The sequence below is a fragment of the Bradyrhizobium macuxiense genome (assembly GCF_001542415.1).
Lineage (GTDB): Bacteria > Pseudomonadota > Alphaproteobacteria > Rhizobiales > Xanthobacteraceae > Bradyrhizobium > Bradyrhizobium macuxiense.
Window position 1 is genome coordinate 1 of record NZ_LNCU01000084.1, and the last position, 101,073, is coordinate 101,073.

Sequence of the window (101,073 nt, forward strand, 5' to 3'; positions counted from 1 at the left end):
GCGGTGATCCTGATCGTGCCGATGTGCCTGTTCGCGGCGACCATCGGCGTGCGCATCATGGGGCAGGACGTCAACATCCTGACCCAGATCGGCTTCGTGGTGCTGGTGGGGCTCGCCGCCAAGAATGCGATCCTGATCGTCGAGTTCGCCCGCGACATCGAGCTTGAGGGCCGGTCGCGGCTGGAGGCGGTGATCGAGGCCTGTCGCCTGCGCTTGCGGCCGATCCTGATGACGTCGTTCGCCTTCATCCTCGGCGTGCTGCCGCTGGTGGTGTCGACCGGCTCGGGCTCGGAGATGCGCCAGGCGGTCGGGGTTGCCGTGTTCTTCGGCATGCTCGGCGTCACGCTGTTCGGCCTGATCTTCACCCCGATCTTCTACATGGTGGTGCGCAACCTCGCGGAAGGAAAGAACGAGGGCAAGCCAACCCAGACGACCGCGGCAGCGGCGGGATGAGCACTGTAACGCCGATGCGCGCTGACGCCGGAACACTATCTGCGTCCCGGCCTGTGAGCCGCGTCAACCGACGTTCGCGGTGGATCAACCGGTCACCGAGCTCCTGGTCGAGCTTCTGCACCCCTTGGTCAGGGCGGGCTACGCAACATTGTGCTGCACGGTTGCCCGGGTGAAGTTGAGTGTCGACGCTAAGGCGAAAAGTAGCGAACTCAAAAGCTCTATTCGTCGTCCATCCTTCTTTCCAGGTGCTGTTGCCCCCGCAAGCTCCCTTGGGATCGGCGCTCGTTGACCTGCGTGTGCCGCCCTAGCTAGTAAAGCCGGGCAAATCGCTCCAAATTGCTAAATTGCTGCTGAAGGTTCCGCGCCAGCCGTAGCCGGCCAGAACAAGGGACGACTGACATTCCTCGGTCGAAGGAGTACGTTCTCTCGGGGCTGGAGACAGCCCGCGTGTGTGGCCCCCGAAGAGCTTGATCAGCCAACTTCAAGCCCGACGCCGGAGTCTGACAGGTGGTGCAGCAGCCGCTCAACGTCGCGTACTCGGACGATAGCTCTCAGGTATTGTGGGAGGACGGCGAGAGCGTGTTCAGCCGTGGCTGGCGACTTGACGACAATGGCAACCGGCTCGCCGTGCTGCTTGTTGCCTCTGCCGCCGACCACCCGTCCCGGACAAGAATCGATCGCCTCACGCACGAATACGAGCTCAAAGATGAGCTCGACGGGGCATGGGCGGCGCGGCCACTGGCCCTCATGCGCGACGCCGGTCGGACCGTGCTGGTGCTCGATGATCCGGGCGGCGAGCCGCTCGACCGTTTGCTCGGTAGGCCGATGGAGGTCGGACGCTTCTTGCGTCTGGCTGTCGCTGTTACCTCGGCTCTGGGCAAGCTTCATCAGCGCGGGCTCATCCACAAAGACATCAAGCCAGCTAATATCGTGGTGGACTGCGCGGATGGACACGTGCGGCTCACCGGATTTGGCATCGCATCGCGCCTGTCCCGCGAGCGGCAGGCGCCACAGCCGCCCGAGACCATCGCCGGTACGCTTGCTTATATGGCACCCGAGCAAACCGGGCGGATGAACCGCTCGATCGACGCCCGCAGCGATCTCTACGCCCTCGGCGTTACGCTGTACCAGATGCTCACGGGCGCTCTGCCCTTCACGGCCGCCGATCCGATGGAATGGGTGCACTGCCATATTGCAAGACCACCGGAGCCGCCCAGCGAGCGGTTAAAGGATCTCCCAGGCTCCGTCTCTGCGATCATTATGAAGCTGCTCGCCAAGACTGCTGAGGAGCGTTACCAGACGGCCGCGGGCGCCGAGAGCGATCTACGGCGTTGCCTTGCTGAATGGGAAACTCGCGGCGATATCGACGAATTCCCGCCCGGGGAACACGACACTCCGGACCGGCTGCTGATCCCCGAGAAATTGTATGGTAGGACAGCCGAGATCGATACCCTGCTTGCCTCCTTTGACCGTATCGTCGCCGGCGGCAGGCCGGAGTTGGTGCTGGTTTCCGGATATTCCGGCATCGGCAAGTCCGCGGTCGTCAACGAGCTTCATAAGCCACTTGTTCTGCCCCGCGGTCTTTTTGCATCGGGCAAGTTTGATCAGTACAAGCGCGACATCCCCTACGCCACCCTTGCGCAGGCCTTTCAGAGCCTGATCCGCCCGCTTTTGAGCAAGGCCGAAGCGGAGCTGCGGCAATGGCGGGAGGCGCTGCTCGAGGCGCTCGAACCGAACGGTCGGCTCATTGTCGATCTCGTCCCGGAATTGAAGCACATCATCGGCGAGCAGCCACCGGTCCTCGAGCTGCCGCCACAGGAAGCGCAGGGCCGCTTTCAGCTGGTGTTCCGGCGATTTATCAGCGTATTCGCGCGGCCGGAACATCCGCTCGCGCTGTTTCTCGACGATCTCCAATGGCTCGATGCAGCAACGCTGGATCTGCTCGAAGATCTGTTGACCCGGCCGGATGTACAGAACCTGTTGTTGATTGGCGCTTACCGCGACAACGAAGTCGATCCCATCCACCCGCTGATGCGCAAGCTCGAAGCGATGCGCCAGGCTGGAGCGATACTGCAAGACATCGTATTGGCACCCCTAACCTGTGAAGACTTGGGACAACTAATCGCGGATTCTGTTCACAGCGAAGCAGAGAGAATCGCGCCGCTGGCACAGCTGATCCACGAGAAGACAACCGGTAATCCGCTTTTCGCCATCCAGTTCATTTCTGCCCTCGCCGACGAAGCATTGCTCACTTTCGATTATGGCGAGGCGCGATGGTGCTGGGACCTGAATCGCATTCACGCCCAAGGTTACACCGACAATGTCGTGGACCTTATGGTGGGGAGGCTGAACCGCCTGTCCGCCGAAACCCGGAACGCATTGCAGAAGCTCGCCTGCCTGGGCAACGATGCAGGGTTCACCACGTTGCGGATCGTTTACCAGGACTCCGCGGAGGAGATGAATGGCCAGCTTTGGGAAGCGGTGCGAGCAGGGCTGATCTTTCGTTCGGAAGATTCCTACAAGTTTCTCCATGACCGTGTCCAGGAAGCCGCCTACTCCTTGATCCCGGAGGAATCGCGTGCCGAAGCCCATCTCCGAATAGGGATGCTGCTCGCAGCGAAGACCCCTCCAGAGAAGCTTGAGGAGATGATCTTCGAAATTGTCAATCAGCTCAACCGCGGCTCGCATCTCATCACGTCAATTGAGGAGCTTGAGCAGGGCGCAGAGTTGTACTTGATTGCAGGTAGACGCGCCAAGACCTCGACAGCGTATGCCTCGGCGCTGAACTATCTGGTCTCCGGCGTAGCACTGCTGCCAGAGGACTCTTGGGAGCGCCAGCACGACCTGATTTTTGAACTGGAACTGCACCGCGCCGAATGTGAGTTCCTCACTGGTGCACTGGCCGAAGCCGAGCAGCGTTTGCGGGTACTGTCGGCCCGTGCCGCAACGACGATCGAAAGAGCCCGCGTTACGTGCCTGCAGGTGGATCTTTACTTGACCCTGGATCAGGCCAGCCGCGCGATCGCAGTCGGTCTTGACTATCTCCGACAACTCGCCATTGACTGGTCGCCGCACCCGACGGAAGGCGAGGCTCGGCGCGAGTATGAGAGGATCTGGTCCCAACTCGGCTCCCGCACGATAGAAAGCCTCATTGATCTGCCCTTGATGAGCAATGCCGAATCGCTCGCGACGCTCGATGTTCTGACGAAGCTCGGGCCGCCAGCCTGGCATACGGATGCGAACCTAGCTTCCCTGGTCATCTGTCGAGCAGTCAATCTCAGCCTGGAGGGGGGCAATTCTGACGGCTCATGCTACGCCTATGCGGTGCTTGGCAGGCTTGCTGGACCGAAATTCGGCGACTACCAGGCGGGACTTCTATTCTGCCGTCTTGGCTATGAACTGGTCGAACAGCGCGGGCTAAAGCGCTTCCAGGCCAGGATCTATCTGAACTTTGGAAGTTTAGTCACACCCTGGACGAGACATGTCCGGGAAGGTCGTGATCTGCTGCGGCGTGCGTTTGAGACGGCAAACCAGATAGGTGACCTCACTTTTGCGGCGTACTGCTGCAGCCACCTGAACACGAACCTCCTTGCGGCGGGCGATCCACTCGATGAGGTGCAAGGCGAAGCCGAGCGTGGTCTCGCGTTTGCGCAGAAGATGCGGTTCGGTCTTGCGATTGACTGCATCGCCGGCCAGCTTAGGCTGATTTGGACACTCCGCGGTTTGACGCCGATATTCGGTCGCTTTGACGATGGGCAGTTTGACGAACTCCTACTGGAGTCCCGTTTCTGCACGAACCCGGATCTGGCGCTCGCCGAGGGCTGGTACTGGGTCCGCAAGCTGCAGGCGCGCTTCTTTGCCGGCGACTATGCGTCAGCCATTGAGGCCTCGTTGCGGGCGCAACGGCTGCTGTGGACATCGCCGTCAATGTTCGAAACGGCAGAGTATCACTTCTACAGCGCACTCTCCCACGCGGCATCCTGCGAGTTCGCAGTGGCCGGCCAGCAGCATGTCGACGCAGCCGCCGCGCACCACCGACAGCTCGAGGTCTGGGCGAGGGCTTGCCCGGACAACTTCGAGAACCGCGCCGCACTTGTCGGGGCGGAGATCGCCCGGATCGAAGGCCGTGCGCTCGATGCCGAACATCTTTACGAGCGCGCTATCCACTCGGCGCACACGCATGGCTTGGTCCACAACGAGGCGCTCGCCAACGAAGTCGCCGCACGCTTTTATGCCGCACGCGGGTTCGAGAGAATCGCGCATGCCTATCTGCAGGATGCGCGGCACGGATACACCCATTGGGGAGCCTTCGGCAAGGTACGTCAACTCGACGGGTTGTATCCGCACCTCAGGGAAGAAAAGCCGGTTGCCGGCCCCACAAGCACGATCGGGGCGCCGGTCGAGCAACTGGATCTAGCTACTGTTATCAAAGTCTCGCAGGCGGTGTCGGGCGAGATCGTTCCAGAAAAGCTGATCGACACGCTGATGCGCACGGCGATTGAGCACGCTGGCGCCGGGCGGGGTCTGTTGATCCTTGCGGTAGGTGACGGGTATCGGATTGAGGCGGAAGTCACGGCCAGCAATAATACGGTGACCGTCGGTCAGCGAGAAGCAAGTGTAACGGCTGCAGATTTGCCGGAGTCCATCCTGCGCTACGTGATCCGGACGAAAGAGAGCGTTCTTCTCCACGATGCCGCAGTCGCGAACCCGTTTTCTGCCGATAAGTACATTCATCAGCATCACGCCCGTTCGATTCTCTGCCTGCCGTTGCTCAAACAGGGCAGACTTGCCGGTGTGATCTACCTCGAAAACAACCTGACGGCCAACGTTTTCACACCTGATCGCGTCACAGTGCTGAAGGTGCTTGCGTCGCAGGCGGCGATCTCGCTGGAAAATTCGCGGCTTTATCGCGACGTCGAAGATCGCGAAGGGAAGATTCGGCGTTTGGTCGACGCCAACATCATCGGGATCATCATTGCCGACCGCGAAGGTCGAATTCTTGAAGCCAATGACGCGTTTCTACGTATCTTGGGATATGACCGGGAGGACTTGGTTTCGGGCCGCGTGCGCTGGGCCGACCTGTCCCCGCCCGAATGGCGCGAGCGCGACATGTTGACTCGAGCAGAACTGAACTCTACCGGCATAGTTCAGCCCTTCGAGAAGGAGTATGTTCGGAAAGACGGCAGCCGCGTTCCTGTGCTTATTGGCGCTGCTCTCTTCAAAGAAGGTGGCGACGAGGGTCTTGCATTCGTGCTCGATTTGACCGAGCGCAAGCGCGTCGAGGAAGCGCTTGGCCAAGCACAGAGACTCAGCCGTACCGGCAATTGGATCTACAACGCGACAACGATGCGTTACCTCTATTGGTCGGACGAGAGTTACAGGATCTGGGGGTTTGATCCCCTGCAGGGCCTTCCGAGTCGGCAAGGTGTGTGGGAACGCATTCACCCGGAGGACCGCGGGAGAGTGTGGGGCGCGGTTCAGGAGGCCGTGGATCAGAGAAGAGATTTCATAGCCGAATTCAGACTCCTCCTACCTGATGGAACAATTAAATGTGTCGAAGGAACCAGCCATCATGTGTTTTCCCCCCGGGGCACGCTGGCTGAGGTTATCTCCACAACCGTCGACGTGACGGAACGAAGGCGGGCACAGGACGAACATGAAAGGCTGCACCAGCTTGAGTCGGATTTCGCCCACATGAATCGCGTGAGCACAATGGGAGAACTGGCCGCTTCCCTATCTCACGAAATTCTGCATCCGATCGCAACCGCCAGCAACAACGCTTGGGCGGGGATGCGTTTTTTGGAAATGAGCCCGCCAAAACTGGATAAGGCGAGGGTAGCGCTCGGTTGTGTTGTCAGGGATGCCGGACGAGCTAAGGACATCGTCGGACGGATGCGTGATCAAATCAGGAAAGCGCCTCCGCGAAAGGAGCGGTTTGACCTCAATGAAGCGATCGACGAGGTGATCGTGATGGTGCGAAGCACAATCGCCAAGAACAGAATCGTTGTCCGGACCCACCTGATGAATGGACTGGTTCCTATTTGGGGCGATCGCGTTCAACTGCAACAAGTGCTCGTCAACTTGATCCTCAATGCGGTCGAAGCGATGAGCTCAGTTGAGGAAGTGGGACGAGAGTTGGCGATCAGGACCGAGCAAAGCCAAACCGACGGGATCCTCGTCGCAGTGAGCGATTCAGGGTCGGGCATCGACCCAGAAAATCGTGAGCGAGTCTTCGAGCCCTTCTACACCACCAAGACCAGCGGGGTAGGGATGGGGTTATCGATCTGCCATACCATCATCAACGGTCATGGCGGCCGGTTGTGGGTAGGTGCCAATGAGCCTCGGGGGGCCGTATTCAAGTTCACGCTACCTGTGGTCCAAGAGGCCTCATGAACTGTCTTTCGACGGCGTGGCAGACCGCAGAGCCGAGCGCAGGCATCGATCAAGATGGTCCACGTCCACCGGCTTGCTGAGGAAGCAGACAACCCCGTCCCTTAGGGCCTGATCCCTGACGGCTTCATCGGAGTATGCAGTGACGAGGATCGTTGGAATCGCATATCCAGCGTCGACCAAATGTCCGTGCAACTCAACGCCAGTCATGCCAGCCATTTGAACGTCGGCGACCAAGCAGGCGGTTTCAGGCAGGAGAGGCGATGCGAGGAAATCGGACGCTGACGGAAACGTTTCGACGGTGTAGCCCAACAATATCACGAGTTGTCGCATTGATTCGCGAAAGGATTGATCATCATCGACGATGGAAATCAATGCACGGTTCGACATCGCGGCTTCCATGCAACTTCCTCGCTACGCGATACCAGCGGCAGCAGTACTTCGCCTGCATGCAGTCGCACTGTCAGCGACATCTTCCAGCAATGCAATACCGCGGCCCCTAAGCGATGTGCTTAGGCCTGGGATCGTGCGCTCAGGCAGCTGATACTTTTCATCTTCGTGAATTTGTGCGTAGAATGCCGTCGTTTTGCGGGACAAATGTGCTCGCCTTGAATTCGGGATACCGGGAATGGGTAACGCAGATCCCAGCGTCTCGATCATTGATGACGATGCTGAGTTTCGGGATTCGGTCGTGCGGCTGTTGGAGACGGTCGGCTTACACTGCCGTCAATTTTCCTCCGTTCCCGATTTTCTCAGGGCCGATCCACCAGAGGGGCCGTCTTGCCTGGTCCTCGACGTGCGCATGCCGGGGCGAAGCGGTCTTGAGCTCCAGCGCGACCTTGCCGTTGCGAACAAGCAAGTGCCAATCATCTTCATTACAGCCCATGCGGACGTGCCGATGACCGTGCAAGCGATGAAGGGAGGTGCAATCGAGTTCCTTACAAAACCGTTCCGTCCTCAGGATCTTCTCGACGCCGTCGAGACGGGCCTCGCTCGCGATCGCACGATCCGGGAGAGTGAACGCGCATTTGCCACGCTCAGGGCGCGTTTCGATACGCTCAGCTCTCGCGAGCGTGAGGTCATGCTGCTTGTCGTGGCGGGTCGCCTAAACAAACAGATTGCCAACGATATCGGCATCGCGGAGGCTACAGTGAAGGTGCATCGCACCCACGCGATGCGAAAGATGAAGGCGCGTTCGTTTCCCGAACTCTGCCGGATGGCGGACATCCTCAAGATAAAGCCGCAGCAGCCATAGAGTTTCTAAGCCGGCGAACGGCACCCCCTTCAGGCGCATTCGTCTCGAGTGCACTGATCATTCGCGCAACCTGCCGTCTGCCGTGTCAGCTACACCGCTGATCATCCTCCCTTGGCTACTCATCCGGTCGACGGATGCGGCAGCAAGGATTGGATGCCTCGCACCGTTGTTCCTAAGCGATTTGCTTATGAAGGTGCAACCGCAAGCGAACCTCATACCGCCCTGCGGGCAATAGAGCGCTGCACGCCAAACCGTCAGATTACGTTTCAAGCACTGAGGTCGCCTCCTTCCTGTTGGTGAACGACCACGAGCGCCCGGGTCCGGACGGGGTGACACTAGGCTCGTCAGTATCGTCCGCAGCAGCCCGACGGAGAACAATCCATGGAGCTTCATCAAGTTCGGTACTTCCTGGCCGTCGCGTCCACACTCAACTTCACCCGCGCAGCCGAGCGGTGCAACGTCGCGCAGCCCGCCCTGACCAAGGGGGTGCAGAAGCTCGAGCAGGAGCTCGGCGGCCAGTTGATCTACCGCGAGCGCCGACTGACGCAGCTCACCGACCTTGGAAAGGAAGTCCTTCCGATGCTGGCGCGCACACTGGTCTCGGCAGAGACGGTGCGTCGCAGGGCCCAGGAGTTCCAACGCAAGGAGGTCGCGCCACTGAAGATCGGCCTCGCCCCATCGATCTCGGCGTCGCTCGTCCTCGATCCGATCGCGGAGATCGCAAAGTTCGTCCCTGGACTTCACGTCGAGTTGCGCGAGGACGCGGCGGAGAAGCTCGTCGACCTCTTGCTTGAGGGGGAGATCAACGCCGCAATGGTCGGGGACGTGCAGGACATGCCCGCCCGCATCGACGATTGGTCGCTGTTCGAGGAGCGCTATGTCGCGGTTCTCGCGCCGACACACCAGCTCGCAAACCGTCCCTCGATCGGGATCGACGACCTCCGCGAGACCGTCTTGCTGGAACGCGCCGGATGCGACGTCGCCACGAAGATCCAACGGTCGTATTTCCCCGAGGAACCGCTCCACCTCGGCCACTGCAGCGGTCACGACTTGCACCTGCAACACATGGCCGCGGCCGGCTTCGGCGTGATACTCGCGCCTGAACATATGCCGCGCCTTCCGACGCTCAAGACCATTCCGCTCGAAGGCGACTTGGTTTCGCGGGAGGTGCGACTGCTGGCTGTGCAGGGGCGCCGCTACTCGCCGGCGCTGGACGCCTTCGTCAAGGTCGTGCGGCTTCGCGACTGGTCGGTCGTCGTTCGCGCGGAGAGAAAATCGTTGAATGTGTGCGGCATCCGAGCAGAGCACGCGGCGCATGCGTTCTCCGCGGCTACTTCAGAAACCACCTAGATGCTCCGCGCATGAAGCAAACAGTGCTGGCGCTCGTGGCGTACAACCTCGGGGAAATACCTGGAATATGTCGGGCGCGCCCGGCTCGATAGAAGCGAGCCGATCGAAGACAGCGAGCACGCGCCGCTGCTTCCAAGCCGCCGGGCGGAATGGAAACGATAACGACCGGGCATTTCTAATGGCTGGCGTGCCGGCGTACCTTCGTCTGACGGGGCTGACCCGTGACGGAGTGCTTGCCAGCATAGGACCGCGTAATCGTCCTCTCGCAAGGATCCGCTCGAGCAGCCAAGCACAGTGGAGTCACAGATGTCGTTCCGCTTCATCACCAAGTCTATCCACGCCTACCTGATCGATTATCCTGTCGCGGTCGTCTTGATCGCAGCGCCTTTCGTGCTGAAGCTCGGCCAGAGTGGACCGGTCGCAATGTGGCTTTCGGTTGTCGTCGGTGTGGCCGCGCTGCTCCTGGCCGCCCTGACCGACCATCCTACCGGGCTCGTCCGCATCATTCCCTACTGGCTGCACCTTTGGGTCGATCGCGCCGTCGGGGTGGTGTTTGTCATCGCACCGTTTGCCTACAAATTCGTTGGGCTCGACGCCTGGTACTACTGGGCCCTTGCTGCTGCTGTCCTGCTCACGACGTCAGTCTTGAACGCGCCTGAGGAGCCGGTTGCGACGCGTTCGGAATTGGGCAGGCGCGCAGCGGGCTGAAAGCGGCGACGGCCACCGAAGCGCTTCTTACCGAGGGCGATATACTTGGGGCTTGGGCTGGGATAATCCTTGATAGCGCCGATGGTAGAGGGGCTGTGCACGCCTTCGGACGGTGCGGCCGGATCGCGCGGCGGATATTTAAGGGGCTTGAAAATGGAGGCGTTTGCTCTGCTGCGGGACCGAAGCGCCGCGATCGGGCCGCGCTTCGATCATTTGGCGCTCGCTCCCGCGGCGGCGGCGATTTGCTACCCTTTTCTACTCCGCGCTTTTCATGCCGTCGTCGGCGCGCAGGCCGCAACGCCTTCGCCTCTCGCAATTGTCGCCGCGACCTTGATCCTGGCCGTGGCATTCGTCGTGCCGTTTCTCGCGCTCGCGCTCGCTTGCCGGCCCGACGCCAATCCAGCGGCGCGGCGGCTCGCCTATGCCGGCGTGGCGACCCCAACGCTCTATGTTTTTCTTGGCGTCGTTCAGGCCCTGCTTCACAGCCCTCTCCCTGACGAACTTGTGTGGTGCGTGCTTTGGCTCGCGATCGCCATTTGGTCACGGACTACCGGCAATCCGGTCGCCGCAACGCGGCCGACAGTGGGGCGTTGGCGCATTGTGCACGGAATAACGGCGGCGGTCTTGTGCGTATACGTGGCGTTCCATCTAGCCAATCACCTGTTCGGGCTGATCGGCCCTGACGCACATGCGGCCGTCATGAAGATCGGCCGCATGGTCTACCGCTCTGGCGTGGGTGAACCGCTGTTGGTCGCAGCCATGCTTTTCCAGATTGGCACCGGCCTGTTTCTGGCGTGGCGCTGGAGTGCCGCCCCGCAGGGCTTCCATCGGACGTTCCAGGTCGCCTCGGGAGCCTACCTCTCGCTGTTCATCCTCGGGCATATGAACTCGGTTTTCATCTACGCTCGAAGCTTTCTCGGCATACCGACCGATTGGAATTTCGCGATCGGAGCCCCGACCGGGCTCATTCATGATGCATGGAATATCCGCCTGTTGCCTCATTACGCACTCGGCGTGTTTTTTGTCCTGAGCCACCTTGCGTCGGGATTGCGGGTGATGCTGGTCGCGCATGGCGTCAATCGACGTGCCGCAAATCGGCTTTGGGGGGCGGGCGTCGCAATAAGCGGCGCCATTTCTGCTGCGATCATCGCGGGTATGTGCGGGGTTCGGATCAGCTAGACGACGGCGGCGCCGGCGTTTCTCGCTACAGCATCGTGCGACACGGCGAACGACAATAACGATCGTCTATCGACTCTATGGCGAGAGGTGATTTCCCTCGCCGGCGTTGCAAGGTCACTCTCCCAAAGCAAGGTCAAATCAACCTCCGGATCAGGCGCCCCGATAGCGAGGCACCGGTCACGGGCGTTGATTGAACGATAAAAATGGCACGAAAGAGAAAGACGCTGATGTCCCGGGAGAGGTACGACATTGTCATTGTTGGCGCGGGCGCGGCCGGCTGCGTCGTTGCGAGTTATCTCGCCGAACACACCGATGCGTCGATCGCGCTGATCGAAGCGGGCGACATGGATCGCGATCCGTTCATCCACATTCCCGCTGGCTTCGCCAATATACTGGCCTATGATCGGCATGTTTGGAAGTACGAGACAGTGCCCCAGCACGGCACCAAGCGAGCATATCGCTCAGGCAAGGTGCTCGGCGGCGGCTCCTCAATCAACGCGATGGCCTATGTCCGGGGCCAGAAGCGCGACTTCGCTGCGTGGCAGGCCGCGGTCGGAGACACCGGAAAATGGTCGTATGAAGACCTGCTTCCGGTCTTCATGGCGCAGGAACACAACGACACCTTCCACGACGAATATCACGGCATCGGTGGTGGTCTGGCGGTCCAGTTGCCCAAGGGCATCAACGAACTGAACCAATACTGCCTCAAGGCCTTCCAGGAATATGGGCTTCCCTATAATCCCGACTATAACGGGGAAAGCCAGATCGGCGTCTCGCCAGTCCAGTCTACGGTCGGACATCAGCGGCGGTGCAGCGCGGTCGACGCTTATCTGCGTCCGCACCTCGCCTCGGGCCGCGTCACTCTTCTCACTGGCAGGACCGTCGTTCGGATTCTTGTCGAAGACAAGCGGGCTGTCGGCATCGAGCTGAAGGACAACGGTCTCGAGAGGATCATGGCCGGCGAGGTCGTGCTGTCGGCCGGGGCTGTCCATAGCCCGAAGATTCTCATGCACTCGGGCGTTGGACCGGCCGAGCAGCTACAGCGACACGGCATCGCGGTGATCGTCGATTCTCCCGGAGTGGGCGAGAATCTCCACGACCACCCGATGGTGCCGGTTCGTGCTTATGTGAAGGGCGATCTCGGCTATCAGGCAGCCGCGCAGGGACTCGGCACCATTAAGGCGGGCCTGCGGTATCTCGTCACCAAGGATGGCCCGGCGTCGGGCAACGGCATCGAGACGGTTACTCACTGGAATCCGTCGGACTTCGCCGCCGAACCCACGATCCAATGCTATCACGCTCCTATCATCTTGAACGAGCAACTCGGCCCGACGGGCGACCGCTCGGGCGTCACTTTCGAACTCGTGGTGCTTCAGCCCAAGAGCCGTGGCTGGGTGCGGCTGGCCGACAGCGACCCGACGTCGATGCCCCTCATCAACCCAAACTTCATCGGTGAGGAGGAAGACTTGAGGGCCGCGGTGGAATCGGTGCGCGCGATCCGTGAGGTTATGGCCCAGGAGTCGTTGGCGTCGGTGATCGAGGAAGAGATGGATCCCGGCCAGCATATCCAGTCGGACGCGGAGATCGGCGAATGGGTGAAGCGTGCCGTGACGACGATGTGGCACCCGGTCGGAACGTGCCGAATGGGCCAGGATGCGCGAGCGGTGGTTGACGCAAGGCTCAGGGTCCGCGGGGTCGACGGCCTCCGGGTAATCGACGCCTCGATCATGCCGAACATCACCAGCGGCAATACCAACGCCCCAACCCAGGCGCTTGCGCGCCACGCCACGGCGATGCTGGTCGAGGATCTGAAGCGGATCTAGGGAGCTCTGGCGCAAGCCGGCGGCAGCAATCGCCGCATTCACCCGCCCACGCCCGCCAAGGGCACCGGCGGTGTCCAAGATGGCCCTTGCGGCTTGGGCTGCGAAGTCCTGCACGCCATCCTGGTGCAGGTGGGTCCGCATCTGCACGGCGCGATCGAGCAACTGACTATCTTCGCGGAAGTTGGCGGCGACGTCCACTATGCGCCGCATCCAGGGAACATTGACGAAGTTCGTGCTATTGTCCGCGCAGTCGTGCCTAAGCTTGCTGATCGCGTTGTCGGCACCTTGTTCTCAGATGCCCTTCGGGGCTTTGCCCTCCTTGGCTATCTGTCGATAGTCGCTCGGATCGCGTTCGTACGCCTTTCGAAAGGCTCGCACAAAACTTGAACGGCTCTCGTACCCCGCATTTTGAGCAACGGCGTCGATCGACATCGTCGTTGTCGTCAAATCGATTGCTGCCTGGCGCATTCTCAAGTCTCGCAAGATGACCATCGGGGATCGTCCAAAGATGTTTGAGAATCGCGCCATGAACGCCGAACGACTCAATCCCGCACCGTGTGCCAAGCTTTGAACTGAATGGGCGGCTCCTGGCCGTGCCACCATATCCGCAAAAGCACGGGTGACCTGCCTGTCGGCAAGTATTGAGAATCGCTCAGTCCACCGCCGGGATGATCTGAGGGACCGTCGCACCAACGAGACAATGATTTGCTTGAGCAGTGACGCTGTCATGGCTCCAACGCCGACCTCTTGCTGTAGCAGCTCGTCCATAGCCTCGCGAAGCTTCAGATCGATCTTGTCCGCCGGCTCGAACTGTTCGATCACCGGTTCGCGGAGTTCTCCGAACAGTCTCACAGACTGACCGAAGGATGCGTTAAAAAAGCCGCATATCTGAACGATTTCGGGTTGCTCGTTCGGCACTGCGACGCGAAGGATACCGTCTTGACGAGTCCAGCAATCTCTCGAAATAAGCTTCAGTGGCCCACTTCCACCGTCAACCTCGATCGCGAACGGAGTGTTTGGCGGCACGATGATGAGCAAATGAGGGCTCAACGGCATCGCTGGTCCGCCGTTGATCGATATGCGTCCGACGCCGCTCAAGTTGTAGTGGATCCCGGGCACGTCAATCATTCCCATTGCGACTCGATGGCCCTGCGGCACCAGAAGCTCGGTCAGCGCGACGACATCGATGTCAAGCGCCTGCATCAAGTTGTTGAGGTCTGTTGTAGACAATTTGACAGTGGAGCCCGCGGGCAGCGAAGCGTTCTGCCCGACGAGAGCCTGCGTTGGAACCGCTTTTGTGTGCATGACTGTGGTGGCCCTTTAGTGCCTGGCTACCGGCGCGCCGATGGTGCTCCGAAACCCTTTCTCCAAGGATCAGCGAGGGCGTCGCCATGCTCGCTCGTACCACTGACTGACCGTCTTCCCGAACCCAAGGGGGCAATCATGATCGGAACGTCGTAGTATGGAAGTGAAACTCTCGCAGATCAATCCTGAACCGCCTTCAGATCGCAGCAGCTGACGACAAATGAGGTCTTTGACGCCGTCATGGAGGAACAAAGCGTGCCGCGGGCAAGCCAAAAAAGCTGCACTGAGCCACTTCGTCTCCTGCCATCCCGTGAGCGCTGCGACGTGCGCGGGATGTCGGGCAAGGACTTAGGACGACGACTTCAGCGAATTTGTATCGATCGGCAGGCTGCGCAGGCGCTTGCCGGTCGCGGCGAAGATCGCATTGGTCACTGCAGCACTGACAATGGCTGTCGGGGTTTCACCAACGCCACCCGGAGCCTCTGCGTTCTTAATCAAGTGCGTTTCCACCACCGGCACCTCGTCGATACGCATCGGCAGATAGCTGTCGAAATTGCTCTGCTCAACGCGCCCATCCTTGAAGGTGATCGCGCCATGAAGCGCGGCGGTCAGGCCGAACAGTGTTCCACCCTGAACCTGTGCTTCGATCGTATCTGGATTGACGTACATGCCGCAGTCAATCGCACAGACGACCCGCTTGACTTTGACAGAGCCATCGGCCGCCACTTCGACCTCGGCGACCTGCGACGCGTAACTTCCGTATGCGAATTGCACCGAAATTCCGCGGCCATGCCGCGCGGGAAGGGGTGATCCCCACCCTGCTTTTTCTGCCGCTAGCGACAGAACAGCGAGCGCTCGCGGATTGTGCCTGAGCAATCCCTTGCGATAAGCGACGGGATCCTGCTTCGCCGCATGCGCGAGCTCATCCATGAAGCTTTCGACCACAAAAACATTGTGAGTCGGTCCGACGCCGCGCCACCATGACGTCCGGACACCAGGGGGCTCGACCCGGACAAAGTCGACGTGGATATTCGGCAGCGCATAGGGCGGCTCGGCCGCGGCTTCTACAGCATCGGGGTCCAATCCGTCCTTGAAGTAAGGGGGATAATAGCGAGCCATCACTGAGGAGCCCGCGATCCGATGCGTCCATGCAACCGGCTTGCCGGCCGCATCAAGTCCGGCCGACAGCCGATCGAGATAGTACGGCCGATACATGTCGTGCTGGATGTCTTCCTCGCGGCTCCAGATCACCTTCACCGGACCATCGACGTGCTCGGCTATCTTGACGGCCAGTACCGTGCCATCGGCCTCCAGCCTTCGGCCGAAGCCGCCGCCAATCAGATGGTTGTGAATTTTGATCGCATCCTTTGGCAGGCCGGTGAGTTCGGCTACCAGGGACTGCGTGATCGTAGGCGCTTGGGTCCCGATCCAGACGTCGCAACGGTCCTTCTGCAGATGAACGGTGCAGTTCATCGGCTCCATCGCCGCATGGGCCAGGAAAGGCACCTGATAGATGGCGTCAACCCGTTGCGCCGCCTCCGCAAGAGCCCTCCCCGCATCGCCTCCGTTACGGGCAACAACGCCCGCCTTTTTGGATTCCTCCTCCAATTGCTTGACGATATCGGCGCTGCTGACCTTGCCGTTTGCGCCATCGTTCCACGTGATGGCGGCAGCCTCGAGCCCCTTCTTCGCCGCGCCCGCGTGATCCGCCACCACGGCAACGGCTTCGTCGATATTGACCACCTGCCGGACGCCCTTCACCGTCAGCGCGGCTTTCTCGTCCACCGTCTTTGCCTTGCCACCGAGCACGGGCGAAATAGCAACCGCTGCAACCTTCATACCCGGCAGCCGCGTATCGATGCCGTAGAGCGCGCGCCCATCGACCTTGATCGGCGAATCCACGCGCTTGGCACGCGTGCCGATCAGGGTGAAATCCTTCGGATCCTTCAATTTGACGTTTGCCGCGGGCGGCACAGGCAATTTCGCCGCGGCTTCCGCAAGTTCGCCGTAGCTCAGATGCTTCGAGTCCAACGCATCGAACACAACGCCGTTCTTGGCGCGACAAGTCGCCGGATCGACGTTCCACCGCTTGGCGGCTGCCGCGATCAGCAGATTACGACCCACTGCCCCTGCCTGACGCAGCGGTGTCCAGAAGGCGCGGACAGACGCGGAACCACCTGTATTTTGAATGCCTATGATCGAATTGACGTAAAGCGCATGATTTGGCGGCGCATGCTGAACCTGAATCTGGTCAAGCTTAACTTCCAGTTCTTCAGCGAGAAGCATCGAGAGCGACGTGTAAACCCCCTGTCCCATCTCGATCATCGGAATGACCAGGGTCACGGCGCCGGTTGGATTGATCCGTATAAATCCGTTCGGTGCGAAAGTACCCGTGACCTCGTTTTCGACCACCTGCGAAGCGGTCGTCGCGAACACGGACTCCGTGCTTGCACCGGTCAGCGCAAAACCAAGCAGCAAACCTGCGCCCTGAAGAAAGGCGCGCCGTGACATCGCTGTCTCTTCGGCGATCTGCTCTCTCAGAAACAGCCCATCCATAATCTCAAACTCCTGCAGCGTGCTTGATCGCAGCGCGGATGCGCTGATAGGTGCCGCATCGACAGACATTGCCCGACATGGCGGCGTCGATGTCGTCATCCGTCGGCTTCGGCGTGTCCTTCAGCAGCGCCGCCGCCGACATGATCTGGCCGGACTGGCAGTAGCCGCATTGCACCACCTCCAGCTCCAGCCACGCCTTCTGCAAAGCCGCGCCCTGCGGTGCCTGGCCGATCGCCTCGATCGTGGTGACCGCGCTGTCGCCGACGCTATCGACCGACGTCTGGCAGGAGCGGACCGGTTTGCCGTCGACATGCACGGTGCATGCACCGCACAGCGCTTGGCCGCAACCGAACTTGGTCCCGGTCATGCCGAGCACGTCGCGCAACACCCACAGCAACGGGATGTCGCCGTCAACGTCGACCTCATGGGCTGAGCCGTTGATCTTTAATGTGAAAGCCATGAATGCCTCTTGAGCGCGTTGGAGTGAGCGGTGAACAATCAACGTCACTCATGAAGTCCGCGAAAGTGGTGCGGATTGATCGCAGCACGGAGCGAAGCTTTCCAATAGCCGGCATGCATAGTTTCCATAGCAACGAGGAATACGGCCACGACGCTCCGCTCGGCGCGAGCGGTGCTGCATTCCCCGTTGCCCTGCGAGCTATATAATCTGGCTACTGGATAGCTTCGGCTTGCGCTTCCGAAAGTCCAGCGTCGCCGACTTGGTCGCGAAACTTAGATTTCCGCGACGTTCAACCGCGCGACGGTGGAGGGCGCTTCATAGTCAAAAGCTCCGTCACATCATGCCGATCATCTGCGGATGAGATCGCAATTGTTAGGAATTTCCCGTCCGGGTATGTTTTGGCTTCATCGTAAAGCTTGACCAACTGCGAGCGCCATACATAACGCCGCTCCTCAAATCTTTCTCGTTCCGCTCGCCCCAAGACCACCACGGCCGAAAGCCGCTTGTATTCCGGCACGAAGGTGCAGAACGCCTTTGTCTTCTTGTAGCGCAGGGACCAGCCGCGCTTCTTGCCGCCATAGAGCCATTCGGGCGCGAAAACACCGGGGTAGAATTCCTCGATCCAGTTCTGCAGGCGGGCCCAATGCTTGAACGCACCAGGTCCGATCCAGTCGCGGACAGTGCTGTCATCGGGCGAGGCTGACTTGTCGGTGATCCTGTCGCCGACCTGGGGGGACTGTTCCATGCCGCTTTCCTTCCACCACGACTTGGCGGCCCGACCTTGAGCTTGGGCGAAAGGTGCGTCGCCATGTTCCTGAGGGTTGAATCTGTGTTGGTCTGATATGTCTTCCGTTGCAGAACCGGAAGTTCTGTCACGGGGATCTCTCCGCCATTGGGGCATAGGCGAGTTGCCAGTCAAAGCGGAAATCCGGCGCGTGGATTTGCGGACACGTATTCGGGACGTCTGGTCCATTCATGGAGGACGCGACAGCGCTCATTGACACGCATTTGAGCCTGGTCTGTTCAGCGAGACGCGTGCGACATACGTCGCTCAGCTTGCGGAGGCGCGCCGGCGCTTGTACCGCCCGGCGCGCCGCAACGCCCTCGCGCACCCGCCGAGATCGCCCGGATTCGGCGCGAACCTCCCTTCAAAACAACACGATCAGCTCAATGCCCCTGGATCAGGTGCGGAACAGCGAGCGTGAACCACGGTTCGAAGGCGACGATCAGGACGCCCAGGAGCAGGACGGCAAGGTACGGCAGCATGGCACGTCCGGTTGCCTCCAGCCGGCTCTCCGATACCGAGCAGGAGACGTAGAAGCCGATGCCGATCGGCGGGATGAAGATGCCGACGCCCATCGCGAGGATGATGATCATGCTGTAGTGAATGATGTCGATGCCGTAACCGCTCGCAATCGGCATCAGCAGCGGCCCGAGAATGATCAGCGCCGGCAGACCTTCGAGCAGCGAGCCGACGACGATCAGGAGCACGATGGTTCCGAGCAGGAATATCGTCCGATTATCCCCCGCGGAATGCAGTATCGCGGCGAGGTTGGCCGGCAGGTTTGCCGCCGTCAGCGTCCAGCCGAACGAAAACGCCGCCGCGATGATGAACAGCACCATCCCCGCGAGCAGGCTCGCCTCCACCGCGATCTCGTACAGGGCCGCGATGCCTACGGCGCGGTAGATCACGAACGCCAGCACCAGGCCGTAGAGCACGGCGACGCTCGAGACCTCGGTCGGCGTGGCGACACCGAAGCGGATGCCGATCACCATGATCACAGGCATCACCAGCGGCAACATCGCGCCGACGGTCGCGCTGATCAATTCGGACGCTGTCGCGCGCGGGGCTGAAGGCATCTGGGCCCGCCGCGACAGCACGTAGTTCAGGAGCATCAGCAACAGCGCGATGACAGCGGCGGGCATCAATCCGGCGATGAACAGCGTTCCGATCGAGATCGGCGCGACCGATCCCAGGACCAGCATCGCAAGACTCGGCGGGATCGTCTCCGACATGGCCGCGGAGGCCGCCAGCACTGCCGCCCCCTGTTCGGGCTTGTATCCCTGTCGTTGCAGCTCCCGGCGAAGGACCGATCCGACCGCGACGACATCCGCGATCTTCGAGCCGGAAATGCCCGATACCATGTAGATGGTGAGAACGACGACCTGAAGCAGGCCGCCCCGCATGTGTCCCACCAGCGTCATGGCAAAGCGGACCAGGCGAAGGCTGATGCCGCCTTTCTCCATGATCAAGCCTGCCCAGATGAAGAACGGCAGCGTGAGCAGGATATAGTTGCCAGTGCCGTCGAAAGTGTTCTGCGCCACCGCGATCAGCGGCGCGACGCCGCTGACCATGAGAAAGGTCACCGAGCCCAACAGCATCGCGTAGCTGACCGGCAGCCCGAGAAGAATGGCGAGCAGGAAGGCGATCAGCATGATTCCGAGCGCCGTCCCGTTCGGCAGATGCAGCCACGGCACGGTGCTGGCTGCATAGAGAAGCCCGGTGAGCAGTGCGACAACAGCGGCCGCGGGAGCCAACTCGCGAGGCTGATATTGATAGGCCAGGCGTTCGACCGCGAAGAGCGCGGTCAGTCCGAGGCCGATCGCGAGCGGGAGCACCAGCCAGGCCTGGTTGATCTGCAGGATCGGCGTATCTGATGTGGATGCAATCGAGATCAGGTCGAGCGAGACATCGCACACGACCACGGCGACGATCAGGATCAGCAGGTCCATGCCGATCGCGAACGAGGCGCGCCAGCGCGGCGAGAACTTCGCCGTCAGAAATTCGACGGTCGTGTGGTGACGAGCGCGGAAGGCCAGCGCACCGCCGACGAACGCCGTCAGCGACAGGAACAGCTTGGCCGCCTCGTCGGCCCACAACAAGGACTGGTCGAACCAGAATCGCGAAACGACACCGACGAGCACGATCCCGAGCTGGATCACCAGCGCGATCACCAGCATCACCCTGCATGCCAGATCGACGCCATCAAGCGCGGCGCGCACGCCATCCGCGATCGGGCCGCGCCTGAGTGCGGGCTTTGCTGCATGGGCCGTCGCAAGCTCGCCGTCGGCCAGCAGCGAGCTCGAGTCATGCATGCCCGACGTCCTTCAGGACCGCATCGTAGAGATCGGCGCCGATGATATCCTTGAATTGCGGATACACGCTTGCGGTGGCCTTGCGGTAATCGTCGCGGTTCGGCTCCACGAGCGTCATGCCCTTGGCCTTGTAGCGGGCGGCGATATCCTCGCTCTTGGCTGCAATTGTCGTGCGCCAATCCCTGGTCAGGTTCACGCTGGCGGCGCGAATTGCCTCCTGCGCGTCCTTTGGCAGCGCGTCGAACTTCGACTTGCTCGCCATCATGACGCCGACATTGTACACCTGATTGGTCAGGTTGATCGTGTTGACGATCTCGTCGTGCTTGGTGGCGGCGAGCGAGATCATCGGCGTCTCGACGGCATCGATGACGCGCTGAGACAGAGCGAGATAGACTTCGGTCAGGTCGATTGCGACCGGGCTCGCGCCAAGCGCCTTGAACGTCGCCGCGAAGATCGCGCCGGGTTGGACGCGAATCTTCAATCCCTTCATGTCGGCGGGCTCCGGCGCCTTGCGGTCGATGGTCGAGACCACGCGCCATCCCCAATGGCCCCAGCCGAGACCGTAGATTCCTTTCGTGGGCAGCATGTCCATGAACTTGGTGCCGACCGGACCGTCGAGCAGTTTTTCCGCCGACGCAGAGTCCGAGAACAGGAAGGGCAGGTCGAGGACCTGAAATTTCGGGAAAATGGTGTCGATGAATCCGGATGTATGGGCACAAAAATCGATGATACCGGTCTGCAAGCCGGTGAGGATGTTGGTTCCGCTGCCAAGCTGACCGATGCTGAACACCTGAAGCTCGACGGCGCCCGCAGTCCGTTTCGAGACGTCATCCGCGAAGCGCTTGAGCACATCGTAGAGCGGATGGCTTTGGGTGTCGGCGAAGGTCAGCTTCAGCGTATGGGTGGGGGATGCGGCCCATCCCGTGCGCCCGACAAACGGCGCGGCCAGCGACGCAGCAATCCCGAACGCTCCAGCCTTCAGCAGCCTTCGTCGTGCGATGATCATAATGTTTCTCCCTGAAATATTGTTGGTTTGTTGTAAGGGGTGCTTCTTGCGGCGATCCGCAGTAGACCATGTCGCAAGGGCGATGGCCAGTCGCTTGCCGTATAGCGCCGGTGTTCGCTTGCCGAACGATGTGCTTGTCGGCGGCGATGCGCAAGTTCGCAACGAAGTCCACGAGGGACCGCGCGTGGCGCGTGTCTCGGAGGAAAGTCCGGCGGATATCCACGAAAGCGGGTATCTACGAAAATCTTGCTGACGTCTCGCGACCTTCCCAGCGACCGCTACCTCGTGGCAAGGTCCCTCGATCCAGCCGGCCTCCGATCACTATGAGATCGCGACGACTTCGATCTCCTGACCTGACACCTCGATCGCGTCTCCGACGGACTTACCCATCAACTGTCGGGCGATTGGTGAAACGAAGGAGATCATGCCTTGCTTCGGGTCGGCCTCGTCCTCGCCGACGATTCGATATGTCTGCATGCGTCCGTCGTCGCGGCTGAAGGTGACTGTGCTGCCAAAGCCGACTGTGTCAGACGTCGTCGGCTCCGGCACCACCTGAGCCGTCCGGATGCGCGCCGCGAAATATCGCGCATCCCGCAGCGGCAGCGCGCCTTGTCGCCGCCGTTCGTTCACATCGTCGATCCCTTGCGAGATCTCGTAGGCGTCTTGCGCCTCCTTCAACTGGGCTTCCAGGGCCTTCAGGCCTGTCGCGGTGACGAGGTTCGGGTGAGGTGAGATCGGGCGGTCCGGCAGCAGCGTCTCGGACGCCGTCTCGGCACTGTCTTCCTTGGTGAATGCGACGCTCACGCGTGGAACTCCTGCACAAGGCACGCGTTTGCGCGCCAACCGCTCACTTTCCAGATAGACGTGCGGCGGCCGTGGTCAACGACCTGGTCAATCCGTCCAGCCAATTCGTGAGCAAACTCGATGTCGTTTTTTAGTATCGTGTCTCCGATAGTAGTCCAGCGGAAGGGATGACAGGTGACGAAATTGCTTAGACGACCAGGACCTGCGAGCTAGGCAAGGCATTGAATATTATCATGATTTCCGTTCTCTGTCGATGTGCTGGCGCATGGTTGCGTCGCCGCCAACGTGTCTTGGCGGGCACCGCCTTGCGAGCCTTGGCGTGTTGTGCGAGGCGGCAGCCGCATCCGTTTGTTCCCGGCGAGATCATCCGATGTCCACGTTTGGTCTAGAGAGGGTCTTCTCGCCTCGAACCATCGCTGTCGTTGGCGGAAGTTCACGCCCGAACTCGCTCGGCATGGCGGTGCTCAGGAATATCAAGGCAGCCGGCTTTGCCGGCAGCGTCGCCGTGGTCAACCCGCGGCATGCCGTCATCGACGGCGAGCGCACCTTTCCTGACCTGAAGTCGATCCCGTTCGTTCCCGATCTCATCGTCGTCACTGCGCCGGCGGCGGCGATCCCGGGAATCATCGCGGATGCTGCCGCGATCGGCGTCGCCGGCGCTGCGATCCTGTCGGCCGGCCTCGGCCATGGCGCAGGTTCGCCGGCCGAGACCGTCGCGCGGACGGCGCGTATGCATGGGATGCGCCTGATCGGACCCAATTGCCTCGGTGTCATGGTGCCGCGCGCGAAGCTCAATGCGAGCTTCGCGGCGCATCGTCCGTCCGAGGGGCACGTGGCCCTGATCTCGCAGTCCGGCGCCGTTGCCGCGGCGATGGTCGGGTGGGCGGCCGAGCGGCGGCTCGGCTACTCCGGCATCGTGTCGATCGGTGATCAGCTCGATGTCGACGTCGCCGACCTGCTCGATTACTTCGCGCTGGATGACCACACCAGCGCGATCCTGATCTACCTCGAAGCCGTCAAGGACGCCCGCAAGTTCATGTCCGCGGCGCGCGCGGCAGCCCGGCTGAAGCCGGTCGTCGTCGTCAAGTCCGGGCGCTTGGCCCACGGCGCGAAGGCGGCCGCGACCCACACCGGAGCGCTGGCCGGGTCGGATGCAGTCTACGATGCGGCCTTCCGTCGCGCCGGCATGCTGCGCGTGTTCGACCTGCGCCAGCTGTTCGATTGTGCAGAGCTACTTGGTCGCGGCTTCGTTCCGCGGGGCAACCGGCTGGCGCTCCTGACCAATGGCGGCGGGCTTGGCATCCTCGCGATCGATCGGCTTGCCGAGCTCGGCGGCGCCCCCGCGACGCTGACATCGGACACGATTGCGCGGCTCGAGGAGGTCTTGCCGCAGGGATGGTCGCGCGCAAATCCCGTCGATATCTCCGGTGACGCCGATTCCGCCCGCTACGTGGCCGCGCTCGATGCGCTGCTCGAGGATGCGAACAGCGATGCGATCCTGGTCATGAATGTGGAAACGGCCGTGGCGCCGACCGAGGGGATCGCCGAAGCGGTGGCGCAATGTGTTCGTGACCGCAGGGCAAAGCGGAGCGCGGTCGCCTCGCTTGTGCTTGCAGCCTGGGCCGGCGCCGATGACCGCACCGGGGCAACCTTTGAAGCCGCCCGCATCCCGCATTTTCCGACGGAGGACGATGCGGTGCGCGCCTTCATGTATCTGGTGCGCTACCGCGAGGCCTCCACGGCGCTGGCTGCGACCCCGCCGAGCATCGCTTCGGTGTTCACGCCCGACACTGCGGCGGCGCGGCGCGTGGTCGCGAACGCGCTGGCGGAAGGACGGGCCTGGCTCGATCCGGTTGAGATCGTCACCCTGTTCGGCGCTTACGACATTCCGGTCGTTCCGACCGTCGCCGCCAATGATGCAGAGGATGCCGCGGAGAAGGCGGCTCCATTCCTGGCCGAAGGACTCGCGGTCGCGGTCAAGCTGTTTTCGCGCGACATCAGGCACAAGTCCGATGTCGGTGGGGTCATCCTCGGCTTGCGCACGAAGGAAGCGGTCGCCGAGGCCGCGACCACTGTGCTGGCGCGGGCGCGAAGCGCACGGCCGGATGCGAGGCTGCAAGGTCTCACGATCCAGCCGATGATCGTGCGGCGGGCGGCGCGCGAGCTGATTCTCGGTATTGCCGACGATCCGACCTTCGGTCCGGTGATCGTGTTCGGCCGCGGTGGCACTGCGGTCGAAGTCATCAACGACAAGGCATTGGCGCTGCCGCCGCTCGACATGAATCTGGCGCGTGATCTGGTCATGCGAACCAGGGTTGCGCGACTGCTTGTCGCCTATCGCGACGTACCGGCCGTTGCGGCCGATGTCGTGCCGCTGACCCTGGTCAAGCTGGCGCAGATGGCTGCCGACATTCCTGAAGTTGCCGAGCTCGAGATCAATCCGCTGCTTGCGGACGAAATCGGTGTGCTCGCGCTCGATGCGCGAGTGGGAATTCGCAAGCCCGCGCGACTGTTTGCAGGTCAGACCCGGCTCGCGGTCAGGCCCTATCCGTCGCAGTGGGAGGGCGAGCTTGGCTTGAAGGATGGATCGCGCGTCATCGTACGGCCGATGCGGCCGGAAGATGAGCCGATGGTCGAGGCGTTCTTCAAGCGCGTGACGGCCGAAGACCTCAGGCTACGTTTCTTCCACGCGATGAAGGAGTTCTCGCATGCGTTCATCGCCCGCCTGACCCAGCTCGACTATGCGCGCGCGATGGCTTTCGTGGCGCTGGATCCCAAGACCGGCGAGATGATGGGCGCGGTGCGGCTGCATTCGGACTCGCTGTATGAGAACGCCGAATACGCCATCCTGCTGCAATCCAATCTCAAGGGCAAAGGGCTCGGATGGCAGCTGATGCAGCTCCTGATCCACTATGCGAGGTCGGAGGGCCTGAAGCGATTGTCCGGCCAGGTGCTGACCGAGAACACCACGATGCTGAGCATGTGTCGCGAGCTCGGATTCACCGCCACCATGGACCCGAGCGATCACAGCATCGTCGACGTGGTGCTCGATCTCCGCCTGCCGGGAGTCGATGCCATCGGGGCGGATATACTGATTCGCCCTGGCCTTGATCGAGGCGGTGCGACGGCAGTTTGATAGGACATGTATCGCCTGCCTATGGCTGCGGAGGCGCAAGCATCTGTCCCGCGAGCGCCATGCCAACGAATGCGATCGTCGCCATCGCAAGCGTCCAGGTGACAAAGAGCTGGTGACCGATCAGCGCACCACTCAGAAGCGGGGCAGTGATATTGGCGCCCGACATCAGCGACTGATTGAGGCCCATGATCATCCCCTGCCGGTTGATCGCGGTGCTGCGCGACAGTTCGGCCGTCAGCGTGCTGCGGGCGAACATGGTGCCGAGAATGATCAGCGTGAGGAATACGGCAAGCAGGCTGATCCGGTTCCCGATTGCAAGTCCGGCACATCCGACGGCCATGGACGCAAACGCCGCCACGACGATGATCCGGTCTGACGCGAAGCGGTTCGCGCGGGTGATCAGCAAACCCTGGACGACCATGTTGATGAAGCCGGCATAGGCGAACACCATGCCCAATTCGCGGGCGCCGAACGGATGCCCGTCCCAACTGAATCGTGCCGACAGGAACAGGCCGATCTGCGACAGGAACATCGAATTAATGAAGAAGAACACGATGAGCAGGACGAGCAGGCGCCACGCATAGCGCATCCCGAGGATCGTGCGCGCCGGCGTCGGTTCGGGTACCCGCTGCTGGTAGAGCGGCTCGGACGCGGGGTGATCCGGCGGCAGGAGGGTGATCGTGGCAAGGATACTGATCAGCGACAAGGCGGCCGCGGCCCACACCGGCGCGGTGTCGCTGTAATGCACGAGAAGGCCGGAGAGCGCGGGACCAACCAGCAATCCGGTTCCAATCGCCCCGCTGGTCATGCCGAGCGCCTGCTTGCGGGTGGACGGTGCGCTGTGCTCGGCTGCATAGGCGTGCGCTACCGAGATATTTCCGGATGTCAGTCCGTCGATGATGCGGGCCAGAAACACCAGCGTCAGGTTGCTGGCCATCGCGAGCAGCACGAATCCGACGAAGGTGCCGATCTGGCTGACGACCAGCACGTTGCGGCGGCCGTAGCGATCGGAGAGCATGCCGACCACCGGGCCTGCGATCAACTGGCAGACGGCGTAGACCGAGATCAGCGCGCCGATCAGGAACGGCGTTGCGCCAAGCCGCTGTGAATAGAACGGCAGCAACGGCAGGATGATCCCCAATCCGGTGGCATCGACGGCCACGACAATGAAGGTCGGGACGAGCGCCAGGCTACCTTCGCCCGGAAACTCCTCGCGTGCCTCTGCCGTGGAGCCCGCCGCCATCCTGCCTTGTCCTCGTTCGCTTTTTCGTGAACGGCTGAAATATGCCAACCTATATAGTTGCAAGCTAATAGTTTGTGTCCTATCTAATTTGCATGCCTCCATCGCAAACCCAGATTCACGCCGAAATCGGCCGCCTGATCACGAGGCTCGGCCGGATCTGGCGTCGCGAGTCCGACCAGGCGCTGTCCGATCACGGCCTGTCCTATGCGACCGCCATCCCGCTGCTGGTGCTGTCGCGGCAGGGCGAAAACGTCCGTCAGGGCGTCCTGGCTGACGAGTTGGGCATCGAGGGGCCTTCGCTGGTGCGGCTGATCGATCTGCTCGAGACCGAAGGCCTGGTGGAGCGCCGCGAGGATCCGACCGACCGGCGCGCCAAGACGCTGCATCTCACCTCGGCCGGGGAGGCCAAGGTCGAGGAGATCAATCGGGTCTTGCGACGCGTGCGGGCCAATCTGATGAAGGATATCGGCAGCGAGGAACTTGCGGTAACCTTCGAGACGCTCCAGCGCATCGAGCAGCGCGGCAGCCGCTTGCAGGGCGCGAAGACTGCCCCAGAGGCGAAATAGTCATGCGCGCGGAAGAGCCGTTCATGGTCCGCCACGCGGACCTCGTTTTCGCTTTGAAGACGTTCGCCGCGTCGATCCTGGCGCTGGTCATCGCATTGGCGCTCGATCTGCCGCGCCCTTATTGGGCGATGGCGACCGTCTACATCACGTCGCAGCCGCTGGCGGGCGCGACGAGCTCCAAGGCCTTCTTCCGCGTCATGGGGACACTGATCGGTGCGACCGTGACGGTCGCGATGGTGCCGAACCTGGTCAATGCGCCGGAACTGCTTTGCCTTGCGATTGCTCTCTGGGTCGGGCTCTGCCTCTATCTGTCGCTGCTCGACGGGACGCCGCGCAGCTACGTCTTCATGCTGGCCGGATATACGGTTGCGCTGATCGGCTTTCCGGCCGTCAGCGAACCGGGAAATATCTTCGATATCGCGCTGGCACGGGTCGAGGAAATCTCGCTCGGCATCATCTGCGCAAGCCTGGTGTCGACCGTGGTGTTCCCGCGCAGCGTCGCGCCGGCGGTCGGGCGTCGCGTCGATATCTGGCTGTCGGATGCGCGTCGTCTGAGCCGCGACACGCTGCTTCATCGCGGCACCAACGAGACACGCCGCGCCCAGCGCCTTCGTCTTGCGACCGATATCGTCGAGATCGATGCACTGGGGACCCATCTTTTCTACGACCGGCTGGCCGACGCCGGAGCCGCGCGCGGCCTCGCCGAAATCCGGCTGCGCATGCTGATGCTGCTGCCCATGATTGCGTCGATCGAGGACCGGCTGACTGCGCTCGGCGAGGCGGCCTTGCGACGGCAGCCTGAACTGAGGCGGCTGCTGGACGATCTCGCTGAATGGATCGTGGATGAGGTCAGGCTGCGACAGTCGGGCGACCGGATCCGCGCCGCGATCGCCGAGAGACAGTCCGCGCTCGACGGTGCCGCGTCCTGGGAGCGCATCGTCACGACCAATCTGCTGTCGCGGCTGCGCGAGCTCGTCGATATCTCGGATGACTGCCGCGCGCTGAGCGACGCCATCGCAGCGAGCGAGGACATCTCGACCATCCCGCTGGCGTTCCGCCCCGAGGCGGGCGCCGCGCCGGTTCGCCATCGCGATCATGGCATGGCGCTGTGGTCGGCTGCCGGAGCGGCTGCGGCCATTCTGATCTGCTGCGGGCTCTGGATCGCGACCGGATGGGCGGACGGCGCCTCCGCGCCGATGATGGCGGCGGTGGCCTGTTCCTTCTTCGCCGCAAATGACGATCCCGGGCGCGGCATCAGAAGCTTCGGCCTGTGGTCGCTGGTCGCGATCGTCGTTGTCGCGATCTATCTGTTCGCGGTGATACCTCCGATTGCGCATATCGAGGTGCTGGTCATCGCACTGGCGCCGACCTTCATCCTGTATGGCTTTCTGATTGCAAGGCCGGCGACCGCGCTGACCGGCATGGCGCTCGCCGCGAACACTGCGACGCTGCTCGCGCTGCAATCGACCTACAATGCGGACTTCGCCTCTTACGCCAATTCCGCCGTCGCCTTCTTCGTCGGCGTCGTCGTAGCCGAGGTCGTGACGCGGATCGCGCGCGGCGTGGGCGCGGAGTGGATCGCCAAGCGGCTGATGTTGTCGAGCTGGAAGACGCTCGCGATCGCCGCCGAACGTCGCGGCCGCGGCGATCGCGCGCACTTTGCCGGCCTGATGCTGCATCGGCTCGGATTGCTGGTGCAACGCATCGCCTTCGTCTCCGAGAGCGATCGCCGCGACACCGACAGCCTGGTGCAGCTGCGCATCGGCCTCAACATTATCGACCTGCGGCGCGCGCGTTACGGCCTCGCCGCATCCACCATTCGCGCGATCGACGACATGCTTGACGACCTCGCCGCGGCGTTTCGCAGTCATGTGGAGGGGGCCATGCCGTTCGAGCTTCTTCGGCGCATCGATGCGGCGCTGAGCCAGGCCGTCAAGGATCCCAGCAGCGCGCGGGAAGATGCATTGATGGGCCTCGTCGGCATCCGCCGTGGCCTGTTTCCGGACGCGCCGGCATATCAGCCGCAGTCAGGGGAAAGTTTTGCCGCATGAGATATGAGATCGACATCTACGGGGTGCTCATCCCGTCACTGCTGCTCTGGCTCGTTGTCGCCTACGCCGCGAGCGCGGTGCTGAGCCGGATCATGCAGCGTTTCGGCCTCTACCGGCTGGTCTGGCATCGCGCATTGTTCAATTTCGCCCTCTTCGTCTGCGTTCTGGGCGTCGTCGTCTATCTTTCGGAGTTTTTGCCATGAAGGGGAATCTTGCCTGGCTTGGCCGCCTTGCGCTGACCGTCATCGCCGTTGTCGCGGCACTCGCCGTCGCTCGTGCGCTGTGGTCCTACTACATGGAGTCGCCGTGGACGCGTGACGGCAGGGTTCGTGCCGACGTGGTTCAGGTTGCGCCCGATGTCTCCGGCTTCGTCACCGACGTGCTGGTCAAGGACAATCAGAGCGTTCATCGCGGCGATGTCCTGTTCCGGATCGACCGCGCGCGCTTCGCGCTGGCTCTGCAGCAGGCGGACGCCGCGGTCGCCGGCCACCGCGCCACGCTGGATCAGGCCAATTCCGACCTGAAGCGCTACAGCTCCTTGACCACCGACGCGGTGTCGCAGCAAAAGCAGGAGCAGGTTCTGGCCGCCCAGCTCCAGGCCAAGGCGGCTTATGACCAGGCCATCGCCGACCGCGCGGTGGCCCAGTTGAACCTCGATCGCAGCGAGGTCCGCGCGTCGGTGAACGGTACGATCACCAACATGGACCTCAGGCCCGGCGCCTACGTCACCGCCGGCAAGGGCGTGATGGCCCTGGTCGACACCGACACGCTGCATGTGGAGGGATATTTCGAGGAGACCAAGCTCGCGCGCATCCATGTCGGCGACAGGGCGCAGATACGGCTGATGGGCCAGCCGATCCGGCTGACCGGGCACGTCGAAAGCATCGCCGCAGGTATCGAGGATCGCGACCGGGCTGAGGGCGCGAATCTGCTCGCCAACGTCAATCCGACCTTCAGTTGGGTTCGCCTCGCGCAGCGCGTCCCTGTGCGCATCGCTCTGGACCACATTCCCGACAACATAGCGCTGGTGTCGGGCCGTTCGGCGACGGTGGAGATCGGGAAATAGTGCGCGGGCTTTCACAGGCGCGCTATTGGAGGCGCCTTGCGATCGGCTTCGCGCCTGCCGCGCTATGCCATTCCGACAAGGACGATCGGGCGGTGGATAGAAGCCCGCTCCGGAAAACCGTGGTCTTCGGCTGAACGCGCGATCCGTCGATCACCTCGAGCTGGCCGCACCGGTTGAGCGTGTGCAGCTTGCGTCCGGTCCATGCCGGTCCGGGCTTGAGCGAATGCCGCACGGCCTGCCGGTATGTCGTCGGCGACAATTCGAGAACCTCGGCAAGGCCGAGCGCCGCGCCATATCCGTTGGAGCAATCCTGCACCGGCCGCCAGAGCCGTCCATTGATGTTCACGAAGTTTCCGGCCGGCCGGACACTCGCGCGATCCATCAGGACCGGATTGTTCGCGTGGGGCGTCCAGGGGCCGAACAGCTGTTCGGCGTAATAGATCGCCAATGTATCGGAGTATCCGCCGGTGCCATCGCGCCAGGCTCCGAACAGATAATAGAGGCCATTGTGCCGCGTGATCGTCACATCGGCAAGCTCCAGTCCGGAGAGCAGCGTGCTGTGACGCTCCCACTTGTCCGGAAACCGAATGCATTTGTAGAGCGGGACGTCCCGATGCTCCGAGCTTTCCGGGATCATCCACAGCTCGCCATTGTCTTCGATCAGGAACGGGTAGGACAGATGCCACGGCTCCTCCAGCACCGGCAGGACGTTGGCAACCGGCCCGTGGCCGTCGAACTCGATGGCGGAGATGATACCCTTGCCGACGCGGTGATCGAGGTCCTCGAAGAAGACGAAGGTTCTTCCCTGCCACTTGACCGGGAAGGGGTCGGCGAAGAAACGATGTCCGGGATCCCCGAGCACGTTCCAGGCAGGTCCGGACAGATCACCGGTGTGCCAGACATCCGCGTTTTCGCTATAGCGCCATCCGACGTGCCAATGCGGCGCGTAGCAGCAGAGGCGATAGATCTCCTTGGCAACCGAAGCCGCCAGGCCACGCGCGACATAGGCGGCGGGATTCTGCGGCGTGCTACTGCCGGCCGAAGGGGCAAGCTGCGGCACCAGCCGTGGAGTCCCGGACAGAACCGCCGCCAGCATCGACAGCGTTCGCGCCATGACCGTATCGAGCGAGCCGCTCAGGCCGGTTGCGATTTCTCCGGACGGATGGCCGCGATCCATGACCGTACCGTCAAGCTCATTGACGATCTCGATCACCGGCAGGTCGCCCGCGAGGATGGCCGCAAGCGCGGCGTTTTCTCCCGCCGCGCCGTTGAATCTTGGGCGAAGGTAGAGCCGGGCGGAGCAGCTTGGGTCCCGTGTCGCCGTCGTAAAATCGACGACTACGTCGGCCTTGCCCAATGGAGCGCGCGATCGTTCGGGGATCGCCTTCAATGCGTCGGCGCCGCCGGCCTTGCCCTTGCGCAATACCATGCGCTCGAGGTCGAACAGCACCTCCAGGCCCGCAGGCCGCGGCTGTATCGTCGCGGTCCACGCGATCTGAACCGGGACGTCCTGACCGTCGACGGACAGCGTCTCGCGACACATCCAGAGCCGGGCATGCTCCCGTTCGCAGCGAAACTCGATGATCATGTTCGGCCCATTCCAATGACCTCGTCGAGAATGTGGACGTATTCGTCGACCATACTATCTAGCGAATAGCGCGATTTCAGGCCCTTGGCGCTTTGTCGCAGCTCTGTGCTGAGCGCGCTGTCCGTCAGGACCCTTGAAACGGCGGCCGACAACTCGGCCTGATCTGCAGCATCAACGAAAATGGCCGCGGGCTTGCCGGCGAACGACAGCACCTCGCGCAAGACGGGGAGGTCATTCACGACGCAGGGAATGCCGGCGCTGGAGGCCTCGACGGCGGCGAGACCGAAGGTTTCGGCCTGTGAGGGGAACACGAACACGTCCAGGCAGGCCAGGAAGTCCGCCATCTGCCGCGGCGGAATCTCGCCGATAAAGTGCAATCGATCGGTGACCTTCAGCTCGTCGGCCAAGGTCCTGAGCCGTTCCTCATCCGCGCCCTGGCCGGCGAGCGCTAGGTGCCACGACGGTTCGCCGGCCAACAGACGGATCACCGCATCAAGCCGCTTGTGCGGGTGCAGCCTCGCGGCGCAACCGAGCAGCACATGATCCGGTGGCAGCTTGAACTGCTGCCGCGCAATCTCCTTTGGCAGACTCTGTGATTTGTCGTCGAAACCGTGCGGGACGTGCTTCATGCGCGATCGATACGGCGCCGGGTACCGTGCGTACTCGCGCTCCATATCCCGCGAGTTCAGCGTGATGCACGTAAAGAAGCCGAGACTGCCCATCACGATATCGGCGGTGCGTACCGGCCGGCTCATCGACAGCGCTGAAGACACCTGGTTGGCGATGACAGGCGCGCGGCTGACGAGGCGCGACACGCCCGCGCCGATGACGTTGCCGAAATGCTGGAATGTCAGGACGGCATCGGGCTTGATGGTCCTGATGTGACCGGCGAGCGTCCACAGCATCTTGAGCAGTGCGAGCGGATTTCCCGGGCGGCTCATCGAGCAATAGAGCGTATTGGGCGGCTCGTCGAAGGAATCCGACTTGCGGAAGAAGAACAGATTGAAGACTTCATAGCCGCGCGCGGTCAGGCCGCTACCAAGCAGCCTCGAGATCTCCTGCGCCCCGGCATTCTCCGCCTGCGTCTGCATCAAAATGACGCGCCGCTTCGGCTGGATCTTGTTTTGCCGATCGCATGATGCGGATGACGATTGGCGCGTCGCCTCGCGCAAGTCTGTGCCTGGCTTGTAATGGAGCACGGAGTCCTCAGCCGTTGGGGGAGTGGATGCATCTCCCTCATTTTTGTGCTGATACTTATCACGCGAGACACGCTCGTACGTCGAGTAACGCGTGTTGAGGTTACTGCCCATTTTACTGGCTTGCTGGCAAAACGAGATTCCACAGTGTGGGCGGCAGGGTACAGGCAGCTCGTTAACTAATTGGTTACGGCCATGCATCGCTTGCGGCCATGCAACCAGAGGTAACGGTCGATTAACCATAGATATCTACTTAGGGCGGGCCGCTGAACAGTGAAATGCCAGTTGAACTTGAGTCCAAACCCATGATGTTCGGTCGTCGCTTAGGCCTGAGACGGTCCGATCCAACGGATCCTGCAGCGTCGTGGGAAACCACTGCCTCAGCTCGGAAGGCCGCAGCCGAAGCCGCCACGGGCGTGCTGACTCTCTCCGGTACTATTTCCTTTCTGCGCGAAAATGGCCGACGCATTTTGGGACTGGCGTCGGTGATCTTTGCCGTCGGTATCATCATCTTGCTGCTTGTTCCGCTTCGCTACGCGGCAACCGCGCTGGTCGTCGTGGATCCGCGTGAGCAGCGCGTGACCACGGATCAGGACGTGCTGCCGGGAATCGGCCAGGACGCCGCCGCGCTTCAGAGCCTTGTTGAGATCGCCAAATCCGATGGATTTCTGCGGCCGCTGATCGATCAGCTCAAGATCGCGGACGATGAAGACATCGCCGGCGGCAAGACCGAGACCACGCGCCTGCTCGATAAGTTCCGCAGCCGGCTCGATATCTCCCGCCGCGGGCTCACCTACGTTATTGCCATCAAGTTCACGTCGAACAATCCGCAGCGCGCCGCGTACTATGCCAACGCTGTGGCCGAGGCGTTCGTGGCCAATCAACGCGGGACCCGCGTGGTGGCCACTGACGAGGCCGCCGACTGGCTGAAGAGCCGGCTCAAGACGCTGAACGACCGGTTGAGGGCGTCGGAGGATGCCGTCGCCGCCTTCAAGCTCGAGCACCGGATCGTGAATGCCGGCAGGGAATCGACAACGCAGCAATTGCGTGTCACCGAGCTGACGCAACAGGTTGCCGGCGCGCGCGCCCGCACCGAGGATGCCAAGGCGCGCTACGAGCAGGCGCAGCGCGACCTCAAGGCGAATGTCGACGGTCCGGTCAAGCAGGATCTCCTGAGCGCGTTGCGGACGCAGCGCGCGGCGCTCAACGATCAGATCGCGCAAAAGCGCGCGGTCCTTGGCGACCGTCATCCCGATCTCATCATATCGTACAGCCAGTTGAACGATCTGAACCGGCAGATCGACGTCGAGCGCAAGAAGAACATCGAGACCGCGAAATCGGAATACGAGGCGCAGCACGACCAGCAGAAGAGTCTCGAAGATCAGTTGAAGGCGGCGGAATCGCAAATCTTGGTTGATGGCCAGGCACAGGTCAAGCTGCAGGAGCTGCAGCGGGATGCGGACGCCAACAAGAATATCTATGAGCAGTTCCTGTCGCGGTACAAGACGACCGATGAGCAGCGCCTGCTGCAGAACTCGCAGACCAAGGTCGCTTCGCCCGCCACGCCGCCGGTGCGCTCCACCCTTCCACCGCTTCCCTTGCTCCTCGCCGCGCTCGCGATTGTCTCGCTGCTGATGTCGACGGCCATTGTCGCCGCTCCGGGCCTGAAGCTGCTTCCGTCGAAAGGTGGTCCGGAGTTTCGTCGCGCGGATTCACCCGCGTTGCAGCCGGAATTGCCGCCGGGGCTTCCGGTCCTGGCCCGGATTCCCAATCTGGCGTCACCGGATTCCGTCAGAACCGTCTGGCAGACCCCGATCGTCAGCACGGCCGAGCCCGACCTTAGTCGGCATCTGCAGCGCGTGATCGAGACGATCGAGGAGCTTCCGGGCCCGCACGGCAAGGTCGCGCTTGTGTTGTCGGCCGAGGCCGGCGCAGGCGGCAGCACGGTTGCGCGATCGCTCAATCGGTCTGCCGTGAAGAGCGGCATGCTCAGCGTCCTGATCGAGATGGAGCAGAATTCGTCCGATGCGACGTCCGCGACGCAGGCGTCCGGCATCGTCAAGTCAGACCTCCGTTCCATCGATGAGCTCCTGGGCGCCAGCAGGAAGAACCAGCCGCTGCCGCCGGACGATATCCGTTCCGATTTCGGCCTCATCATTGTTGACGCGTCGGCTTTTGCCGCCCGGCCGGACGCCGCTGCGCTGGCCGCCTACGCCGATCTGGTCATCCTGGTGGTTCGTGACGGCCCGACCAATGCGGACGCCTTACGCAAGGCGAGAGCGGACCTGTCGAAATCAGGCACGGTGCCGACAGCCCTTGTGTTCAATCGCGTAGCGGCAAACTCGGCCGCGCGCGCCGCTCAAACCGACGCGTTGGCGAGCTGAGCGCAGATCGCCGCGCGCCGACTGAACCGTCTAGTCGTTTGAGTCAGCAGTACGGACCGCGTAGGTATCCGCCTTGCCCGACGAGAAGTGAGCAAGCGCCAGAATGGACGGGTCGAGGCCGGTTCGCCTGCGGCACAGCACGTTGAGTGCGATCGTGGCGAGCGCGAGCGACGCAGTAGCCGAAATGGCGGCGCCAAGCACGCCGAGCCAGGGGATCAGGACGATAAACCCGATAAGCCGTAACGCCACGTTGGCGGCAACGACAGGGACGTATTCGCGCTCGTGGCCGGTCAACTGCAAGATCGCGGCGGCCGGGCCGCCTGCCGCCTGGAACGCCGTGCCTATAGCAAGCACGATCAACACCCATTGCTGAGTGACGAAATGCGGTCCGAACAGGCCGAGAAGATGGGGCGCTCCGACCCAGACGAGGAATAGCCCGGTGAAGACGCACAGCGCGGTCACCTCCGCCATGAGCTTCAAGGTATGCTCGAGCTCACGGTGGCTCTTGCTGAAATACAGCGATGGGAGCCGGCGCGCGCCGAACGTATAGAGCGCGGCCGACAGCATGGCGAAGAGGTTCGCCAGTCGTGAGGCGGCGAAATAGACGCCGGCCGTTGCGGGATCCAGCATCCAGTAAACGATGATGACGTCGAAATACTGGTTTGCCGCCTCGAGGATCGAGGAGAGCCAGAAGCGAAATGCGCTCGTTCGCCAGCGGGCCTTCTCGAAGCGCGCGGTCACGTCGCGCAGGTTTGGGAGAACGCGGACGATCGAGACGATCTGCACGAGCAGCCCTGCGGACATTGCGACTGCCATCGCGGTGATCAATTCGGCGGGGGTGAGCTGCCGATGACCGAACAGGATCGCGATCAGAAACAGGACGACGGCAACGCGCCAGAAGAACTCCCGGTTGCCTTCCCCCATCAGGATGCTGACCAGGGATCGCGCGATCTGGCTGCCGAGCATCAGGCCGGCATTGACGGCTGTAAACGCCGAGATCGACAGGATCATCAGCCACCACTCGCCGCGAATATATGCCACCGCCGCGACGGCGGAGATCGAGATCAGCACGGCGATCGCCGAACCCTTCAGGCTCGATAGCAGCACGCCCTTGGTGAGATCGGTCCGGCCTCCGACGTCGTACTCGTTGAGGAATCGAACCAGCAGCAATTCCTGGCCGATCAGGCCCACCACCGATGCGATCTGGGCGATCGACAGCCAGGTCGCAAAATCTCCAAATGCGTCGGCCGACATTGTTCTCGCCGCCAGCGAGAACAATGCGAACGCAAGCCCGCCGCTGCCAACCTTGAGAAGGATGGTCCCGGCAACGCCGCGCGTCACGTCGCGCCGCATCAGCTGGAGAAGAGAGCCAAACATGAAGGCGAGGGACCTTTCTCCTTCCGAGACACTGCCAAGCTGTTCAGGCCTAGCACTCGGTGGAGCGGGGAGTGTTAACGTTCGGTTGCTAAGATTCAGTTCCTTCTTGCCGGTCGGATCTGTGTTCAAGTGTGAACCGGTCGCCTTGCTCCATTCCGAAACGCATCCGCCCGTGCTGTCTCCAAATGAAGCAGGCGCAGCTGCGCCCTCGCGGCCGGCATGGTCGCGTGAATGAAGCGGGGCAGGGCCCTGTCTGCGCATCACCGGCACGATATCGTGGCTCTCCAGGGCTCGATTGGAGCCATCGATCCGGCAGCAAACGATCGCTCATTCCGCTGCCTGGTCACGAGAAAACGGGTTTTCATGATACCCATCGTGCAAGGCCTGTGCCGCGCTGCCATCCGCCAGGTTTCATGGGCTGCCGTTAACCTCAATGGCGGAACGCGCCAGACTGGTTCGGGAGGAGGGATGCGGTCGGCAAGAGAATTGCAGTCCCGCCGGCATCAGCCGTTGGAGTGGACCGCATGACCGCCGACCCGAGCACGACAAAGCCGATCAAGGCAGACGACGCCGAAACTATCGAAACCGATGTTGCCATTATCGGCGCCGGGTTGACCGGCTCACTCGCCGGCGCCGTGCTCGCCCGGGCCGGCTACCGCGTTGTCCTGATCGACAAGCGTACGGTCCCTCCACATGAATTTCGCGTCGAGAAGATCGCCGGCACGCAGGTCGAGATCTTTCGCCGGCTCGGCTTCCTCGGCGATATCGAAGCCGCCTCGTCCACCTTCGACCGGGTGCTCAATATCAGGGAAGGCAAGGTGGTCGATGTCAGCGTCCGCCGCGCCTACGGGATTCGCTATTCCGACCTGGTTGCCACAGCCCGGCGTCTCCTGCCGGATTCGTCCAGCTTCATCCGCGATGAGGTCACCGGCATCAATTGCAGCGCAGACCTTCAACATTTGCAGCTGGCGTCCGGAAAACGCGTCACGTCACGTCTGGTCGTTCTGGCGACCGGCATGGCGGGAGCACTCGGATACAATCTCGGAATGACGCGGCGGGTGCTTGCCGCGCGCCATTCGGTTTCATTCGGTTTCTCGATTGCGGCGCCGGAGGACGCGCCGTTCGACTTCGAGTCGCTCACCTGCTACGGAGGGCGGACGACCGACGGCGTCGACTATCTCAACCTGTTTCCAGTCCCGGACGGCATGCGGGCAAACCTGTTCCTGTTCCGCGACCCGAACGATCCGATCATGCGCGAGCTGCGGCGGGATACCAAGGCGACGCTATTTCGCCTGATGCCGGGATTGCAGCATTATGTCGGTGAATTCCGCGTTATCGATCAGGTGCAGAACTGGGTCATGGACCTGTCCGTGATCGAAGGTCACGTGCAGCCGGGTATCGTGGTGGTCGGCGATGCGTTTCAGACCAACTGTCCTGCCGCCGGGACCGGCGTAAGCCGTCTGCTGATGGACGTCGAGCGCCTCTGCACGGAGTACGTCCCGCATTGGCTTGAGACCGACGGCATGGGCATCGAGAAGATCTCGCAATTCTATTCCGATCCGGACAAGATCGCGGCCGACCAGCGCTCGCTGCAAGTGGCGCACTTTCGCCAGGCGCTGGCCTCGAGCACGGACATTCGATGGAACGTGCAGCGGAGGCTGCATTTCCTGCGACGGAGCATCACTCACCGGGTGGACCGGATCAGGCCCGGTTGGATCGCGCGTGTCCGCAGCGCGCTCAGGTAGTCGGGACAGGGCCCTGATGCGGCCCTGCTAACGCGCGTCGGTCGAGGTCCGGACCGGCGCGCCCCTGAAATCAGCCATTCGCTTGACCGCCTGCTTGATCCAGGGCGCCTGTTTCAGCGCGAACATCGCGACGGACCCGACGGCGCTGCCGGCCTGCGTCACGGACGACATCGGCGACGGCTGGCCACCGAACAGCTTCTTGTACGGCTCGTCTCCGATGGTGAAATCGAGGACATGATCGCCGCGCTCGATACACGCCTTTGCGACCTGTTCGAACGTCAGCGCGCCGATCGACTGGCTCTTGTATCCCTCGATGTCGAAGGCCGTCATCAGGATGAGGTAGCTGTCACGATGCGACAGGCCGAGCACGGTCGCAATCACATTGCCGTCCATCTTCATGACGTATAGCCGGACAAGCGAGCCGAGTCCGCGTACCGCCACGTCGGCGTAGAAGTCGAAATATTCGGGACGTTGCAGCAGATCGCCGTCGCCCTGGGCCTGAAAGCGCGGGCCGCGAAACTTCTTCATCGCCTCCATCGCCTCCAGGATGGAAGCGCTGTCCGCGCAACTCGCGAAGGTCAGCGTGCCCTTCTTCTGAACCTGGCGCCACTTCTTTGCGAGTTCTTTTCGGTAGGACGGATTGAGCGCGTTGGCCTGCCATCGTTCGAACGGTGCGGTGAGAACCGTTGCATACGAATTCGAATCCGTGGTGACCCGGCGAGGTGCGCCAAGAAGATTTTCGATCGGCATGCGCGCATCAGGCAGTTTCGGCAAGCGCAAAAGGTCGAACGGCCTGACGAGTTGACGAAGCTTCGTGTGGACATTCTGGTCCTGAAGCAAGGCTGCGAATGTGTCGACGGTACAGACGGGCGCAAGGTAGTCCGACACGCGGAGGTCTGCGAATTCGATCATCCGCAGGGGCCCGCGCCGTACCCGGAGCAGCGGCAGCACCGCGGCAAGGGCGCCCGTTGCGCGATGGCGAACGACGACAATCAGCGGCCTCGCCGCCATGACGGGGGCGAGCTTGCGATAGAGGCTGTCCAGCCACAGGGGATGTTGAAAGGCTGTGGCGTCCGAGTCCCTGAACAATTCCAAGTATTCTTGAGACAAAAAATTGAATGCGCCGTCGATGCAGACATCGAACGCATCACTGTTCTTATTCATGTGAGACCAGACAACCGGTAATTTCAAAAGCACCGCCCGAGCCGGCGCCGCGCCCTTATAGCAAAGGCAGATCGGTTCGGGCAGCGGCGGAATGCGATTTGTATTAATATAATGCATGCGTCGTTGCGCCGATCGCGAAGCTGCATGATCGGACGGCCGAGCCGCGGAGCGGGATTGCGGCTGTGTCGGTTGCTCTGCCTCTAGGCGGCCGCCGCCGGTCGCATGGCCTTCCATTCAGGTCGCCATCGTTAACGAACCGTTGACCATCGGTCAGCGGCCTCTGCAAGAACCAATGCGTGCGAGCTGGACCGGATATTGCACTTCGGGGCTCGTACGTATTGGAGCCTTTGGTGAACATGTTGAGTGACAGTCAGAACGCTCGTGTTTTCTACGAAAATTCATCCGCGCAACCCGACCGCGACTGCACCCGGCGTATCAATTCCGGCCGGGCTGCCCCGCCTGTCCGAATTTGCAACACGTCACGCTACGCGCAGCTGAAGCCGTCGGCGGATATCCCCGCACTGGTGCCGGTGCCGAGCGAGCGGCCCAATACGCATGAACGTCGCGCCAACCCCCTCGGCAGGGCCGCGACCGCAAGCGTCGCGCGGGAGACCGTGGGCGGGCTGCGGCTTGCCGTGCTCGACCTCGAGCAGACGGCCGACTTCATGATCGACATGGTGTTTCCGCGCCGGCGCGTCATCAGCCGGCCGTTGTACCTGACTTCTGCCAACGGTGAGGTGCTGTCACGGTGCTCGACCGAGCCGATGACCGACAAGCTGTTTCGCTCCGCCGATCTGATCAATGCCGACGGGCAGCCGCTGGTCATGATGTCGAAGCTCCGGTCGCAAAAGCCGCTGCCCGAGCGCGTAGCGACGACCGACCTGTTTCATATCGTCGCGCGCAAGGCGCAGGACCTCGGGTTGACCTTCTATCTATTCGGCGCCGATGAAGCGGAGAACGAAGCCGCGGTGACCAACGTCCGCAGGATCTATCCGAAGCTCAAAATCGTCGGTCATTCGCATGGCTACCTGCGCGGCGATGCGCTGCGAGCCAAGGTCGACGAGATCAACGCGCTGGCCCCGGACTTTCTCTGGGTTGCGCTTGGCGTGCCGTACGAGCAGGCGTTCGTCGAGGAATTCATGCCGCGGCTTGCCAATGTCGGCGTCATCAAGACGTCAGGCGGGCTGTTCAACTTCCTGTCGGGCAGCCGGCCGCGCGCGCCGAACTGGATGCAAAGCCTGGGACTGGAATGGGCCTGGCGTCTTTGGCTCGAGCCGCGCCGGCTGTTCTGGCGCTACCTGACCACGAACCCGCATGCCCTCTATCTGTTGTTCAACCGCACCCGAGCCTCGCAATCCAAGCGGGACTGAAGGGCACGCGGGCTCGCGTATGACCCGTATGTTCCGGCCGGGCCGGCCGGGGCAGCAATTCGTTAACCGTGCCTGATGAAGCTCGACCGATGACCAGAGCGCGAACCGAGATGGGGTGGGAGACGGCCGACAGCGCGGTCTGGCAACCTTGCAGCCTCGAAGCGGAGAACGTCGCAAAGACGGTCATCAGTTGGTCGATCACCATCAACGTGGTCATGTCGATGGGGACGCTCAACGCGGGCCTGCTGGCGCCGGAGCAGACCTATCTGCAGCAATCCGTCGCGCTTCTGATGTGGGGCGTGCTGATCTACGCCAGCGCGTTCGTGCGTCCGTGCCTGCGGCTGGCGTTCAACCTGGACACGCTCGCGATCGTCGCATTCTACAGCTTTGCCACGATCTCCGTGCTTTGGACCAATCTCAGTCTTGCCGCCTTCATGAAGGCCGCGGCGCTGGCGATCACGACCTTCGGCGCATTCTGCCTCATCACCCGCGTTGAAATCGACGACCTCGTCAAGGCGACGGCTCGGGGCCTGTTCGTCCTGATTGCGGCCTCGGTGCTTTGTGCCGTGTTCGTTCCGGATATCGGGATCGATCATACCTGGATGCATAATGGCCAATGGCAGGGCGTGTTCGATTCGAAGCAGACCCTGGGCTTCGCGGGAACCTATCTCATGTTCTTCGCGTGTTATCGAAAGATAACCGGACAGGCGTGGCTTCCTTTCCTCGTCACCTTCCTGCTCGCCGCAACCTGCGTATTGCTGTCGGAGTCGCGCGGCGCCGGCGCGCTTGCGCTGGTTGCCTGCGCACTCGTGTTGACATCCTTGTGGTCGGTCAGGTGCATGAAGGTCTATGCGGTGCTGCCCTGCGTCATGTGCGTCGCGGCCCTCGTCCTGATCCTGTATTTCTATGTCACCGGGTATGATTCGATCCATGTCTTCGATTCGACGATCGATTTCACGGAGCGAACGTTCATCTGGCAATACGCCATCGGTCACTTCGATGATGCGCCGTTGCTCGGCTTCGGCATCAACGGGTTCTGGACCAACCCGACGATCTACGATTACTTCGAGCAGAGTCACGGCTGGGTGCTGGACAATTACCACAACGGCTACATCGCCGTTCTCATCGAAACGGGATTTGTGGGTTACGTGCTGTTCATGGCGAGCATCTTCCTGTTTTCGAAGAAGGTGCTCTATCTTATCTCTGAGCGGGCGATCGACCGTTTTCATTGCGCCCTGATCATCGGTTTCGTGTTCCTCAACTTTCAGACGAACTTCACGGAGACGACATTTCTCCGTTCCACGATGTTTACGGCGGTGCTGCTGGTTACGTTTTTTCTCGCGGTTTGCAGGCCCGTACCGTCGCCAAGTTCACAGCCATCCTGAGTGGAAGCCGCAATGACCGTTATCCGCGCCCGCTGGCCAGGCGCCTTCAATCTGGTGCTGTTGGCATTTCTCTCTATCGTGCTGGCTTCGCGGGTCGGTGCAGCGGAGCGCGGTCCGTCTCAGGGAGTGGCGGCGCTGGGACGCGGTATCAACATTCTCGGATATGACGGCATCTGGGAGGGTTACCAGAATGCACCATTCCGCCTCGACAATCTCACGGCCATTCGCAAGGCTGGCTTCTCCCACGTCAGGATCAACTTCTTCGGATTCAAGTACATGGATTCCAGGAACGTCCTGGATGAAGCCGTCTTGCGCCGGCTCGACTTCGTGATCGAACAGGCGCTGGCCAGGAACCTGATCCCCATTCTTGACGAGCACGATACCGAGCTGTGCCAGCGCGACGTTCCGACATGCGCCGAGAAGCTCAAGGCATTCTGGCGGCAGGTCGCACCGCGCTATGCCGGGAAGTATCCTGCGCTGGTCTTTGAAATTCTGAATGAGCCCGGAGGAAACATGACCTCGGCCGAGTGGAATTCGCTGCTCGGCGAATCCCTTGTCATCATCCGCGCCGCGAATCCCGAGCGAAAGGTCGTTGTCGCGGTGCTGAACACCGAGGAGGCTCCGATCGACGAGCTGGCGCTGCCGGCGGATGACCGAGATCTGATCGTGACGTTCCATTATTATGCGCCGCTCCGGTTCACGCACCAGGGCGCGCCGTGGTCGCCGATATTCTCGAAGATCGGTCCGTTGAACTGGGGCACGGCAGAGGACGAGGCCAAAGTCACTGCCGATTTCGAGAAGGTCCGTCTGTGGTCGGAGCGGGAGCGGCGTCCGATCTATCTCGGCGAATTCGGCGTTTACGAGCGCGCGCCCTCGGACAGCCGGACCAGATATCTGTCATTCGTGGCGAGAAGCGCTGAGAGCCATGGCTGGGCATGGGCCTACTGGCAGTTCGATCACGATTTCGCAGCGTTCGACGGCGCTCGTCAGGCGTGGAAACAAGACACCTTGCGCGCGATCATCCCTTCCGCGCACTGAGGCTGTCGCCGGGCCTGCGAGCGAGATCGCAAGTCATCGAGGCTGCAGCCATGCGTGCCCGACTTGAGGCTCAGCTTCGATAGGACGGCTCCTCCCGATCGAGAATCCGCTTGAGGCTTTCGAGATGCTGCCGTGCCGAGGAGGCGTCGCCCTCGCGCATCTGATTCGCTGTCGCCGCAGCAATGTCGGGGGCAACCGGGACCAGCGGGCGTCCCGTCGACATCGCGATGCACTGCACTTCGCACGCGCGCTCGAGGTAATAGAGGTCATCCCAGGCTTCAGCGACGGTGTTGCCGAGCACCATGACGCCGTGATGCTTCATGAAGATCACGCCGGCATCCCCGACGGCAGCGGCGATGCGATCGCCCTCTGTGCTGTCGAGGGCAAGCCCATTGTAGTCGCGGTCCACCCTGGTACGGCCGTAGAACTTCAGCGACGTCTGGCCGGCAAATGCCAGGGGCTCACCGTCGACCATGCAGAGCGCGGTCGCGTGCGGCATGTGGGTATGGAAGGCGACCTTGGCCCGCGGCACCTTCAGATGCAGCCGCGCATGGATGAAAAAGGCCGTCGCCTCCGGTGTTCCCTGTCCGGACAGAACATTGCCGTGAAAATCGCAGATCAGGAGCTGCGAGGCGGTGAGCTCGCTGAAGGCGTAGCCGTACGGATTGACGAGGAAGAGATCGTCATAGCCCGGCACGACGGCTGAGAAGTGGTTGCAAATGCCTTCATGCATGCCGAGCCGTGCGGCGAAGCGGAAGCAGGCCGCGAGATCGACGCGCGCGTTCCACACGGCTTCGCTATCGAAATCCGGGCGGTTGGGCGCGACCGGTCCGGTCTCGGCAGACGTGGCCTGATCGGTATCGCGGTTCAAGGCGTGAGCCATGTGGAATCCTTGTGTCTGCCTGCGGTCGGAGGGATCGCGGGGTCATAGAGCGCAATCATGGGAATGTCGAGGTCGAGCCGGAATTTGTCGGATCAGGCTTGGCTGGTATTCTTGATGACGCGATTGTCGCGCGCCGTCAGCATGCCGCCCTTGTAGACGGAGCGGCCCGCAGGCCGCGCGACGACGGCTTCCTGGATGTGCTCGGCTTTCAGCGTCACGAAGTCCGCCTTGGCACCGGCACGGAGGCCGTAATCGTCGAACCTGAGCGCTTTGGCACCCGCCGCCGTGACCAGGTCGAAGGCGGTCGCGAGCTCGTCGTCGGTGTAGAAGCCCGACCGGTATCCGATCATCATCGCGCGGCCCAGCATGTCGCCGTCGCCATACGGCCACCAGGAATCCCGGATGTTGTCGTTTCCGCCGAACACCATGACGCCGGCGGCCCTGAGCGCAGCGACCGGCGGAAACGGCCGGCTGCCCGGCGCATTCGTCATGATGGCTACGCCCGCGCGCGCCAGGACGTCTGCGATCTTCTTCAGGGTATCCGCCGGGACCGCGCCGAGCGCGTAGGCATGGCTGACCGCCACGCGGCCCTCCATGCCGAGGGCGCGCGTGCGCGCCGCGATCTGTTCGATTTCGAAAACGCCGAGCATGCCGGGGTCATGAAGATGAATGTCGACATCGACGCCATGCCGTTCCGCGACGCCGAAGACGACGTCGAGATGCCCTTCGACATTGCGATCGAAGCTTGCGGGATCGAGGCCGCCGACAACGTTCGCGCCGAGCTCGATCGCCTCGTCGAGCAGTTGCGGCGTGCCAGGACTGCTCAGGATCCCGCTTTGCGGGAAGGCGACAAGCTGGATATCGATCAGGTGCCGGTATTCGTCGCGGACCCGAAGGATGGTTTCCAGTGACTTCAGGCCCACCGAGCCGTCCACCATGACATGGCTGCGCATATGCGTCGTGCCGTGCCCGATACAGAGATCGAGCTGGTTCCGCGCGCGGACGTCCATGGGAGCGGCGAGAGCCAGGTTCTCGGCCTGAAACGCCACCCGCTCATGGACGTCGAAGCCGTTCGTGCACGGCCGATGCGGCCGCCACGTATCGCCGTAGAAGCTCGTGTCGAGATGGATGTGCCCTTCGACGAAGCCGGGAACGACAAGCGCGTTGTCAAGGTCGACGATATCGACGTCGGCGGAGCGATACGCGGAACTCCCGATCGCGACGATGCGGCCGCCACGGACCAGCATGCTGCCATGCGAGCCATCGGCGAAGCGAGCATTGGCGAAGAGTTTGTCGGCCGGCATCAAGTCTCCATCCTTTTTGTTGATTGCAACCCGCGTGCTGGCCCCGGGAAGGGTGGCGTGCTTGCCTAACACCGCCGGGAGAATAATATCGGCGCGATCGGAAGCGCAAGGAATCGGGATCGTTGCCGGACATTCAGGGCAAGCAGGAATTCAGCGTCCAACGCGCGGCATTTGCCGCGACCATTGGCAACATGCTGGAATTCTACGATTTCATTACCTACAGCTTCTTCGCGATCGAGATCGGCCACACCTTCTTCCCCGCGCATAGCGCATATGGCAGCCTGATGCTGTCGCTTGCGACCTTCGGTGCCGGCTTTCTGACCCGGCCGATCGGCGGCATCGTGCTCGGCATCTATTCCGACCGCGTCGGGCGTCGCCCGGCCATGTTGCTCAGCTTTGCGCTGATGGGAATAGCAATCCTGACCATCGCACTTACGCCATCCTATGAGTCGATCGGTTTGGCCGCGCCGGTCATCGTGATCGCGGCGCGCATGGTGCAGGGCTTTGCGCTCGGCGGCGAGGTCGGGCCGACCACGGCCTATCTGATCGAGATCGCTTCGCCGCAGCATCGCGGCCTGGTGGTGGCGTGGCAGCCCGCTAGCCAGGAGATCGCGGCAACCACCGGCGCGCTGGTCGGCGTCATCCTGAGCAGCATGATGACGCCGGACGCGATCCAGGCCTATGGCTGGCGGATCGCTTTCCTGATCGGGGCCGTCTGCCTGCCGTTCGGCCTGTGGATGCGCCGCACGCTGCCGGAGACCATTTCACACGGCGAGCCCGCTCCCGAGCATGTCGAGAGTTCCGGTCATGTCGCGCAGGCACGCCGGCATCTCCGCGTCATCGTGCTGGCGCTGATGATCCTGGCCAGCGGCACGATCTCGACCTATGTGACCCAGTACATGACGACCTACGCCAAGAACACCCTGCACGTGTCGTCGTCGCTGGCGTTTGGCGTATCGCTGGTGAGTAACGGCCTCCAGATCATAGGTGCGGTGTTGGGCGGCTGGCTCGCCGATCGCCTGGGGCGCAAGCCGGTGATGTTCTGGCCGCAACTAATCGTGCTTGTGCTGACCTATCCGGCGTTCCTCTGGATCGTGCAATCACCCGACATATGGTCGTTGCTGTTCGGCTTCGGTGTCCTCTCATTCATCGGGTCCTTGCCGTTCACGGCGTTCTACGCGAACTTCACGGAAGCTTTGCCGCAGAACATTCGCGGCGGTGTGTTCGCAACGATCTATGCGGTCGCGATCGCGACATTCGGAGGCACCGCGCAGCTCGTGGTCACGTGGCTGCTTCACGTGTCCGGAGATCCGCTGGCACCGTCCTGGTATCTGTTGCTCGCGGCGACGGTCGGCCTCGTGGCGATGAGCATGATGCCCGAGACGGCTCCCGTCAAAGCTGGCGAGAAGTGAATCTGTCAAAACATGCTGCGCCTCCGTGGCGTGGATACCGACGGTCACTAGCAGGTGTTCCAAATCCGGCGAGATGAGTACCGATGACGAAGCGTATCATGTGCTTTGGCGATTCACTGACCTGGGGGTGGGTTGTGGCGCCTGAGGCCTGGTCCACGCGCTTCCCGTACCACCAGCGATGGACCGGCGTCATGGCGAAGAGGCTCGGCGCCGGTTTCGAGATCATCGAGGAGGGGTTGAGCGGGCGCACGACGTCGATCGACGATCCCTTCGATCCACAGTTGAACGGCTCCGCCCATCTGCCGACGGCGCTGGCGAACTACCGTCCGCTCGACCTCGTCATCATCCTGCTTGGGACCAACGACACCAAGAGCGACTACCGTCGCACGCCGCACGAAATCGCCGCCGGGATGTCGACACTGGTGACGCAGGTGCTGGCATCCGGGACGAGCCATCCCGCGCCGAAGGTGCTCATCGTTGCGCCGCCTCCGCTGGCCGCCTGGATCGCCCCCTTGCTCGAGGGCATGTTCGAAGGCGGCCGCGAAAAGATGACCGCGCTGGCATCGGAATACAGGGCGCTCGCCAAGGCCATGAAGGTCGAGTTCTTCGATGCGGGAGATGTGATTTCGACCGGCGGCGCCGACGGCGTCCACTTCTCGGCCGAGAACAATGCGGATCTGGGAGCGGCCCTGGCGGAGAAGGTCGTCGCCATCCTTGCGTCCTGAACAGAGCGAATACCGCGCCCAAAGGGATTTTGCCGATCGAGCCGATCGGCAGACTCGATAACCGTGCCGGCACCTCAATTCATGTCGCGGAAGGCGTGGCCGTTGGCTTCGATCTCCTTGACCAGCGCGGGCGGCAGGCTGGCCTGTGCGGCGGTGCCGTCGAAGATCCAGTTCTTCGAGTCGGCAAGATCGGGAAGGCCGGCCCCCTTGCGGACGTAGAGGCCGATCGAGGATTTCTGCGGATTGAGATAGAGATCGTATTCTTGCATTACGTGCCTCCTCTCGGTTCGCGTTCGACGGCATTCGCTGGCGTGAGACGGCGCGTGGCCGCCCCACGACATGAGATCGTCTGCCGTCAGCCAGACTTCTTCTTCGCTTCCGGGGCCAGCGCCACGGATGCCTCGCTGGTCAGCATCAGGAAAGTGACGGTCTCCTGGAAATAGAGCTGTACGGCGGTTGCCGAATGGCTGAGATATCCGATCGACAGATCCTGGCCGATGCTGAGCTGGAAATCGCCGCCGCGGGTGGTCAGCACGACACCGCCCTCGATCGCGGGCGCCCAGATGATCTTGCCGTCGATGAGGCGCTGGATGTGCTGCAGCACCGGATAGCCGTCGTCGGTCGCGCCGCCGATTGCGGTGTAGGGCTCGGTGCCGAGCAGCAGCGAATAGGGGCCGTTGACACCCGCCAGCCGCAACTGGCTCACCGCCTGCGCGACCACACCGGGATAGCCCTTCACGCTGGGCGGCAGCGTCAACACGGGGTTGCTGGTGCCCTGGCGAATGCCCTGGATTCCTGCCGCGGCATAGCCGTCGAACACGGCGCGGTCTTCGACGAAGGCGATCTTGCGCGCCGCGTCCTTCAGCGGATCCCAGTCGGAATCATTGGAGCCGCGCTCGACATCGTCGATCGCCTGACGGGTGAGCTCGAAGGGGACGCGCAACTCCACGAGTGCCCGGACGTCGCGCTGCGTCGCCTCGACCCCGTCGCCCGGCGTCGTGATCTTCTTGAGATGGCCGGTGCCGACCGCGGAGAAGTCGGTGCCCTTTGGGCCGTCGACATCAACCACACGGCGCGCCGCCAGATGGCGCTTCAGCGTGCGGGAGGCTTCCTCTTCGATCTGGGCCCAGGCCGCGTCAGAGATGGGGGCGAGTCCCCGATGAAGATTATTCATGCCTAGTGTCTCCTTTCAGTGAGCCGATACCGAGCGAGCCATCGGACGGCGGCATTTTTGGTGTCGGGGCATCGTCGGCCTGGTCGTCGTCCAGCGTCGGCTCTGCGGGCGAGGGTCCCGCGTTCGCGGCATCTTCCAGGACCGTTGCCGATGGAATGAAGTACAGCGTGCCGGTCACTGCGCGGCTGAAGTCGAGCAGGCGGTCGTAATTGCCCGGCGGCCGGCCGACGAACATGTTTTCGAGCATCTGTTCGATCCGGTGCGGCGACTTGGCGTAGCCTATGAAGTAGGTGCCGAACTCGCCCTTGCTGATGTTGCCGAAGGGCATGTTGTCGCGCACGATATCGAGCTCCTCGCCGTTCTCCACGATCGTGGTCAAAGCGTTGTGCGCGTAGCTCGGCTTCACCGCATCGTCCAGCTCGATATCGGACAACTTGGTCCGGCCGATGATCTTCTCCTGCATCTCGACCGGCAGCTCGTTCCACTTTGTCATGTCGTGGAGGTACTTCTGCACGATCACATAGCTGCCGCCGGCAAAGGCCGGATCCTCGTCGCCGATGATGGTGGCGTCGACCGCCGCCTGATCCTCGGGGTTCTCCGTCCCGTCGACAAAGCCGAGCAGGTCGCGCTCGTCGAAATATTTGAAGCCGTGCACTTCATCCGCGGTGGCGACGGCGTCGCCGAGCCGCGCCACGATCTGTGTCGCCAGCTCGAAGCACAGGTCCATCGGCACGGCGCGGATGTGAAAGAGGAGGTCTCCCGGCGTCGCGACCGCGTGATGGACGCCATTGATCTCGCGAAATGGGTGCAGATCCTTCGGTCTCGGCGCGCCGAACAGTCGGTCCCATGCGCCGGAGCCTATGCCCATGACGCAGGACAGCCGGCCCTCGAGATCGCGGAAGCCGACGGCGCGCACCAGCGCCGCCACATCGCCGCACAGGGCGCGCACCACCGCGTCATATTCCGGATCGGGCTTGATCGTAACGGCAAGGAAGATGGCGGCGCGCGTCAGCTTCGCAGCGACCGGTTGCGGAACGGCTGATGGCAAGCATCTCTCCTTACTGAACCACTATTCCACGACTGCAGCGAGCGGGGCGCTCGGCGTAGACCCAGAGAACAACGAGGAGAGGAGCACGCAACCGTACCCTTTACAAGGGCCCGAATTGCTACGCTTCCGCTGAAGGTCCGACCGGCTTTCCGGACTTCTCCTCCTCCAGCGTCACCGCAATCGCAGCATTGGCGGAGAGGCGAACCTTGCTGCCTTCGACACCAGCGACGAAGCCGAGTTCGACATAGTGATGGTGGCCCTTGTGCCGCCCATCGCCGCTATCGCTCTTCTTGAGCTTGATGCGCTTGCCTTCGATGCGATCGACGGTGCCGATATGCACGCCATCGGCGCCGATTACCTCCATACCGTCCTTGATATTCAGCTCCGACATGGGTTCCTCCGTGGTTGAGGGGCAACTTGCCTATGATGCCGAGAAGCGACGCCGCGATGACACGGTGCGCATTCGGTCTTGTCTGGACTTGTCTCACGCCGATTCGAATTCGTCCGCCCCGGTGGTCTCCGGCTTCCTGCCGTTGAAGGTGAGGCCCGCCTTGGTCGCGGAGATCTTCACCTCCGAGCCGTCGCGTACATCACCGGCGAGAATCATCTCGGCGAGCGGATCCTGCACGCTGCGCTGGATCACGCGCTTCAGCGGACGGGCGCCGTAAGCGGGATCCCATCCCTTGTCCGCCAGCCAGTCCCGTGCCTTCGGATCGAGCTCAAGCTCGATCTTGCGATCCTCCAGCAGCTTGCGCAGGCGCGCGAACTGGATCTCGACGATCCGGCCCATCTCGCTCTTCTGCAGCCGGTGGAACAGGATGATCTCGTCGATGCGATTGAGGAATTCGGGCCGGAAGTGCGCCCGCACCATGTTCATCACCTGGTCGCGCACCACGCTGGTATCCTGGCCTTCCGGCTGGTTGACGAGATACTCGGCGCCGATGTTCGAGGTCATGATGATCAGCGTATTGCGGAAGTCGACGGTGCGGCCCTGCCCGTCGGTCAGACGACCGTCGTCGAGCACCTGCAGCAACACGTTGAAGACATCGGGGTGGGCCTTCTCGATCTCGTCGAACAGCACGACCTGGTAGGGCCGGCGCCGCACCGCTTCGGTCAATGCGCCGCCCTCGTCATAGCCGACATAGCCGGGCGGGGCGCCGATCAGCCGCGCCACCGAATGCTTCTCCATGTATTCGGACATGTCGAGCCGAATCATCGCGGTCTCGTCGTCGAACAGATATTCGGCGAGCGCCTTGGCGAGCTCCGTCTTGCCGACGCCGGTGGGGCCTAGGAACATGAAGGAGCCGATCGGCCGGTTGGGATCCTGCAGGCCGGCACGGGCGCGGCGCACGGCGGTCGACACCGCGCGCACGGCCGGGGCCTGGCCGACGACGCGTTTGCCGAGCATCTCCTCCATGCGCAACAGCTTGTCCTTCTCGCCCTCCAGCATCTTGTCGACCGGCACGCCGGTCCAGCGCGACACCACCTGCGCGATGTTGTCGGCAGTCACGGTCTCGCTGGCCGATGCGGTCTCGCTGGCCTCAACGGCGGCGAGCTTCTTCTCGAGCTCCGGAATCCGGCCATAGGCCAGTTCACCCGCCTTCTGGAATTCGCCCTTGCGCTGCGCGTTGGCGAGTTCGGTGCGCAGTTGCTCGAGCTCGCTCTTCATCTTCTGCGCATCGGAGAGCTTGCTCTTCTCGGCTCGCCACTTCGACGTCATGTCTGCCGATTTCTTTTCGAGATCGGTGAGGTCTTTTTCAAGCGTCTCGAGGCGGCTCCTGGAGCCGCGGTCGCTCTCCTTCTTCAGCGCCTCCTGCTCGATCTTGAGCCGGATGATCTCGCGGTCGAGCGAGTCGAGCTCTTCGGGCTTGGAGTCGACCTGCATCTTCAGCCGTGCCGCCGCCTCGTCCATCAGGTCGATGGCCTTGTCGGGCAGGAAGCGGTCGGTGATGTAGCGGTTCGACAGCGTGGCGGCGGCGACCAGCGCCGAATCCGCGATGCGGACGCCGTGATGCTGCTCGTATTTGTCCTTGAGGCCGCGCAGGATCGAGATCGTGTCCTCGACCGTCGGCTCCGACACGAATACCGGCTGGAAACGCCGGGCGAGGGCCGCGTCCTTCTCGACATGCTTGCGATATTCGTCAAGCGTGGTCGCGCCGATGCAGTGCAATTCGCCGCGGGCGAGCGCGGGCTTGAGCAGGTTCGATGCATCCATCGCGCCGTCAGCCTTGCCGGCACCGATCAGCGTATGCATCTCGTCGATGAACAGGATGATGCCGCCCGCGGCTGATGTCACTTCCTGCAGCACCGCCTTGAGCCGTTCCTCGAACTCGCCGCGATACTTCGCACCGGCGATCAGCGCGCCGAGGTCCAGCGCGAGTAGGGCCTTGTCCTCCAGGCTTTCCGGCACGTCGCCGTTGACGATGCGCAGCGCCAGGCCCTCGACGATCGCGGTCTTGCCGACGCCGGGTTCGCCGATCAGCACGGGATTGTTCTTGGTCCGTCGCGACAGCACCTGGATGGTGCGGCGGATCTCCTCGTCGCGGCCGATGACAGGATCGAGCTTGCCATCGCGCGCGGCCTGCGTGAGATCGCGGGCATATTTCTTCAGGGCATCATAGGCATTCTCGGCGGACGCACTGTCGGCGGTGCGGCCCTTGCGCAGCGCATTGATCGCCGTGTTCAGGTTCTGCGGGCTGACACCACCCTTTGCGAGCAGTCTGCCCGCCTCGCTGTCCTTGTCGGCCGCGAGCGCCTGCAGCAGCCGCTCTACGGTGACGAAGCTGTCGCCGGCCTTGTCTGCGGCCTGCTCGGCCGCGGTGAAGGCGCGCGCGGTCTCGGGTGCCAGATAGATCTGCCCCGAACCGGCGCCGGACACTTTCGGAAGCTTCGCCAGCGCTTCCTCGGTGGCCTTGAGGATCGCACGCGAATTTCCGCCTGCCCGGTCGATCAGGCCCGCCGCCAGCCCTTCGCTGTCGTCGAGCAACACCTTCAGGATATGAAGCGTGGAGAATTGCTGGTGCCCCTCGCGCATCGCGAGCGATTGCGCCGACTGGATGAATCCCCGTACGCGATCGGTGTATTTCTCTACGTTCATCGTGGCACCTCGAGGCAACAACGCAACAGGACGAGCAGCTCAATGTCTTTCATTGGCGCCGCCGACAGATGGCCGAATGATGACATCAATTGAAATTCGTTCTCGGTCATTTCGACCGGGAAGACAACGTTTTGCGCATGGTCCTCTCATCGTGTGACCCTTTCAGGGGATAGTCAATGCGCGAAGTCCCGCTGCTGCAAGTCAGCAGTGATTGGTCTGTGCGAGTGCTCCTCTTCACCGATTGGAACGACGGCCGTGTTGACCACAGCATCTCGGCACAGGTGCCGGTGTGGCCGGTGAAGGAGCCGAAGCGCCTGCTTCGGCGTCTCCGCTGATGTCATCGCCGGGATCATTACAATGGCACAAGAATTGACGCCTCCGCGGCTGCGATCCCTGGCGTGGTGCGCCTGCGGATTACCTCCATCCCGGCTGCATTGTTATCAGGCATAATCGGAGAGGATTGTTGTCCTTGTTTGACGACAATCACCCAGCCAACAGCCAGGCCGGGAACCAAATCGCGGCGCCGCGCGTCAAGTGTCAGCGGAGGACCGGCCATAGAATCCAGAACGAGGGGAGTAGCGTCATGGGTAAGGTCATCGGAATCGATCTGGGAACGACGAATTCCTGCGTCGCCGTCATGGACGGCAAGAACGCGCGCCTGATCGAGAATGCCGAGGGCATGCGCACCACGCCTTCGATCGTTGCGTTCACCAGCGACGGTGAACGGCTGGTCGGACAGCCGGCCAAGCGGCAGGCGGTGACCAACCCCACCAACACCATCTTTGCAGTGAAGCGCCTGATCGGCCGTCGTTACGATGATCCGACCGTCGAGAAGGACAAGGCGCTCGTCCCCTACAAGATCGTCAATGCCTCGAACGGTGATGCGTGGGTCGAGGCCGACGGCAAGTCGTATTCGCCGTCGCAGATTTCGGCGTTCATCCTGCAGAAAATGAAGGAGACGGCCGAAGCCAATCTCGGTGAGAAGGTGACCCAGGCGGTCATTACCGTTCCGGCCTATTTCAACGATGCGCAGCGGCAGGCGACCAAGGATGCCGGCAAGATCGCCGGTCTGGAAGTCCTGCGCATCATCAACGAGCCGACTGCGGCTGCGCTCGCCTATGGGCTCGAAAAGAAGCAGCACAGCAAGATCGCGGTCTACGATCTCGGCGGCGGCACGTTCGACATCTCCATCCTTGATATCGGCGACGGCGTGTTCGAGGTGAAATCCACCAACGGTGACACGTTCCTTGGCGGCGAAGACTTCGACATGCGGCTGGTGAATTATCTGGCCGACGAGTTTCAGCGGGAGCAGGGCATCAACCTGCGCAACGACAATCTGGCCCGGCAACGCCTGAAGGAGGCAGCGGAGAAGGCCAAGATCGAATTGTCTTCAGTCATGCAGACCGAGATCAACCTTCCGTTCATCACGGCCGATGCAACCGGGCCGAAACATCTGGTCATCAAGCTCACCCGCGCGAAATTCGAGTCGCTGGTCGAGGATCTCATTCAGAAGACCATCGAACCCTGCCGCAATGCGCTCAAGGACGCTGGATTGACCGCGCAGGACATCAGCGAAGTGGTGCTGGTCGGCGGCATGACGCGGATGCCGAAGATCCAGGAGGTGGTGCAGAAGATCTTCGGCAAGGAGCCGCACAAAGGCGTCAACCCGGATGAGGTTGTTGCGATCGGCGCGGCGATCCAGGCCGGCGTGTTGCAGGGCGACGTCAAGGACGTGCTGCTGCTCGACGTGACGCCATTGTCGCTCGGACTTGAAACGCTGGGCGGCGTGTTCACGCGCCTGATCGAGCGCAACACCACCGTGCCGGCGAAGAAGAGCCAGGTGTTCTCGACGGCGGAAGATAACCAGAGCGCCGTCACCATCCGCGTCTTCCAGGGCGAGCGTGAAATGGCAGCCGACAACAAGCTGCTCGGCCAGTTCGACCTGATGGGCATTCCGGCGGCGCCGCGCGGCACGCCGCAGATTGAGGTGACGTTCGATATCGATGCCAACGGCATCGTCAACGTCTCGGCCAGGGACAAGGGCACCGGCAAGGAGCAACGCATCCAGATCCAGGCCTCGGGTGGCCTGTCGGAGGCCGACATCGAGCGGATGGTCAAGGACGCCGAGGCGCATGCGGTCGAGGACAGGAAGCGCAAGGAGGCGGTCGAGGCCAAGAACAGTGCCGAGACGATCCTGCACATGACCGAGAAGACCGTGGCCGAGCACGGCAGCAAGCTGTCGGACGCAGATCGTCGCGGGATCGAGAATGCGATGGCCGATCTGCGCGAAGCCTTGAAAGGCAATGATGCAGCGCAGATCACTGCGAAGGCGAGCGCCTTGCAGCAGCAATCCGTCAAGCTCGGAGAGGCGGTCTACGCCCAGTCGCAGCAATCGGCCGGCAGCGGCCGGCCGTCGGGCGATGATAACGTCGTCGACGCCGAATTCACCGAGATTGACGACGAGGACAAGAAGAAGTCGGCGTGACCTCCGGCACGCGGAAGCCGCCGCTGCGCGCGACGTCGGGCCGGCGGATATCGGAAGAGGTGGACCGATGACGGAATCAGCCAGCAAGTTGCGCGTGACGGTGACGCAGGACGGCCCCTACATGGTGACGGGCGGCGTGAAGCTGTCCGAACAAATTATCGCGACCGGCCCCGACGGATCGTCCGAGGCCTGGATCGAGCGGGACCTGCCTCCGGCGGGGCCGCGATATGCGCTGTGCCGATGCGGCCATTCGAGCAAGAAGCCGTTCTGCGACGGCACCCACGCCAAGGTCGGCTTTGACGGGACGGAGGTGGCTAATCGCGCGCCATTTCTCGATCAGGCCAAGACATTCGACGGTCCGTCGCTGGCGCTGCTCGACGCCGAGAGTCTGTGCGCGTTCGCGCGATTTTGTGATCCGAACGGGCAGGTCTGGAGTCAGGTCGCCGCGACCGATGACCCGAATGTACATGCGGCGTTCATCCGGCAAGTGCAGAATTGCCCATCGGGACGGCTGGTGGCGTGGGACAAGGAGAGCGAAACAGCGCTCGAACCTGAACTCGCGCCGTCGATCGGCCTGATTGAAGATCCGGCCGAGGCTTGCAGCGGACCGATCTGGCTGCGCGGCGGAATTGCGCTGATTGCGGCAGACGGCAAGGAGTATGAAGTGCGAAATCGCGTTACTCTGTGCCGATGCGGTGAATCGAAGAACAAGCCGTTTTGCGATGGCGCGCATGCGGCCATCAAGTTTCATGCGAAGTGAGGGCGCGCCGGTGCTCGTCATCCGGCTGAATCGCTGTCGCGATACGCAGGTCGTGGACGTAGCTCGAGCCCATCGCGGCCGAACGGATTCCTCGCGAGGCCATCCAAGGATGTAACCTTCGCCGCCACCGACGACTTGCCTTCTATCGACCGCGCACCTCGAATTGCGAGGCTTCGCTGTGCCCGCCCGATATTCCGATCGACCCTACCCACACATAGCATCCTGTCTCAATGGAGAGTCTTGCAATGCGCCGCTCGTCCGTCGTTGCCATCATCGCCGCGACCATGATCACCGCCTCTGCCGGCGCTGCCGAAGCGCAGCAGCAAATGAAGCGCGTCCAGGTTGGCGTGCTCGAGTGCCGCGGCGCTGCCAGCATCGGGTTCATCGTCGGATCGGTGACCAATCTCGGCTGCGTGTTGCACGTCGACGGCAGGCCGGATGACCGTTACATCGCCGTGATCCAGAAGGTCGGTCTCGATCTCGGTCTCACCGAGCAGACCGGGCTCGCCTGGAATGTGTTCGCGCCGGTGGCGCAGCTTGGTCAGGGTGATCTGTCCGGCACCTATGCCGGAGCCGATGCCAGCGCGACGCTCGGCATCGGCGTCGGCGGCAATGTGCTGGTCGGCGGTTCGAACAATTCCATCGCGCTGCAGCCGGTGAGTGTTCAGGGCCAGGTCGGCGTCAGCATCGCCGCCGGCCTTGAAAGTCTCGAGCTCCGGCCGGGGAGGTGACCGCGCGGCGACCACTGGCGGCCGCGATTTGTCAGCTTGGTGTAAGGCCCAGGCAGTAGCCATGGCGCGCGTCGGTTCGTCGCCGACCTCCGGAACCTTTGTTCTTGCTTTCACGTTCAATCGGCTCACCCACGAAGAGGCTCCCCAAATGAAAATTCGTCTCCTTCTGACGGCGTCGTGCATAGCGATGGCCACGGCGCTGGTCTCTGCATCGGCCGTACCGGCGGTCGCGCAGGACGCGGCTTGTGCGCCGGTCTCGGCCGTCGATACGCCGCCGCCGCCGCTGCCGGCCTATGACCAGCCGCCGGTGCCCGGGCCTGGTTATATCTGGTCGCCGGGCAACTGGTCGTGGGACGAAGATCAGGGCGATTACTATTGGGTGCCCGGCACCTGGGTTGAGCCGCCGCGCGTCGGTCTACTGTGGACGCCCGGTTACTGGGGCGGCTTCGGCGGTGGCTATATCTATCATCCCGGCTATTGGGGCGAGCGGGTCGGATTCTATGGCGGCATCAATTACGGCTTCGGCTACGGCGGTGCGGGCTATGAGGGCGGCCGCTGGGATCACGGCCAGTTCTTCTACAATCGCACCGTGAACAACCTGCAGGGCGCCAGGATCACGAACGTCTACGAGCAGAACGTCACGATCAATCGGACGGTCAACAATGTCAGCTACAATGGCGGGAAGGGCGGCATCGAAGCGCGGCCGACCGCTGAAGACCGGACCATCGCCAAGGAGCAGCGCTTCGCGCCGACCCCGCTGCAACGCAAGCAGGTCGAGACAGCAAGCCAGGATCCGAGTCTCTTCAAGCGGACCAACAACGGCGTGCCGGCGATCGGCGCCACCGCGCGTCCCGGCGAATTGAAGGGACCGGGCGTGGTCCGTGCGCAGCCGCCCGGTACGGTCCTGCCGCAGAATGGCGCAAGGCCCGCGGCTGCGGAGCCGGCAAGACCGGGAGCTGCGGCTCCTGCGCCGGGAGCTGTGCCTCCTGCGGAGTCGTCGCACGCGCTCCCGGTGCCGGGTCACACGGCTCCGGAGCCGGGGCACCCGGCTGTCCAGGAGAACCGGCCCGCGGCGGAGCGTGCAGCTCCCGCCGAGAAGCGGGTTGAGCCGCGGCCAGGTGCCGAGCCGGGACGGCCTGCCGTCCAGGAGAACAGGCCTGCCGTGGAAGAGAAGCGGCCCGCGGAAGCGGTTCGCAAGGAGGAGCCGAAGGCTGCTGCGCCAATGGCACGACCGGAGCCGGCCGCAAGACCTGAAGCAGCAAGGCCTGAGCCTGCACCAAAGCCTGAGGCAGCAAGGCCCGAAGCACGGCCGCAGCCCGCGGCAAGGCCGGAGCAGATGGCTCGGCCCGAAGCGGCACGGCCGCCCCAGCCGGCGGCGCATCCGGTCGCTCCGCAGCGTCCGCCTGCCGGCCATCCCGCTGAAGAGAAACGGCCTGAGCACTAAGTATTGTCTGCGCCCTGTCGGCTTTCGGCGGGGCGCAGTATTCTCGGGACGGCCTAATCGCAGGAGATCATCCACAGGAGGTCAGTCATGGGATCGAGTCACGGCGGCGACGGACAGCTCGACGACCGCAAGCCGCGCCTGAGCGAAGACGACATCCAGCGAGCCTTGCTCGGCCCGCGGGGCGTGCCGGGCAAGCCTGACACCGCCAGGATGACACCTCAGCAGGAAAAGAACATGCCGGGATATCTCGACTCCGGACATACCTCGTAGCGCGACCACGACATGGGGGCTCGCAACACCGGTCATCAGCCCGCGTGACATTGCGGCGTGAGTGGCCCGATCGATGCGCGTTGGTATCTGCGAACCATGCACCAGCAACGGCAGTTCGCGCGATAACCAATCACGGGCAGTGTTGCAAATCGCCTCGTTTTGAGCCCTCATGATCTCGGGCGCATTATGTTGTTGCGGAGTAGCTGGTGAGAAATCCGTACGAGATCCTCGGCGTTGCCCCGACGGCGTCTTCGGCCGATATCCAGAAGGCCTATCGAAAACTGGCGAAGAAGCTGCACCCGGATCTCAATCCCGGTGACAAGGCCGCCGAAGAGAAATTCAAGGAAGTCGCCGGTGCATATGATCTGCTCGGCGATGCCGAGAAGCGCAAGCGCTTCGACGCGGGCGAGATCGACGAGAGCGGTGCTGAGCGGCCACAGCATCACTACTATCGGGATTTTGCCACGTCGGATCAGGGGCATCCCTACGCGGACAGTTCCGGCTACGCGGACTTCATGGATTCCGACGACGGGTTCGCTGAGCTCTTGAGGCGCAGCCAGCAGGCGCGGGCGAACCGGCGCGGCCGCGACCTGCATTACAGCCTGGTGATCGATTTCGCGGATTCGATTACCGGCGCAAACAAGCGATTGACCTTGCCTGACGGTGGCACGCTCGACGTGACGATTCCGCCGGGGCTCGTCGACGGGCAGGTGCTTCGTTTGCGCGGTAAGGGCGCGCCGGGTGCGGGCACCGGCGGGTACGGCGATGCATTGATCGAGGTGGAGGTGCGGCCCGATCCGCGCTTCACGCGCGAGGGCGATGACATCTCGCTGGAGCTGCCGATCTCGCTGTCCGAAGCGGTGCTCGGCGGAAAGATCCGCGTTCCGACGCCGACGGGCGACGTGACCATGACGGTCCCGAAAGGATCGAACACCGGCACCACGATGCGGCTGAGAGGCAAGGGAGCGCCGCGCCATGGCGGCGGTCAGGGCGACGAGTTCGTCAAGCTCAAGGTGGTCTTGCCCAAGGGACCAGATCCCCAGCTCGAGGCGTTCGTATCGAACTGGGATCGGAAAGCATTCAATCCGCGCGAGGATAGCGCATCATGATCATGACCAAGCAGCAGTTCCTGACCAATGCGGGCGTCGAGGTGCAAACCCTGGAGTTCTGGATCGAGCAGCAATGGCTGATTCCGGAGCAGACCGCGACGGACATGAACTTTTCCGACACTGATGTGGCGCGCGCGCACCTGATCCGTGACCTGAAGGGCGATCTCGGGGTCAACGACGAGGGTATCGACGTCATCCTGCATCTTGTCGATCAGCTTCATGGCTTGCGCCGCGCGTTCGAGCAATTGCAGGACGATCTGCAACGGCCACCTTCGCGCTAGAGCATGATCCGGACCCGGAGGGCCGCGTTAGCGCAAAGTGTGAAGCGGTTTCCCTCGCGACAAACGCGGAACACGTTTGCGCGGAGATCATGCTCAACAAGAAGCTAAAGCGCGATGACGCCTCAACCTGATCTCATCGCGCTTTAAGTCCAGCCCCGCAATCGAACAGTGGGCTCAACGATCGGAGACGATCATGGTTGAAAAGCCGACGCCGCTCGCACATGGCGAAATCGACGTTCTCATCCTGCAGGCCCTGGTGCGCAAGCTCATCGCGAAGGGCGTGCTCACGCCGGACGATGTTCGCTCGATGCTGTTCGAAGCCGCAAAGGGCCTTGATCTGGTCGGCAGCGAACTGACCTCGGAAGCAGCCCACATCATCGTGCAGGAAGACCTCGCGCCCGCATTCCTGGGGAGTTGACAAGAGCAGGACGGGAACGTCGCTGGGACGGGCCGCCGGGCCTCCGTCTTAGGTCTGGCCGCTGCGATTGGAGACCAGCCTGATCTGGGTGACCTGGTCGGCGTTGCCGGCAAGGTAATCGCGCGCGGCGCGCACCAACCGCTCTACGGCTGCGGCATCGTAGCTGGGGTGGCGCGCATTCAGGTGCAGGTCGGTCTCGATCTGCATGACATTGGTGGTTGCTTCCGCGCCAATCTCGACCGAGAACGACACCAGCAGGACATGCGGGGTCTTGAATGCCATCTTGTCATCTCCATTCCATGGCGCCGTGTCCCCCTCAGGACACGCCGGTGGGGCGCATGATCCGTTCGTTGCAGGCATCGAGGGCCGACCGGTCAATGGCATCGGCGGCAAATCCCGCGATGTAGATCAGCACGAGGATGGCGGCAGAGACCGCCGCGATCTCGGCATGTGCGCAGGCGGACCAGGTCAGGCGCTGCAGCGGGGAAGGGGGCGGAAATTCGTAGATCTGGCCGTCGGGCATGATCAGCTCAAACTTCCGAACGGTCCTTGGCCGGCTATGCAGCTTGCGTGGAAGCATCAGGCTGTCTCCTTTCGAGCTCCTCGATCATGCCGCGGGCGATCTCCCGCTCCCCCATGATCACGATGTCGGCCCCCAGCCCCTTGAGATGATCGACTTCGGCATCGGAATGCGCGCGCGCGATGATCTGCAAGTCGGCATTCGCCGCGCGCGCCTGCTCGACGATCTGTCCGGCTTCGAACGCCTCCGGAATCGCGATAACCAGCGCGCGTGCGGCGGCCGGATTGGTCGCGCGCAGCACGCTGGCGCGCACCGCGTTGCCCATGAGCGCCTCGATGCCGCGTTCCTTGAGCTTCGCGACCGTGTCGTCGGAAGTCTCGACGGCGAGGAACGGCGCGTTGCGCTGATGCAGGGCGTCACCGACGAGGCTGCCGACCCGGCCGTAGCCGACAAGGATGGTGTGATCGGTCAATCCGGTGATCGGGATCGGTTCGGACGTTGCCGGGGCTGGCGAAGAAGCCTGCGGTTTCTCGAGCCGCGAGGTCAGCCAATCGATGGCGGCAAAGACCAGCGGGTTGAGCATGATCGAGAAGATCGCGCCCGCCAGGATCAGGTCGCGGCCGGCCTTCGGCAGCAGATTGAGCGCAACGCCGAGCTCCGCCAGGATGAAGGAGAACTCGCCGATCTGGGCGAGGCTCGCCGAGATCGTCAGCGCAGTCGTGAGCGGGTGACGAAACACCAGAACGATCAGAAGCGCGGCGAGCGACTTGCTGACTACGATGACGAACAGCGTCGCGATCAGCGGCCAGGGTTCGCGGATCACGCTCAGCGGATCGAACAGCATTCCGACCGACACGAAGAACAGCACCGCGAACGCGTCACGCAACGGCAGGGTTTCCTGCGCGGCACGCTGGCTGAGCGGCGACTCCCGCAGCATCATTCCCGCAAAGAACGCGCCGAGCGCAAGCGACACGCCGAACAGCTTGGTCGATCCGAACGCGATGCAGAGCGCGATCGCAAGCACGGTGAGGCGGAACAGCTCGCGCGATCCGGTGTGGGCGATGTAGTGCAGGATCCATGGGATCAGCCGGCGTCCGACGACCAGCATCAGGGCGATGAACACGGCGATCTTGATCAGCGTCAGGACCAATACGCCGGTAAGCCCGAACCCGAAACGGACCGCGAGCGGGTCGGAGACCAGCGCCACGCCATTGCCGCCCTGGAAGCTGGCCACCGCCGGAAACAGCACCAGCGCAAGCACCATCGCGAGGTCTTCGACGATCAGCCAGCCGACGGCGATCTTGCCGCGCTCGGTGTCCATCAACCGCCGCTCCTGCAAGGCGCGGAGCAGGACGACGGTGCTTGCAACGGATAGTGCCAAGCCGAACACCAGGCCGGCGCCGATGGTCCAGCCCATCAGCAAGGCGAGACCTAACCCCATCAGTGTCGCGACCGCGATCTGGACAACTGCGCCCGGCACTGCGATTGCACGGACCGACAGCAGATCGTTGAGCGAAAAATGCAGCCCCACGCCGAACATCAGCAGAATGATACCGAGCTCGGCGAGTTCGGTTGCGAGCGCCTGATCGGCCACGAAACCCGGCGTGAAAGGACCGACGGCCACGCCTGCGAGCAGATAGCCGACCAATGGCGGAATGCGGAAGCGTTGGGCGATCGTCCCGAATACGAAGGCAAGCCCAAGGCCCGCGACAATGGTCGCGATGAGAGGTGTGTCGTGCGGCATCTGGCCTTGTCGCACAGCATCGCAGCTGACGCACCGCGACCAATTGAGGCGGCGCAGCACGTGCCGGCTCGGCGAACCTGTGCTGAATCTTGGCGCACATCGGGCCATTTCATGGCTGCGTAGCGAGATGATACCGGCCGGATGATCCCATGCCGAGACAAGCAACGACCGGTCTATCGCGCTGATCTATTGCTCATCGCATGAGCATATGATCTCATGTCCGGATGGAATTCCGGCTCCCCGAGACCGACCTCGTCATCTTCGACTGCGACGGCGTCCTCGTCGATAGCGAGGAGCTGAGCTGCCGCTGCCTGTCGGATGCGCTGACGCAGGCGGGCATCGAGATGAGCACCGAGCAGGCGCTCGAACGCTTCCTCGGCCGCAACTCGGCGGCGGTTCTCGACTATTGCCGGGCGGCGGGACAACCGTTGCCGGCACACTTCCTGAGCGATCTGGCGGGGCAGGTGCGCGAAACCTTCCGGTCCCGCCNTCAAGCCGATATCCGGCGTCGGCGCGGTGCTGGAGGCGTTGCGCCTGCCGTCTTGTGTGGCGTCATCGAGCGACCTTGACCGCGTGAGGTTTTCGTTGGAGCTGACGGGCCTTGCGTCGCATTTCGGGCAACGGCTCTACACCTCGCAGATGGTCAGGCACGGCAAGCCGGCGCCGGATCTGTTCTTGCACGCGGCGGGTCAGATGGCATCAGAGCCGAGCCGGACGCTCGTGATCGAGGACAGCGTCAGCGGCGTGACGGCGGCGAAGGCGGCGGGCATGAAAGTGTGGGGATTTGTCGGCGGGGCCCACTATCGGTTGCGGGACGGCAGTGCTCTGCTCCGGGACGCCGGAGCGGATCGAATCTTCGCCGCGATGACGGATTTCTGGACCGAAGGTTGACGTAGAACCATGGCTGCGCCCGACAACGAAAAGTCCCGCCTCGACGATGCGGCGCGCGCCGGCTGGCTTTATTTCATCGCGGGTCACACCCAGGACGAGATCGCCAAGATGCTGCAGGTATCGCGCGCGTCTGCGCAGCGCCTGGTGTCGCTGTGTCTCGCCGAGCGACTGATCACGTTTCGCCTCGAACACCCGATCGCGGCCTGCATGGAGCTGGCGTCCAGGCTCAAGAGCCGGTTCGACCTGGCGCATTGCGAGGTCGTTCCATCAGATCCGTCGGCGCCGCTGTCGACCGCGGGGATAGCCGAGCGCAGCGCCAATCTGCTGGAAATGACGCTGCGCTCGGAGACGCCGGTGATCGTGGCGCTCGGCACCGGCCGTGCCGTGCGCGCGGCGGTCGAGCGCGTCTCGCCGATCGAGCGACCCGATCACCAGATCGTCTCGCTGGTCGGCAACATCTCCGCCGATGGCTCGGCAAGCTTCTACGATACGGTGGGGCGGCTGGCCGATCGCACCGGCGCACGCCATTACCCGATGCCGCTGCCGTTCCTGATGTCGAGCGAGGACGAGCGCAACCGCATGGTCCGCATCGAGCCGATCGCAAGGGTGAGGGCGGTCGCTGCCAATGCCGATCTCCGATTGATTGGCATCGGCCAGATGGACCAGAAGGCCCAGGTGCATGTCGACGGCTTCGTCACCCGCGAGGAACTGCTGGAGATGATGCGGCTCGGCGCGGTCGGCGAGGTGACGGGCTGGGCCTTCGACGCCAAGGGACGGTTGATCAAGGGCGGCACCAACAAGCGGCTGACCAGCATTCCGCCGCAGCTTCCCGCGGTATCAACCACGATCGCGGCGGCTGTCGGGGCCGCCAAGGTGCCCGCGATCAAGGCCGCGCTTGCCGGCCGGGTGATCAATGGCCTCATCACGGATGAGGCGACCGCGCGCGCGGTCCTCGACCGCTAGAAGCCGCGAGTCGGATGCACTCCCTCTCCCGCTTGCGGGGGAGGGTTGGGGTGGGGGTCTCACCACGAGTCATGTGGTGGAGAGAGCCCCCACCCGGATTGCATCTTCGATGCAATCCGACCTCCCCCGCAAGCGAGAGAGGTGAACTCTCGTTGCTGCTCCAGCTCAATCCCATTCCAGTCAGCTGCCTCCTTCGCCCCTACAAACACCTCCATTGCAGGCTGCAACGGAACCAATAATCAAGCGCGCCGCTGCCTCGGCGCGCTTGACAAAATTTGATGACAGGTTGAACATACGCTCAACACGTGGGCATATGCTCAACGTGGCATATGGGAGGTCACCTTGAAAAACGTCCTTTGCGCCGTCACGGGCGCGGCTGCTCTTTTGATCTCTGCCCCCTCAATCGCCCAGACCACGTTGACGGTCGCGACCGTCAACAACGGCGACATGATCCGTATGCAGGGGCTCACCAGCGATTTCACCGCCAAGAATCCGGACATATCAGTCAAATGGGTGACGCTGGAGGAGAACGTGCTGCGTCAGCGCGTCACGACCGATATCGCCACCAAGGGCGGCCAGTTCGACGTGCTGACCATCGGCACCTATGAGGTGCCGATCTGGGCCAAGAAGAATTGGCTGGTGCCGCTCGACAAGCTCGGCGCCGACTACGATGTCAACGATATCCTGCCGAAGATCCGCGACGCGGTGTCGGTCGACGGCAAGCTGTACGCCGCGCCGTTCTACGGCGAAAGCTCGATGACGATGTATCGCACCGACCTGTTCAAAAAGGCCGGACTGACCATGCCGGAGAAGCCGACCTGGGACTTCGTGGTCGATGCAGCCAAGAAGCTGACCGACAAGTCTGCCGGCGTCTACGGCATCTGCCTGCGCGGCAAGGCCGGTTGGGGCGAGAACATGGCGTTCCTGACCGCGATGGCCAATTCCTTCGGCGCGCGCTGGTTCGACGAGAAGTGGGAACCCCAGTTCAACTCGCCGGAATGGAAGAAGACGCTCACGACCTATGTCGACCTGATGAAGGAGGCCGGCCCTCCCGGCGCGAGCTCCAACGGCTTTAACGAGAACCTCGCTCTGTTCAACGCCGGCAAATGCGCAATGTGGATCGACGCCACCGTTGCGGCATCCTTCGTGAGCAATCCGAAGGAGTCCACGGTCGCCGACAAGGTCGGCTTCGCGCTGGCGCCGAACACCGGGCTCGGCAAGAACGCCAACTGGCTATGGGCCTGGAGTCTCGCGATCCCGGCCGGCTCGAAGAAGGTCGACGCGGCCGAGAAGTTCATCGCCTGGGCGACCAGCAAGGACTACACCAAGCTCGTCGCGTCGAAGGAAGGCTGGGCCAACGTGCCTCCGGGCACGCGGACCTCGCTGTACCAGAACCCCGACTACCTGAAGGCCGCGCCCTTCGCCAAGATGACGCTGGCCTCGATCGATGCGGCCGATCCGAACAAGCCGACGGTCAAGCCGGTGCCTTATGTCGGCGTGCAATACGCTGCCATCCCCGAGTTCCAGGGCATCGGCACCGCGGTGGGCCAGCAGTTCTCGGCTGCGCTCTCCGGCTCCACCTCCGTCGACGCCGCGCTCGCGGCCGCACAGTCCTCGACCGAGCGCGAAATGAAGCGAGCGGGCTACATCAAGTAGCGCATGCGCGAACGCTGAGCCAGGACGCGGGAGTAGTGCGCCCTGGCCCTCCGACCAGCTCAATCCTCCCGAGCTGAGCCACTCGCGACCATCCTGTCCCGCAGCGGGATGGTCGCTCCTTTCCCAGAGGAGGCGGGGATGGCGACCCAGCAGACCCAACTGCTCGCGCGTACACTGCTCAGTCCTGCCGTGGCGCTGCTGTTTATCTGGATGATCGTGCCGCTCGCGCTCACGATCTATTTCTCGACGCTGCACTACAATCTGCTCGATCCCGGCTCCGAGGGATTCGTCGGGCTGGACAATTTCCGCTACTTCCTCACCGACCCGGCCTTCCTCGCCTCGCTGCAGAACACGCTGGTGCTGGTCGGCTCCGTGCTGGCGATCACGATTCTGCTCGGCGTGCCCTTGGCGCTGCTGCTCGATCAGCAGGTGGTCGGGCTCTCGATCGTCCGCCTGATGGTGATCGCGCCGTTCTTCGTGATGCCCACGGTGAGCGCGTTGGTGTGGAAGAACTTGCTGATGCATCCTGTGTCGGGCCTGTTCGCCTGGATCGCCAAGCTGTTCGGCCTGACCCCGATCGACTGGTTCAACGACGTGCCGTTGTTCTCGGTGATCCTGATCATCTCCTGGCAATGGCTGCCGTTCGCGACCCTGATCCTTTTGACCGCGCTGCAATCGCTCGACGAGGAGCAGAAGGAGGCCGCCGAGATGGACGGCGCGAGCGCGCTCTCGACCTTCATCTACATCACGCTGCCGCACCTTGCGCGTCCGATCACGGTGGTGATCCTGATCGAGACCATCTTCCTGCTCACGGTATTCGCGGAGATTTTCGTCACCACCGGCGGCGGCCCGGGCCTGCAGACCACCAACATCGCCTTCCTGATCTACTCGCAGGCGCTGATCCAGTACGACGTCGGCAGCGCCTCGGCGGGCGGCCTGGTCGCGGTCGTGCTCGCCAATATCGTCGCGTTCTTCCTCGTTCGTATCGTCGGCCGGAATCTGGAGGCGTAACGTCATGGCGCGGATGGTCACGACACGACGCAAGGTGATCTCGACGGTGGCGGCCTGGCTGGTCGGCTTCGTGATCTTCTTCCCGATCCTCTGGATGGTGCTGGCGAGCTTCAAGACCGAGCTCGAGGCCTTCGCGATCCCGCCGTCGTTCCTGTTCTTCCACTGGACGACGGAGAACTATGTCACCGTGCAGGAGCGCAGCGACTATTTCCACCATGCGCTCAACTCGATCATCATCGCCGGCGGATCGACGCTGATCGCGATGCTGATCGCGATCCCGGCCGCCTGGTCGATGGCGTTCTCGCCGACCAAGCGGACCAAGGACATCCTGCTCTGGATGCTGTCGACGAAGATGATGCCGCCGGTCGGCGTGCTGGTGCCGATCTACCTGATCTTCCGCACCGTCGGCCTGCTCGACACCCGCACCGGGCTGATCTTCATCCTGTGCCTCGGCAATCTGCCGATCGTGATCTGGATGCTGTTCACCTACTTCAAGGAGATCCCGAAGGACATCCTCGAGGCGGCGCGGATGGACGGCGCCACGATCGGCCGCGAGCTCATCTACGTGCTGACGCCGATGGCGATACCGGGCCTCGCCTCGACCTTGCTGCTCAATTTGATCCTGGCCTGGAACGAGGCGTTCTGGACGCTCAACCTGTCGACGCTGGAGGCCGCGCCGCTCACCGTGTTCATCGCGTCTTATTCGAGCCCGGAAGGACTGTTCTGGGCGAAATTGTCGGCGGCGTCGACGCTCGCGATCGCGCCCATTCTCGTGCTCGGCTGGTTCAGTCAGCGGCAGCTCGTCCGCGGCCTGACCTTCGGCGCGGTCAAGTAGCAGAAAGGCTTTTGCCATGGGTCAGATCACGCTGCAGGGTGTGCAGAAATCCTTCGGGCCGGTCCACATCATCAAGGGCGCCGACCTCGACATCGCGGACGGTTCGTTCGTCGTCTTCGTCGGTCCGTCCGGCTGCGGCAAGACCACGCTGCTGCGGTTAATCGCGGGGCTCGAGGACGTCACCGGCGGCGCGATCCTGATCGACGGACGCAACGTCGTCGATGTGCCGCCGGCCAAGCGCGGGCTCTCGATGGTGTTCCAGTCTTATGCGCTCTATCCGCATATGAGCGTGCGCGGCAACATCGCGTTTGGCCTGAAGATGGCCGGCGCGGCCAAGGACGAGATCAACCGCAAGGTCGAGGCCGCCGCGGCGACGCTCAATCTCACGCCCTATCTCGACCGCAAGCCGCGCGAGCTCTCCGGCGGCCAGCGTCAGCGCGTCGCGATCGGACGCGCCATCGTGCGCGAGCCGAAGGCGTTCCTGTTCGACGAGNGAGCCGCTGTCGAATCTCGACGCCGCATTGCGCGTGCAGATGCGGCTCGAGGTGACGCGGCTGCAGAAGCAGCTCGGCACCACGGCGATCTACGTCACCCACGACCAGGTCGAGGCCATGACCATGGCCGACAAGATCGTGGTGCTGAATGCGGGCAAGATCGAGCAGTATGGCTCGCCGCTGGAACTCTATGAGAAGCCCGCGAACCTGTTCGTCGCCGGCTTCATCGGCTCGCCGAAGATGAACTTCATCACCGGAGAGCCCGCCAAGCAGCAGGGCGCCGCGACCATCGGCGTGCGGCCCGAGCATCTGAAGGTCGAGCGCAACGGCCAGGGCTGGCAGGGCACGGTGGCGGTCGCCGAGCATCTCGGCAGCGACACCTTCCTCTATGTCGACGCCGGGCCGCTCGGGACGCTGACCGCGCGCTATGTCGGCGAGCTCAGCCTCAATCCCGGTGACAAGGTCTCGCTGATTCCGGATCCGCCGCGCATCCATCGTTTCGACGACAATGGCAAGTCGATCCACGCGTAAGACGCGGGCGAACTCAGGGGCGGATGGTTCAGGCTGGGGCGGCGCGCCTGTGACCCGCATGTTCAAGGCAAAGGAAGAAGAAAATGTATCTCGAGAAGTTCAAGCTGGGCGGCAAGACCGCCATCATCACCGGCGCTGGCCAGGGCATCGGGCTCGCCTGCGCCGAAGCGCTGGCGGAAGCCGGCGCGAAGGTCATCATCGGAGACCGCGACGCCAAGGTCGCCAACGACGCCAAGGCGGCGTTGAAGGCGAAGGGCTTTGACGCCGACATCGCCCTGATGGACGTGACGGATTCCAAGCGCGTGTCCGAGGTTGCCGACGAGCTGGTCGGCAAATACGGCAAGGTCGACATCCTCGTCAACAATGCCGGCATTGCGCGCAGCGAAACGCCGGCCGAGACCGTGACCGACGAGCACTGGCTCAACGTCATCGACGTCAACCTGAACGGCACCTTCTGGTGCTGCCGCGCTTTCGGCAATCACATGCTGAAGGCGAAGACCGGCACCATCGTCAATGTCGGCTCGATGTCGGGCTTCATCGTCAACAAGCCGCAGGAACAGTGCTTCTACAATGCGTCCAAGGCCGCAGTGCACCATCTGACCAAATCGCTGGCCGCCGAATGGGCGACGCGCGGCGTCCGCGTCAATGCGGTGGCGCCGACCTATATCGAGACGCCGCTGAACGCCTTCGTGAAGAACAGCCCCCGCATGTACGACGCCTGGATCGGCGGAACCCCGATGGCCCGGATGGGCCAGGTCGACGAGATCGCGTCGGTGGTTTTGTTCCTGGCCTCCGAGGCTGCCAGCCTGATGACCGGGAGCATCGTTTTAGTCGATGGCGGCTACACTTGCTGGTAGGCTTGCCCCGTAAATAGCGGAGCGATCATGCGGCAAGCCTATATCGGGGTGGACGTCGGGAGCGCGAGCGCCCGAGCGGGTGTGTTCGACGAGGCCGGAAAGCTGCTCGGCGCGGCCCGGCATCCGATCCGGGTCTGGCATGAGGCCGGTGATATCGTCGAGCAATCGTCCGAGGACATCTGGGCGGCCTGCATCTCCTCCATCCGCGGCGCGATGCGCGAGGCCGGGGTCACGGCCGAGCACGTCAAGGGCATAGGGTTCGATGCGACCTGTTCGCTGGTGGTGCTCGACAATGCCGCTCAGCCGCTTACCGTCAGCCCATCCGGCGATCATGCGCGCAACGTCGTGGTCTGGATGGATCACCGCGCGATGGACGAAACCGCGTTCGTCAATGCGACCGGCGATCGCGTGCTGCGCTATGTCGGCGGCGTCATCTCGCCGGAGATGGAGATCCCGAAGATCCTCTGGCTGAAGCGGCATCTGCCCGCGACCTTCGTCGCGGCGGGACATTTCTTCGATCTCGCCGACTATCTCTCGTTCCGTGCCACCGGATCGCTCGCGCGATCGACCTGCACGGTGACCTGCAAGTGGACTTATGTTGCGGGCGAGGGCGGCTGGAGCGAATCCTTCCTCAAGCGGGTCGGGCTCGAGGCGCTTGCCGCCGACCGCTTCGCGCGCATCGGCACCGAGATCGTGCCGCCGGGTTCGCCGCTCGGCCGCGGACTGTCGGAAGATGCTGCCCGTGATCTCGGCCTGCTGCCGGGCACGGCGGTCGGCGCGTCGCTGATCGATGCTCATGCCGGCGGGGTCGGCGCGATCGGCGGCCGTGACGGATCGGGCGCCGACGTCGATGTCTGCAAGCGGCTCGCCTACATCATGGGAACGTCGGCCTGCATCATGGCGACGACGGTCGAGCCCTGTTTCGTGCCGGGCGTCTGGGGCCCGTATTTCTCGGGCATGGTGCCGGGCTTCTGGCTGAACGAGGGCGGCCAGTCCGCGGCTGGTGCTGCGGTCGATCATCTGCTTCGGTCGCATCCGGCGCATGCCGAGGTTCAGGCTGCGGCAAAGATCGATGGCGTCGATGTCATCGAGTATCTGGAGAAGCGCATCCTGGCACGGGCCGGCAATGCCGGTGCCGCGGCGCTGCTGGCGCGCAACGTTCACGTCTTGCCGGATTTCCTCGGCAACCGTTCGCCCTATGCCGATCCGGGATCGCGCGCGGTGATCGCGGGGCTCGATCTCGACACGGATGCCTCGGCGATGGAGCGGCTGTTCGTCGCCGGGCTGTGCGGGCTCGCCTATGGCCTCGCCGACGTCATCGACGCCTTGCAGGCCCATGGCGTCGACGGCAAGACCATCGTGATCGGCGGCGGCGCGAGCCGCAGTCCGCTGGTCCGCCAGATCATGGCCGACACCACGGGATACACCGTGGCGCTGCCACAGACGCAGGAGCCGGTGCTGCTGGGCGCCGCCATGCTGGGGGCGGTCGCGAGCGGCGCGCACAACTCGATCAATGCGGCGATGGCCGGCATGTCGGCGCTCGGGCGGCTGAGCGAGCCGACCAAGCCCGAAATGGCCGATTTCCACCAACGCAAGCGCGGCGTGCACAAGATGCTGCGGGAGCTCGATCGTGGCGCGCGCGAGGCGATGAAACGGGCGCCCGGCGAGGCGCCGTCGATCTAGGACGAATACGACATGCTCTTGAGTTGCGGAGATGCGCTGATCGATTTCCTGCCGTCGAAGACGGGGGACGGGCGCGAGGCCCTGTCACCCGCGGTCGGCGGCTCCTGTCTCAACATCGCGATCGGAATGGCGCGGCTCGATGTCCCCACCGGCTTCGTCGGCGGCATCTCGACCGATACGTTCGGCAGCATGATCGCGGACCACGCCACGAATTCGGCGGTCGATCTGCGTTACGCGACGCGCAGCGATCACCAGGCGACGCTCGCCTTTGCCCGCGTGACCGGGACCGAAACGCAATACGCCTTCTATGACGCGGATACGGCGTCGCGAAACTGGGTCTACCGGCGCGACATGATCGCGTTCGAGAATATCGAGTGCATTCACACCGGTTCGACGACGCTGGTCAACGACAAGGGCGCGGCTGAGACGATGGCCTTCATTGACGATGCGAAGGCGCACGTGACGATCTCGCTCGATCCGAATTGCCGGCCGAACCTGGTCACGAACAAGGATGCCTATCGCGCGCGCATGCTGGCGTTCTGCCGCACGGCCGACATCGTCAAGATGTCGGACGTCGACTTCGCCTATCTCTTTTGTGACGAGCCTTACGCTGACAGGGCGGCGGCGCTGCTGTCGGAGGGCCCGTCGCTCGTCGTCATCACCCGCGGCAACAATGGCGCGTGCGGCTGGCATCGTCACGCTGGGGCGATCGAGGTCGATTCTCCCGTGGTGAAGGTGGTGGACACGATCGGCGCCGGAGACAGTTTCCAGGCTGCGATGCTGGTGGCGCTGCACCGGCTCGGCCGCATCGAGCGGCAACGGTTGCGCGACATCACCGCGGCCGAGCTCACGCGCGCGCTGTCCTTTGCCTGCAAATGCGCCGCTTTCACCTGCACGCGTGCGGGCGCCGATCCGCCGCGCAGCCGCGAACTGCCTGCCGGCACCTGGTAGGCCATGCGGGATCGGGGCCGCGTGACGTTAGGCCATGCGCCCGATGCGATGGACTTGGCCCACGGCGCGCGGCACGATGCAGCCATCGACCTTCTCTCTGACGCGAGCGCCTGTCCCGAATGAACGACGATCTGTGTTTCCTGCCTGCTGTTGAGCTGTGCGCCCGCATCGTCCGCAAGGAGCTGTCTCCCGTCGAGCTCACCCGCGCGGTGCTGGCCCGCGCCGAGCGTTTGCAGCCGGAGTTGAACTGCTTCATCACGCTGTGCGGCGACGAGGCGATGGCGCAGGCAAATGCCGCCGAGCGGCAGATGATGGTCGGCGAGCCGCTCGGTCTGCTGCACGGCATCCCCTACACTGTGAAGGACATCGTCAACACCAAGGGCGTGCGGACGACCTTCGGCGCGGTGCCGTATCAGGACAATGTGCCGGAGCAGGATGCCGTCGCGGTGGCCCGGCTGCGCGCGCAGGGCGGAATTTTGCTCGGCAAGACCACGACGCCGGAGTTCGGCAGCAAGTGCCTGACCGACTCGCCGCTGTTCGGCCGCACCCGCAACGCGTGGAGCGCGGAACGCTCCAGCGGTGGCTCGAGCGGCGGCGCGGCAGTCGCGGTCGCGAGCGGCATCGCGCCGCTGGCGGTTGCCACCGATGGTGGCGGTTCGACGCGAATTCCGGCGGCCTGTAACGGCGTCGTCGGGATCAAGCAGAGCAATGGCGTGATCCCGCACAGCCAGGTGCAGGACGCGTTCGGCAACCAGACCTATGTCACGCCGACCACACGCACCGTCGCCGACACCGCGCTGATGCTGCAGGCGATGGCGGGCGAGGATGCCTCCGACCCCTGGTCGATCGGCGTGCCGGTGCCTGACTATCTCGACGCGGCTGCGCCGCGCGGCGATATCAGGGGCAGGAAAATCCTGTTCTGCCTTACGCCACCGGGCCGGCCGGTGAGTGCCGACATCGCGGCGGCGTTCAAGGCCAGCCTCGATCGACTGGCCGATCTGGGCGCGGAGCTCGAGGAATTCTCCGGCGAAGGTTTTGACATCGAGCCGATCTGGCGGGCCATCAATCACACCGTCTGGCGCACCCGCTTCGAGAAGCTCGCTGCCGACCATCCCAACGACCTCAGCGCGACTTTCCTCAAGCAGCTCGCGCTGGCCGCTGAGGTCAGCGGCGTCGAGTACCAGAAGGCGATGTTCGACCGCACCGCGCTGTTCCGCCGGGTGCAGGCGCTGCTGGCGCGCGGCGATTGGCTGGCGATGCCGACCTTGACCCGGACTGCGCTGCCGATCGATCAAGACCTGTTCGGCACCATCGATATCGACGGCCAGAGCTTCGACAGCGTGCGGCCGCACTGGTTTCCCTGGACCATGCTGTTCAACATGACCGGGCACCCCGCGATCAGCATCCCCTCGGGCTTCGGCCGCGACGGCCTGCCGATCGGCCTGCATCTGGTCGGCCGCTTCCGGGCCGACGCGGAACTGCTGCGGGTCGCGGCTCTGTTCGAGGCGGCGAGCGACCTGCTCGGGCGCTGGCCGTCCTGATCGTGACAGCCCGAACGGCGCGAAAGACTTGCATTCGGCCGCGAACTTGTTGAAACGTGACTCCGAAGCATCAAGGGGAATGAATCTGTCGAATCGGTTCGGCCGCGGACTCGGTTCACCTCTCCCCAACGGGGAGAGGTCGATTTGCGCAGCAAATCGGGTGAGGGGGGCGCTGCTACGAGAGACCGTAACCCCTCACCCGGCGCTACGCGCCGACCTCTCCCAAGGGAGAGGTGAACCTTCACTGCGGCTCCAGCTCGACACGATGTCACTCTGCACTGAATTTCGGCGCGCATGAGCCTGTTCATCCTACGGAGGATCCTGACCCTGGTGGCGACCCTGATCGCCGCCTCGCTGATCATTTTCCTCGTGCTCGACGCTCTGCCCGGCAATGCCGCCCAGATGCTGATGGGTGTCGATGCTTCGCCCGACGCGGTGCGCGCGCTCACCGTCAAGCTCGGGCTCGACCAGCCGCTGACCTATCGCTATCTGCTCTGGATCAAGGGCATGATGGTCGGCGAACTCGGCAACAGCTATGTCTATGGCACGCCGGTCGCCGGCCTGATCGCGGAACGGCTGGTGCTCACCGTGCCGCTCGCGATCATGTCGATGCTGATCACGGTGGTGCTGGCGCTCGCCGCCGGCATCTACACCGCCGCCAACCACAACAAGCTCGGCGATGTCGGCGTGATGTCGTTGACTCAAGTCGGCATCGCGCTGCCGAATTTCTGGTTCGCGATCCTGCTGATCCTCCTGTTCGCAGTGAAGCTGCAATGGCTGTCCGCCGGTGGCTTCGCCGGCTGGGATGACGGGATCTGGCCGGGCATCCGCTCGCTGCTGCTGCCGTCGATCTCGCTCGCCGTGGTGCAGGCCGCGATCCTCGCCCGCGTCACGCGCTCGGCGGTGCTGGAGGTGCTGCGCGAGGATTTCGTCCGCACCGCGCGCGCCAAAGGGCTCGGCAAGCGCGAGGTGCTGTGGCGCCATGTGCTGCGCAATGCGATGATCCCGGTCATGACGGTGATGGGATTGCAATTTGCCAATCTGCTCGCCGGCACCATCGTGATTGAGAACGTGTTTTATCTGCCGGGCCTCGGCCGCCTGATCTTCCAGTCGATCGCCAATCGCGATCTGATCGTGGTGCGCAACTGCGTGATGCTGCTCGCGGCCATGGTCGTGACAGTCAATTTCGTGGTCGATGTGCTCTATGCCTTCATCGATCCCCGCATCAAGGTCGCCAACCTGTGAGCGCGCCGCTGACCGTTCCCGCAGACAGCGCGGCGATCGCGCCCGGCGCAAGTCCGGCGACCGGTTTCTGGCGACGCGCGCTGCGTCACCGCAGTTTCGTGCTCGGCGCCGCGCTCAGTCTCTTGGTGCTGGGAGCGGCCCTGCTGTCGCTGGTATGGACGCCGTGGTCGGCCTACGACATCGACATCGCCTCGAAACTGCACCCGCCTTCGGCCGCGCACTGGCTCGGCACCGACGTTTTCGGCCGCGACATCGTCTCGCTACTCCTGGTCGGTGCGCGCTCCACCATCATGGTCGGCGTCATCGCCGTCGGCATCGGCCTCACCTTTGGTGTGTGCCTTGGCCTGATCGCGGCCGCACGCAAGGGCTGGACCGAAGAGCTCATCATGCGGATGAGCGATTTCACCTTTGCCTTTCCCGCCGTGCTCTCGGCTATCATGCTCGCCGCCGTGGTCGGTCCGGGCATGCTGACCTCGATCACCGCGATCGGCATCTTCCAGATCCCGACCTTCGTCCGCGTCACCCGCGGCTCGGCCAATGCGGTCTGGGCCCGCGAGTTCATCCTCGCCGCGCGCGCCGCAGGGAAGGGCGGCTTCCGCATCACGATCGAGCACGTGCTGCCGAACATCCTGTCGATCCTGATCGTGCAGGCGACGATCCAGTTCGCGCTCGCGATCCTGGCTGAAGCCGCACTGTCCTATCTCGGGCTCGGCACTCAGCCGCCGCAGCCGTCCTGGGGGCGTATGCTGAACGACGCGCAGACGCTGCTGTTCCAGTCGCCGATGCTTGCGGTCTATCCGGGCGCGGCGATCGCGATTGCGGTGCTCGGCCTCAACCTCCTCGGCGACGGGCTGCGCGATCTGCTCGATCCCCGGCTGGCGCGGGAGCGTTGAGCATGAGCCATGCGACCGCGCCATTGATCGAGGTCAGGGATCTCGGCGTCAGGCTGAACACCAGCCGCGGTCCGGCGCAGGCCGTCCGCGGCGTCAGCTTTGCGCTCCGGCGTGGTGAAACGCTCGGGCTGGTTGGCGAATCCGGCTGCGGCAAGTCCGTCACCGCGCTCGCCTTGATGGGATTGTTGCCCGACAGTGCCGTGGTCAGCGGCAGCGTCCGACTCGATGGCGCCGAGCTCGTCGGCCTATCGGATTCGAGCTATTGCAAGCTGCGCGGCAACCGCATCAGCATGATCTTCCAGGAGCCGATGACGGCGCTCAATCCGATGCACACGATCGGGCGGCAGGTCGCAGAGCCGCTGCGGCGGCACACCGGCTGCTCGGCGGCGTCGGCGCGCAAGGAGACGATTGCCTTGCTTGACCGGGTCGGGTTGCCTGACGCCGCGAAGCGCGTCGATGCCTATCCGCACCAGTTCTCCGGCGGCCAGCGCCAGCGCATCACGATCGCGATGGCGCTCGCCTGCCAACCTGATGTGCTGATCGCCGACGAGCCGACGACCGCGCTCGATGTCACGATCCAGGGCCAGATCCTCGATCTGATCGCCGACCTCGTCGAAGAGCGCGGCATGTCGATGATCCTGATCTCGCACGATCTCGGCGTGATCGCAGAGAATGTCCAGCGCATGATGGTGATGTATGGCGGCACCGTTGTCGAGAGCGGCGCCACCGATGCTGTGTTTATGCGGATGGGCCACCCGTACACGCAAGGCCTGTTCCGCGCGCGCCCCCGCCTTGGCGCGCGCAAGGGGACACGGCTCAAGACCATCGCCGGCACCGTGCCCGAACTTGCCGATCTGCCCGCGGGTTGCACCTTCGCCGATCGCTGCGGAATCGTCGAAGCGCGCTGCCGCGTGGCGCTGCCGGCCGCGGTGGGTGTCGGCGCCGGCCATGATGTGCGCTGCCTCAGGACCGACGTCTCGATGGCCGACGCCGCGGGAGCCGTCCGCGTATGACCGTGCTCGATCAGCCAGCGCCTGCGCATGAGACGCCGCTCCTTGATGTGAAGGACCTCGCGCAGCGCTACACGCTGCCGCGGGAAAACCTGTTCAAGCCGGCCGCGCATGTCCGCGCGCTCAACGGCGTCTCGGCGCAGGTTACCGCGGGAAAAAGCCTCGGTGTCGTCGGAGAGTCCGGTTCGGGCAAATCGACCTTTGCGCGGCTGGTCATGGCGCTGGAGCGGCCGACATCGGGATCGGTGTCGCTGCTCGGCCGCGACCTCAACCAAATGCCGCCCGACGAGCTGCGCCGCGCCCGCCGCGATTTCCAGATGGTATTCCAGGATCCTTATGGATCGCTCGATCCGCGGCAGACCATTGCGCGCATCGTGGCCGAGCCGCTGACCGCGCTGGGACGTATGGATCGCGCTGCCTTGCGCGAGCGCGTCGCCACGGTGCTGCGGCAGGTCGGGCTGCGCGACGCCGACATGGACAAGTTTCCGCATGAATTCTCCGGCGGCCAGCGCCAGCGCATCGCGATCGCGCGCGCGCTGATCACCCAGCCGAAGCTGATCGTCGCCGATGAGCCGGTCTCCGCGCTCGACGTCTCCGTGCAGGCGCAGGTGCTGAACCTGATGCAGGATCTGCAGGACGAGTTCGGGCTGAGCTACATCCTGATCAGCCATGATCTCGCCGTGGTCGATCTGCTCTGCGATGAGATAGCGGTGATGTATCTCGGCCGGATCGTCGAGCAGGGGAGCCCCCAGGATTTGTTCGCGCATGGCGCCCACCCTTACACGCGCGCGCTGCTCGAGGCGGTGCCGCGGGCGCGGGCTGGCGGGGTCCGGCGACGCCGCGGCGCGCAGCCGATCGCCTCGCAGTCGACAGGGTCGGCGGGCTGTCCCTATGCGTCGCGCTGCGTGCTGGCGGACCAGCATTGTCGCGACACCGCGCCTGCGCTACGCCCGGTGGGACAGGCACATCTGGCCGCATGCCATTACGCCGAGGCCGTGATGGCGCTGCCGCCGGCTGTGGCGGAGTCCGGTTAGCCTTTTGTGCGGGACTGGCCTAGGCTGATAAAAGAGGACGTTCGGGGAGCAAAGCAATGTTGAGGAAGTTGGGTATTGTCGCGGTAGCCGCCGCATTCGTGATGGCGCCGTTGCCGAGCCTGGCGCAGTCCAAGAAGGACAGCGTCGTCATGGGCATGACGCTGGAGCCACCGGGGCTTGATCCCACCACGGCGGCAGCCGCGGCGATTGCCGAAGTCACGCTCTATAACGTCTACGAGACGCTGACCAAGATCAATGAGGACGGCTCGGTGTCGCCGCTGCTCGCGGAGAGCTGGCAGGCCTCGCCCGACCTGAAGACCTATACGTTCAAGCTCCACAAGGGTGTCAAATTCCATAATGGCGAGCCGTTCAATTCGGCGGCGGTAAAGTTTTCTTTCGATCGCGCCGCGGCGCCAAATTCGACCAACAAGGATAAGAGCCTGTATCAGGCCTTTGAGTCGGTGACGGCACCCGATGCCGATACGGTCGTGATCGCGCTGAAATATTCCGAACCGAACCTGCCGTTCCTGCTCGGGCAGGCGACTGGTTCGATCGTCGAGCCGAAGAGCGCACCGACCGACGCGACGCAGCCGGTCGGCACCGGGCCTTACACGCTCGGCGCCTGGGCCAAGGGCTCGTCGATCACGCTCGTGAAATGGCCGGATTATCGCAACGCGGCCGCGATCAAGTTGGCCAAGGTGACGATCCGCTTCATCGGCGATCCCGCCGCGCAGGTCGCGGCGCTGCTATCGGGCGATGTCGACGCGTTCCCGCGCGTTGCCGCGGCGCGCAGCCTCGCGCAGTTCAAGGCCGATCCGCGTTTCACTGTGCTGGTTGGCGGCTCCAAGGCGAAGACCATCGTCGGCATCAACGAGCGCAAGAAGCCGCTCGACGACGTGCGGGTTCGTCGCGCCATTCTCGCCGCAATCGACCGCAAGGCGATGATCGACGGCGCCGTCGACGGCTTCGGCACGCCGATCGGCAGTTTCTATACGCCGGGATCGCTCGGCTATGTCGACACCACCGACATCAACCCCTACGACCCTGACAAGGCCAAGAAGCTGCTCGCCGAGGCTGGCGTCACCACGCCGCTCGAGCTCAGCCTCAAGCTGCCGCCGCCGCCTTACGCGCGGCAGGGCGGCGAAATCCTTGCGGCCGAGCTCGCCAAGATCGGCATCGTCGCCAAGATCGAGAACGTGGAGTGGGCGCAGTGGCTGTCGCAGGTCTTCACCGGCCCGCATAATTACGACCTCACCATCGTCTCGCATGTCGAGCCGTTCGATCTCGTCAAGCTGACCGAGCCGGATTATTACCTCGGCTACAAGTCCGACGCATTCAACGCGCTCTACGAGCAGATCATGGCGACACCAATGGAAGCCGATCGCGCCAAGCTGCTCGGCGATGCGCAGCGCATGCTGGCGACCGACGCGGTGGCCGGCTTCCTGTTCCAGCCGCAATGGATCACCGTCACCAGCAAGAAGCTGAAAGGCGTGTGGAAGGAAGTGCCGCAGTTCGAGAACGATTTCTCGACCTGGTCGTGGGAGTGATTGCGTCCCGCTCTAGCCACGTCATTGCGAGCGAAGCGAAGCAATCCATCGTCGCCACGTGTGGAGAAATGGATTGCTTCGTCGCTGTCGCTCCTCGCAATGACGACGCGGCCTAGTTTGGCGACCTCTCGTCCTGAGTCGTCAGAGCAAAGCTAACCCGTCTGCCCGCTCGCGGCGGCAACGGCGCGCGCGACATTGGCGATCACCTCGTTGCACTTGTCCATTGGCGCGCTTGCTCCGGTCAGGTAGACCGTCACAACGATTGGCTTGCGCCTCGGCGGCCAGAACACGCCGATGTCGTTGTAGGTGCCGCGCTCGCCGGTGCCGGTCTTGTCGCCGACCCGCCAGTCCCGGGGCACGCCGGCGCGCAGCCTTGCGTCGCCGGTCTTGTTGGCGACCATCCAGTCCACGAGCTTCTGGCGCGATGCCGCTTGCAAGACATCGTCGAGCACCACGCGCTGCAAGCTCTTCAGCATCGCCACCGGGCTCGTCGTGTCGCGCGGATCGCCTGATACCCCCTCGTTCAACGCCACCTCCCAGCGGTCAAGCCGGCTGACATTGTCGCCGATGGTGCGGAAGAAGCTGGTCAGGCCGGCCGGCCCGCCGATCTCGCGAAGGATCATGTTCCCGGCGGTGTTGTCGCTCCGCGTGATGGCCGCCTCGCAGATCTCGGCGAGCGTCATGCCCGAGGCGACATGCTCCTTGGTCACGGGCGAATTGGCCAAGATATCCTTGGCCTCGAACTGCACGCGTTGGTCGAGGCTGGACTCGCCGCGATCGACCCGATGCAGCACCGCGGCCGAGGCCAGCACCTTGAAGGTGCTGCACATCGGGAACCGCTCGTCGCCGCGCCGGCTGGCACGCAATCCTGTCTCCATGTCGAGCACGGCGACGCCGAGCCGGCCGCTGGTCGCCAGCTCGATGCGTGCAAATTCCTCCTGCAGCCGTTGCGCCGGCTCGCTCGGCCCCGCCGCTGCACCTTGCCTCGGCAGGGTGAAGGAAACCGCAAGGCCCAGGCCCAGTGTCCGCAGTCCGAAAGTCCGTCTCGTCAGCATGTCGCTTCTCCGTTGGCGGCGCGAACCTGCCGAACGGCGTGACGGCGCACAAACTATCATTTATACAGCGAGGCATGAGAAAAACTTGGTCATGACGTCGTGCGCCGGCACCTCCCGCTGAACGCGTTGCGCGCCTTCGAGGCGTCGGCGCGGCTGTTGAGCTTCACCCGCGCGGGGCTCGAATTGCGCGTGACGCAGACCGCGATCAGCCACCAGGTCAAGCAGCTCGAGGACATGCTCGGTGCCAGCCTGTTTCGCCGTCTGCCGCGCGGCCTCGTGCTCACCGACGAGGGCCTGGCGTTGCTGCCGGTGCTGACCGATGCGCTCGATCGCATCGGCGCGGCGATCGAGCGGATCGAGGCGAAGGAAACGCGCGAGGTCGTCACTGTCGGCTGCGTCGCGACCTTCGCGACCGGATGGCTCTTGCAACGTGTCGAACGCTTCAAGACCGCGCATCCCTATATCGACCTGCGTCTGCTGACCAACAACAATCGCGTCGACATCGCCGGCGACGGGCTCGATCTCGCGCTTCGCTTCGGCGACGGCTCCTGGCACGGCACCGAGGCGATCCATCTTTTGTCCGCGCCGCTCTCGCCGGTGTGCCGGCCCGACGTCGCGGACCGCCTGCTCAAGCCTGCCGATCTTGCGCAGGAATTCCTGCTGCGCTCCTACCGCGCCGAGGAATGGCCGCTGTGGTTTGCGGTCGCCGGTGCGCCATGTCCAAAGATCCAGGGGCCGATCTTCGACAGCTCGGTGGCGATGGCCGAGGCCGCGGCGCGCGGCGTCGGCGTCGGCCTGGTGCCGGTCGCGATGTTCGAGAACGAATTGACCTCGGGCCGGCTGGTGCGGCCATTCGCGCCGGAGGTGCCGGCCGGGTCGTACTGGCTGACCTGGCTGAAGTCGAAGGACCTGACGCCGGGCATGCGCGCGTTTCGCGACTGGATGATCGAGACGTTGCGGGCGAACGCGCGTGAGGTGGAGGAGGTGAGGGCGGCGACGCCTGCTCAAGCACCGAAGGCAAAGGCCAAGCCAAGGACTAAAGCGAAAGCGAAGGTCGTAAAGAAGCGACGACGTTAGCTTGCGTTGATGTGACGCGAACCGCTTGGGCAATCGCGACTGTGCTCCCTCCCCCGCAAGCGCAGGGCTATCGCATATGGCTATCGTCCATGACGTGGAAACGTCGGGTACAGACGCGCGCGAATGCCATTGCCCCTCTGGGACGAGCGCGCATCTGCGTGATTTCGGAATATTAGAAATATATCCGCGAGTTGCCCGACGTGTCAAGCAGTCTGGCCGAACGCCGGCTACTTTGCATGGGGTTGTTTTCGATGTTTTGCCAACGCGCCTCCCCCTTTGCGGGGCCCGCAAGCGAGAGAGGCGATACGAGTCTGCGGCAGCGCCTCCGACTCACGCCAAATGGCACGCCACGAAATGACCGTTGGCGCCCTGGCGCAGCTCCGGTGCGCTCTGCAGGCAGCGCGCTTCGGCGATCGGGCAGCGGGTGTGGAAGTGGCAGCCCTGCGGCGGATTCATCGGGCTCGGCACGTCGCCCTTGAGACGGATGCGCGCGCGCTTCGCCTTGGGATCCGGTACCGGCACGGCCGAGAGCAGCGCCTTGGTGTAGGGATGTTGCGGGTTACGGTAGAGGTCGTTCGCCTTGGCGAGCTCGACGATGCGGCCGAGATACATCACGGCGACGCGGTCGGAGATGTGCTCCACCACCGACAGATCGTGGGCGACGAACAGATAGGTGAGGTTCAGCTCGGCCTGCAGGTCTTCCAGTAGGTTGATCACCTGCGCCTGGATCGAGACGTCGAGCGCCGACACCGGCTCGTCGCAGACCAGGAGCTTCGGCTCCAGCGCAAGGGCGCGCGCGATCGCGATGCGCTGGCGCTGGCCGCCGGAAAATTCATGCGGATAGCGCTGCATGTGCTCGGCCTTCAGCCCGACCTTGACCAGCAGGCCCGCGACGCGCTCCTCCCGCTCGCTCGCCGAAGCGGCGAGGTTATGGATGATGAAGGGTTCGCCGAGGATCGCGCCGATAGTCATGCGCGGATTGAGCGATGCAAACGGATCCTGGAACACGAGCTGCATGTTGCGTCGCATGGCGCGCAGGTCGCCGGCGCCGAGGCCGGTCACGCTCTTGCCGTCGAACACCACTTCGCCCGAGGTCGGCTCGATCAGGCGCAGCACGCAGCGGCCGGTGGTGGACTTGCCGCAGCCGGACTCGCCGACCAGCCCCAGCGTCTCGCCGCGATTGACGGAGAACGAGACGCCGTCCACCGCATAGACCTGCCCGACCTCGCGTGACAGCAGCCCGCCCAGCACCGGAAAGTGTTTCTTGAGATCGGTGACGCGCAGCAGGGGTTCGCTCATGATGCGTCTCCGAGGTGGCAGGCCATACGATGGCCGGGCGCGATCTCGCGCAAGCGGGGCTCCTTTTCGGCGCAGATGCTCATGGCGTGGCGGCAGCGCGGCGCGAAGCGGCATCCGGGCGTTGGATTGATCAGGATCGGCACCGAACCGGCGATCGTCTCCAGCCTGGTCTTGTGCTGGGCGTCGAGATCGATGCGCGGGATCGAGCGGATCAGGCCCTGTGTGTAGGGATGGCCCGGATTGCCGAACAACTCGTCGACCGGCGCCTCCTCCACCACCTTGCCAGCATACATCACGACGACGCGCTGCGCGGTCTCCGCGACCACGCCCATCGCATGGGTGATCAGCATCACCGCCATGCCGAAGCGCTCCTTCATGTCCTGCAGCAGGTCGAGGATCTGCGCCTGGATGGTGACGTCGAGCGCGGTGGTCGGCTCGTCCGCGATCACCAGCTTGGGCCGGCAGGCCAGCGCCATCGCGATCATGACGCGCTGGCGCATGCCGCCGGAGAATTGGTGCGGATAATGATGCACGCGGCCCTCAGCGTTGGGGATCTGCACCAGCTTCAGCATCTCGATGGTGCGTTCGAGCGCCTGCTTCTTGGTAACAGCCTCGTGGCGGCGCAGGCTTTCGGCGATCTGCTCGCCGATGGTCAGCACCGGGTTGAGCGAGGTCATCGGCTCCTGGAAGATGAAGCCGATCTCCTTCGCCCTGATGTCGTCGAGCTGGTTACTGGTCAAGGGCACGAGGTCGCGGCCCTCGAACACGATCTCGCCGGCGACGATGCGGCCCGGCGGCATCGCGATCAGCTTCAGGATCGACATCGCGGTGACGGTCTTGCCGCAGCCGGACTCGCCGACGACACAGAGCGTCTCTCCCCGGTTGATGCTGATGTCGACGCCGTCGACGGCTTGGAGCACGCCGGCGTCGGTAATGAAATGGGTCTTCAGGCCCCTGATATCGAGCAGCGCCATCAGATCACCTTGCGCGCGTCGAGCGCATCGCGCAGCCCGTCGCCAATGAAGTTGATGGCGACGACCGCGATGAAGATCGCGCCGCCCGGGAACAGCGCCCAATGCGGGCCGATGTCGAGAAAGTCCTTGGCGTCATAGAGAATGCGGCCCCAGGTTGGCGTATCCGGCGGAAAGCCGAGGCCGAGGAACGACAGCGTCGATTCCGCGATGATGGCGGCGGCGACGTCGATCGTGCCGGCGATGATCACGGGCCCGAGCGCGTTGGGCAGGATGTGGCGCACCACCTGCCGCACCGGGCTTGCGCCGAGCGCACGCGCCGCCTCGACGAATTCCTTCTCGCGCAAGGAGAGGAACTGGGCGCGCACCAGCCGCGCGACCGGCATCCAGCGCAGGCCGCCGATCACGAGCACGATCAGGATGAAGATGCCGCCCTCCGGGCCGAACACGGCCTTGAGCCCGTCACGGAACAGGTAGATCAGCATCAGCAGCAAGGGCAATTGCGGAAGCGACAGGAACAGGTCTGTGAGCCACATCAGCGCGTAGCCGAGCGGACCGCGCGACATCCCGGCGAGCGCGCCGATCAAGGTGCCGACGAAGACCGAGACCAGCATCGCGGCGAGCCCGACTGCGAGCGAGATGCGCCCGCCATAGATCATGCGGGCAAGCAGATCCTGGCCGAGGTCGTCAGTGCCGAACGGATGCGCCAGCGACGGCCCTTGCAGGCCCGCCACGGGATCGATGTCGTTGATCGAGACGCGCCAGATGAAGGGGCCGATCACGACCGCCAGGATCAGCAACAGCAACAGCACGGCGCTGATCACCGCCGGCTTGTGCCGGCGATAGCGCCGCCAGGTCTCGCGCAAGGGCGAGTAGCCGCGCCTTTCAGCGGAAGGAGATGCGAGGGTCAAGCCAGCCATAGAGGACATCTGCGATCAGGTTGAACAGCACTACGAGACACGCGAAGACGAAGGTCACGGCCATCACGACCGGCGTATCGTTGGCGAGGATGGAGGAAATCAGCAGCGAGCCGATGCCCGGAATGCGGAAGATCTGTTCGGTGACGATGGCGCCGCCGAACACCGCGGGCATCTGCAACGCGATCAGGGTGACGACCGGGATCATCGCATTGCGCATCACGTGCTTGACGATCACCTTGGTCTGGCCAAGCCCCTTGGCGCGCGCCGTGGTGACATAGTCGAGGCGGATCACGTCGAGCATCGCCGAACGCACGAAGCGGGTCAGCGATGCCGCCTGGAACAGGCCGAGCACCATCACCGGCATGATCGCCTGCCGGATCATCTCGAGCAGCCAGGGAATCCCCGTTCCCGGCACCTCGCTGTAGACAAAGGGCAGCCAATCCAGCTTCACCGAGAACACCAGGATGAAGAGGATGCCGGTGAAGAAGGTCGGCAGCGAGAAGCCGATGAAGGCGAAGGTGTTGGCGAGCTGGTCGAAGATCGAATAGGGGCGGGTGGCCGCGAAGACGCCAACCGGAATGGCGACCAGCAGCGCCAGGAGCTGCGCCGAGCCGATGACATAGAGCGTGGTCGGCAGCCGCTGCAGGATCAGCGTGTCGACATCCACTCGGCTGACGAAGGAGAATCCCCAATCGCCATGAGCCATGGCCGAGAGCCAGTGCAGGTAGCGCAGATAGATCGGGTCATCGAGCCCGAACTTGGCGCGCAGGGCGGCCTGCACCTCGGGCGGCACGTTCGGATTGGTGGCGAGGTCGCCGAACGGGTCGCCGGGTGCAAGAGCAAGCACGACGAACAGGACGAGCGAAATCCCGAGCAGGCTCGGGATCGCGATCATCAGGCGACGTAGGATGTACTGACTCATAAAGAAATCATCCAACTAACGCTCAGACATAGAGCATGATGATTTTGGCTTCGAAGCAAGCGGAAGGCCCGGATTCACCTCGCCCCACGTGCGGGGAGAGGTCGGAATTCAAGCCAACGGGTCGGCGCGAAGCGCCGCCCGATGACAGGCTCCGCTTGAATTCCGGGTGAGGGGGATTCTCCACAAACTCACTCCGCACCGCATTCGCGGATAAAGCCCCTCACCCCAGCCCTCCAAGAGCGAGCTTCGCTCGTCTCGCCCCCGTAGGAACGGGGCGAGGGAGAGGCAATCCTCAACCCGCTCACAGCTCAGGTTTCCCGGTACCAGTCCTGCAGATTGTCGGTTTGGTTGGCCCAGCCGGAGAGCGCCGGCCGCAGCGTGTTGGAGCAGGCCTCGACCGCGAGGCGATGCATCACGGGGATCACCACCGTGTTCTGCCAGAGCATGTCGTTGCACTTGATGTAGAGGTCGGCGCGCTTGAGCGGATCGGTCTCGACGTCGGCCGCATCGATGGCCGCGTCGTAATCCTTGTTGACCCACCGCGGGAAGTTCTGGCCCTGCCACTTGTTCTCCTTGGTGGCGACATTGCGCGAGATGTAGCGGCGCATGTGCAGTGCGGGATCGGGCTGGGTCATCGGGATCTGGAACATCTCGATGTCGGCGTAGAACTTGGAATAGGTGTCGGGGTTGGCGACGTCGGAAGAGAAGAACACCGAGGCTACGACCGATTTCAGCTCGACGTCGATGCCGGCTTTCTGGCAAGCCTGCTTGACGATCGCCTGGGTCTTCTGGCGCGGACCGTTGATCGAGGTCTGGTAGAGCAGCTTCAGCCGCTTGCCATCCTTCTCGCGGATGCCGTCGGAGCCCGCTTTCCATCCGGCCTGTTCCAGAAGCTGGCTCGCCTTCTCGATGTTGAACTCCCATTTGGTGTTCTTGGAGACGAATTCCTCTGGGCCGTTGAGATAGTTCGCCGTGGTGCGGCCGGCGCGGCCGTAGATCACCTTCTTCACGGACTCGCGGTCGACCAGCATGGCCAGCGCGCTGCGCACGGCCGGATCCGACAGGATCGGATGCTTGGTCTTCATCGACGAGCGTTCGCCGTCGACCTCGGTGTTTGGGTCGGTGAAGTTGATCGCGATGAACTCGATGTCGCCGCCAACCGCGAAGAGGGCCTTGCCCTTGCCGCCCTTTTCCAGGCGCAACAGCACCTCGTCTTCCACCTGGATGTTCCAGGCGAAATCGTACTCGCCGGTCTGGATCACCGCGCGCGCCGCCGACACGGCGTCGCCGCCGCCCTTCATCTCGATCGTGTCGAAATAGGGCCGATTCGGCATATGATAGTCGGGATTGATCTCGCCGCGGACGAGATCGCCCGGGTTGAACTGGACGAACTTGTAGGGTCCGGTGCCGACCGGCTTCAGATTGTTCGGCGCCTCGCGCGACTTGGCTCCCTTGTACTCCGCGAACAGATGCTTCGGAATGATGCAGCCATAAGCGCCGACAAAGGCATTGGCCCAGAACGGCGTCGGGACCTTGAAGTCGATGCGAACGGTGAGGTCATCGACCTTGCTGACGGTCATGTCGGCGTAGACGCCGCCCGACACCGCGGCCGTCGCAGGGTCGGTGGCATATTCCCAGGTGAACACCACGTCGTCGGCGCTGAACGGTTGGCCGTCGTGCCATTTGACGCCCGGCTTCAGTTTCCATGTCACCGATTTGGCGTCGGCGGAGAGTCCACCGTTCTTGGTCGAGGGGATCTCGGCGGCGAGGATCGGGTTGAGATGGCCATCGGCGTCCCAGCTCGCGAGCGGCTCGTAGAAGATGCGCGAGCCGTCCTGGTCCTTGGTGCCGGTGGCGAAATGCGGATTGAGTAGGGTCGGACCCTGCCACCACAGCAATTTCAGCGGACCGCCGCCGCCGCGCTTGGCGGGCTTGTAGGGATTGGGACTTTGCGCCATCGCGACGCCGCCGATCGAAAGGATCTGGTTGGCCATCGGCGCGGTGAGGCCGACGGCAATCATCCGCTTGACGAACGCGCGGCGGTCCATGCGTCCGCCTTTCACGTCGTCGATCATGCTCCGCAGGTCTTTGTCGAACATTGTCCCCTCGTCCGGTTCCGGTGATTGCGGCTGGCCTCGGAAACGGGCCGCCGGGTATTTGGCGGCGGATGGCACACCGAATGAACGCGCAGGTCAACGGCTCACGCGGCTCGGACCATTGGTCTTTTGGCTATCGCTTGTGCAGGACGTGTCGCCAGCGCACATGGCTTCGGCATTTCCGCGCCAAAGCATGCTCCCGCGCGCCCCGCAGTGCGGAAAATTTGTTCGTTATCCTTTGTTCCGATGCGCTTTTTTGGCGCGTGCCAAGGTCCGCTTCAAGATCCGCCTGGGGATATCTCCCGGGCAGGCTTCGGGATCAAAATCCAACGCTGCCCGGGATAGGATGTCGGATCGGCTCGACGCCCGCGCGTCAGGCCACCGACATGTCCAACGGCGGTGCAACATTCACCGGCAGCGGGCTGACATAAGGTGTCCGCGTGGTCCGCTTTGTCAGGTTTGCCTTGGCCGCGGCGATCAGCGCCGGCTCCATCAGCGCTTTGACGCCGAGCCCGGCCATCGCCTTGGCGGCCTGCACCATCGCCTTGTGCGCCGCAGGAGTCTTGCCCTGCGCCACAACCTGCCAGGTGTGGAAGGGGGTGCCGATTGCAACCGTCGGGGCGTGAACCTGCACGGTCGGCACCACCCAGCTGACGTCGCCGACATCGGTCGAGCCGATCAGCGGATTGCGCCTGGCGTCGATCGGCACCAGGAAATCCGCAAGCGGACGGTCGGTCGGATCCATGCCGATCGCGTAATAGACCGAGGCGATGTCCTTCTCGGTCAGGGTTGCGCGGATCTTGCCGGCAAAGTCCTTGTCCGCATCGTCGAAATGCGGCGGGCCGAGGTCTTCCATGATCCGATGTAGCTCCTGCTCCAGCGGCGTGTTGGGTAGGATGTTGGAGACCGCCGAGATGATCTTCATCTCCACCTTGGTCTCGGTCATCAGCGCCGCGCCTTGCGCGATCTTGTGCACACGCTCGACCAGCTCGTTCATGCCGGGCAGGTCGCGGGCGCGGATCGAGTAGCGCACGCGGGCATGGGCCTGCACCACGTTCGGCGCGATCCCGCCGGTGTCGAGCAGCGCGTAGTGTACGCGGGCGTCGCTCGGCATGTGCTCGCGCATGTAGTTGACGCCGACATTCATCAGTTCCACCGCATCGAGCGCGCTGCGGCCGAGATGCGGCGAGGCCGAAGCATGCGAGGTGCGTCCGGTGAACGTGAAATCGGCCCGCGTGTTGGCGAGCGACGGCGTCACCGCCACCTCCCAGAAGCTGTGCGGATGCCAGGTGATGGCGATGTCGGCATCCTCGAACGCGCCGGAGCGCACCATGAAGGCCTTCGCGGCGCCGCCTTCCTCGGCGGGGCAGCCGTAATAGCGCACGCGCCCCGGCACCTTGTGGGTGGCAAGCCAGTCCTTCACCGCGGTGGCGGCAAGCAGTGCGGATGAGCCGAGCAGATTGTGACCGCAGCCATGGCCATGGCCGTCCGCCTCGATCGGGCGATGCTCGGCGACGCCGGCCTCCTGGCTGAGGCCGGGCAGGGCATCATATTCGCCGAGGAAGGCGATCACCGGGCCGCCTTCACCCCATTCGCCCATCAGCGCGGTCGGAATGCCGGCGACGTTCTCGGTGATGCGAAAACCCTGATGCCGCAGCTCGGCGAGATGTTCGGCGGAGGATCGCGCCTCGGTGTAGCAGACCTCCGGCATCCCCCACACCCGGTCGCTCAATTCGATGAAGCGCGGCTTGATCGTATCGACGCCACGCCAAACGTCACTGCGGTTGTCCATTTGCTCCAGTCCCTTATTGCAACGCAAATCTGAAGCATCAAAGGCTAGCAGCTTGCCGCAAGGCCGCCTAGCGTCCGCCGGCAGACCAGCTTTTCGGCAGCGTCACGACTAACGCATGATGAGGTTGATGTCGCTGCGGCGGCGGAGTTTCACCTCTCCCTTTGGGAGAGGTCGGCGCGCAGCGCCGGGTGAGGGGTTACGGCCTCTCATTGGAGCTGCGGCCCCTCACCCGATTTGCTGCGCAAATCGACCTCTCCCCGTCGGGGAGAGGTGAAGGGAGGTCGCGATCAGAGCGATCCTCGCCAAATTAATCGTACGGAGTCGAGCCATCATCCCGCGCTGAGCCGATCCAATCCCTTCCAGTCGAACGTGATGCCGTGCCCCGGCCGATCCGGAGCGATCGCCATTCCCTGCTCCAGCACCAGCGGATTTGCGATGTAGCGATCAAGGCCAAAGCCGTGCGCCTCGAGATAGGAGCGGTTCGGGCAGGCCGCGAGCAGATGGACCGTGATGTCGTGGGCGCCGTGGCTGGTGACCGGGATGTTGAAGGCCTCGGCGAGGCGCGCGATCTTCATGAAGCTGGTGACGCCGCCGCAATTGGTGACATCGGGCTCGGCATAGGACAGCGCGCCGCCGGCGATGTAGGGCTTGAACTCCCACAGGCTGCGCAGATTTTCTCCCGCGGCGATCGGCACGCCGCCGGCTTGCAGGATGCGCGCGTGTCCTGCGACGTCGTCGGGAATGGTCGGCTCCTCCAGCCAGGTCAGGTCGAAAGGCTGCAAGGCGCGCGCGGCGCGGATCGCCTCCTCGACGGTCCACTTCATGTTGGCATCGGCCATTAGCGGAAACTCGTCTCCGAGATGGCTGCGCATCGCCTTCACGCGTGCCACATCGGACGCGAGGCTCGGGCGGCCGACCTTCATCTTGATGGCGCGGAAACCCCTTGCGAGATTGTCGTCGGTCTGCTTCAGCAAACCATCGAGCGGCAGGTCGAGATCAATGCCGCCGGCGTAGCAGGGCACGCGCCGGTCGAAGCCGCCGAGCAGCCGCCACACCGGCAGCGGCGCGCGCCGCGCCTTGAGATCCCATAACGCGATGTCGAGCGCCGAGAGCGCGAGCACCGCTGGCCCGCCGCGGCCGCCATAGTGCAGCGCCCACCACACTCTGTGCCAGAGCTGCTCGGTGTCATCGGCTTCCATGCCAAGCGCGATCTCGCGGATCTCGCGGCTCAGGATATCGGCGATGGCGCCGCCGTTGCGGCCGACCGTGTAGGTGTAGCCGGTTCCTTCCGCACCATCGGCGTCGCGGGCGCGGATCGTGACGAGTTCGAACGCCTTGATCTCGCCATGCGTGCTGTCGCTCAGCACTGAAGGCAGCGGGATCTTGTAGAAGCCCACCGTCAAGTCCTTGAGGATGGCCATGTCGGGAACTCCTTTTGCAGCAATGGTGTATGCGCGAGCGTGGCGCGCACGATCCCAAAAGCCGGCGCCGTCGGCAACCGGCAGCGGTTGAAGGTCTGCCTTGAGCGATCCGGGTGTCTGGAGCGTCTAGTCGTACCAATATATTGATTTAGTTATGGGAGATGTCTGACGCGGTTCTACAAAATCGTGCCATAACATGCGCGTTCGCACCCGCAATACATAAACATATTGACGTATTGCCTGAGGACGCTAAACCAGATTGACGGTGCAGCCAGGGAGCCCAGCATGGCCGACGCTCAGTCCGTTCTTCTCGATCCGATCCGGGTTGGCTCGGCGATATTGAAGAGCCGGATCGTGATGGGCTCGATGCATACCGGGCTCGAATGTCATCCGGAGCGGTTCGATGAATTGGGGCGCTTCTATGCGGAACGCGCCAAGGGCGGCACTGGGCTGATCGTCACCGGCGGCTTCGCGCCGAACTTTGCCGGCCGGATGAAGAACGAGCCCGGCACCTTCGAGCGGCCCGATCAGGTCGCGGACCACAGGAAGGTCACCGGACCCGTGCGCGCCGCAGGCGGCCGCATCCTGCTGCAGATCCTGCATGCTGGCCGCTACGGCTATCATCCGGCTGTTGTCGCGCCGTCGCCGATCAAGTCTCCGATCAATCGCGATGTGCCCGCCGAACTCTCCCCCGATCAGATCGAGGAGACGATCCGCAACTATGCCGCGACCGCCGGCCTTGCGATCGAAGCCGGCTATGACGGCGTCGAGATCATGGGCTCCGAGGGCTATCTGATCAGCGAGTTCCTCGCGCCGCGCACCAATCATCGAACCGATGCGTGGGGCGGCGCGCTGGACAACCGCGCGCGCTTTCCGCTCGCGGTGGTCAGGGCGGTTCGCGCCGCGATCGGCAACGCGATCATCTCCTATCGCATCTCGGCGCTCGAACTGGTCGAGGGCGGCCTGACTCAGGACGAGACGATCTGGCTGGCGCGGGAAGTCGAGAAGGCCGGCGCCGATTGCCTCTCGACCGGCATCGGCTGGCACGAGGCCGCGGTGCCGACCATTGCAGGTCCCGTGCCGCACGCCGCGTTCATCGAGTCGACGCGTCGGCTGAAGAAAGTCGTCTCGATCCCGGTCACCGCGAGCAACCGCATCAACCTGCCTGACGATGCGGCCCGCATCATCGCCGACGGCTCGGCGGATCTGGTGTCGATGGCGCGGCCGCTGCTGGCCGATGCCGAGTTCGTCAGCAAGGTCGGGCGCGGCCGATCGGATCTGGTCAACGTCTGCATCGCCTGCAACCAGGCCTGCCTCGACCATTACTTTACCGACCAGGTGATCACCTGCCTGGTCAATCCTCGCGCGGCGCGCGAAGCCGAGTTCACTGACGCTCCCGCAAGTGCAGCCAAGCGTGTCGCCGTGGTCGGTGCCGGGGTCGCCGGCATGGCAGCGGCCCTCGAAGCCGGACGCCGTGGCCATCACGTGACCCTGTTCGAGGCGGCGTCGCGGATCGGCGGCCAGTTCACACTGGCGGCGAACATTCCCGGCAAGGAGGACTACGGACTTTCGCTGGATAGTTACGAGGCGCAACTCGTGGACGCCGGCGTCGAGATCAAGACCGGGACGGCTGTCGATCCGGAGACGCTGAAGCGTGGGAATTTCGACGAGGTCATCGTCTCGTCCGGCATCACGCCGCGCCTGATCGATATCCCCGGCGGCGACGATCCCAGGGTCGTCGGGTACACCGCAGTGCTCGACGGCACGATCAAGGCCGGCGAGCGCGTGATCATCATCGGTGGCGGTGGCATCGGTCACGATGTCGCGCTGTTCCTTGCGATGGAGACCAATGGCCGACGGCAGACCCGCGACGAATTCTTTGTGCGCTGGGGCATCAACGGCGCGCCGAAACATCATCCGGCGCGGCGGCAGATCACGATGATCAAGCGCTCACCGGGGGCATTCGGCCGCGCGCTCGGTAAAAGCACCGGCTGGATCCTGCGGCAGGAGCTGAAGGACCTCAAGGTTCGGCAGATCGCCGAGGCGCGCTATCTGAAGATCGACAGCGACGGCCTGCACATTGCGCTGCCTGACCGCAACGAGGTGCTGCCGGCCGACACCATCGTGGTCTGCGCCGGCCAGGAATCCGATCGCGGCATTGCCGACCAGATCGCGGCGACCGGCCGGACCGTGCATGTCATCGGAGGCGCCCGCCTGGCCGGCGAGCTCGATGCCAAGCGCGCGATCTATGAAGGCGCGATCCTTGGCAATCGTATCTGACGAGCGCCGCCGAGCTCGTGGAGCAACAGCGTTTCGGGCGAAGGTACTTCCGGTTCGCGTGAAGAAAGGGCGTCAGGACAAGCATCGAGAGCTTCAGTTCTGGTTCAGTCAGGCCGAAAGCCGCAGTCAAGGGAGAGCACCATGAGAGGTCTGAAAAATCGCGTCGCCATCGTCACCGGTGCAGCCGGCGGTATCGGCCGCGCCATCTGCCGCAGATTCATCGAGGAGGAGGCCAACATCGTCGCGCTCGACGTCAATGCCGATGCGCTGAAGCAATTGGCCACGGACCTCGGCGCGGGCGAGCAGCGCCTGCTCTGCGTGGCCGCCGATATCACTGACTATGCAGCGGTCGAGGGCGCGATCGAGCGCGGCGTTGCCAAATTCGGCAAGCTCGACATCCTCGTCAACAATGCCGGCTGGGACGTCGCCAAGCCGTTCCTGCAGACCGAGCCGGATTTGTGGGACAAGATCATTGCGATCAACCTGCGCGGCCCGCTCAACCTGCACAAGGCGGCGCTCCCGCATCTGATCGCTGCCGGCGGCGGCAAGATCGTCAACGTTGCTTCCGACGCGGGCCGCGTGGGGTCGTCGGGCGAGGCGGTCTATTCAGCCTGCAAGGGCGGGCTGATCTCATTCTCGAAGACCATCGCGCGGGAATGCGCGCGCGACAATGTCAGGGTCAACGTCGTGTGCCCCGGTCCGACGGACACCGCTTTGCTGCGATCCTTCGTCGGCGACGGCGAGTACGGCCAGAAGATCTACGACGGACTGAAGCGCGCCATCCCGCTCAAGCGGCTCGGGCAACCCGACGACATTCCGGGCCTGATCGCCTTTCTGTCGAGCGACGACGCCAACTTCATCACGGGGCAGGTGATCAGCGTGTCGGGCGGCCTGACGATGAGCGGATAGAGGGACAAGATGCAGCCTGATCGGCGCCATCGCGATTGCCTTGTTGCGTCCCGGTCGTCGCCGTGCTCTCTCGTGCGTACACGCTCCTGAACCTCACACTTTCGGAAATCGCAATCCATGGCTTCGGTCAGGCAATCGCGCAAGGCAGTCGGCGAGATGGGAGTGATCCCTGCCGAAGCGCCCGGCGCTCATTCGCCGGAGCAGCCCGAGCGCGTCGCCGACCACCTCAACAACCGGATTTTCTTCCGCCTGTTTCAGGTGGCGAACACGCTGCAGAAGCAGGCGGTGAAGGAGCTCGGCGTCACGACGGTGCAATGGGCCGTTCTCGGCGCGTTGTCGGATCCGAGGCCGACCCACGGCATGTCGGTCGGCACGCTGGCGGACTTCCTCGTCGTCAGCCGGCAAAACCTCGACGGTGTGCTCAAGCGCCTCGAACGCGATGGCCTCGTCGAACGGGTGACCGACCCGGGCGACAAGCGCGCGCGCATGGTCAGGCTGACGCGCGAGGGCTTCGCCTTCTGGGCTGAGTTGCGCGAGCGCATTTTCCAGTTTTACGACCAGGCCGCCAGCGGCTTCAAATTCGACGACCGCGTCGCGCTCGCCCATTATCTCAACGAGCTGTATCGATCCCTGACGATGGTTCGGCTCGAGCAGCCGCGGCGCGAGCGGAAGAAGGCTCGGCGGTCGTGACACAGAGCGGCTCGAAAGCCGAAAGCGGACGCTTTGGGCCGGCGATGGCGGCAAGCGCATCGCTTTCTTCGAACGTGCGGCACGATGGCGCGCCGCGCGCCGCGCGCCGGCTCAATCAGGCTCCGACGGCTTGGTGCGCTCGATGTTCTTCAACTCCCGGTCGATGAGCATGCAAACCCGCCGTTGTGCCAGCAGGTCGAGGCGTGCACGAGTCGTGCCGTGCCTGAGCTGACCGTTGATTTCGAAAGACCATGCCCAAAGATCCGGCTCGATGTTGCGAAGTGTGTATTCAATGTCCCGGTGACGATAGATCAGCTTTTTCATGTCGTTTCTTTGTTGCGCTGAGGACTGCATAGCCACATCGCGCAGCGCAAAGTATCCGGACGACTACCTACTAAGTTGATCTAAATGATCGCACGGCGGAATTTCCGAGGCACTGAGTTGGGGTCTTTGTCCAGCCCCTATGGGAACAATATTTCTGTTCTTCGGACTCACCGGCGGTACAACACATTCGGTGGCGTCCCTGCGAAAGCAGGGACCTATAACCATAAATGGTCATTGTTGAGCGGCGCGAGTCCCATCAACAACATCCGCCGCGGCGTATGGGTCCCTGCTTTCGCAGGGACGACGATGTCGTGAGCGTGACGCAAATCAACTTCAGGCGCCGGCGTCTCTGGAATACTGGATCATCCGCATGCGCGGGTGATGACACCGCGCTGTTTGATAAGTGAATCGAGAACCGCGTACACAGCTCCATCACCGTCATGCTGAGTAGGCTGCGTAGCAGCCGTCTCGAAGCACGACGGCCACGAGCAGGGCCACGCATCCCTCAAAACCTTGCCGCTATCTCCGCAAGCCTGCGATGCGCGGCGTCGCGTGCGACGCGGATCGGTTCGGCGGGGCCGGTGGTCGGGCCGATCGGCACGAAGCTGATGTCGCCGATGCCGATGAAGCGAAGCGCCTCGCGCAGATAGGGTGTCGCCATGTCGATGCGGCCGCGGTTCATGCCGGTGACGAAGTCGCTGCCACTCGCCAGGATCACGATGGTCGGACGGTCCTTCAGCAGCGGCAGATAGCCTTGCGCTGGATCGAAGCGGAAGGTCAGTCCCGGCTGGATGATCACGTCGAGCCACTGCTTGAGCTTGTAGGGAATGCTGAAATTCCACATCGGCGTCGAGATCAGCATGCGGTCGGCCAGCGCCAGCCGCAGCGCGAGCCGCTCGGCGACCGCGAAGGCATCGTGCTGGGCATTGTTGAATGATCTTCCGCCGATCCGGGCATATTTGGCGTCCAGCAGATCGCCCTCGAACTCGGGCAGGGGATCGTGCCACAGGTTCATCGCGTCGATCTCCCAGTCCGGCCGCGCTTTGCGGAACGTTTCAAGAAAGACGCGCGCGCCGGCGGCCGATTCCGAACCGGCGCGGGGAGAGCAGGCGAGGTGAAGCAGTTTTGGCACTGCGTCCGCCTCTCAGCCGAGCGCCTTGATGACGGTGTCGGCGTTGGTCACGACGGAGACGTTCTGCAGGGCGAAATTGATCGCGGCGTTGTGCCAGTCGGCGTTCATGGTCGAGCAGCAATCTTCCGGCACGATCATGAAATAGCCCTTGTCGGCGCCGGTGCGCGCGGTGTGTTCGACCGACATGTTGGTCCAGGCGCCGGTGTTAATGATCATGTCGCGGCCGGTTGCTTTCAGGATGGTCTCCAGCCGTGTGCCCTCCCAGGCGCTCATCCGCATCTTCTCGACCACGAAGTCGCCCGGGCGCGGCTCGAGCCCGGAGACCGGTGCGGCGCCCCAGCTGCCGCGCACCATCGCCTTGCTGTCGACCAGCCCCTCGAACAGCGGCGCGTTCAACGTCACGCCCGGCGCACCGGGCTCGACGACGAACCAGACATGGATGATGGCGACGCCCCGCGCGCGGGCAGCCTCCGCAAGGCGCCGCACATTCTCGACGACATGCTGCTGGCGCGCATGTGCGGGAGCGCCGGAATCCGCGAACGCGCCGCCGTCCATGATGACGTCGTTCTGCATGTCCTGGATGATCATCGCACAGCGCTGCGGATCGAGCTGCATCTCGCCGGCAGTCAGGTTCGGCACCGGTGCGGAGAAGCTTGTGCCGGCGCCGCCGCGCGTGCCGCTCATATAGGGCTCGTGACGCGGCCCGACCCTGGTCGGGATCGCATAGACCGAATGGGTCGCGGTCAGATAGAGCGTGCGGAAATCGGCGCCGCCCCAGGCGAGGTTGGCGACGAGCTCCGGCAGGCGGACCTTGCCGAGCAGGTCGCCGCCCTGCGAATAGACCCAGACGCCGCCGGGCGCTGTGACCCAGACATTGCCGCGCTGGTCGCACTTCATGCCGTCGGGGACGCCGGGCTCGAGCTCGGAGCGGATGCCGCTCGCGAATACGCGCGGATTGCCGAGCGCGCCGTCGGCGGTGACGTCGAAGGCGCGGATCAGCGCCTGCACGGTGTCGTTGACATAGAGAATTCGTTCGTCGGGCGAGAAGCACAGCCCGTTCGGCTGTTCGAACAGGTAGCGGTCGACGAGCAGCTTCGGTGCCCCGCCGCCCGGCGGGACGCGATAGACGCCCTGGAAGCCGAGCTGGCGCGGCCGCTCGACGCCATAGACCGGCATGCGACCGTACCACGGGTCGGAGAAATAGATCGCGCCGGAGGAGTGGACGCAGACGTCGTTCGGGCTGTTCAGCTCCTGTTTTTCGAAATGCGAGGCCAGCACCTCGCGCCGCCCGTCGGGGCGCTCGCGGATCAGCGACGATGTTGCGTGTTCGCAGACGATCAGGTTGAGGTCGGCGTCATAGGTCATGCCGTTGCACTTGTTCGCTGGCCGCTTGACCTCGACGACGCCGCGCCGCGCATCCCAGCGCCTGCGCACATCGCCGGGCATGTCGGAGAACAGCAGGAAATGATCGAGCGGATGCCAGATCGGGCCCTCCGTGAAATCGAAGCCCGTTCCCACCTGGCCGACCGGCGCATAGGGATCGATCAGGTCCTCGAATTCGCTGCGCAGGGTGACATGGGTCATCGCATCAGTCCTCTAAGCTTACGCCGGGAACCAGCTGCGCTGCGGCAGGCTCTGTACGACGGGGCCGGGCACCTGGTCGTGCAGCCGACCGACCACCATGCCGCCCTCGATCTTTGCGGGGCGATCGTGCACCGGCAGCAGATAGCGCGAGTTGGAGAGCAGCTTCTTGATCGATGCCTTCTCCGCCCGCTTGCTGGTGCCGTGGTTGCCCGTCGTGCGCGGCTCGGCGTCGTGGATTTCGTTGAAGGGATTGATGATCTGGTCGTTGAAATCATAGATCACGTCGCCGCAGATCGTCGCGATGCCGTCGGCGGTGTGGACGTGGATGTTCATCGAGCCCTCGGTGTGGGCGTTGGCGGCGTCGCAATAGACGCCCGGCATCAACTCGACCGGGCCGGTGATCTCGAGATCGAGGAAGCGCAGCGCGCTCTTGGTGTGCAGGCGGTCGATCAGATGCTTGATGTCGGGCGCCGGATATTGCGGATGCATCAGGCCGGAGACGGAGTATTCCAGCTCCTTGCGGTTGAGCACTACGGTCGTGTTCATCGGGAACAGGTCGTCCTTGCCGGCATGATCGATGTGCAGATGGGTGTGACAGACGAAGCGCACGTCGCCCATCCGCACGCCGTGGCGGGCGAGCTGGTTTTCGATCATGTTCTCGTGGAACTGGAGGCCGCGCATGCCGAGCGTCTCCATGATCTGGTTGGAGCGATAGCCGGTGTCGACCAGGACCGGGTAGGGGCCACCGAGGATCAGGAAGCCGAGCGTCAGCACGCGGCGGGTGCGGCCGCAATTGTGCCCGAGCACGAGGAAGCTCGATTCCAGCTCGATATCGCCATAATCTAGGATCTTGATCTCCAACGGCATTCTGTCCCTCCCAATTCCTGTTCGTTACGTGTGTCGCTGTTCGCGGCGCGCCTAATGCCCCAGCCGATAGACCCGCGCCGCCGTCGTGCTGAAGATCGCCTCATGCTGCTCAGGGGTGAACCGCGCGGCTGCCGCCTTGAAGGCGTCGATGAGGTCCCGATAGCTGGTCCACAGCTTCTCGATCGGGAAGTTCGAGCCGAACAGACAGCGGTCCGCACCGAAGATCGCAACCGTGTCGGTCACGACATCGGCAATATGCGCGGGATCGTTGCGGTGGATGAAGGTGCCGAGCCCGGACAGCTTCGACACCACGTTGGGGCATTGCGCGAGCCGCGCCATGCCGGTGCGCCAGGCGACGCGGCCCTGCGGCGATCGATCCTCCAGCATGCCCGCGTGCTGCAGGATGAAGGTCACCTTGGGGCAGGCTTCGGCGAGCCCGGCCGCCTGTTCCATCTGCGGCGCGAAAACCTGCAGGTCGAAGCTCCAGCCGTAGTCGGCGAGGCGGTCGACATTGCGCCGGATCGTCGGATCGGCACAGAGGTCGGCGAGCGCCGCGAAGCGGTAGAGTGGGTTCTCGTGCCAGTGCAGCTGCATGCGCACCCCGCGCACCAGCGGATAGCGCTTCAGACGATCGAGCTGCGGGCGGACGTCGTCGACGGAAAAATCGGCGTAGGCGACGATCGCATGCGGCCAACCGTGCTGGTCGGCGTTCTGCTGCACCCAGGCCGTCTCGTCCTCGAACTTATCGTTCGGCCAATTGGTCTGGACATAGACCGAGCGGGTGACGCCGCTGCCCTTGAGGTCGTCGAGATATTCTTGAATCGGATAGTCACGCCGGATCGGCTCATAGGGACCGAAGATGCGCGGCTGCATCGGGCCGGACAGCCAGGCGAGGTCGGCCTGGCGCCAGATGTGATGATGGCCGTCAACGATATCAGTCACGCAGCTCTCCATCTTGCTAGCGACAGCAGATGCGCGACCACCGCCGCGCTCGATCCGCCGTCCACGAGATCATCGACAAAGCGCTCGATCGCGATCAGCGCCTCGGTTTGCGGCTTGAAGCCGGGTGCGGTCGCGAGCGGCGTCAGCCAGCTCACCCGCCACGCCCGCCGCGAGAGCTTTGCGACGGCATCGCGCAGCGCGGCCGGGTCGCCGCGCTCCAGACCGTCGGAGACGATCACGATCGCGGCGCCGCGGGCATATCCGCCGAAGCGCGGCACGGCGAGGAAGGCCTGCAGCGCATCACCGATCCTCGTGCCGCCGTCCCAGTCGCTGACAAGGAATGCGGCCGCGTTCAGCGCCTGCTCGCGGCGCTTCAGGCGCAGAGCGCGGGTGACGCGGGTCAGCCGTGTGCCGAAAGTGAAGACCTCGACGTTGCCGGCCGCCTGCGCCAGCGCATGCGCGAGCTTCAGGTTCTCCTCGGTGCGCGCCTTCATCGAGCCGGAGACGTCGATCAGCAGCAGGATCTTGCGCGGGCGCTGGCGGCGGCGCAG

84 protein-coding genes and 1 pseudogene are annotated in these 101,073 nt (G+C 63.5%); 48 read left to right on the forward strand and 37 right to left on the reverse strand.

Annotation, left to right across the window (positions count from 1 at the left end):
• Both AS156_RS24640 and AS156_RS24645 read left to right on the forward strand, forming a co-directional pair.
• Positions 1 to 453 (forward strand): efflux RND transporter permease subunit (locus AS156_RS24640; RefSeq protein WP_201456102.1); only part of this gene is annotated, 453 nt, incomplete at its 5' end.
• 507 nt (positions 454 to 960) lie between these two features.
• Positions 961 to 6,846, forward strand: a complete 5,886-nt coding sequence (locus AS156_RS24645; RefSeq protein WP_066509768.1) for an ATP-binding sensor histidine kinase — start codon at positions 961 to 963, stop codon at positions 6,844 to 6,846.
• Here AS156_RS24645 and AS156_RS24650 read toward each other — a convergent pair.
• Positions 6,841 to 7,245 carry a response regulator transcription factor gene (locus tag AS156_RS24650; RefSeq protein WP_245313043.1) on the reverse strand — a complete coding sequence of 135 codons (405 nt, stop codon included), beginning with the start codon at positions 7,243 to 7,245 and terminating at the stop codon, positions 6,841 to 6,843. The genes AS156_RS24645 and AS156_RS24650 overlap by 6 nt on opposite strands.
• A 226-nt stretch (positions 7,246 to 7,471) precedes the next feature.
• On the opposite strand from AS156_RS24650, the gene AS156_RS24655 reads away from it, so the two are divergent.
• From AS156_RS24655 to AS156_RS24675, 5 genes are all read left to right on the forward strand, one after another.
• Positions 7,472 to 8,098 (forward strand): response regulator transcription factor, encoded by a 627-nt coding sequence (locus AS156_RS24655; RefSeq protein WP_066509773.1) that lies wholly within the window; start codon positions 7,472 to 7,474, stop codon positions 8,096 to 8,098.
• A gap of 381 nt (positions 8,099 to 8,479) precedes the next feature.
• Positions 8,480 to 9,448, forward strand: a complete 969-nt coding sequence (locus AS156_RS24660; RefSeq protein ID WP_245313044.1) for a LysR family transcriptional regulator — start codon at positions 8,480 to 8,482, stop codon at positions 9,446 to 9,448.
• Between the two features lie 306 nt (positions 9,449 to 9,754).
• A complete protein-coding gene (locus AS156_RS24665) occupies positions 9,755 to 10,156 on the forward strand; it encodes an SPW repeat domain-containing protein (protein WP_066509778.1) in 402 nt (133 codons plus the stop codon).
• An 81-nt stretch (positions 10,157 to 10,237) separates the two neighbouring features.
• Positions 10,238 to 11,335, forward strand: a complete 1,098-nt coding sequence (locus AS156_RS24670; protein WP_245313045.1) for a hypothetical protein — start codon at positions 10,238 to 10,240, stop codon at positions 11,333 to 11,335.
• A gap of 227 nt (positions 11,336 to 11,562) precedes the next feature.
• Positions 11,563 to 13,158: a GMC family oxidoreductase gene (locus tag AS156_RS24675; protein ID WP_066509785.1), complete on the forward strand. Its 1,596-nt coding sequence runs from the start codon at positions 11,563 to 11,565 to the stop codon at positions 13,156 to 13,158.
• A 291-nt stretch (positions 13,159 to 13,449) separates the two neighbouring features.
• On the opposite strand, the gene AS156_RS24680 is transcribed toward AS156_RS24675, so the two are convergent.
• The 7 genes from AS156_RS24680 to greA form a co-directional block, all read right to left on the reverse strand.
• On the reverse strand, positions 13,450 to 14,463 hold the full coding sequence (locus AS156_RS24680; RefSeq protein ID WP_066509787.1) for a helix-turn-helix transcriptional regulator: 1,014 nt from the start codon (positions 14,461 to 14,463) through the stop codon (positions 13,450 to 13,452).
• Positions 14,464 to 14,811: 348 nt separating this feature from the next.
• On the reverse strand, positions 14,812 to 17,019 hold the full coding sequence (locus tag AS156_RS24685; protein ID WP_066509791.1) for a xanthine dehydrogenase family protein molybdopterin-binding subunit: 2,208 nt from the start codon (positions 17,017 to 17,019) through the stop codon (positions 14,812 to 14,814).
• Positions 17,020 to 17,023: 4 nt separating this feature from the next.
• The gene (locus AS156_RS24690; RefSeq protein ID WP_066509792.1) at positions 17,024 to 17,479 is read right to left on the reverse strand and encodes a (2Fe-2S)-binding protein; all 456 of its coding nucleotides are present in this window, start codon (positions 17,477 to 17,479) and stop codon (positions 17,024 to 17,026) included.
• Positions 17,480 to 17,768: 289 nt separating this feature from the next.
• Entirely contained in the window at positions 17,769 to 18,224 is a 456-nt protein-coding gene (locus AS156_RS24695; protein ID WP_066509794.1) for a DUF3788 domain-containing protein, read from the reverse strand.
• A 422-nt stretch (positions 18,225 to 18,646) separates the two neighbouring features.
• Positions 18,647 to 20,575: a TRAP transporter large permease gene (locus AS156_RS24700; RefSeq protein WP_066509796.1), complete on the reverse strand. Its 1,929-nt coding sequence runs from the start codon at positions 20,573 to 20,575 to the stop codon at positions 18,647 to 18,649.
• Positions 20,568 to 21,581: a TRAP transporter substrate-binding protein gene (locus tag AS156_RS24705; protein ID WP_066509799.1), complete on the reverse strand. Its 1,014-nt coding sequence runs from the start codon at positions 21,579 to 21,581 to the stop codon at positions 20,568 to 20,570. Before AS156_RS24705 ends, AS156_RS24700 begins: the two co-directional genes overlap by 8 nt.
• Positions 21,582 to 21,902: 321 nt before the next feature.
• Positions 21,903 to 22,385, reverse strand: coding sequence for a transcription elongation factor GreA (gene greA / locus AS156_RS24710; protein WP_066509806.1), 483 nt, complete (start codon positions 22,383 to 22,385; stop codon positions 21,903 to 21,905).
• Between the two features lie 370 nt (positions 22,386 to 22,755).
• On the opposite strand from greA, the gene AS156_RS24715 reads away from it, so the two are divergent.
• Entirely contained in the window at positions 22,756 to 25,521 is a 2,766-nt protein-coding gene (locus tag AS156_RS24715) for a bifunctional acetate--CoA ligase family protein/GNAT family N-acetyltransferase (protein WP_066509808.1), read from the forward strand.
• Positions 25,522 to 25,540: 19 nt separating this feature from the next.
• Here the strand turns inward: AS156_RS24715 and AS156_RS24720 are convergent, their stop codons facing one another.
• Complete coding sequence (locus AS156_RS24720; RefSeq protein WP_066509809.1) at positions 25,541 to 26,764, reverse strand: MFS transporter; 1,224 nt, start codon at positions 26,762 to 26,764, stop codon at positions 25,541 to 25,543.
• Positions 26,765 to 26,856: 92 nt separating this feature from the next.
• On the opposite strand from AS156_RS24720, the gene AS156_RS24725 reads away from it, so the two are divergent.
• The 4 genes from AS156_RS24725 to AS156_RS24740 are packed head-to-tail and all read left to right on the forward strand — an operon-like array spanning position 26,857 to position 30,447.
• Positions 26,857 to 27,330, forward strand: coding sequence for a MarR family winged helix-turn-helix transcriptional regulator (locus AS156_RS24725; RefSeq protein ID WP_066509811.1), 474 nt, complete (start codon positions 26,857 to 26,859; stop codon positions 27,328 to 27,330).
• Between the two features lie 2 nt (positions 27,331 to 27,332).
• Positions 27,333 to 29,381, forward strand: coding sequence for an FUSC family protein (locus AS156_RS24730; RefSeq protein WP_066509815.1), 2,049 nt, complete (start codon positions 27,333 to 27,335; stop codon positions 29,379 to 29,381).
• Positions 29,378 to 29,584, forward strand: a complete 207-nt coding sequence (locus AS156_RS24735) for a DUF1656 domain-containing protein (RefSeq protein WP_066509817.1) — start codon at positions 29,378 to 29,380, stop codon at positions 29,582 to 29,584. Before AS156_RS24730 ends, AS156_RS24735 begins: the two co-directional genes overlap by 4 nt.
• A complete protein-coding gene (locus tag AS156_RS24740) occupies positions 29,581 to 30,447 on the forward strand; it encodes an efflux RND transporter periplasmic adaptor subunit (RefSeq protein WP_066509821.1) in 867 nt (288 codons plus the stop codon). The genes AS156_RS24735 and AS156_RS24740 overlap by 4 nt, the downstream gene beginning before the upstream one ends.
• 22 nt (positions 30,448 to 30,469) lie before the next feature.
• Here the strand turns inward: AS156_RS24740 and AS156_RS24745 are convergent, their stop codons facing one another.
• Positions 30,470 to 32,035: a glucosamine inositolphosphorylceramide transferase family protein gene (locus AS156_RS24745; protein WP_066509823.1), complete on the reverse strand. Its 1,566-nt coding sequence runs from the start codon at positions 32,033 to 32,035 to the stop codon at positions 30,470 to 30,472.
• Entirely contained in the window at positions 32,032 to 33,345 is a 1,314-nt protein-coding gene (locus AS156_RS24750) for a glycosyltransferase family 4 protein (RefSeq protein ID WP_082747711.1), read from the reverse strand. The genes AS156_RS24745 and AS156_RS24750 overlap by 4 nt, the downstream gene beginning before the upstream one ends.
• A 191-nt stretch (positions 33,346 to 33,536) precedes the next feature.
• Here AS156_RS24750 and AS156_RS24755 point away from each other — a divergent pair, with 191 nt between their 5' ends.
• On the forward strand, positions 33,537 to 35,615 hold the full coding sequence (locus tag AS156_RS24755) for a GumC family protein (RefSeq protein ID WP_066509825.1): 2,079 nt from the start codon (positions 33,537 to 33,539) through the stop codon (positions 35,613 to 35,615).
• 30 nt (positions 35,616 to 35,645) lie between these two features.
• Here AS156_RS24755 and AS156_RS24760 read toward each other — a convergent pair whose 3' ends face one another.
• Positions 35,646 to 36,992, reverse strand: a complete 1,347-nt coding sequence (locus AS156_RS24760; RefSeq protein WP_066509827.1) for a lipopolysaccharide biosynthesis protein — start codon at positions 36,990 to 36,992, stop codon at positions 35,646 to 35,648.
• Between the two features lie 524 nt (positions 36,993 to 37,516).
• Between AS156_RS24760 and AS156_RS24765 the strand changes: the two genes are divergently transcribed.
• Positions 37,517 to 38,737, forward strand: coding sequence for an FAD-dependent oxidoreductase (locus AS156_RS24765; RefSeq protein ID WP_066509830.1), 1,221 nt, complete (start codon positions 37,517 to 37,519; stop codon positions 38,735 to 38,737).
• Between the two features lie 27 nt (positions 38,738 to 38,764).
• On the opposite strand, the gene AS156_RS24770 is transcribed toward AS156_RS24765, so the two are convergent.
• Positions 38,765 to 39,826 carry a GNAT family N-acetyltransferase gene (locus AS156_RS24770; protein WP_245313046.1) on the reverse strand — a complete coding sequence of 354 codons (1,062 nt, stop codon included), beginning with the start codon at positions 39,824 to 39,826 and terminating at the stop codon, positions 38,765 to 38,767.
• 425 nt (positions 39,827 to 40,251) lie between these two features.
• Here AS156_RS24770 and AS156_RS24775 point away from each other — a divergent pair, with 425 nt between their 5' ends.
• The 3 genes from AS156_RS24775 to AS156_RS24785 all read left to right on the forward strand — a co-directional run bounded on the left by AS156_RS24775 (position 40,252) and on the right by AS156_RS24785 (position 43,694).
• A complete protein-coding gene (locus AS156_RS24775) occupies positions 40,252 to 41,271 on the forward strand; it encodes a WecB/TagA/CpsF family glycosyltransferase (RefSeq protein ID WP_347336644.1) in 1,020 nt (339 codons plus the stop codon).
• A gap of 89 nt (positions 41,272 to 41,360) precedes the next feature.
• Positions 41,361 to 42,656, forward strand: coding sequence for an O-antigen ligase family protein (locus AS156_RS24780; protein ID WP_066509836.1), 1,296 nt, complete (start codon positions 41,361 to 41,363; stop codon positions 42,654 to 42,656).
• A 12-nt stretch (positions 42,657 to 42,668) separates the two neighbouring features.
• Positions 42,669 to 43,694 (forward strand): glycoside hydrolase family 5 protein, encoded by a 1,026-nt coding sequence (locus AS156_RS24785; RefSeq protein WP_066510066.1) that lies wholly within the window; start codon positions 42,669 to 42,671, stop codon positions 43,692 to 43,694.
• A gap of 70 nt (positions 43,695 to 43,764) precedes the next feature.
• On the opposite strand, the gene AS156_RS24790 is transcribed toward AS156_RS24785, so the two are convergent.
• Positions 43,765 to 44,577: an aldolase gene (locus AS156_RS24790; RefSeq protein ID WP_066509840.1), complete on the reverse strand. Its 813-nt coding sequence runs from the start codon at positions 44,575 to 44,577 to the stop codon at positions 43,765 to 43,767.
• 92 nt (positions 44,578 to 44,669) lie between these two features.
• A complete protein-coding gene (locus AS156_RS24795) occupies positions 44,670 to 45,881 on the reverse strand; it encodes an amidohydrolase family protein (protein ID WP_066509843.1) in 1,212 nt (403 codons plus the stop codon).
• Positions 45,882 to 46,003: 122 nt separating this feature from the next.
• On the opposite strand from AS156_RS24795, the gene AS156_RS24800 reads away from it, so the two are divergent.
• Positions 46,004 to 47,293, forward strand: coding sequence for an MFS transporter (locus tag AS156_RS24800; RefSeq protein WP_066509845.1), 1,290 nt, complete (start codon positions 46,004 to 46,006; stop codon positions 47,291 to 47,293).
• Between the two features lie 83 nt (positions 47,294 to 47,376).
• A complete protein-coding gene (locus AS156_RS24805) occupies positions 47,377 to 48,018 on the forward strand; it encodes an SGNH/GDSL hydrolase family protein (protein ID WP_066509847.1) in 642 nt (213 codons plus the stop codon).
• Positions 48,019 to 48,092: 74 nt separating this feature from the next.
• Here AS156_RS24805 and AS156_RS24810 read toward each other — a convergent pair whose 3' ends face one another.
• The 5 genes from AS156_RS24810 to clpB form a co-directional block, all read right to left on the reverse strand.
• Positions 48,093 to 48,287: a hypothetical protein gene (locus tag AS156_RS24810; RefSeq protein ID WP_066509849.1), complete on the reverse strand. Its 195-nt coding sequence runs from the start codon at positions 48,285 to 48,287 to the stop codon at positions 48,093 to 48,095.
• A gap of 86 nt (positions 48,288 to 48,373) precedes the next feature.
• Positions 48,374 to 49,192 carry a family 1 encapsulin nanocompartment shell protein gene (locus AS156_RS24815; protein WP_066509852.1) on the reverse strand — a complete coding sequence of 273 codons (819 nt, stop codon included), beginning with the start codon at positions 49,190 to 49,192 and terminating at the stop codon, positions 48,374 to 48,376.
• Positions 49,185 to 50,240: a Dyp-type peroxidase gene (locus AS156_RS24820; RefSeq protein WP_066509855.1), complete on the reverse strand. Its 1,056-nt coding sequence runs from the start codon at positions 50,238 to 50,240 to the stop codon at positions 49,185 to 49,187. Before AS156_RS24820 ends, AS156_RS24815 begins: the two co-directional genes overlap by 8 nt.
• Before the next feature lie 118 nt (positions 50,241 to 50,358).
• Positions 50,359 to 50,631: a DUF2171 domain-containing protein gene (locus AS156_RS24825; protein WP_066509857.1), complete on the reverse strand. Its 273-nt coding sequence runs from the start codon at positions 50,629 to 50,631 to the stop codon at positions 50,359 to 50,361.
• Between the two features lie 93 nt (positions 50,632 to 50,724).
• Positions 50,725 to 53,337: an ATP-dependent chaperone ClpB gene (gene clpB / locus AS156_RS24830; RefSeq protein WP_066509858.1), complete on the reverse strand. Its 2,613-nt coding sequence runs from the start codon at positions 53,335 to 53,337 to the stop codon at positions 50,725 to 50,727.
• A 583-nt stretch (positions 53,338 to 53,920) separates the two neighbouring features.
• On the opposite strand from clpB, the gene dnaK reads away from it, so the two are divergent.
• The 8 genes from dnaK to AS156_RS24870 all read left to right on the forward strand — a co-directional run bounded on the left by dnaK (position 53,921) and on the right by AS156_RS24870 (position 60,835).
• Complete coding sequence (gene dnaK, locus AS156_RS24835) at positions 53,921 to 55,822, forward strand: molecular chaperone DnaK (RefSeq protein ID WP_066509859.1); 1,902 nt, start codon at positions 53,921 to 53,923, stop codon at positions 55,820 to 55,822.
• A 94-nt stretch (positions 55,823 to 55,916) separates the two neighbouring features.
• The gene (locus tag AS156_RS24840; RefSeq protein ID WP_245313057.1) at positions 55,917 to 56,582 is read left to right on the forward strand and encodes a CDGSH iron-sulfur domain-containing protein; all 666 of its coding nucleotides are present in this window, start codon (positions 55,917 to 55,919) and stop codon (positions 56,580 to 56,582) included.
• A gap of 245 nt (positions 56,583 to 56,827) precedes the next feature.
• Positions 56,828 to 57,313: a DUF992 domain-containing protein gene (locus AS156_RS24845; RefSeq protein ID WP_066510069.1), complete on the forward strand. Its 486-nt coding sequence runs from the start codon at positions 56,828 to 56,830 to the stop codon at positions 57,311 to 57,313.
• A gap of 148 nt (positions 57,314 to 57,461) precedes the next feature.
• A complete protein-coding gene (locus AS156_RS43490) occupies positions 57,462 to 58,757 on the forward strand; it encodes a YXWGXW repeat-containing protein (protein WP_082747715.1) in 1,296 nt (431 codons plus the stop codon).
• Positions 58,758 to 58,844: 87 nt separating this feature from the next.
• Positions 58,845 to 59,027, forward strand: a complete 183-nt coding sequence (locus AS156_RS24855) for a hypothetical protein (RefSeq protein ID WP_066509866.1) — start codon at positions 58,845 to 58,847, stop codon at positions 59,025 to 59,027.
• A gap of 206 nt (positions 59,028 to 59,233) precedes the next feature.
• A complete protein-coding gene (locus tag AS156_RS24860) occupies positions 59,234 to 60,136 on the forward strand; it encodes a DnaJ C-terminal domain-containing protein (RefSeq protein WP_066509871.1) in 903 nt (300 codons plus the stop codon).
• Positions 60,137 to 60,138: 2 nt separating this feature from the next.
• The gene (locus AS156_RS24865) at positions 60,139 to 60,417 is read left to right on the forward strand and encodes a chaperone modulator CbpM (RefSeq protein WP_066510071.1); all 279 of its coding nucleotides are present in this window, start codon (positions 60,139 to 60,141) and stop codon (positions 60,415 to 60,417) included.
• Positions 60,418 to 60,610: 193 nt separating this feature from the next.
• A complete protein-coding gene (locus AS156_RS24870) occupies positions 60,611 to 60,835 on the forward strand; it encodes a hypothetical protein (protein WP_066509875.1) in 225 nt (74 codons plus the stop codon).
• A gap of 48 nt (positions 60,836 to 60,883) precedes the next feature.
• Here AS156_RS24870 and AS156_RS24875 read toward each other — a convergent pair whose 3' ends face one another.
• From AS156_RS24875 to ybaL, 3 genes are read right to left on the reverse strand one after another with little or no spacing between them, the layout of a single operon-like run.
• Entirely contained in the window at positions 60,884 to 61,117 is a 234-nt protein-coding gene (locus tag AS156_RS24875; RefSeq protein ID WP_066509877.1) for a hypothetical protein, read from the reverse strand.
• Between the two features lie 34 nt (positions 61,118 to 61,151).
• On the reverse strand, positions 61,152 to 61,358 hold the full coding sequence (locus tag AS156_RS24880; RefSeq protein ID WP_136626422.1) for a hypothetical protein: 207 nt from the start codon (positions 61,356 to 61,358) through the stop codon (positions 61,152 to 61,154).
• Positions 61,359 to 61,392: 34 nt separating this feature from the next.
• The gene (gene ybaL / locus AS156_RS24885; protein WP_066510073.1) at positions 61,393 to 63,099 is read right to left on the reverse strand and encodes a YbaL family putative K(+) efflux transporter; all 1,707 of its coding nucleotides are present in this window, start codon (positions 63,097 to 63,099) and stop codon (positions 61,393 to 61,395) included.
• A gap of 224 nt (positions 63,100 to 63,323) precedes the next feature.
• Between ybaL and AS156_RS44905 the strand changes: the two genes are divergently transcribed.
• The 17 genes and pseudogenes from AS156_RS44905 to AS156_RS24960 all read left to right on the forward strand — a co-directional run.
• On the forward strand, positions 63,324 to 63,588 hold a 265-nt coding region (locus AS156_RS44905), incomplete at its 3' end, for an HAD hydrolase-like protein (protein WP_245313047.1).
• A 57-nt stretch (positions 63,589 to 63,645) separates the two neighbouring features.
• Positions 63,646 to 63,990: an HAD-IA family hydrolase gene (locus AS156_RS44910; protein ID WP_347336645.1), complete on the forward strand. Its 345-nt coding sequence runs from the start codon at positions 63,646 to 63,648 to the stop codon at positions 63,988 to 63,990.
• 9 nt (positions 63,991 to 63,999) lie between these two features.
• Positions 64,000 to 64,953, forward strand: coding sequence for a sugar-binding transcriptional regulator (locus tag AS156_RS24895; RefSeq protein ID WP_066509881.1), 954 nt, complete (start codon positions 64,000 to 64,002; stop codon positions 64,951 to 64,953).
• A gap of 342 nt (positions 64,954 to 65,295) precedes the next feature.
• Positions 65,296 to 66,609 (forward strand): ABC transporter substrate-binding protein, encoded by a 1,314-nt coding sequence (locus AS156_RS24900; protein WP_066509882.1) that lies wholly within the window; start codon positions 65,296 to 65,298, stop codon positions 66,607 to 66,609.
• Between the two features lie 138 nt (positions 66,610 to 66,747).
• Positions 66,748 to 67,620, forward strand: a complete 873-nt coding sequence (locus AS156_RS24905) for a carbohydrate ABC transporter permease (RefSeq protein WP_066509884.1) — start codon at positions 66,748 to 66,750, stop codon at positions 67,618 to 67,620.
• 4 nt (positions 67,621 to 67,624) lie between these two features.
• Positions 67,625 to 68,455 carry a carbohydrate ABC transporter permease gene (locus AS156_RS24910; RefSeq protein WP_066509887.1) on the forward strand — a complete coding sequence of 277 codons (831 nt, stop codon included), beginning with the start codon at positions 67,625 to 67,627 and terminating at the stop codon, positions 68,453 to 68,455.
• Positions 68,456 to 68,471: 16 nt separating this feature from the next.
• The coding region (locus AS156_RS44915) for an ABC transporter ATP-binding protein (RefSeq protein WP_245313048.1) at positions 68,472 to 68,948 on the forward strand (477 nt) is incomplete at its 3' end.
• Position 68,949: 1 nt separating this feature from the next.
• Positions 68,950 to 69,480: pseudogene (locus tag AS156_RS44920) on the forward strand (ABC transporter ATP-binding protein); the annotation flags it as partial.
• An 83-nt stretch (positions 69,481 to 69,563) separates the two neighbouring features.
• Positions 69,564 to 70,337, forward strand: a complete 774-nt coding sequence (locus AS156_RS24920) for an SDR family NAD(P)-dependent oxidoreductase (protein WP_066509890.1) — start codon at positions 69,564 to 69,566, stop codon at positions 70,335 to 70,337.
• 27 nt (positions 70,338 to 70,364) lie between these two features.
• Entirely contained in the window at positions 70,365 to 72,020 is a 1,656-nt protein-coding gene (locus AS156_RS24925; protein WP_066509893.1) for an FGGY-family carbohydrate kinase, read from the forward strand.
• A gap of 12 nt (positions 72,021 to 72,032) precedes the next feature.
• Complete coding sequence (locus tag AS156_RS24930) at positions 72,033 to 72,971, forward strand: carbohydrate kinase family protein (protein WP_066509903.1); 939 nt, start codon at positions 72,033 to 72,035, stop codon at positions 72,969 to 72,971.
• Between the two features lie 119 nt (positions 72,972 to 73,090).
• A complete protein-coding gene (locus AS156_RS24935) occupies positions 73,091 to 74,512 on the forward strand; it encodes an amidase (RefSeq protein ID WP_066509906.1) in 1,422 nt (473 codons plus the stop codon).
• A gap of 294 nt (positions 74,513 to 74,806) precedes the next feature.
• Positions 74,807 to 75,757: an ABC transporter permease gene (locus AS156_RS24940; protein WP_066509907.1), complete on the forward strand. Its 951-nt coding sequence runs from the start codon at positions 74,807 to 74,809 to the stop codon at positions 75,755 to 75,757.
• Complete coding sequence (locus AS156_RS24945) at positions 75,754 to 76,650, forward strand: ABC transporter permease (protein ID WP_066509909.1); 897 nt, start codon at positions 75,754 to 75,756, stop codon at positions 76,648 to 76,650. The genes AS156_RS24940 and AS156_RS24945 overlap by 4 nt, the downstream gene beginning before the upstream one ends.
• A 2-nt stretch (positions 76,651 to 76,652) precedes the next feature.
• Positions 76,653 to 77,663: an ABC transporter ATP-binding protein gene (locus tag AS156_RS24950; protein ID WP_066509911.1), complete on the forward strand. Its 1,011-nt coding sequence runs from the start codon at positions 76,653 to 76,655 to the stop codon at positions 77,661 to 77,663.
• Entirely contained in the window at positions 77,660 to 78,694 is a 1,035-nt protein-coding gene (locus AS156_RS24955) for an ABC transporter ATP-binding protein (protein ID WP_066509912.1), read from the forward strand. Before AS156_RS24950 ends, AS156_RS24955 begins: the two co-directional genes overlap by 4 nt.
• A gap of 56 nt (positions 78,695 to 78,750) precedes the next feature.
• Positions 78,751 to 80,241: an ABC transporter substrate-binding protein gene (locus AS156_RS24960; RefSeq protein ID WP_066509914.1), complete on the forward strand. Its 1,491-nt coding sequence runs from the start codon at positions 78,751 to 78,753 to the stop codon at positions 80,239 to 80,241.
• A 152-nt stretch (positions 80,242 to 80,393) separates the two neighbouring features.
• Here AS156_RS24960 and bla read toward each other — a convergent pair whose 3' ends face one another.
• A complete protein-coding gene (gene bla / locus AS156_RS24965) occupies positions 80,394 to 81,296 on the reverse strand; it encodes a class A beta-lactamase (RefSeq protein WP_066509917.1) in 903 nt (300 codons plus the stop codon).
• A 99-nt stretch (positions 81,297 to 81,395) separates the two neighbouring features.
• On the opposite strand from bla, the gene AS156_RS24970 reads away from it, so the two are divergent.
• Positions 81,396 to 82,373 carry a LysR family transcriptional regulator gene (locus AS156_RS24970; RefSeq protein WP_066509921.1) on the forward strand — a complete coding sequence of 326 codons (978 nt, stop codon included), beginning with the start codon at positions 81,396 to 81,398 and terminating at the stop codon, positions 82,371 to 82,373.
• A gap of 330 nt (positions 82,374 to 82,703) precedes the next feature.
• Here AS156_RS24970 and AS156_RS24975 read toward each other — a convergent pair whose 3' ends face one another.
• From AS156_RS24975 to AS156_RS25005, 7 genes are all read right to left on the reverse strand, one after another.
• Complete coding sequence (locus AS156_RS24975) at positions 82,704 to 83,672, reverse strand: ABC transporter ATP-binding protein (protein ID WP_066509923.1); 969 nt, start codon at positions 83,670 to 83,672, stop codon at positions 82,704 to 82,706.
• Positions 83,669 to 84,649 carry an ABC transporter ATP-binding protein gene (locus AS156_RS24980; RefSeq protein WP_136626426.1) on the reverse strand — a complete coding sequence of 327 codons (981 nt, stop codon included), beginning with the start codon at positions 84,647 to 84,649 and terminating at the stop codon, positions 83,669 to 83,671. Before AS156_RS24980 ends, AS156_RS24975 begins: the two co-directional genes overlap by 4 nt.
• Positions 84,646 to 85,563, reverse strand: coding sequence for an ABC transporter permease (locus AS156_RS24985; RefSeq protein ID WP_066509931.1), 918 nt, complete (start codon positions 85,561 to 85,563; stop codon positions 84,646 to 84,648). The genes AS156_RS24980 and AS156_RS24985 overlap by 4 nt, the downstream gene beginning before the upstream one ends.
• Positions 85,529 to 86,485, reverse strand: coding sequence for an ABC transporter permease (locus tag AS156_RS24990; RefSeq protein WP_066509932.1), 957 nt, complete (start codon positions 86,483 to 86,485; stop codon positions 85,529 to 85,531). The genes AS156_RS24985 and AS156_RS24990 overlap by 35 nt, the downstream gene beginning before the upstream one ends.
• A 308-nt stretch (positions 86,486 to 86,793) precedes the next feature.
• Positions 86,794 to 88,584 carry a peptide ABC transporter substrate-binding protein gene (locus AS156_RS24995; RefSeq protein WP_066509934.1) on the reverse strand — a complete coding sequence of 597 codons (1,791 nt, stop codon included), beginning with the start codon at positions 88,582 to 88,584 and terminating at the stop codon, positions 86,794 to 86,796.
• A gap of 370 nt (positions 88,585 to 88,954) precedes the next feature.
• Positions 88,955 to 90,373, reverse strand: coding sequence for a M20 family metallopeptidase (locus tag AS156_RS25000; protein ID WP_066509939.1), 1,419 nt, complete (start codon positions 90,371 to 90,373; stop codon positions 88,955 to 88,957).
• Between the two features lie 329 nt (positions 90,374 to 90,702).
• Positions 90,703 to 91,794: a mandelate racemase/muconate lactonizing enzyme family protein gene (locus AS156_RS25005; RefSeq protein WP_066509941.1), complete on the reverse strand. Its 1,092-nt coding sequence runs from the start codon at positions 91,792 to 91,794 to the stop codon at positions 90,703 to 90,705.
• Positions 91,795 to 92,079: 285 nt separating this feature from the next.
• Here AS156_RS25005 and AS156_RS25010 point away from each other — a divergent pair, with 285 nt between their 5' ends.
• The 3 genes from AS156_RS25010 (at position 92,080) to AS156_RS25020 (ending at position 95,673) form a co-directional block, all read left to right on the forward strand.
• Positions 92,080 to 94,074: an NADPH-dependent 2,4-dienoyl-CoA reductase gene (locus AS156_RS25010; protein WP_066509943.1), complete on the forward strand. Its 1,995-nt coding sequence runs from the start codon at positions 92,080 to 92,082 to the stop codon at positions 94,072 to 94,074.
• 141 nt (positions 94,075 to 94,215) lie between these two features.
• A complete protein-coding gene (locus AS156_RS25015; RefSeq protein WP_066509945.1) occupies positions 94,216 to 94,983 on the forward strand; it encodes a glucose 1-dehydrogenase in 768 nt (255 codons plus the stop codon).
• 117 nt (positions 94,984 to 95,100) lie between these two features.
• On the forward strand, positions 95,101 to 95,673 hold the full coding sequence (locus AS156_RS25020) for a MarR family winged helix-turn-helix transcriptional regulator (protein WP_201456105.1): 573 nt from the start codon (positions 95,101 to 95,103) through the stop codon (positions 95,671 to 95,673).
• Positions 95,674 to 95,784: 111 nt separating this feature from the next.
• Here AS156_RS25020 and AS156_RS25025 read toward each other — a convergent pair whose 3' ends face one another.
• The 6 genes from AS156_RS25025 to AS156_RS44925 form a co-directional block, all read right to left on the reverse strand.
• Complete coding sequence (locus AS156_RS25025; protein WP_066509946.1) at positions 95,785 to 95,997, reverse strand: hypothetical protein; 213 nt, start codon at positions 95,995 to 95,997, stop codon at positions 95,785 to 95,787.
• A gap of 505 nt (positions 95,998 to 96,502) precedes the next feature.
• Positions 96,503 to 97,129, reverse strand: coding sequence for an FMN-dependent NADH-azoreductase (locus AS156_RS25030; RefSeq protein WP_066509947.1), 627 nt, complete (start codon positions 97,127 to 97,129; stop codon positions 96,503 to 96,505).
• 12 nt (positions 97,130 to 97,141) lie between these two features.
• Positions 97,142 to 98,713, reverse strand: a complete 1,572-nt coding sequence (locus AS156_RS25035) for an isochorismatase family protein (RefSeq protein ID WP_066509950.1) — start codon at positions 98,711 to 98,713, stop codon at positions 97,142 to 97,144.
• A gap of 18 nt (positions 98,714 to 98,731) precedes the next feature.
• A complete protein-coding gene (locus AS156_RS25040; protein ID WP_066509952.1) occupies positions 98,732 to 99,580 on the reverse strand; it encodes an MBL fold metallo-hydrolase in 849 nt (282 codons plus the stop codon).
• Positions 99,581 to 99,631: 51 nt separating this feature from the next.
• Positions 99,632 to 100,522, reverse strand: a complete 891-nt coding sequence (locus tag AS156_RS25045; RefSeq protein ID WP_066510080.1) for an amidohydrolase family protein — start codon at positions 100,520 to 100,522, stop codon at positions 99,632 to 99,634.
• A partial coding sequence (locus AS156_RS44925) for a VWA domain-containing protein (protein ID WP_245313049.1) occupies positions 100,519 to 101,073 on the reverse strand: 555 nt, incomplete at its 5' end. The genes AS156_RS44925 and AS156_RS25045, both read right to left, overlap by 4 nt.

Excerpts from the sequence above, each read along its gene's own strand:
- AS156_RS24650 (WP_245313043.1), bottom strand. The coding sequence starts at position 7,245 with ATGGAAGCCGCGATGTCGAACCGTGCATTGATTTCCATCGTCGATGAT.
- AS156_RS24655 (WP_066509773.1), top strand. The coding sequence starts at position 7,472 with ATGGGTAACGCAGATCCCAGCGTCTCGATCATTGATGACGATGCTGAG.
- AS156_RS24660 (WP_245313044.1), top strand. The coding sequence starts at position 8,480 with ATGGAGCTTCATCAAGTTCGGTACTTCCTGGCCGTCGCGTCCACACTC.
- AS156_RS24665 (WP_066509778.1), top strand. The coding sequence starts at position 9,755 with ATGTCGTTCCGCTTCATCACCAAGTCTATCCACGCCTACCTGATCGAT.
- AS156_RS24670 (WP_245313045.1), top strand. The coding sequence starts at position 10,238 with ATGGTAGAGGGGCTGTGCACGCCTTCGGACGGTGCGGCCGGATCGCGC.
- AS156_RS24675 (WP_066509785.1), top strand. The coding sequence starts at position 11,563 with ATGTCCCGGGAGAGGTACGACATTGTCATTGTTGGCGCGGGCGCGGCC.
- AS156_RS24680 (WP_066509787.1), bottom strand. The coding sequence starts at position 14,463 with ATGCACACAAAAGCGGTTCCAACGCAGGCTCTCGTCGGGCAGAACGCT.
- AS156_RS24685 (WP_066509791.1), bottom strand. The coding sequence starts at position 17,019 with ATGGATGGGCTGTTTCTGAGAGAGCAGATCGCCGAAGAGACAGCGATG.
- AS156_RS24690 (WP_066509792.1), bottom strand. The coding sequence starts at position 17,479 with ATGGCTTTCACATTAAAGATCAACGGCTCAGCCCATGAGGTCGACGTT.
- AS156_RS24695 (WP_066509794.1), bottom strand. The coding sequence starts at position 18,224 with ATGGAACAGTCCCCCCAGGTCGGCGACAGGATCACCGACAAGTCAGCC.
- AS156_RS24700 (WP_066509796.1), bottom strand. The coding sequence starts at position 20,575 with ATGCATGACTCGAGCTCGCTGCTGGCCGACGGCGAGCTTGCGACGGCC.
- AS156_RS24705 (WP_066509799.1), bottom strand. The coding sequence starts at position 21,581 with ATGATCATCGCACGACGAAGGCTGCTGAAGGCTGGAGCGTTCGGGATT.
- AS156_RS24715 (WP_066509808.1), top strand. The coding sequence starts at position 22,756 with ATGTCCACGTTTGGTCTAGAGAGGGTCTTCTCGCCTCGAACCATCGCT.
- AS156_RS24720 (WP_066509809.1), bottom strand. The coding sequence starts at position 26,764 with ATGGCGGCGGGCTCCACGGCAGAGGCACGCGAGGAGTTTCCGGGCGAA.
- AS156_RS24725 (WP_066509811.1), top strand. The coding sequence starts at position 26,857 with ATGCCTCCATCGCAAACCCAGATTCACGCCGAAATCGGCCGCCTGATC.
- AS156_RS24730 (WP_066509815.1), top strand. The coding sequence starts at position 27,333 with ATGCGCGCGGAAGAGCCGTTCATGGTCCGCCACGCGGACCTCGTTTTC.
- AS156_RS24735 (WP_066509817.1), top strand. The coding sequence starts at position 29,378 with ATGAGATATGAGATCGACATCTACGGGGTGCTCATCCCGTCACTGCTG.
- AS156_RS24740 (WP_066509821.1), top strand. The coding sequence starts at position 29,581 with ATGAAGGGGAATCTTGCCTGGCTTGGCCGCCTTGCGCTGACCGTCATC.
- AS156_RS24745 (WP_066509823.1), bottom strand. The coding sequence starts at position 32,035 with ATGATCATCGAGTTTCGCTGCGAACGGGAGCATGCCCGGCTCTGGATG.
- AS156_RS24750 (WP_082747711.1), bottom strand. The coding sequence starts at position 33,345 with ATGGGCAGTAACCTCAACACGCGTTACTCGACGTACGAGCGTGTCTCG.
- AS156_RS24755 (WP_066509825.1), top strand. The coding sequence starts at position 33,537 with ATGATGTTCGGTCGTCGCTTAGGCCTGAGACGGTCCGATCCAACGGAT.
- AS156_RS24760 (WP_066509827.1), bottom strand. The coding sequence starts at position 36,992 with ATGTTTGGCTCTCTTCTCCAGCTGATGCGGCGCGACGTGACGCGCGGC.
- AS156_RS24765 (WP_066509830.1), top strand. The coding sequence starts at position 37,517 with ATGACCGCCGACCCGAGCACGACAAAGCCGATCAAGGCAGACGACGCC.
- AS156_RS24780 (WP_066509836.1), top strand. The coding sequence starts at position 41,361 with ATGACCAGAGCGCGAACCGAGATGGGGTGGGAGACGGCCGACAGCGCG.
- AS156_RS24785 (WP_066510066.1), top strand. The coding sequence starts at position 42,669 with ATGACCGTTATCCGCGCCCGCTGGCCAGGCGCCTTCAATCTGGTGCTG.
- AS156_RS24790 (WP_066509840.1), bottom strand. The coding sequence starts at position 44,577 with ATGGCTCACGCCTTGAACCGCGATACCGATCAGGCCACGTCTGCCGAG.
- AS156_RS24795 (WP_066509843.1), bottom strand. The coding sequence starts at position 45,881 with ATGCCGGCCGACAAACTCTTCGCCAATGCTCGCTTCGCCGATGGCTCG.
- AS156_RS24805 (WP_066509847.1), top strand. The coding sequence starts at position 47,377 with ATGACGAAGCGTATCATGTGCTTTGGCGATTCACTGACCTGGGGGTGG.
- AS156_RS24810 (WP_066509849.1), bottom strand. The coding sequence starts at position 48,287 with ATGCAAGAATACGATCTCTATCTCAATCCGCAGAAATCCTCGATCGGC.
- AS156_RS24815 (WP_066509852.1), bottom strand. The coding sequence starts at position 49,192 with ATGAATAATCTTCATCGGGGACTCGCCCCCATCTCTGACGCGGCCTGG.
- AS156_RS24825 (WP_066509857.1), bottom strand. The coding sequence starts at position 50,631 with ATGTCGGAGCTGAATATCAAGGACGGTATGGAGGTAATCGGCGCCGAT.
- clpB (WP_066509858.1), bottom strand. The coding sequence starts at position 53,337 with ATGAACGTAGAGAAATACACCGATCGCGTACGGGGATTCATCCAGTCG.
- dnaK (WP_066509859.1), top strand. The coding sequence starts at position 53,921 with ATGGGTAAGGTCATCGGAATCGATCTGGGAACGACGAATTCCTGCGTC.
- AS156_RS24845 (WP_066510069.1), top strand. The coding sequence starts at position 56,828 with ATGCGCCGCTCGTCCGTCGTTGCCATCATCGCCGCGACCATGATCACC.
- AS156_RS43490 (WP_082747715.1), top strand. The coding sequence starts at position 57,462 with ATGAAAATTCGTCTCCTTCTGACGGCGTCGTGCATAGCGATGGCCACG.
- AS156_RS24855 (WP_066509866.1), top strand. The coding sequence starts at position 58,845 with ATGGGATCGAGTCACGGCGGCGACGGACAGCTCGACGACCGCAAGCCG.
- AS156_RS24865 (WP_066510071.1), top strand. The coding sequence starts at position 60,139 with ATGACCAAGCAGCAGTTCCTGACCAATGCGGGCGTCGAGGTGCAAACC.
- AS156_RS24870 (WP_066509875.1), top strand. The coding sequence starts at position 60,611 with ATGGTTGAAAAGCCGACGCCGCTCGCACATGGCGAAATCGACGTTCTC.
- AS156_RS24875 (WP_066509877.1), bottom strand. The coding sequence starts at position 61,117 with ATGGCATTCAAGACCCCGCATGTCCTGCTGGTGTCGTTCTCGGTCGAG.
- AS156_RS24880 (WP_136626422.1), bottom strand. The coding sequence starts at position 61,358 with ATGCCCGACGGCCAGATCTACGAATTTCCGCCCCCTTCCCCGCTGCAG.
- ybaL (WP_066510073.1), bottom strand. The coding sequence starts at position 63,099 with ATGCCGCACGACACACCTCTCATCGCGACCATTGTCGCGGGCCTTGGG.
- AS156_RS24895 (WP_066509881.1), top strand. The coding sequence starts at position 64,000 with ATGGCTGCGCCCGACAACGAAAAGTCCCGCCTCGACGATGCGGCGCGC.
- AS156_RS24905 (WP_066509884.1), top strand. The coding sequence starts at position 66,748 with ATGGCGACCCAGCAGACCCAACTGCTCGCGCGTACACTGCTCAGTCCT.
- AS156_RS24910 (WP_066509887.1), top strand. The coding sequence starts at position 67,625 with ATGGCGCGGATGGTCACGACACGACGCAAGGTGATCTCGACGGTGGCG.
- AS156_RS24920 (WP_066509890.1), top strand. The coding sequence starts at position 69,564 with ATGTATCTCGAGAAGTTCAAGCTGGGCGGCAAGACCGCCATCATCACC.
- AS156_RS24925 (WP_066509893.1), top strand. The coding sequence starts at position 70,365 with ATGCGGCAAGCCTATATCGGGGTGGACGTCGGGAGCGCGAGCGCCCGA.
- AS156_RS24930 (WP_066509903.1), top strand. The coding sequence starts at position 72,033 with ATGCTCTTGAGTTGCGGAGATGCGCTGATCGATTTCCTGCCGTCGAAG.
- AS156_RS24935 (WP_066509906.1), top strand. The coding sequence starts at position 73,091 with ATGAACGACGATCTGTGTTTCCTGCCTGCTGTTGAGCTGTGCGCCCGC.
- AS156_RS24940 (WP_066509907.1), top strand. The coding sequence starts at position 74,807 with ATGAGCCTGTTCATCCTACGGAGGATCCTGACCCTGGTGGCGACCCTG.
- AS156_RS24950 (WP_066509911.1), top strand. The coding sequence starts at position 76,653 with ATGAGCCATGCGACCGCGCCATTGATCGAGGTCAGGGATCTCGGCGTC.
- AS156_RS24955 (WP_066509912.1), top strand. The coding sequence starts at position 77,660 with ATGACCGTGCTCGATCAGCCAGCGCCTGCGCATGAGACGCCGCTCCTT.
- AS156_RS24960 (WP_066509914.1), top strand. The coding sequence starts at position 78,751 with ATGTTGAGGAAGTTGGGTATTGTCGCGGTAGCCGCCGCATTCGTGATG.
- bla (WP_066509917.1), bottom strand. The coding sequence starts at position 81,296 with ATGCTGACGAGACGGACTTTCGGACTGCGGACACTGGGCCTGGGCCTT.
- AS156_RS24975 (WP_066509923.1), bottom strand. The coding sequence starts at position 83,672 with ATGAGCGAACCCCTGCTGCGCGTCACCGATCTCAAGAAACACTTTCCG.
- AS156_RS24985 (WP_066509931.1), bottom strand. The coding sequence starts at position 85,563 with ATGGCTGGCTTGACCCTCGCATCTCCTTCCGCTGAAAGGCGCGGCTAC.
- AS156_RS24990 (WP_066509932.1), bottom strand. The coding sequence starts at position 86,485 with ATGAGTCAGTACATCCTACGTCGCCTGATGATCGCGATCCCGAGCCTG.
- AS156_RS24995 (WP_066509934.1), bottom strand. The coding sequence starts at position 88,584 with ATGTTCGACAAAGACCTGCGGAGCATGATCGACGACGTGAAAGGCGGA.
- AS156_RS25000 (WP_066509939.1), bottom strand. The coding sequence starts at position 90,373 with ATGGACAACCGCAGTGACGTTTGGCGTGGCGTCGATACGATCAAGCCG.
- AS156_RS25005 (WP_066509941.1), bottom strand. The coding sequence starts at position 91,794 with ATGGCCATCCTCAAGGACTTGACGGTGGGCTTCTACAAGATCCCGCTG.
- AS156_RS25010 (WP_066509943.1), top strand. The coding sequence starts at position 92,080 with ATGGCCGACGCTCAGTCCGTTCTTCTCGATCCGATCCGGGTTGGCTCG.
- AS156_RS25015 (WP_066509945.1), top strand. The coding sequence starts at position 94,216 with ATGAGAGGTCTGAAAAATCGCGTCGCCATCGTCACCGGTGCAGCCGGC.
- AS156_RS25020 (WP_201456105.1), top strand. The coding sequence starts at position 95,101 with ATGGCTTCGGTCAGGCAATCGCGCAAGGCAGTCGGCGAGATGGGAGTG.
- AS156_RS25025 (WP_066509946.1), bottom strand. The coding sequence starts at position 95,997 with ATGAAAAAGCTGATCTATCGTCACCGGGACATTGAATACACACTTCGC.
- AS156_RS25035 (WP_066509950.1), bottom strand. The coding sequence starts at position 98,713 with ATGACCCATGTCACCCTGCGCAGCGAATTCGAGGACCTGATCGATCCC.
- AS156_RS25040 (WP_066509952.1), bottom strand. The coding sequence starts at position 99,580 with ATGCCGTTGGAGATCAAGATCCTAGATTATGGCGATATCGAGCTGGAA.